At 70.4% G+C, this 113,881-nt stretch carries 115 protein-coding genes, 2 tRNA genes and 1 pseudogene (2 of these 118 cut by a window edge); 62 read left to right on the top strand and 56 right to left on the bottom strand.

Annotation, left to right across the window (positions count from 1 at the left end):
* A protein-coding gene (locus AB0A63_RS29645) for a UDP-glucose/GDP-mannose dehydrogenase family protein (protein ID WP_360397047.1) crosses the window boundary here: on the top strand, positions 1–539 show its end. The gene continues 763 nt to the left of window position 1, outside the view; only the last 539 of its 1,302 coding nucleotides appear in the window; the start codon falls outside the window, past its left edge; it ends in the stop codon at positions 537–539.
* A 19-nt stretch (positions 540–558) separates the two neighbouring features.
* A complete protein-coding gene (locus AB0A63_RS29640) occupies positions 559–2,340 on the top strand; it encodes a gamma-glutamyltransferase family protein (protein ID WP_360397046.1) in 1,782 nt (593 codons plus the stop codon).
* Between the two features lies 1 nt (position 2,341).
* Here the strand turns inward: AB0A63_RS29640 and AB0A63_RS29635 are convergent, their stop codons facing one another.
* The 9 genes from AB0A63_RS29635 to AB0A63_RS29595 all read right to left on the bottom strand — a co-directional run bounded on the left by AB0A63_RS29635 (position 2,342) and on the right by AB0A63_RS29595 (position 13,144).
* Positions 2,342–2,569 (bottom strand): hypothetical protein, encoded by a 228-nt coding sequence (locus AB0A63_RS29635; RefSeq protein WP_360397045.1) that lies wholly within the window; start codon positions 2,567–2,569, stop codon positions 2,342–2,344.
* Positions 2,570–2,695: 126 nt separating this feature from the next.
* The gene (locus AB0A63_RS29630) at positions 2,696–3,028 is read right to left on the bottom strand and encodes a hypothetical protein (RefSeq protein ID WP_360397044.1); all 333 of its coding nucleotides are present in this window, start codon (positions 3,026–3,028) and stop codon (positions 2,696–2,698) included.
* A gap of 144 nt (positions 3,029–3,172) precedes the next feature.
* Complete coding sequence (locus AB0A63_RS29625) at positions 3,173–3,547, bottom strand: hypothetical protein (RefSeq protein WP_053732108.1); 375 nt, start codon at positions 3,545–3,547, stop codon at positions 3,173–3,175.
* Positions 3,548–3,861: 314 nt separating this feature from the next.
* Positions 3,862–5,445 (bottom strand): acyltransferase, encoded by a 1,584-nt coding sequence (locus tag AB0A63_RS29620; protein WP_360397043.1) that lies wholly within the window; start codon positions 5,443–5,445, stop codon positions 3,862–3,864.
* Between the two features lie 86 nt (positions 5,446–5,531).
* Positions 5,532–6,656, bottom strand: coding sequence for an acyltransferase (locus AB0A63_RS29615; protein WP_360397042.1), 1,125 nt, complete (start codon positions 6,654–6,656; stop codon positions 5,532–5,534).
* On the bottom strand, positions 6,653–7,618 hold the full coding sequence (locus tag AB0A63_RS29610) for a hypothetical protein (protein WP_360397041.1): 966 nt from the start codon (positions 7,616–7,618) through the stop codon (positions 6,653–6,655). The genes AB0A63_RS29615 and AB0A63_RS29610 overlap by 4 nt, the downstream gene beginning before the upstream one ends.
* Positions 7,611–8,234 carry a hypothetical protein gene (locus AB0A63_RS29605; RefSeq protein WP_360397040.1) on the bottom strand — a complete coding sequence of 208 codons (624 nt, stop codon included), beginning with the start codon at positions 8,232–8,234 and terminating at the stop codon, positions 7,611–7,613. Before AB0A63_RS29605 ends, AB0A63_RS29610 begins: the two co-directional genes overlap by 8 nt.
* 70 nt (positions 8,235–8,304) lie before the next feature.
* Positions 8,305–12,015, bottom strand: coding sequence for an FkbM family methyltransferase (locus tag AB0A63_RS29600; RefSeq protein WP_360397039.1), 3,711 nt, complete (start codon positions 12,013–12,015; stop codon positions 8,305–8,307).
* On the bottom strand, positions 12,008–13,144 hold the full coding sequence (locus tag AB0A63_RS29595) for an SHOCT domain-containing protein (RefSeq protein WP_360397038.1): 1,137 nt from the start codon (positions 13,142–13,144) through the stop codon (positions 12,008–12,010). Before AB0A63_RS29595 ends, AB0A63_RS29600 begins: the two co-directional genes overlap by 8 nt.
* A 365-nt stretch (positions 13,145–13,509) precedes the next feature.
* Between AB0A63_RS29595 and AB0A63_RS29590 the strand changes: the two genes are divergently transcribed.
* Together AB0A63_RS29590 and AB0A63_RS29585 are read left to right on the top strand one after the other, a co-directional pair.
* Positions 13,510–13,797 carry a helix-turn-helix transcriptional regulator gene (locus AB0A63_RS29590; protein ID WP_360397037.1) on the top strand — a complete coding sequence of 96 codons (288 nt, stop codon included), beginning with the start codon at positions 13,510–13,512 and terminating at the stop codon, positions 13,795–13,797.
* Between the two features lie 56 nt (positions 13,798–13,853).
* Positions 13,854–14,114, top strand: a complete 261-nt coding sequence (locus AB0A63_RS29585) for a hypothetical protein (protein WP_360397036.1) — start codon at positions 13,854–13,856, stop codon at positions 14,112–14,114.
* Between the two features lie 250 nt (positions 14,115–14,364).
* Here the strand turns inward: AB0A63_RS29585 and AB0A63_RS29580 are convergent, their stop codons facing one another.
* Both AB0A63_RS29580 and AB0A63_RS29575 read right to left on the bottom strand, forming a co-directional pair.
* Positions 14,365–14,757 carry a contact-dependent growth inhibition system immunity protein gene (locus tag AB0A63_RS29580; protein WP_360397035.1) on the bottom strand — a complete coding sequence of 131 codons (393 nt, stop codon included), beginning with the start codon at positions 14,755–14,757 and terminating at the stop codon, positions 14,365–14,367.
* A gap of 114 nt (positions 14,758–14,871) precedes the next feature.
* Positions 14,872–15,117, bottom strand: a complete 246-nt coding sequence (locus AB0A63_RS29575) for a hypothetical protein (protein WP_360397034.1) — start codon at positions 15,115–15,117, stop codon at positions 14,872–14,874.
* Positions 15,118–15,171: 54 nt separating this feature from the next.
* Between AB0A63_RS29575 and AB0A63_RS29570 the strand changes: the two genes are divergently transcribed.
* Positions 15,172–15,957: a cytochrome P450 gene (locus AB0A63_RS29570; RefSeq protein WP_360397033.1), complete on the top strand. Its 786-nt coding sequence runs from the start codon at positions 15,172–15,174 to the stop codon at positions 15,955–15,957.
* Here the strand turns inward: AB0A63_RS29570 and AB0A63_RS29565 are convergent.
* The 3 genes from AB0A63_RS29565 to AB0A63_RS29555 all read right to left on the bottom strand — a co-directional run bounded on the left by AB0A63_RS29565 (position 15,932) and on the right by AB0A63_RS29555 (position 17,099).
* On the bottom strand, positions 15,932–16,357 hold the full coding sequence (locus tag AB0A63_RS29565; protein WP_360397032.1) for an OsmC family peroxiredoxin: 426 nt from the start codon (positions 16,355–16,357) through the stop codon (positions 15,932–15,934). The two genes, AB0A63_RS29570 and AB0A63_RS29565, sit on opposite strands and share 26 nt — an antisense overlap.
* Before the next feature lie 229 nt (positions 16,358–16,586).
* Positions 16,587–16,662 (bottom strand) — tRNA-Gly (locus tag AB0A63_RS29560).
* Positions 16,663–16,700: 38 nt separating this feature from the next.
* Positions 16,701–17,099, bottom strand: a complete 399-nt coding sequence (locus AB0A63_RS29555) for a hypothetical protein (RefSeq protein WP_360397031.1) — start codon at positions 17,097–17,099, stop codon at positions 16,701–16,703.
* A gap of 159 nt (positions 17,100–17,258) precedes the next feature.
* Here AB0A63_RS29555 and AB0A63_RS29550 point away from each other — a divergent pair, with 159 nt between their 5' ends.
* The 3 genes from AB0A63_RS29550 (at position 17,259) to AB0A63_RS29540 (ending at position 19,982) form a co-directional block, all read left to right on the top strand.
* The gene (locus AB0A63_RS29550) at positions 17,259–18,590 is read left to right on the top strand and encodes a sigma-70 family RNA polymerase sigma factor (RefSeq protein ID WP_360397030.1); all 1,332 of its coding nucleotides are present in this window, start codon (positions 17,259–17,261) and stop codon (positions 18,588–18,590) included.
* 72 nt (positions 18,591–18,662) lie between these two features.
* Positions 18,663–19,100, top strand: coding sequence for a DUF983 domain-containing protein (locus tag AB0A63_RS29545; protein WP_360397029.1), 438 nt, complete (start codon positions 18,663–18,665; stop codon positions 19,098–19,100).
* A gap of 15 nt (positions 19,101–19,115) precedes the next feature.
* Entirely contained in the window at positions 19,116–19,982 is an 867-nt protein-coding gene (locus AB0A63_RS29540; protein WP_360397028.1) for a DNA-formamidopyrimidine glycosylase family protein, read from the top strand.
* On the opposite strand, the gene AB0A63_RS29535 is transcribed toward AB0A63_RS29540, so the two are convergent.
* The 3 genes from AB0A63_RS29535 to AB0A63_RS29525 are packed head-to-tail and all read right to left on the bottom strand — an operon-like array spanning position 19,975 to position 22,677.
* Positions 19,975–20,577 (bottom strand): LUD domain-containing protein, encoded by a 603-nt coding sequence (locus AB0A63_RS29535; protein ID WP_360397027.1) that lies wholly within the window; start codon positions 20,575–20,577, stop codon positions 19,975–19,977. The genes AB0A63_RS29540 and AB0A63_RS29535 overlap by 8 nt on opposite strands.
* Positions 20,570–21,988 carry a LutB/LldF family L-lactate oxidation iron-sulfur protein gene (locus AB0A63_RS29530; protein WP_360397026.1) on the bottom strand — a complete coding sequence of 473 codons (1,419 nt, stop codon included), beginning with the start codon at positions 21,986–21,988 and terminating at the stop codon, positions 20,570–20,572. The genes AB0A63_RS29535 and AB0A63_RS29530 overlap by 8 nt, the downstream gene beginning before the upstream one ends.
* Positions 21,970–22,677 carry a (Fe-S)-binding protein gene (locus AB0A63_RS29525; protein WP_360397107.1) on the bottom strand — a complete coding sequence of 236 codons (708 nt, stop codon included), beginning with the start codon at positions 22,675–22,677 and terminating at the stop codon, positions 21,970–21,972. Before AB0A63_RS29525 ends, AB0A63_RS29530 begins: the two co-directional genes overlap by 19 nt.
* A 111-nt stretch (positions 22,678–22,788) precedes the next feature.
* Here AB0A63_RS29525 and AB0A63_RS29520 point away from each other — a divergent pair, with 111 nt between their 5' ends.
* Positions 22,789–24,051, top strand: a complete 1,263-nt coding sequence (locus AB0A63_RS29520; protein WP_360397025.1) for a histidine kinase — start codon at positions 22,789–22,791, stop codon at positions 24,049–24,051.
* A 248-nt stretch (positions 24,052–24,299) separates the two neighbouring features.
* Here the strand turns inward: AB0A63_RS29520 and AB0A63_RS29515 are convergent, their stop codons facing one another.
* A complete protein-coding gene (locus AB0A63_RS29515) occupies positions 24,300–24,467 on the bottom strand; it encodes a hypothetical protein (RefSeq protein ID WP_360397024.1) in 168 nt (55 codons plus the stop codon).
* A 102-nt stretch (positions 24,468–24,569) separates the two neighbouring features.
* Between AB0A63_RS29515 and AB0A63_RS29510 the strand changes: the two genes are divergently transcribed.
* From AB0A63_RS29510 to AB0A63_RS29460, 11 genes are all read left to right on the top strand, one after another.
* On the top strand, positions 24,570–25,433 hold the full coding sequence (locus AB0A63_RS29510) for a S49 family peptidase (protein ID WP_360397023.1): 864 nt from the start codon (positions 24,570–24,572) through the stop codon (positions 25,431–25,433).
* 63 nt (positions 25,434–25,496) lie between these two features.
* A complete protein-coding gene (locus AB0A63_RS29505) occupies positions 25,497–26,363 on the top strand; it encodes a LytTR family DNA-binding domain-containing protein (protein WP_360397022.1) in 867 nt (288 codons plus the stop codon).
* On the top strand, positions 26,360–26,788 hold the full coding sequence (locus AB0A63_RS29500) for a hypothetical protein (protein WP_360397021.1): 429 nt from the start codon (positions 26,360–26,362) through the stop codon (positions 26,786–26,788). Before AB0A63_RS29505 ends, AB0A63_RS29500 begins: the two co-directional genes overlap by 4 nt.
* Position 26,789: 1 nt before the next feature.
* The gene (locus AB0A63_RS29495) at positions 26,790–28,580 is read left to right on the top strand and encodes a cation acetate symporter (protein ID WP_360397020.1); all 1,791 of its coding nucleotides are present in this window, start codon (positions 26,790–26,792) and stop codon (positions 28,578–28,580) included.
* Positions 28,581–28,848: 268 nt separating this feature from the next.
* On the top strand, positions 28,849–29,199 hold the full coding sequence (locus tag AB0A63_RS29490; RefSeq protein WP_360397019.1) for a DUF485 domain-containing protein: 351 nt from the start codon (positions 28,849–28,851) through the stop codon (positions 29,197–29,199).
* A complete protein-coding gene (locus AB0A63_RS29485; protein ID WP_360397018.1) occupies positions 29,196–30,788 on the top strand; it encodes a cation acetate symporter in 1,593 nt (530 codons plus the stop codon). Before AB0A63_RS29490 ends, AB0A63_RS29485 begins: the two co-directional genes overlap by 4 nt.
* A gap of 123 nt (positions 30,789–30,911) precedes the next feature.
* Positions 30,912–31,397 carry a SigE family RNA polymerase sigma factor gene (locus tag AB0A63_RS29480; protein WP_360397017.1) on the top strand — a complete coding sequence of 162 codons (486 nt, stop codon included), beginning with the start codon at positions 30,912–30,914 and terminating at the stop codon, positions 31,395–31,397.
* On the top strand, positions 31,397–32,173 hold the full coding sequence (locus AB0A63_RS29475) for a hypothetical protein (protein ID WP_360397016.1): 777 nt from the start codon (positions 31,397–31,399) through the stop codon (positions 32,171–32,173). The genes AB0A63_RS29480 and AB0A63_RS29475 overlap by 1 nt, the downstream gene beginning before the upstream one ends.
* A gap of 59 nt (positions 32,174–32,232) precedes the next feature.
* The gene (locus AB0A63_RS29470) at positions 32,233–32,571 is read left to right on the top strand and encodes a rhodanese-like domain-containing protein (RefSeq protein ID WP_360397015.1); all 339 of its coding nucleotides are present in this window, start codon (positions 32,233–32,235) and stop codon (positions 32,569–32,571) included.
* A gap of 2 nt (positions 32,572–32,573) precedes the next feature.
* The gene (locus AB0A63_RS29465) at positions 32,574–33,479 is read left to right on the top strand and encodes a DUF4328 domain-containing protein (protein ID WP_360397014.1); all 906 of its coding nucleotides are present in this window, start codon (positions 32,574–32,576) and stop codon (positions 33,477–33,479) included.
* Between the two features lie 58 nt (positions 33,480–33,537).
* Positions 33,538–34,509, top strand: a complete 972-nt coding sequence (locus AB0A63_RS29460) for a glycerophosphodiester phosphodiesterase (RefSeq protein ID WP_360397013.1) — start codon at positions 33,538–33,540, stop codon at positions 34,507–34,509.
* Positions 34,510–34,549: 40 nt separating this feature from the next.
* Here AB0A63_RS29460 and AB0A63_RS29455 read toward each other — a convergent pair whose 3' ends face one another.
* Positions 34,550–35,737, bottom strand: coding sequence for a cytochrome P450 (locus AB0A63_RS29455; RefSeq protein ID WP_360397012.1), 1,188 nt, complete (start codon positions 35,735–35,737; stop codon positions 34,550–34,552).
* Between the two features lie 88 nt (positions 35,738–35,825).
* Between AB0A63_RS29455 and AB0A63_RS29450 the strand changes: the two genes are divergently transcribed.
* The 5 genes from AB0A63_RS29450 (at position 35,826) to AB0A63_RS29430 (ending at position 39,334) form a co-directional block, all read left to right on the top strand.
* On the top strand, positions 35,826–36,566 hold the full coding sequence (locus tag AB0A63_RS29450) for a glycerophosphodiester phosphodiesterase family protein (protein ID WP_360397011.1): 741 nt from the start codon (positions 35,826–35,828) through the stop codon (positions 36,564–36,566).
* A gap of 26 nt (positions 36,567–36,592) precedes the next feature.
* Positions 36,593–37,528: a DUF5926 family protein gene (locus tag AB0A63_RS29445; RefSeq protein WP_360397010.1), complete on the top strand. Its 936-nt coding sequence runs from the start codon at positions 36,593–36,595 to the stop codon at positions 37,526–37,528.
* Positions 37,529–37,577: 49 nt separating this feature from the next.
* Entirely contained in the window at positions 37,578–37,916 is a 339-nt protein-coding gene (locus tag AB0A63_RS29440) for a DUF952 domain-containing protein (RefSeq protein WP_360397009.1), read from the top strand.
* Between the two features lie 136 nt (positions 37,917–38,052).
* The gene (locus AB0A63_RS29435; protein WP_360397008.1) at positions 38,053–38,523 is read left to right on the top strand and encodes a SigE family RNA polymerase sigma factor; all 471 of its coding nucleotides are present in this window, start codon (positions 38,053–38,055) and stop codon (positions 38,521–38,523) included.
* Between the two features lies 1 nt (position 38,524).
* Complete coding sequence (locus AB0A63_RS29430) at positions 38,525–39,334, top strand: hypothetical protein (protein ID WP_360397007.1); 810 nt, start codon at positions 38,525–38,527, stop codon at positions 39,332–39,334.
* A gap of 97 nt (positions 39,335–39,431) precedes the next feature.
* Here the strand turns inward: AB0A63_RS29430 and AB0A63_RS29425 are convergent, their stop codons facing one another.
* From AB0A63_RS29425 to AB0A63_RS29410, 4 genes are all read right to left on the bottom strand, one after another.
* Positions 39,432–39,992: a ferritin gene (locus tag AB0A63_RS29425; protein ID WP_360397006.1), complete on the bottom strand. Its 561-nt coding sequence runs from the start codon at positions 39,990–39,992 to the stop codon at positions 39,432–39,434.
* A 103-nt stretch (positions 39,993–40,095) separates the two neighbouring features.
* On the bottom strand, positions 40,096–41,337 hold the full coding sequence (locus AB0A63_RS29420) for an arginine deiminase (protein WP_360397005.1): 1,242 nt from the start codon (positions 41,335–41,337) through the stop codon (positions 40,096–40,098).
* Positions 41,338–41,430: 93 nt separating this feature from the next.
* Entirely contained in the window at positions 41,431–42,201 is a 771-nt protein-coding gene (locus AB0A63_RS29415) for a CPBP family intramembrane glutamic endopeptidase (protein ID WP_360397004.1), read from the bottom strand.
* Between the two features lie 22 nt (positions 42,202–42,223).
* Positions 42,224–42,988, bottom strand: a complete 765-nt coding sequence (locus AB0A63_RS29410; protein ID WP_360397003.1) for a DUF2470 domain-containing protein — start codon at positions 42,986–42,988, stop codon at positions 42,224–42,226.
* A gap of 78 nt (positions 42,989–43,066) precedes the next feature.
* On the opposite strand from AB0A63_RS29410, the gene AB0A63_RS29405 reads away from it, so the two are divergent.
* Positions 43,067–43,531 (top strand): hypothetical protein, encoded by a 465-nt coding sequence (locus tag AB0A63_RS29405; protein WP_360397002.1) that lies wholly within the window; start codon positions 43,067–43,069, stop codon positions 43,529–43,531.
* Positions 43,528–43,980, top strand: a complete 453-nt coding sequence (locus AB0A63_RS29400; RefSeq protein ID WP_360397001.1) for a hypothetical protein — start codon at positions 43,528–43,530, stop codon at positions 43,978–43,980. Before AB0A63_RS29405 ends, AB0A63_RS29400 begins: the two co-directional genes overlap by 4 nt.
* A 4-nt stretch (positions 43,981–43,984) precedes the next feature.
* Here AB0A63_RS29400 and AB0A63_RS29395 read toward each other — a convergent pair whose 3' ends face one another.
* Genes AB0A63_RS29395 through AB0A63_RS29380 form a run of 4 tightly spaced genes read right to left on the bottom strand, consistent with a single transcriptional unit; the run spans position 43,985 to position 47,674 of the window.
* Positions 43,985–45,127, bottom strand: a complete 1,143-nt coding sequence (locus AB0A63_RS29395) for a VWA domain-containing protein (RefSeq protein ID WP_360397000.1) — start codon at positions 45,125–45,127, stop codon at positions 43,985–43,987.
* Positions 45,124–45,756 (bottom strand): helix-turn-helix domain-containing protein, encoded by a 633-nt coding sequence (locus tag AB0A63_RS29390; RefSeq protein ID WP_360396999.1) that lies wholly within the window; start codon positions 45,754–45,756, stop codon positions 45,124–45,126. The genes AB0A63_RS29395 and AB0A63_RS29390 overlap by 4 nt, the downstream gene beginning before the upstream one ends.
* Positions 45,756–46,919, bottom strand: a complete 1,164-nt coding sequence (locus tag AB0A63_RS29385) for a fumarylacetoacetate hydrolase family protein (protein ID WP_360396998.1) — start codon at positions 46,917–46,919, stop codon at positions 45,756–45,758. Before AB0A63_RS29385 ends, AB0A63_RS29390 begins: the two co-directional genes overlap by 1 nt.
* Positions 46,916–47,674 (bottom strand): hypothetical protein, encoded by a 759-nt coding sequence (locus AB0A63_RS29380; protein ID WP_360396997.1) that lies wholly within the window; start codon positions 47,672–47,674, stop codon positions 46,916–46,918. Before AB0A63_RS29380 ends, AB0A63_RS29385 begins: the two co-directional genes overlap by 4 nt.
* Positions 47,675–47,849: 175 nt before the next feature.
* On the opposite strand from AB0A63_RS29380, the gene AB0A63_RS29375 reads away from it, so the two are divergent.
* The 7 genes from AB0A63_RS29375 to AB0A63_RS29345 are packed head-to-tail and all read left to right on the top strand — an operon-like array spanning position 47,850 to position 55,667.
* Positions 47,850–49,022 carry a homogentisate 1,2-dioxygenase gene (locus AB0A63_RS29375; RefSeq protein WP_360396996.1) on the top strand — a complete coding sequence of 391 codons (1,173 nt, stop codon included), beginning with the start codon at positions 47,850–47,852 and terminating at the stop codon, positions 49,020–49,022.
* Positions 49,023–49,055: 33 nt separating this feature from the next.
* The gene (locus AB0A63_RS29370) at positions 49,056–50,219 is read left to right on the top strand and encodes an SWIM zinc finger family protein (protein WP_360396995.1); all 1,164 of its coding nucleotides are present in this window, start codon (positions 49,056–49,058) and stop codon (positions 50,217–50,219) included.
* Positions 50,216–50,866, top strand: coding sequence for a hypothetical protein (locus AB0A63_RS29365; protein WP_360396994.1), 651 nt, complete (start codon positions 50,216–50,218; stop codon positions 50,864–50,866). Before AB0A63_RS29370 ends, AB0A63_RS29365 begins: the two co-directional genes overlap by 4 nt.
* The gene (locus AB0A63_RS29360; RefSeq protein WP_360396993.1) at positions 50,863–52,287 is read left to right on the top strand and encodes a DUF5691 domain-containing protein; all 1,425 of its coding nucleotides are present in this window, start codon (positions 50,863–50,865) and stop codon (positions 52,285–52,287) included. Before AB0A63_RS29365 ends, AB0A63_RS29360 begins: the two co-directional genes overlap by 4 nt.
* Positions 52,284–53,369, top strand: coding sequence for an AAA family ATPase (locus AB0A63_RS29355; RefSeq protein WP_360396992.1), 1,086 nt, complete (start codon positions 52,284–52,286; stop codon positions 53,367–53,369). The genes AB0A63_RS29360 and AB0A63_RS29355 overlap by 4 nt, the downstream gene beginning before the upstream one ends.
* Positions 53,362–55,494: a DUF5682 family protein gene (locus AB0A63_RS29350; RefSeq protein WP_360396991.1), complete on the top strand. Its 2,133-nt coding sequence runs from the start codon at positions 53,362–53,364 to the stop codon at positions 55,492–55,494. Before AB0A63_RS29355 ends, AB0A63_RS29350 begins: the two co-directional genes overlap by 8 nt.
* Positions 55,495–55,523: 29 nt before the next feature.
* Complete coding sequence (locus AB0A63_RS29345; RefSeq protein WP_360396990.1) at positions 55,524–55,667, top strand: hypothetical protein; 144 nt, start codon at positions 55,524–55,526, stop codon at positions 55,665–55,667.
* A gap of 11 nt (positions 55,668–55,678) precedes the next feature.
* On the opposite strand, the gene AB0A63_RS29340 is transcribed toward AB0A63_RS29345, so the two are convergent.
* Positions 55,679–56,029 (bottom strand): cupin domain-containing protein, encoded by a 351-nt coding sequence (locus AB0A63_RS29340; protein ID WP_360396989.1) that lies wholly within the window; start codon positions 56,027–56,029, stop codon positions 55,679–55,681.
* A 76-nt stretch (positions 56,030–56,105) separates the two neighbouring features.
* On the opposite strand from AB0A63_RS29340, the gene AB0A63_RS29335 reads away from it, so the two are divergent.
* Entirely contained in the window at positions 56,106–56,555 is a 450-nt protein-coding gene (locus AB0A63_RS29335) for a MarR family transcriptional regulator (protein ID WP_360396988.1), read from the top strand.
* A gap of 1 nt (position 56,556) precedes the next feature.
* Here the strand turns inward: AB0A63_RS29335 and AB0A63_RS29330 are convergent, their stop codons facing one another.
* A complete protein-coding gene (locus tag AB0A63_RS29330) occupies positions 56,557–57,135 on the bottom strand; it encodes a TMEM165/GDT1 family protein (RefSeq protein ID WP_360397106.1) in 579 nt (192 codons plus the stop codon).
* 330 nt (positions 57,136–57,465) lie between these two features.
* Between AB0A63_RS29330 and AB0A63_RS29325 the strand changes: the two genes are divergently transcribed.
* The 4 genes from AB0A63_RS29325 to AB0A63_RS29310 are packed head-to-tail and all read left to right on the top strand — an operon-like array spanning position 57,466 to position 64,042.
* The gene (locus AB0A63_RS29325; RefSeq protein WP_360396987.1) at positions 57,466–58,920 is read left to right on the top strand and encodes a cytochrome ubiquinol oxidase subunit I; all 1,455 of its coding nucleotides are present in this window, start codon (positions 57,466–57,468) and stop codon (positions 58,918–58,920) included.
* A 12-nt stretch (positions 58,921–58,932) separates the two neighbouring features.
* A complete protein-coding gene (gene cydB / locus AB0A63_RS29320; protein ID WP_360396986.1) occupies positions 58,933–59,904 on the top strand; it encodes a cytochrome d ubiquinol oxidase subunit II in 972 nt (323 codons plus the stop codon).
* Complete coding sequence (gene cydD, locus AB0A63_RS29315; protein ID WP_360396985.1) at positions 59,904–62,930, top strand: thiol reductant ABC exporter subunit CydD; 3,027 nt, start codon at positions 59,904–59,906, stop codon at positions 62,928–62,930. Before cydB ends, cydD begins: the two co-directional genes overlap by 1 nt.
* 5 nt (positions 62,931–62,935) lie before the next feature.
* The gene (locus tag AB0A63_RS29310) at positions 62,936–64,042 is read left to right on the top strand and encodes a GAF domain-containing sensor histidine kinase (RefSeq protein WP_360396984.1); all 1,107 of its coding nucleotides are present in this window, start codon (positions 62,936–62,938) and stop codon (positions 64,040–64,042) included.
* Here the strand turns inward: AB0A63_RS29310 and AB0A63_RS29305 are convergent.
* Positions 64,020–64,637 (bottom strand): response regulator transcription factor, encoded by a 618-nt coding sequence (locus tag AB0A63_RS29305; protein WP_360397105.1) that lies wholly within the window; start codon positions 64,635–64,637, stop codon positions 64,020–64,022. The genes AB0A63_RS29310 and AB0A63_RS29305 overlap by 23 nt on opposite strands.
* 166 nt (positions 64,638–64,803) lie before the next feature.
* On the opposite strand from AB0A63_RS29305, the gene AB0A63_RS29300 reads away from it, so the two are divergent.
* A complete protein-coding gene (locus AB0A63_RS29300) occupies positions 64,804–65,193 on the top strand; it encodes a GNAT family N-acetyltransferase (RefSeq protein ID WP_360396983.1) in 390 nt (129 codons plus the stop codon).
* Between the two features lie 46 nt (positions 65,194–65,239).
* Here the strand turns inward: AB0A63_RS29300 and AB0A63_RS29295 are convergent, their stop codons facing one another.
* Positions 65,240–65,758 carry a macro domain-containing protein gene (locus tag AB0A63_RS29295; protein WP_360397104.1) on the bottom strand — a complete coding sequence of 173 codons (519 nt, stop codon included), beginning with the start codon at positions 65,756–65,758 and terminating at the stop codon, positions 65,240–65,242.
* A gap of 135 nt (positions 65,759–65,893) precedes the next feature.
* Here AB0A63_RS29295 and pheA point away from each other — a divergent pair, with 135 nt between their 5' ends.
* Together pheA and AB0A63_RS29285 are read left to right on the top strand one after the other, a co-directional pair.
* Entirely contained in the window at positions 65,894–66,784 is an 891-nt protein-coding gene (gene pheA, locus AB0A63_RS29290; RefSeq protein ID WP_360396982.1) for a prephenate dehydratase, read from the top strand.
* Positions 66,781–67,377: a histidine phosphatase family protein gene (locus AB0A63_RS29285; protein WP_360396981.1), complete on the top strand. Its 597-nt coding sequence runs from the start codon at positions 66,781–66,783 to the stop codon at positions 67,375–67,377. Before pheA ends, AB0A63_RS29285 begins: the two co-directional genes overlap by 4 nt.
* Before the next feature lie 25 nt (positions 67,378–67,402).
* On the opposite strand, the gene AB0A63_RS29280 is transcribed toward AB0A63_RS29285, so the two are convergent.
* Positions 67,403–67,753 (bottom strand): metallopeptidase family protein, encoded by a 351-nt coding sequence (locus AB0A63_RS29280; protein ID WP_360396980.1) that lies wholly within the window; start codon positions 67,751–67,753, stop codon positions 67,403–67,405.
* Positions 67,750–68,832 (bottom strand): septum formation family protein, encoded by a 1,083-nt coding sequence (locus AB0A63_RS29275; RefSeq protein ID WP_360396979.1) that lies wholly within the window; start codon positions 68,830–68,832, stop codon positions 67,750–67,752. Before AB0A63_RS29275 ends, AB0A63_RS29280 begins: the two co-directional genes overlap by 4 nt.
* A gap of 141 nt (positions 68,833–68,973) precedes the next feature.
* Between AB0A63_RS29275 and AB0A63_RS29270 the strand changes: the two genes are divergently transcribed.
* The 4 genes from AB0A63_RS29270 to serS all read left to right on the top strand — a co-directional run bounded on the left by AB0A63_RS29270 (position 68,974) and on the right by serS (position 72,680).
* Positions 68,974–69,639, top strand: a complete 666-nt coding sequence (locus AB0A63_RS29270; protein ID WP_360396978.1) for a hypothetical protein — start codon at positions 68,974–68,976, stop codon at positions 69,637–69,639.
* 3 nt (positions 69,640–69,642) lie between these two features.
* A complete protein-coding gene (locus AB0A63_RS29265) occupies positions 69,643–70,806 on the top strand; it encodes a glutathionylspermidine synthase family protein (RefSeq protein ID WP_360396977.1) in 1,164 nt (387 codons plus the stop codon).
* A 23-nt stretch (positions 70,807–70,829) separates the two neighbouring features.
* On the top strand, positions 70,830–71,282 hold the full coding sequence (locus AB0A63_RS29260) for a DUF350 domain-containing protein (protein WP_360397103.1): 453 nt from the start codon (positions 70,830–70,832) through the stop codon (positions 71,280–71,282).
* Positions 71,283–71,423: 141 nt separating this feature from the next.
* Positions 71,424–72,680, top strand: coding sequence for a serine--tRNA ligase (gene serS, locus AB0A63_RS29255; RefSeq protein ID WP_360396976.1), 1,257 nt, complete (start codon positions 71,424–71,426; stop codon positions 72,678–72,680).
* Here serS and AB0A63_RS29250 read toward each other — a convergent pair.
* Positions 72,677–73,549: an LLM class flavin-dependent oxidoreductase gene (locus AB0A63_RS29250; protein WP_360396975.1), complete on the bottom strand. Its 873-nt coding sequence runs from the start codon at positions 73,547–73,549 to the stop codon at positions 72,677–72,679. The genes serS and AB0A63_RS29250 overlap by 4 nt on opposite strands.
* A 60-nt stretch (positions 73,550–73,609) precedes the next feature.
* On the opposite strand from AB0A63_RS29250, the gene AB0A63_RS29245 reads away from it, so the two are divergent.
* The gene (locus AB0A63_RS29245) at positions 73,610–74,413 is read left to right on the top strand and encodes an HAD family hydrolase (protein WP_360396974.1); all 804 of its coding nucleotides are present in this window, start codon (positions 73,610–73,612) and stop codon (positions 74,411–74,413) included.
* Positions 74,414–74,430: 17 nt separating this feature from the next.
* Positions 74,431–75,363, top strand: coding sequence for an NAD-dependent epimerase/dehydratase family protein (locus AB0A63_RS29240; RefSeq protein ID WP_360396973.1), 933 nt, complete (start codon positions 74,431–74,433; stop codon positions 75,361–75,363).
* Between the two features lie 42 nt (positions 75,364–75,405).
* On the opposite strand, the gene lhgO is transcribed toward AB0A63_RS29240, so the two are convergent.
* Positions 75,406–76,593 carry an L-2-hydroxyglutarate oxidase gene (lhgO, locus tag AB0A63_RS29235; RefSeq protein WP_360396972.1) on the bottom strand — a complete coding sequence of 396 codons (1,188 nt, stop codon included), beginning with the start codon at positions 76,591–76,593 and terminating at the stop codon, positions 75,406–75,408.
* Between the two features lie 206 nt (positions 76,594–76,799).
* Here lhgO and AB0A63_RS29230 point away from each other — a divergent pair, with 206 nt between their 5' ends.
* Both AB0A63_RS29230 and AB0A63_RS29225 read left to right on the top strand, forming a co-directional pair.
* Positions 76,800–79,445 carry an HAD family hydrolase gene (locus AB0A63_RS29230; RefSeq protein ID WP_360396971.1) on the top strand — a complete coding sequence of 882 codons (2,646 nt, stop codon included), beginning with the start codon at positions 76,800–76,802 and terminating at the stop codon, positions 79,443–79,445.
* Positions 79,445–80,530, top strand: a complete 1,086-nt coding sequence (locus AB0A63_RS29225) for a class I SAM-dependent methyltransferase (protein WP_360397102.1) — start codon at positions 79,445–79,447, stop codon at positions 80,528–80,530. The genes AB0A63_RS29230 and AB0A63_RS29225 overlap by 1 nt, the downstream gene beginning before the upstream one ends.
* 74 nt (positions 80,531–80,604) lie before the next feature.
* On the opposite strand, the gene AB0A63_RS29220 is transcribed toward AB0A63_RS29225, so the two are convergent.
* The 8 genes from AB0A63_RS29220 to AB0A63_RS29185 are packed head-to-tail and all read right to left on the bottom strand — an operon-like array spanning position 80,605 to position 89,085.
* Positions 80,605–82,095: a DUF2142 domain-containing protein gene (locus tag AB0A63_RS29220; RefSeq protein WP_360396970.1), complete on the bottom strand. Its 1,491-nt coding sequence runs from the start codon at positions 82,093–82,095 to the stop codon at positions 80,605–80,607.
* Entirely contained in the window at positions 82,079–83,596 is a 1,518-nt protein-coding gene (locus AB0A63_RS29215) for a DUF2142 domain-containing protein (RefSeq protein ID WP_360396969.1), read from the bottom strand. The genes AB0A63_RS29220 and AB0A63_RS29215 overlap by 17 nt, the downstream gene beginning before the upstream one ends.
* Positions 83,593–84,180 (bottom strand): acyltransferase, encoded by a 588-nt coding sequence (locus AB0A63_RS29210; RefSeq protein WP_360396968.1) that lies wholly within the window; start codon positions 84,178–84,180, stop codon positions 83,593–83,595. The genes AB0A63_RS29215 and AB0A63_RS29210 overlap by 4 nt, the downstream gene beginning before the upstream one ends.
* The gene (locus AB0A63_RS29205) at positions 84,177–85,268 is read right to left on the bottom strand and encodes a DegT/DnrJ/EryC1/StrS family aminotransferase (protein ID WP_360396967.1); all 1,092 of its coding nucleotides are present in this window, start codon (positions 85,266–85,268) and stop codon (positions 84,177–84,179) included. Before AB0A63_RS29205 ends, AB0A63_RS29210 begins: the two co-directional genes overlap by 4 nt.
* On the bottom strand, positions 85,265–85,957 hold the full coding sequence (locus AB0A63_RS29200; RefSeq protein ID WP_360396966.1) for an acetyltransferase: 693 nt from the start codon (positions 85,955–85,957) through the stop codon (positions 85,265–85,267). Before AB0A63_RS29200 ends, AB0A63_RS29205 begins: the two co-directional genes overlap by 4 nt.
* A complete protein-coding gene (locus tag AB0A63_RS29195) occupies positions 85,954–87,087 on the bottom strand; it encodes a DegT/DnrJ/EryC1/StrS family aminotransferase (protein ID WP_360396965.1) in 1,134 nt (377 codons plus the stop codon). Before AB0A63_RS29195 ends, AB0A63_RS29200 begins: the two co-directional genes overlap by 4 nt.
* Positions 87,087–88,058, bottom strand: a complete 972-nt coding sequence (locus AB0A63_RS29190; RefSeq protein ID WP_360396964.1) for an SDR family NAD(P)-dependent oxidoreductase — start codon at positions 88,056–88,058, stop codon at positions 87,087–87,089. The genes AB0A63_RS29195 and AB0A63_RS29190 overlap by 1 nt, the downstream gene beginning before the upstream one ends.
* 16 nt (positions 88,059–88,074) lie before the next feature.
* Complete coding sequence (locus AB0A63_RS29185) at positions 88,075–89,085, bottom strand: Gfo/Idh/MocA family oxidoreductase (protein ID WP_360396963.1); 1,011 nt, start codon at positions 89,083–89,085, stop codon at positions 88,075–88,077.
* Positions 89,086–89,280: 195 nt separating this feature from the next.
* Between AB0A63_RS29185 and AB0A63_RS29180 the strand changes: the two genes are divergently transcribed.
* The 3 genes from AB0A63_RS29180 to AB0A63_RS29170 are packed head-to-tail and all read left to right on the top strand — an operon-like array spanning position 89,281 to position 91,210.
* Positions 89,281–89,970 carry a glycosyltransferase family 2 protein gene (locus tag AB0A63_RS29180; protein WP_360396962.1) on the top strand — a complete coding sequence of 230 codons (690 nt, stop codon included), beginning with the start codon at positions 89,281–89,283 and terminating at the stop codon, positions 89,968–89,970.
* A 1-nt stretch (position 89,971) separates the two neighbouring features.
* The gene (locus tag AB0A63_RS29175; RefSeq protein ID WP_360396961.1) at positions 89,972–90,319 is read left to right on the top strand and encodes a DUF2304 domain-containing protein; all 348 of its coding nucleotides are present in this window, start codon (positions 89,972–89,974) and stop codon (positions 90,317–90,319) included.
* Positions 90,320–90,322: 3 nt separating this feature from the next.
* On the top strand, positions 90,323–91,210 hold the full coding sequence (locus AB0A63_RS29170) for a glycosyltransferase family 2 protein (protein WP_360396960.1): 888 nt from the start codon (positions 90,323–90,325) through the stop codon (positions 91,208–91,210).
* A 70-nt stretch (positions 91,211–91,280) separates the two neighbouring features.
* Here AB0A63_RS29170 and AB0A63_RS29165 read toward each other — a convergent pair whose 3' ends face one another.
* Positions 91,281–92,579: a hypothetical protein gene (locus AB0A63_RS29165; RefSeq protein WP_360396959.1), complete on the bottom strand. Its 1,299-nt coding sequence runs from the start codon at positions 92,577–92,579 to the stop codon at positions 91,281–91,283.
* Positions 92,580–92,676: 97 nt separating this feature from the next.
* Here AB0A63_RS29165 and glf point away from each other — a divergent pair, with 97 nt between their 5' ends.
* Both glf and AB0A63_RS29155 read left to right on the top strand, forming a co-directional pair.
* Positions 92,677–93,864: a UDP-galactopyranose mutase gene (gene glf / locus AB0A63_RS29160; RefSeq protein WP_360396958.1), complete on the top strand. Its 1,188-nt coding sequence runs from the start codon at positions 92,677–92,679 to the stop codon at positions 93,862–93,864.
* Positions 93,865–94,048: 184 nt separating this feature from the next.
* A complete protein-coding gene (locus tag AB0A63_RS29155; RefSeq protein WP_360396957.1) occupies positions 94,049–95,944 on the top strand; it encodes a glycosyltransferase in 1,896 nt (631 codons plus the stop codon).
* A gap of 53 nt (positions 95,945–95,997) precedes the next feature.
* Here AB0A63_RS29155 and AB0A63_RS29150 read toward each other — a convergent pair whose 3' ends face one another.
* The 8 genes and pseudogenes from AB0A63_RS29150 to AB0A63_RS29115 all read right to left on the bottom strand — a co-directional run.
* Positions 95,998–96,810: a carbohydrate ABC transporter permease gene (locus tag AB0A63_RS29150; protein ID WP_360396956.1), complete on the bottom strand. Its 813-nt coding sequence runs from the start codon at positions 96,808–96,810 to the stop codon at positions 95,998–96,000.
* Complete coding sequence (locus AB0A63_RS29145; protein ID WP_360396955.1) at positions 96,807–97,685, bottom strand: sugar ABC transporter permease; 879 nt, start codon at positions 97,683–97,685, stop codon at positions 96,807–96,809. Before AB0A63_RS29145 ends, AB0A63_RS29150 begins: the two co-directional genes overlap by 4 nt.
* Entirely contained in the window at positions 97,682–98,884 is a 1,203-nt protein-coding gene (locus tag AB0A63_RS29140; protein WP_360396954.1) for a sugar ABC transporter substrate-binding protein, read from the bottom strand. Before AB0A63_RS29140 ends, AB0A63_RS29145 begins: the two co-directional genes overlap by 4 nt.
* A gap of 112 nt (positions 98,885–98,996) precedes the next feature.
* Positions 98,997–100,937: a DUF6541 family protein gene (locus AB0A63_RS29135; protein WP_360396953.1), complete on the bottom strand. Its 1,941-nt coding sequence runs from the start codon at positions 100,935–100,937 to the stop codon at positions 98,997–98,999.
* Between the two features lie 41 nt (positions 100,938–100,978).
* Positions 100,979–101,881, bottom strand: a complete 903-nt coding sequence (locus AB0A63_RS29130) for a glycosyltransferase family 2 protein (protein ID WP_360396952.1) — start codon at positions 101,879–101,881, stop codon at positions 100,979–100,981.
* Positions 101,878–102,684 (bottom strand): ABC transporter ATP-binding protein, encoded by an 807-nt coding sequence (locus AB0A63_RS29125; RefSeq protein ID WP_360396951.1) that lies wholly within the window; start codon positions 102,682–102,684, stop codon positions 101,878–101,880. The genes AB0A63_RS29130 and AB0A63_RS29125 overlap by 4 nt, the downstream gene beginning before the upstream one ends.
* 15 nt (positions 102,685–102,699) lie before the next feature.
* Positions 102,700–103,620 carry an ABC transporter permease gene (locus tag AB0A63_RS29120; RefSeq protein WP_360396950.1) on the bottom strand — a complete coding sequence of 307 codons (921 nt, stop codon included), beginning with the start codon at positions 103,618–103,620 and terminating at the stop codon, positions 102,700–102,702.
* A gap of 102 nt (positions 103,621–103,722) precedes the next feature.
* Positions 103,723–104,154, bottom strand: a pseudogene (locus AB0A63_RS29115) (bacterial proteasome activator family protein); the annotation flags it as partial.
* A 145-nt stretch (positions 104,155–104,299) separates the two neighbouring features.
* On the opposite strand from AB0A63_RS29115, the gene AB0A63_RS29110 reads away from it, so the two are divergent.
* Positions 104,300–105,499: a cysteine desulfurase-like protein gene (locus AB0A63_RS29110; protein WP_360396949.1), complete on the top strand. Its 1,200-nt coding sequence runs from the start codon at positions 104,300–104,302 to the stop codon at positions 105,497–105,499.
* 18 nt (positions 105,500–105,517) lie between these two features.
* A complete protein-coding gene (locus AB0A63_RS29105; protein ID WP_360396948.1) occupies positions 105,518–106,168 on the top strand; it encodes a class I SAM-dependent methyltransferase in 651 nt (216 codons plus the stop codon).
* On the opposite strand, the gene AB0A63_RS29100 is transcribed toward AB0A63_RS29105, so the two are convergent.
* On the bottom strand, positions 106,152–107,117 hold the full coding sequence (locus AB0A63_RS29100; protein WP_360396947.1) for an NAD(P)H-quinone oxidoreductase: 966 nt from the start codon (positions 107,115–107,117) through the stop codon (positions 106,152–106,154). The two genes, AB0A63_RS29105 and AB0A63_RS29100, sit on opposite strands and share 17 nt — an antisense overlap.
* 45 nt (positions 107,118–107,162) lie before the next feature.
* On the opposite strand from AB0A63_RS29100, the gene AB0A63_RS29095 reads away from it, so the two are divergent.
* The 3 genes from AB0A63_RS29095 to cutA all read left to right on the top strand — a co-directional run bounded on the left by AB0A63_RS29095 (position 107,163) and on the right by cutA (position 109,879).
* Positions 107,163–107,795 (top strand): GNAT family N-acetyltransferase, encoded by a 633-nt coding sequence (locus AB0A63_RS29095; protein WP_360396946.1) that lies wholly within the window; start codon positions 107,163–107,165, stop codon positions 107,793–107,795.
* A 77-nt stretch (positions 107,796–107,872) separates the two neighbouring features.
* A complete protein-coding gene (locus tag AB0A63_RS29090) occupies positions 107,873–109,393 on the top strand; it encodes a M28 family metallopeptidase (protein ID WP_360396945.1) in 1,521 nt (506 codons plus the stop codon).
* A gap of 159 nt (positions 109,394–109,552) precedes the next feature.
* Entirely contained in the window at positions 109,553–109,879 is a 327-nt protein-coding gene (gene cutA / locus AB0A63_RS29085) for a divalent cation tolerance protein CutA (protein WP_360396944.1), read from the top strand.
* Here cutA and AB0A63_RS29080 read toward each other — a convergent pair.
* Complete coding sequence (locus AB0A63_RS29080) at positions 109,863–111,137, bottom strand: helix-turn-helix transcriptional regulator (RefSeq protein ID WP_360396943.1); 1,275 nt, start codon at positions 111,135–111,137, stop codon at positions 109,863–109,865. The genes cutA and AB0A63_RS29080 overlap by 17 nt on opposite strands.
* A 256-nt stretch (positions 111,138–111,393) precedes the next feature.
* On the opposite strand from AB0A63_RS29080, the gene AB0A63_RS29075 reads away from it, so the two are divergent.
* On the top strand, positions 111,394–112,050 hold the full coding sequence (locus tag AB0A63_RS29075; RefSeq protein WP_360396942.1) for a hypothetical protein: 657 nt from the start codon (positions 111,394–111,396) through the stop codon (positions 112,048–112,050).
* A 112-nt stretch (positions 112,051–112,162) separates the two neighbouring features.
* On the opposite strand, the gene AB0A63_RS29070 is transcribed toward AB0A63_RS29075, so the two are convergent.
* Both AB0A63_RS29070 and AB0A63_RS29065 read right to left on the bottom strand, forming a co-directional pair.
* A tRNA-Ser gene (locus tag AB0A63_RS29070) sits at positions 112,163–112,247 on the bottom strand.
* A gap of 51 nt (positions 112,248–112,298) precedes the next feature.
* Entirely contained in the window at positions 112,299–112,730 is a 432-nt protein-coding gene (locus tag AB0A63_RS29065) for a MarR family transcriptional regulator (RefSeq protein WP_360397101.1), read from the bottom strand.
* 166 nt (positions 112,731–112,896) lie between these two features.
* Between AB0A63_RS29065 and AB0A63_RS29060 the strand changes: the two genes are divergently transcribed.
* Positions 112,897–113,881, top strand: partial view of a 5'-nucleotidase C-terminal domain-containing protein gene (locus AB0A63_RS29060; protein WP_360396941.1) — the 5' portion only. Its footprint extends 731 nt past the window's final position; only the first 985 of its 1,716 coding nucleotides appear in the window; its start codon is at positions 112,897–112,899; its stop codon lies off the right edge, out of view.

Raw genomic sequence — 113,881 nt, 5'->3', positions numbered from 1 at the left:
GCGGGTCGTGCCTGCCCAAGGACACGCACGCGATGGTGCAGATCGCCGAGGCGGCGGGTGTCGACTTCGGACTGGTCCGCTCCACGATCGAGGCGAACGTCCGCGCGCAGCTGCGGGTCGTCGAGAAGGTCCGCGCCGCCTGCGGCGGAACGCTCGCCGGGGTGCGGATCGGCGTGCTCGGGCTCGCGTTCAAGGCCGGCACGAACGACCTGCGCGACTCGCCCGCCTTGGCCGTGGCGGAACAGCTGGTGCTGGAGGGTGCCGAGCTCACCGCCCACGACCCGGAGGTGAGCGGGCCGATCACCGGGATGCTGGTGGTCGACGACCCCTACCAGGCGGTCAAGGGCGCCGAGGCGGTCGTGCTGCTGACCGACTGGCCGGTGTTCCGCACGCTCGACTGGTCGCGGGTGGCCGAGCTCATGGACGGTCACACGATCGTCGACTCCCGGAACCACCTGGACGCGGAGGCGCTGGCCCGCGCAGGGCTGCTCCATTCGGGCGTGGGTCGTGCGTCACTCGGAGTCACGCAATTTAGTTAGCCCCGCGTACCTTTATGGGGTGTTCACCACGCGCCCCGAACTCGTCGGCACCTTCGGCATGGTCGGCTCGACCCACTGGCTGGCTTCCTCGGCGGCCATGGCCGTGCTGGAGGACGGCGGGAACGCCTTCGACGCCGCCGTCACCGCCGGATTCGTGCTCCAGGTCGTGGAACCGCACCTCAACGGCCCCGGCGGCGAGGTGCCGATCATCTTCGCGAAGGCCGGGTCCGCCCCGCGCGTGCTGAGCGGCCAGGGCGTCGCGCCCGCCGCCGCCACGATCGACCACTACGCCGGCCTCGGCCTCGACCTGATCCCCGGCAGCGGCCTGCTGGCGGCGACCGTGCCGGGCGCGTGGGACGGCTGGCTCACGCTGCTGCGCGACCACGGCACCAAGACGTTGCGCGAGGTGCTCGACCGCGCGATCGGTTACGCCAGGGACGGGTTCCCGCTCCTCGACCGCGTGGTCGACACCATCGAACGCGTCTCCGACCTCTTCCGCGACCACTGGACCACCTCGGCCGCGCAGTGGCTGCCCGGCGGTGCGCTGCCCGCGCGCGGTGGCCGGTTCCGCAACCCGAAGCTCGCCGACACCTGGGAGTGGCTGCTCGCCGCAGGAGAGGCCGCGGGCGCCGACCGCGAGGCGCAGATCGAGGCCGCGCGCAGGGCGTGGTCGCAGGGCTTCGTGGCCGCCCAGGTCGACGAGTTCTGCCGGACCGCCCACCGCGACGACTCCGGCCGCGACCACGCCGGTGTGCTGACCGGTGCGGACATGGCGTCGTGGGAGGCGTCGTACGAGGACGCGCTGACCGCGGAGTTCGGCGAGTGGACGCTCGTCAAGGCCGGCGCGTGGACGCAGGGACCCGTTCTGGTGCAACAGCTCCGGCTGCTGGAGGGCTACGACCTGTCCTACGTGGACGGCAAGCCGACCGCGGAGACCGTGCACCTGGCGGTCGAGGCGGCCAAGCTGGCGTTCGCCGACCGCGAGGCCTGGTACGGCGACGTCGGCGACGTCCCGCTCGACATCCTGCTGTCCCGCTCCTACGCGACCGAACGCCGTGCCCTGATCGGGGAGAGCGCTTCCTACGAGCTGCGGCCCGGCTCGCCCGGCGGCCGCGCACCCGTGCTGCCCCGGCACATCACCGGTGGACCGGCCACCCCCGTGTCCGACCCGACCGGTGCGATCGGCGAGCCGACGGTGGCGCGCTCCGGCGTGACGCGCGGCGACACCGTGCACGTCGACGTCGTGGACCGCTGGGGCAACATGGTCTCCGCGACCCCGTCCGGCGGCTGGCTCCAGTCCTCGCCGACGATCCCGTCGCTCGGGTTCTGCCTGGGCAGCCGCGCCCAGATGTTCTGGCTCGACCGGGGACTGCCGAACTCGCTCGCCCCCGGCAAGCGCCCGCGGATCACGCTGTCGCCGTCGATGGCGCTGCGGGACGGGGAGGCCGCACTGGCGTTCGGCACGCCCGGCGGGGACCAGCAGGACCAGTGGCAGCTCGGCTTCTGGCTCGCGCACCGCGCCGGGCTGAACCTGCAGGAGGCGATCGACTCGCCGATGTGGCACTCCAACGCGTTCCCGAGCTCGTTCTACCCGCGGGCCTGGACACCGGGGGAGCTCGTCATCGAGTCACGCGCCGGCGTGGACGTGCTGGCAGCGTTGCGTGCGCGTGGCCACCAGGTCGTGGACGCCGGCGAGTGGACCCTCGGCCGGATGTCGGCCGTGGCCAGGGACGCCGCGGACGGGCTCCTGCGCGCCGGGGCCAACCCGCGCGGCGCACAGGGGTACGCGGTCGGTCGCTAGCTCAGCCCTCCACCAGCGCGGTGCCGTTGTGCACCGCCGTCACGTTCGGACCGTTGAGGTCGTGCAGCGCCGTGACACCCGCGCGGTCGCCGAGCTCGCTGAGCTGCGTGACCGGGTCGAGCTGCGGCAGCTGCGGAACGGCCTGCGGGCTCGCGTTCGCGGTGCCGGCCAACGCGGCCAGCGCACCGGCGGCGATCCCGGCGGAGGCGACGATCTTCTTCAGGCGCACGGCGGTTCCCTCTCTTCAGGTGCTGGAGAAAGTGGAACGGCGCCCGGTTCGAGGGGGAGGGAACCGGGCGCCGCTCCGGTCAGGAAGAACTGGTCAGTTCAGCGGCGGACGATCAGATGCCGACGATCAGATGTCGACGGAGGCGTTGCCGGTCGGCACACCCGAGGGCTCGGTCAGGCCCAGCAGCGTCGCGGTCGCACTGGAGTCGACGTTCTCGACGATCGCGTTGACGTCGGGCTGCTGGGCGTTGAGCGCCTGGACCTTGCCGTCGACGTCCTTGGTGTTGACGGAGGCGAGGTCGCCCACGGACGCGACGTCACCGAGCTGGCCACCCAGGTCGGGAGCGGTGTGGGCGTTGGCGTTCGCGGTGTCCGCGTGCGCGATGCCACCCAGGCCGAGCATGACGGTGGCGCTGCCGAGGGCCACGGCGGCCCCCGCGACGGTCTTCCTGAGGTTCATGGGCGCGAAGGTTCCGCACCCGACCCCTCTACATCAAGCTGCGTAATCCGGGAGGGGGAAGTTCTTCACACGTTCGGTGAGCTGTTCGGCGCAGCATTCGAAGTCGCCGCAACAACTGGCGACTGGGAAATGACCGGCACGTCGTCAGGCGATGGCGCCGGGCGGCAGCTTCAGCTTGAACGGCAGCGTCGTCACGACGGCCAGATCGGACGCGGTCGCCTTCATCAACGACGGCGCGTTGCGCGCACCCGGTTCCGGCAGGTCCAGCAACCGGTCCACGGCCTCGATCAACGGGCCCTCGTAGATCCAGACGGCCTGCGCGGGCCTGGCCGAGTCGCGCACCGCGGGCAGTCGTCCCGCGCGGGCCTCGGTCTCCGACCAGAAGAGGATCGAGTCGATGAACCCTCTGCGCTGTTTGAACGCCATGATGCGGTCGAGCTGCCCGGCGTCGTCCCTCAGGTGCAGGAACTGAAACCCGTTTTCGCGCAGCTCGATGACCTTGCTCAGTGCGTGGTCCATGGCGCACCTACCCCTGTGAGGTCCCCATCAGGTGACCGTTCAGTCATACGACCCGAAAGGATCGTACGGTAAATCAACGTTCGCCCGTAAGCCGTAGGCCGAACGAGTATCTCAATTGGTGGACGTTTGTGGCTTAGCGTAGTCATTCATCTTCTTGCGAGAGGAAACGGCCAGGACGGCCGTCACGGTTCGCGTCAAGAACGCCAAACCACCTAATGTGACTAATGTCACGCTGATCCACATGTGTCGCCTCCGAACGGTGACTTACACAGGTAGACGTCTAGCACTCGTCGGCGGTTGCAAGTGGGAGCGACTCACTGAGCCGGTCGATTCTCCCGGCTGCGCCGCTCGGACCGGTGATCTTTTCTGGCCTGTTCCCTCTGGGTTTGCTCGGCGAGCAATGCGGCCACGGTCACGGCCCCGCGGGCGTTGTCGTCCAGTCGCCGGCGGCGGGAACCCTCGTCCGGGTCGGTGGTCGGGTAGTTCGGCACGCGCGGCAGGACCTGCGTGTGGTCCTCGTCCTCCGCGGCAGCGACGGCGGGAACGGCCCGTTTGCGCACGCGCGGCAGCTCGATCGTCACCTCGGCCGCCACGATCGCGCGCGAGTCCCGGTGCTCCCGCGCCGGAGTGATCTCGGTGCTCTCCTCCGCCACGGGGGCCGCTGCCTCCGGCGCCGGCTTCGGCTCTGGTTCCGGCGCGGACATGGGCGTGGGCTTGGGCTTGGCCGACGGCCGGGAGAGCCTGCGCGCGAGCTTGTGGCTCGGTTTCTCGACGAACCGGTAGCTGAGCTCGACGAACGCGAACGTGGCCGCCACGGCGATCACCACCGCCGGCAGCAGCGGAACGGCCGGGCGCAGCAGGTCCAGCACGGCGAACGCGATCAGGCCGTGCAGCAGGTAGATGGAATAACTGCGTTCGGACAACGCGATCCAGAACTTCCGCTCGCGCAGCCGCGGCTCGGCGAACAGGCCCATCAGGAAGCACATCACCGCGATGGCCAGCGCCAGGCTGTACGAGTTGTCGACGCGGCCCAGCTTCAGCAGGTCTCCGAGCACGTACAACGACCACGCCAGCGCCGTGTAGACGCCGCCGGCCCACAGCGGGATGCGCTTGGTGGTGGTCGCCCAGATGATCTGGCCGATGATCGGAATGGGCAGGTACGAGACGTTCACGGCGAAGAGCGACCACGACTTGCCGAACTGGGCCCGGCTCATCAGCACGATGAACACGAAGGTCAGCTCGATGGCGAGACCGAGCCACACCCAGCGCTTGAGCACCGGGATCAGCAGGATCAGCACCAGGTAGAAGATGACCTCGACGATCAGCGTCCAGGCCACGCCCACCAGCACGACCTGCGGGAAGATCAGGTAGTTGACCAGCACGGAGTTCGTGAACAGCGTCCACGCGCTGATCGTCTGGGCCTGGCCGGTCGCGAGCAGACCGCCGCCGACGGTGATCAGCAGCGCGGTCAGGAGCACGGTGAAGATCATCGGCGGGTAGACGCGCGAGAGCCGGTTCAGGCCGAAGCGGGTCTGGCCGTGCCGCAGCGCGATCGGGGTCACGACGAACCCGCTGACCAGGAAGAAGAACGGCACGGCGACCTCGCCGATGCCCTGCAGCGACATGTGGAACGGGTCGCTGGACACGGCGTTCAGCACGTCGAAGAACCGGGATTCCTCGTCGCGCTTGCCCACCCACTGGGCCGCGATGTGGCTGTAGAAGACCAGGAGGGCGCCGACGGCCCGGCCGATGTCGATGAACGCGACCCGCGTCTTCTCGGAACGTGCCTGGTCAGCGCCGGTCTGGGTGCGTGCTGGTGACTCCAGCGGGACCGACCCCCTTCGCCCTCGTGCGGTCCCGGACCGCCGTTGCGGCGAGAAGAGTAACGGGCCGGGCACCGTCAGTGGCCAGGGGAGCCCGCCGTCCCCCGTCCAGCGGGTACAACGACGTCGGCGGCGCCGCGATGCGGTCGTCCGGCCGTGAATCAGCGCGCAGGGGCGGACGTGGACCGCTTCTTCTCCCACCGGCGGATGCGCCGGTGCACGGCCATCTCCACGTAGCGGTGCAGGACCTCGGTCACGGCGGCGGTCAGCAGCAGCGCCACGAGCAGCGCCGGGACGTTGCCGATCTGGGGTGCCAGCGCGGCGAGCGTGGGGTAGATGCAGACCGGGTGGATCAGGTAGATCGCGTACGTCCGCGCCGACCAGGCCTTCACGAACGCGGACTTGGTGACCGGACCGCCCACGTACATCATCACGAGCACCAGCAGGATGCACAGGAACGCGGTGCGCACCATGCCGCCGCCCGAGTACGCGTACCCCCCGAGCTTGTCGGCCCAGACGAACAGGCCGAAGTGGACGGTGCCGATCGCGAGGCCGGTGCCGACGTGCACCTTGCCGGACCGGACCAGGGTGATCAGCTGGCCGATGAAGATCAGCGTGATGAAGCAGGCGATGACACCGATGCGGTGCACCGCATCGGACTGCGGGCCGCTGGCGAGCGAGAGCGTCAGGCAGATCAGGGCGGCGGCGGCCGCCGGGGGCAGCCACGGTCGTCGCCGCAGCAACGGCATCGTGGCCGCCACGTACGAGTAGAACGTGATCTGCAGCAGCAACGTCCAGGTGACGCCGACCAGGATCACGGTCGGCGTGGTGAAGAAGCCCGCCAGCGTCACGCCGGTGAGCACGTCGAGGAAGCTCAGCGACGTCTGCTTGGTCTCCGCGCGGAACACGCCGAGGTTGATCAGCACCGCCGAGATGACGAGCACCACCACCAGCAGCGGGATGATCCGGCCGAAGCGGCGCAGCAGGAACTGACCGGGCCGTTCCCGGTCGGCCACGTGGGTGACCACCATGCCGCTGATCACCATGAAGATCGTGACGTCGGTGAACGACAGGTGCGGGTTGAGCTGCAGCGGGTCGGCCAGCACCGTCCGGACGAAGTCGCTGAACGAGAACTCGCGCTGGTTCACGGCGAACCAGTTCGCGGTGTGCACGTAGACGCCGACCGTGGACGCGATCACCCGCAGGAGGTCCAGGCCGTGCATGTAGCCGCCGGACGCGCGCGGGCGGGCCTGCGCGGTCGTGGGCACGTTCGTGAGCGTGTTCATGTCGACTTCCCGAAGCAGCGGTGCAGCAGCTCGGCCCCCAGGCCCCACACGGGCAACGCCACGAGGTAGTTGAACGGGAGCGGCAGCAGCCCCAGCAGCGGGTAGGCCAGCACACCGCACAGCAGCACCAGGGGGAAGGCGCGGCTGACGAGCCAGTCGACCGGCCGCGGCCGCGCGGTGTGCGGCTCGCCCTTCACCGCGAGCTGCACCAGCATGAACGCGACCACCGCGGCGACGGTGAACCACCACAGGGCGGCCGTGCGGAACAGGTGCTCGGTCACCGCCGGCACCACGAAGCAGACCAGCACCAGCGGCGCGACCTCCCAGAACCGCCCGAGCCCCGTGCGCAGCAGCAGTTGCAGCTCGCCGCAGATCGGCAGCGCCACCAGCGCGGTCAGGATCGCCAGCTGGTCGAGGTCCGCGACCCCGGCCACCACGAGGAGCACGACCACGACGGTGAGCTGCGCGGCGACCGCCACGACCGGCCTGCGCGGCAGCAGCACCGCGGACCCCGTGCAGAGCACCGCGAAGACCACGACCGCCAGCACCGCGAGGGCCGGCGGGTTCTCCCGGTAGTCGACCACCAGCGGCAACGGGTCGGCGAACAGCGAGAAGAGCACGCCGAGCACCACCGCGACCACCAGCGGCAGACCGGCCTGCCACGCCAGCCGTCCCAGGAACCTCGGCAGCCCCGTGCTCATCGCCCGCGCGAACAGCAGGTGCCCGGCGCACACCAGCAGCAGCGACAGGCCGAGGAGCCCGAAGTCCTCACCGAGGCCGAGCGGCCGGTTGACCCACTCCCGCACGACGACGAGCCACTCCGGCGAGTGGCCGTGCCGGTTCAGCCACAGCCCGCCGAGGACGCTGTAGGCGACCAGGGCGGTGCCCAGCGCGACCGGTGCGTGCAGGCCGGGCGGCCGCGCGGTCACGGCCACGACCGGCTGGGTGACGGGCTCACTCATCAGCGGCCAGCACCTCGCGCTGCGCCTCGACGAGCTCGGCCGTCTTCTCCCGCACCCACCGGGACGTCTTGCCGCGCACCTCGAGGCGCACCACGAGGTCCTCGTGCGTGTAGACGGTCCGGGTGAGCAGGCCGTCGCGGGAGCGGTGCACGTGGGTCTCGGCCGGCTTCAGGCCGTACTCCTCCTGGAGGTCCGCCAGCTCCGCCGCGAGGTCCCGGGCGGCGTCGGCGTCGCGGACCTGCACGACCGCGAGCGTGGCCTTGCCCTCGGGGTAGATCGACACCGCCATGCGGGCACCGGAGGCGTCGGCGTCGGCGTACTCGACGACCTCGTCGTCGGTCAGGAAGCCGACCTTGGTGACACCGCCGAACGTGCGGATCGGCTGGTAGTTCTCGTGCACGCCGCCCATGTCGGCCAGCGCGAGCCGGTCGGCGGGCACGCGCCCGGCCTCACCCACGGGGCGGGCGTCGCGGGCACCGGCCAGTTCGAGGTCACGACCCCAGGCGAGCCAGCTGCCACCACCGATGACCAGGAGCACCGCCACGACCACCGCCGTGCCGACCGCATGGCGCAGGCCGTTGCGGCGCACGGCTGCGCCCTGGCTGCTCCCGGTCACGTACGACCCCCATGTCCCGGCTCACACCGATGGTCGCGAGCCGGGACAGATCGTACGAGATCGGCGCAGCTCAGAGGGGGCGAAGCCAGAGAGTTATGAACTTCGTCTCGGCTTCGTCGGCCATCCTGATCAGCTCGTCGTCCGACCGCTCGCCCGCGACGGGTCCGTTGTCGTCGACCGGCGTCAGCTGGTAGCCGAGCTTGCGGTAGGTGAGGAGCACCTGCGCCGCGTCGTCGCCCAGCTCGCCGATGGCGTCCGGGCAGAACTCGCACACGACGTGCGGGCGGTCGCGTTCGAGCACGTCCGTGAGCCCGGCGAGGGCCCGGTGGTCGCGGCCCTGCAGATCGACCTTCACCAGGCTGATCCGCTGCCGGGTGACCTCCGCGCGGCTGTCCAGGCGGACAGCGGGGACCGTGACACCGGTGACGCCGTCGCCGGCGTCGTGCACCCGGTGGTCACCGCTGTTGAACTCCTCCTCCTGGACGAGCACGACCTCGGTCTCGGTGTCCCACGCCGCCATGGACAGCACGGTCACCCGGTCGGCCACCGCCGGCGGGAGGACCGTCGCCACGTTGCGCCGCAGGTACTCGGCCGTCACCGGGTTCGCCTCCACCGCCACGGCGGTGATCGGCGCCGAGGACCACTGGAGCAGCCGCAGCGTGTGGTAGCCGACGTGCGCGCCGATGTCGAGGAACGCGCCGTCGCCGACCAGCTCCGCCATGAGGTCGGCCTCGCTGACCTCCCACGAGCGGTGGTAGGTCAGCCACGGCAGCACCACGTCGTCCTCGGGCACCAGCAGCGAGCCCACGTCGCAGAGCACGACCTGGGCGCCCCGCGGCACCGGCGCGTGGTCCAGCCGCGCGGCCTCGTGCACCGCGGTGAGGTCGCGCCGCACCTGCTGGAGCGTGAGCTCGTCCTGGTCGATCCGGACGTCGCGGTCGGCGAACATCTCGTGGTTGCGCCGTTCGGCGTCCGCGAGCTGCTCGCGCACCGAGCCGACCGCCCGGCTGACCTCGGTGACGTCCGTGCCGACCCTGGCGACGTCCTCGTTGACCTTGGCGAGGTCGCGCAGCACGCCGTCCACGTCGGGAGCGGGGACCTGCTCCAGCCGCTCGATCCGCTCGATCGTCTTGGCGACGCTCTTCGCCACGTCGTCGAGGCGGTGGGTCAGCGAGCGCTCCATCGAGTCCATGCGCGCGAGCATCTGCCCGGCGGTGTCCTCGACGCCGTCCACCAGCGCGCCCATCACCTTGCGCTGGTGCACGTCGTAGTGGTCGATCACGCGCAGCACGGCCCGCCGCATCGCCGGCGCACCCGGCAACCGGGACGGCGCACTGGCCTCGGGCTGCCACAGCAGCGCCTGCTTCGACTCGCGCAGCGGCTGCAACGGGTCGGCCGACGGGCTGGGAGCCGCCGTGGCGTACCGCCGGCCCCGCCAGCTCTCGTAGGCGTTGCCCAGGTGCTCGCGCATCCACTCGGCGGCGGTGTCCATCGACCTGGTGCGCAGGATGTGCTCCCGCGCGGCCAGGCCGCGGCGACGTGCCTCCGCCGGGTCGTCGGCGATCTCCCGCATGGCCCGCGCGGCGGCGTCCAGGTCGGGATCGGCCCACACCGCGGTCTCGTGGTACGGGAAGTTGCCCTTGCCGACCTCGACCAGCTCGTACGGCACCGGCCAGCCGACGCTCGAGTCGAAGAACTCGGTGGTGCTCGAGTAGTCGGTCGAGATCACCGGCAGCGCGCGGGCCATCGCCTCGGCGACGGTCAGCCCGAAGCCCTCGCTGCGGTGCAACGAGACGTACGCGGTGCTGTTCGCGTAGAGGTCGTGCAGCTCCTGGACGCTGAGGTAGCGCTCCAGCAGCTCGATCCGCGGGTCGCCGGCGGCCAGCACGCGCAGGCGTTCCGCGCTGAGCGGGTGCAGCTTGCCGTTGATCGCCTTGATGACCAGGCGGACGTCGTCGCGGCCCTCGAACGCCTTCTGGAACGCGGTGACCGCGCCCCACGGGTTCTTGCGCTGCCCGATGCTGTTGAAGTCGAACGCGAAGAGGAACTGCACCGGACCGGTGGGAGCAGGGGCGGGCTCACCGGGGTCGCGCACCGGCACCGGGATCGTCCTGACCGGCACCGGCGAGTGCTGCGCGATGGCGTCGCGGCAGAAGTCGCTGACCGTCCACACCTCGTCGACGAGCGCGAAGGCTGCGTGCAGCCACTCGGGGAAGTCCTCGAGCTCCCACGCCCACAGCCCGATGCGGTAGCGGTGGTGCCCCACACCGGGGTGGTTGCCGAGCACGGCCTTGGTCTGGTCCGCGTTGACGGCGAGCACGCTCACCGGGAACCGCGGGTCGCCGAGCGTCTCCGGGTCGTCGACGTCCGTGCGGTTGGAGACCAGCCGGTCCTCCACCACGGACACGATCGGCACACCGGCGAGGTCGATCGCGTCGTGCACGATCCGGCCCATCTCGCCGAGCCCGAGCTCCGCGGTCAGGTAGCCGAGCAGGTTGACGCCGAACTCGTCGACGGGTTCGCGCACCGGCTTCGGCTCACCGGGCAGGCCCCACGTCGGCAGCATGCCCTCGGAGATCCCGGAGGCACGGCACCAGCTGCGGAAGTCCGCGGCGTCCGCGCCGAGCACGTCCGGGAACGCGAGCTGCAGGTCGGTGCGCGCCTCGTAGACGGACATCGTCATGCGGCTCAGGCCGGCGGCGGCCTGTCCAGGGGTGGCCGGCGAGGTCAGCCACTCGCGGAACGCCCGCCCGCCGTCCGCACCGAACGCGTGCGGTGGGATCTCCGTGTCGTGCTTGGAAATCCGCTCGTGCGGCACCTCGGCGCGAATCCACGCGCTGCGGTACATCGAGCGCATGGTCGGGGTGAGCTTCGAGCCGTCCGCCATCTTGTTGAAGCCGTACGGGATCGCGTCGAGCGTCTCGGCGTACCCGTTGGCCTGCAACGCACTTCCGTAGTCGTCGCAGATCGCCTTGAGACCGGGGTTCTCCGACAGCAGGATGCGCGGCTTGCGCTGGCAGTGGTACGTCAGCAGCCACGGGTGCTCCGGGCGGTAGCCGCTGAAGTGGAAGAACCGCAGCGGGTGCCCGTCGGCGAAGTAGGTCTCGCCCCTCTTCTCGACGTGCCGCTCGTGCAGGTTCCAGTACGCCACGTTGAAACCGGGGTCGCGCAGCACGTGGTTCGGGAACAGGGCGGGCACCTGGTCGACCCAGCGCTGGTCGGTGAAGAGCTGCCGTTCGGGCGCGACGATCGCGTCGTGCCGCAGGCGTTCCGCCCAGAAGTCGAGGAACGGCTCCGAACCCGGACCGGTCGCCACGAACCCCAGGTTGAAGATGCCGGTGCCCATGATCACCGCTTCGCTGGGTTCCTTGCCGTCACGCGGCAGGGGCGCCAGGAAGTGCGGCGTGAGCACGATGCCGTGCTCCACCGCCAGCTCGGCGAGCTCCGGCATCGGCGCGAACACCTTGATGTCCGGGTCGATGTACATGACGACGTCCGACCCGCCGCGCAGCCGGCGCAGCAGGTACGGCTTCACCGCCGTCGCGAGCTCGGTGACCGAGTACGCGGTGGCCATCCGCAGGTAGTCGAGCTCGTCGATGCCCGCGGTGGCCGGGCCGACCACCCGCACGCCGTCCTCGTCGACGGCGCTGTCCCACTCGGCGTCGATGACGAGGATGACGAACCGGTGACCGGGGTGGTGCCGGAGGTAGGAACGGGCGAGAACACGGGCGGCCGGCAGGTAGTTCTGCGCGACCACCGTGCAGGCGGTGACCTCAGGCATCAGCGGGCATCGCCTTGAGCTGGGTCTCCGCCGCGGCCTTGAAGAGCGCCAGCGCCTCGGTGAGGCTCGCCGCCGTCACGTCGATGCGCACGATGTACTTGTCGCTCGAGTAGTGGCCGCGGATGCGCGCGGGCTGACCGTCCTTGGCGTCCACCTGGGTCGCGCCGGCCTTCTCCGGCACGTCGGAGGTGATCTCCTGCATGCCGTTCGTGACCTGGATGGTCTTCAGCTCCAGCACACCGTTGTTCGCGGCCACCTTGTCGGTCGCCGTGACGATCATGATCGTGGTGTTCGCACCCTTGGCCGGCGTGGCCAGGCTGAGCTTCGACTTGGCGCCACCCGCGGTCTTGTACGCGGTGACCTCACCCGGCGTCAGGTACGGCGGCTTCAGGTTCTCGATCTGGGTGAAGTTCGTGATGTCCTTGCGTTCCTGCGGGTTGCCGGCGACCTTGCCCACCTGGATCGGGTCCGGCGGCGCGCTCTGCGTGGTGCTCGTCGGGGGCGGGGTGCTCGTCTGGCCACCCGCGCTGTTGTCACCGCCGCGACCCCACAACCAGTAGGCGCCGAAACCGAGACCGGCGAGCAGGAGCACGGCGAGGACGATGCCGATGACCTTGCCCTTGCCGCCCTTGCCACTGCTGTCGTCGAAGACCTCCGGCCCGTGTGTCCACCCCGGCGTCGGCTGGTTGATCTGGTCGAAGTCACCACCGACCCACGGCGGCGGCGCCTGCTGCCCCTGCCAGTTCGGCTGCGCCTGCCAGCTCGGCGGCGCGACCGGCGTCACGAACTGCGTGCGCTCGGCGTCGGCGTTGGGCCGCTGCTGCGTGTTCACCACCTGCGTGGCATCCGGGTTGGCACTCTTCTGCTGCGGCTGCTGCGGCTGCTGCGGCTGCTGTTTCGGTTGCTGAGTGCCCACGACCTGGGTCGCGTCCGCGCTGGGCGCGTTGGGCGGCACCGCCTCCCACTTGAACGGGGGAGCGAACGGCGCCTGCTGCTGCTGGTTCGGAACCGCGGAACCACCCGCCGAGCCCGCGAGGATCTCGTCCCTGCGGCGGCGGTAGTCATCAGCCGAGATCCGACCAGAGGCGAGTTCGTTGTCGAGCTTCTGCAGCTCGTCTTGCCAGGTCACCCCTGGCACCCCCTTCCGCGCGTACATGACCCGGACATTGTGCCCGTGCTCGTAGAACCGATCGTTCCGGCCTCTCAAGTCGTGACCTGGTTGTGGTGGGAGGCACCGTCACATTGACCACATGCCGGGGTTCGGTCTCCGTAAGGCGCAGGTCGGGGCGCTGTCGGCGTTCTGTTCGGCTTGTGCGGTCCGATCATCGATTTCCCGCGTTCACGCGGTGCTGCCCCGGATCGTCCGGTCAGCGCGGCGCGGTCTGCGTTCGAGGTGGCGGCACCGGTACCGGTCGGTTCTGCTGTATGCCGACGGCGCAGGAAACTCTTTGATCAGCAGCACACCGTGGACGAGCACGACGGGGAGTGGTGAGGTTGGCCGGCTGGAAGGAACTCCGCGACCGGCGGATGGCTGAGGCCGGGGCCGACGAGGCCTACGAGGCGGCCCGCATCGCGTTCGAACTGGGCCGCTCGGTCAGGGATGTTCGGGAAGCGCGCGGGTGGAGCCAGGCGCAGCTCGCCGAGGCGGCGGGGATGACACAGCCCGCGGTGGCCCGGTTCGAAGCAGGTGGGACGGTGCCGACGATCCCGGTGCTGGACCGCCTCGCGCACGCGCTGGACCTGGAGCTGGTGGTGCGGCTCGCCCCGAGGAACGCTGCCTGAGCCGGACGACGGGAACCGGTCGGCCTGATCAGCAGAAGATGATCCCGCAAGGCCGCGTGGTCGTCGTCGTGGTGGTAGGCCGCGGCCGTGTGGTCGTCGTGGTGGGAGCCGGCGGTTTCGTCGTCGTGGTCGTCGTAGTGGTGACGACCTGCGTTGTTGTTGTCGTCGTGGTCGTAGTCGTTGTCGTGGAGGAAGAAGAAGACGGCGCGGACGACGACGGGGCTGAAGAAGGCGCAGATGACACTGTCTGTAGTTGTGACTCGGTCTGCGTCGGCATCAAAGAAGGCGTGTTGAGAAGGGAAACGCGGGCCGGATAAGCATCCTGCGGGTCCTCCGAATCGCCGGCCGCGAACGAGCCGAAAAGCGGTCCGAGCACTGACAACGCCGCTACTACGGCACCGATGAGCGCACCGGTTGCCAGCCTTCCCGGCCCGCTCATCGCCGCCAACACGGGGATTGCCTATCGGGTTCACTCGATTGGGTCAAGCAAACCGGGACTTTTCTACTCAGTCGGACTTTTGTGATCCTTCGCGTTGATCACGCCCTGTGACAGCGCGAAATGCGCGGCTAACCGGGGAACTGCTCGGCCGCGGAGACCAGCAGCTGCCAGTCGCCGTCGGGCAGCGTGCGCAGGCGGTCCAGCACCAGCGACATCCGCTCCAGCAGCACCGGGTGGTCGGTCCAGAACGAGTGGTCCACCCGCAGCAGGGCGGCCAGCAGGTCGCCGGGGTAGAGGGCTACGGACCGCAGGGGGTCGGCCTCCACGTGCTCCAGCGCCAGCACTGCCGTCACGTCGAGCCCGACCTGGTGCGTGACCAGCAGGTGCAGCGAGGTCGGTGTCAGCTCCCGCACGGGCAGGTCCCGCAACGCGCAGAGGTCCCGGTAGAGCTGGGTGGACGACGAGTCCGGTCTCAGCCAGTCGTCGCCGCTCAGGTGCGTGAGCGTTTCGTCCCGGTCCACGCACCCATCGTGCCCGCAGAACCGGCTCCTGGCGGGCGGATGGAGGCAACGGTTCGGCATTGGACGACTGCCGGCCCACTCAGGGCGTCGACATTCCGCAGCCGGGTGCTCGGCTCAACAGGGCTCCGACAAAGGCTGGAAACGGGACAAGATGCTGCAATGGAATTCGATCCGAGAATCAACGCCCAGCGCGTGACCGCCTATGCCGAGCTGCGCGCCGTTCTGGCTGATCCGGCCGCGTTCTCGTCCCGGCACGCCACAGGTCCGCAGGTAGCGGACGTTGCCGCCGCGCTGCCGCCCGAACAGCGGCGGTTGCTGGAATTGATGTACTCGATCAACACCACCGACGGCGCCGGGCACGCGCGAATTCGTGCGGCGGCGAACCACAAATTCACTCAGACGGCCGTGCGCCGAATGGCTGATCCGATTCGGCTGCGCGCCAGGGCGTTGCTCGACGGCCTGCCGGAGGAGGCGGACTTCGTGAGCGGGTTCGCGGCGCCGTTCGCGCTGGGCGTCCTCGGCGACGTGCTCGGCGTGCCGGAGGCGGACTTCCCGCTGTTCCGCGAGTTCGTGGCACCGGTGCTGGAGCTGACCAGCGGCGAGGAGGTCAGCGAACGGGTGCTCGGATCGTACTTCGCCGCCATGAACGAGTTCTGCGCCTACTTCGGGCGCTCCGACGTGTTCAAGGGCCGTCAGCTGTCCGAGCAGGAACGGCTCTCGCTCTGCCTGGGACTCGTGGTCGCGGGCACCGAGTCGACCACGAACATGCTGTCCAGCCTGCTGCTGCGGCTGGACCGGCACGAGCGCCGCCTCGCCGGGGTGGTGGAGGAGGTCGTGCGCCTGGACGCGCCGCTCATCGGTTTCTTCCGCACGGCCACCTGCCCGGTGTCGGTCGGCGGCACGGCGGTCGCCGAGGGCGAGCACCTGTTCCTCGACTTCGCCGCGGGCAACCGCGACCCGCGCGCGTTCACCGAGACCTTCGACCCCGGCCGCCCCGCCGCACCCGCGCACCTCGGCTTCGGCCACGGCACGCACTACTGCCTGGGGGCGGGCCTCGCCCGGTTGCAGGGCCGCGTCGTGGCCGAAGAGCTGCTCGACCGCTCGTTCGAGGTGGTCGAGCAGCCCATCCGCCCGCGCAGGCACCTGATCAGCCACGGCCCCGCGGAGCTGCGGTTCAGACCAGGGCGGCGTCCAGCGTGATCTCGACGGCCGCGAGCGCCTTGGAGACCGGGCAGTTCGCCTTGGCGCCCTCGGCGGCCGTCTTGAAGTCCTCCTCGGACAGACCGGGCACGTTCGCGCGCACGGTCAGGTGGATCCCGAGGATGCCCTGGCCGGCCTGGAACTTGACCTCGGCCCTGGTGTCGATGGAGGTGGGCGGCGTACCCGCACCGGTCAGGCCGTGCGACAGCGCCATCGAGTAGCACGAGGAGTGCGCCGCCGCGATGAGCTCCTCCGGGCTGGTCTTGCCGCCGGCCTCCTCGGCCCGCGCCTTCCAGTCGATGTCGAAGCTGCCGGCGTTCGACGTGGAGAGGGCGACGTTGCCCTTGCCCTCGACGAGAGAGCCTTCCCAGTGCGCGTTTGCCGTCTGAGTGATGGCCATGATCTCCGGGTCCTTGTCGGTTCGATGCGAGAGAACGATGACCACCTTTCCACGTGAGCGGCCGCCGATCATCCCGAGAACCCACGTGGCGGGACCTGGACAACGCAAAAGGCCGGTACCCACTGGGCACCGGCCAACCGAGCTGCCCGGGGGTGTGGGGGCTTGGCCCCCAAAATCATGGCGGAATGCAAAACGGCTCATGCTCTCGATGAGCATGAGCCGTCCTGCGTGGAGCGGATGACGAGACTCGAACTCGCGACCCTCACCTTGGCAAGGTGATGCGCTACCAACTGCGCTACATCCGCCTGTCTTGCTGTCGTACGTGGAGAACTATACAACAGGGCTAAACCGCGTCTCGACCGGGGGGCTCCAAACCGGCCAGCAGCTGGTCCACCTCGTCCAACTGCTCCTTGGGCCAGCGCCACTCCCACAGCGCCCGCACCTTCGGCAGCACGTCGACCGGCAGCCACGCCGCCACTTCCTCGCGCTGGTCCCAGTCGTCGAACACGTGCTCGTAGAAGCTGATCAGCGCCGCGTTCTCCAGGAACTGCTCCGGCTGGTGGAAGCACCAGTGCGCGAACCCGTACGCGCGCCGCAGCACGTCGTCGTCCTGCTCGCGGTGCGCTTCCGCGGTCAGCTGGGAGAGCTCGGAGAAGAAGACGTGGCAGGACCATTCCTCGGTCATGGCGACATCGCGAAGTTCCGGCACGAGTGCCGTCGCCCGTTCCCGCCAGTCCACCACGAGGGCAACGGTAACCGGTGGGTCTTCTTCCTCCGACGGCCCGACGCCCACCTGTGACCGTCCTGTCACCGAAAGCGTTGCGCTGATCAGCCCACGTCGATCGGATGGTCTTGTGTATCGACCTGTTCTCATCCAGGGGCAGGTCTGGCCCCTTGTGGCATGTTGAGCCCTGTGATGGTCGACGAGAACGAGGTCGACCGGGACCTGCTCGCCAGGGTGCGCGACGGAGACGACTCGGCCTACGGCGAACTGTTCTCCCGGCACGCGGACGCGGTCCGCCGTTTCTCACTCAGGCACGTCCGCGAGGCGGCCGAGGCCGACGACCTCACCGCCGAGGCGTTCTTCCGCATGTTGCAGGCGATCCGCCGCGGCAGCGGGCCCACCGACCACGTGCGCACCTACCTGCTGACGGTCGCTCGCCGGGTGGCGTGGGAGTGGAGCGGCCGGCGGCGGGACGTGCCGGTCGAGGACGAGGAGCTGAACCGGCGGGCCGAGCCGGTGGCCGACAACGCCGCCAGGCGCGCCGAGCACAACCTGATCACCCGTGCCTTCTCCAGCCTGCCGGAACGCTGGCGGGTCGTGCTGTGGCGCGTCGAGGTGGAGGGCGAGCGCCCCGCCACCGTGGCACCGCACTTCGGTCTTTCGCCCAACGCCATGTCGGCGCTGGCCCGGCGCGCCCGTGAAGGGTTGCGGGCCGCCTACCTGCAGGCGCACCTGGCCGTGGACGACGGGCGGTCGTCGTGCGCGGCGATCAGGGCGAAGCTCGGCACCTACACCGCGGGCGGGGTCCAGGGCGTCGAGGAACGCCGGATCCGCGCCCACCTGGACGCCTGCTCGTCCTGCTCGCAGCTCCACGCCGAGCTGAACGAGGTTTGCGCGACGCTGCGGGCCAGCGCGGCGTTCCTGGTCGTGCCGTCCACGCTCGGGCTCGCGTTCGCGGGCAAGGTGCTGCTCGGCAAGGCGAAGCTGGCCATCGCCGCCGCGTCCGTCGCGACGATCGGCCTGGTCGGCACCGTGGCCACGGTGTTCTCCGACGGTCCCGGCGTGGCGATGCTGCAACCCGACCAGCACCCCGTCGTCCAGTCGCTGCCGTCCGGCACGACCAGCGGGAACAGCCAGGAGCTCGTCCAGGCCCCGCCCGCTCCCGAACAGCAGCAGCGGCGGGAGCAGCAGCAGCCGGGCAACGCGATCGCCCCCGCCGCGCACCGGTCCGGTCCCGAGACGGTGCGCAGGACCACGGCCACGCCGCCGCCGGTCACCGAGCAGCAGCGCGAACCGGCCACCGAACGCGCGGAGCCGGTCGCGAAGTCCTCCGACCCGGCCCCCTCCGACGTCGAGACGGCTGGGTCGACGCCGCGCGGGATCAAGTCGCTCGACACGTCGTCCTCGTCGTCGCCGGCACCCTCCAGCTCCACGCCGTGCGACCCGCCGACGCCGCCGCCCACGACGTCGACGACGATCACGCTCTACCCGAAACCGCGGACCGACTGAGGTTCACCCACAAGGCTCACCCCGCGACCGGTACGGTTTGACCAAGACCGACTGAGCGTGGGAGACGGTGTCATGACGCGGCTGGTACGCGGTGCGGACGGGCGGATGTGGACTGTGCACAGCCGCATCGAGTGGCGCAACCCGGTGCTGTCCGACGACTTCGAGCACGACGTGAGCGGCGGTGCGCTGCCCGGCATCATGATGGCCGGCCTGCTACTCGTCATGACGGTCGTGCTGATCGCGTGGACGCCCGAGGAGGTCGTCGTGCCCTCGTGGCTGGTCCTCGCGCTGATCTTCCTGTTCCTGTTCTTCCCGGTCCGCTGGGCGCTGCGCCGCCCGCACACGCTGGTCGCGGAGAGCAAGGCGACCGCCGACGAACTGCCGCCGGAGCGGTGGATCGGCCAGGTCCGCGGCCCGCTCGCCGTGCGCCAGGAGGCCTCGCGGGTGGCCAGGACGATCGAGATGCACTCGCTGCCCGACGTCGAAGGCCCGTTGCAACCCGTCGACTGATGCGACACTGGAGCGGTGCCCGAGCTGCCCGAGGTAGAAGCACTGGTTCACCACCTGCGTGAACACGCCGTCGGCCGCACCGTGCACCGCGTCGACGTGGCGTCGCTCCAGGTGCTGAAGACGTTCGACCCGCCGTGGACCGCGCTGCAGGGCCAGGAGGTCGTGGCCGCGCACCGGCACGGCAAGCACCTGGACCTGGAGGTCGCGGACGGCCTGCACCTGGTCGTGCACCTCGCACGGGCCGGTTGGCTGCGCTGGGCGGACACCATGGCGGCCCCGCCGCCCAAGCAGGGCCGCGGCCCGCTCGCGTTGCGCGTGCACCTCGGCCCGCCCGGCCAGGGCCCCGGCTTCGACCTCACCGAGGCGGGCACCAAGAAGGGCCTCGCCGCGTGGATCGTGCACGACCCGAAGACGATCTCCTCGGTCGCGCGGCTCGGCCCGGACGCGTTGCAGCTGTCCCGCACCCAGCTCGAGGACCTGCTGCACAAGCGCACCGAGCGGCTCAAGACCGCGCTGACCGACCAGGGCCTGATCGCGGGCATCGGCAACGCCTACTCCGACGAGATCATGCACTTGGCCCGCCTCTCGCCCTACGCCACGGCAGGGCGCCTCGACGACGAGCAGCTCGACCGGCTGCACGAGGCCATGATCAGCACGCTGACGGACGCGGTGGCCCGCTCGGTGGGCCAGGACGCGGCCCGGCTCAAGGGCGAGAAGCGCTCCGGCCTGCGGGTGCACGCGCGGACCGGCCTGCCGTGCCCGGTGTGCGGCGACACCGTGCGCGAGGTGTCGTTCGCGGACAAGGCGTTCCAGTACTGCCCGACCTGCCAGACCGGCGGCAAGCCGCTGGCCGACCGCCGGTTGTCGCGCCTGCTCAAATAACCACCCCTTGACCGGGGAGGACGAGGACGAGCACCTCCAGGACACGGGGGCCGTGCACGCCCTCCACCCGGTTGAGCTCGATGTCGCTCGTCGCCGACGGGCCGCTGATGAACGTCAGCGGCCGCGTCGGTTCCAGCCGTGCCAGCGCCTCCGGCACCGACCCGGCGATCTGGTCGGCCCGCACCACGCACACGTGGTGGTCCGGCAGCAACGTCAGCGCGCGCCGGCCCTGAGCCACACCACCGTCGAGGACGATCGTGCCGGTGTCGGCGATCGCGACCGCGCACCCGGTCAGCACGCCGTCCGCGCCGTCCAGGTCCTCGATCGACAACGGCTCGCGCAGCCACTCCACACCGTCGGCCAGCCACTCGTCCGGCACGTCGGAGGGCACCACGATCCGCTTGCCCCGCAACGAGATCAGCACCGCGGGGACGTCGGTGACGACGTGCACGACCGCCTGGTAGTCGGCGACCCGCTCGGCGAACAGCTCGACGCCGCCCGGCCCTTCGCGGTGGTACCCGCGCACGACCGGTGCGGCGGCGGGCACCCGCGCGTCGCGGATGCGCCGCAGTATCTCCTCCTTGGCGCTAGCCACGGTTCTCCTTCCACCACGCGCGGAACGACTGGGCGGGCGGTGCGGGCACGTCCCGCGAGGACGTCCACCTGGACCCCGGCCACGGCAACGAGCTGATCTTCCCGTCCTTCGCCAGGAAACGGGCCAGCGAACCGGCCTTCTGCGCCTTCTCGTACCGCGAGGCCGAGGCGAACACCCACGCCGCGGCCGCCATCGCCACCGACTCCGCGGTGCGGCCCTTGGCTTCCACGACCTCCGCGCGCAGGTGGGTGAGCACCGACGGGATGTCGATCCGCACCGGGCACACCTCGAAGCACGCGCCGCACAGCGAGGAGGCGAAGGGGAGCGAGGCCGCCTGCGGGTCGTGCAGGTCGCCGACCAGCTGCGGCGTCAGGATCGCGCCGATCGGTCCCGGGTAGACCGAGCCGTACGACTGGCCGCCGGTGCGTTCGTAGACGGGGCAGACGTTCAGGCACGCCGAGCACCGGATGCACCGCAGCGCCTGGCGCCCGACGGAGTCCCGCAGCACCGCGGTGCGGCCGTTGTCGACCAGCACGAGGTGGAAGCGCTGCGGGCCGTCGCCGGGCGTCACGCCGGTCCACACGCTCGTGTACGGGTTCATCCGCTCCGCGGTCGACGAGCGCGGCAGCAGCTGGAGGAAGACCTCCAGGTCCTGCCAGGTGGGCACGAGCTTCTCGACGCCCATCACGGTGATCAGGGTGTCCGGCAGGGTCAGGCACATCCGGCCGTTGCCCTCGGACTCCAGCACCACGATCGACCCGGTGTCCGCGACGGCGAAGTTCGCGCCGGAGATCGCCACACCGGTGGTGAGGAACTTCTGCCGCAGGTACAGCCGTGCCGCCTCGGCGAGGTCCGCGGGTTCGTCGCTCACCTCGACGCCCATGCGGCGCTGGAAGATGTCGCGGATCTCCGAGCGGTTGCGGTGGATCGCGGGCACCAGGATGTGCGACGGCCGGTCGTCGCCGAGCTGCACGATCAGCTCGGCCAGGTCGGTCTCGACCGCCTGCACGCCACCGGCTTCGAGCGCCTCGTTCAGGCCGATCTCGGCGGTGGCCATGGACTTGACCTTGACGACCTCGGTCGCGCCCTCCTCCCGGCAGAGGCCGAGCACGATCCGGTTGGCCTCCTCGGCGTCACGGGCCCAGTGGACGACGCCGCCGCGCGCCGTGACCGACTCCTCCAGCTGCACGAGCAGGGTGTCGAGGCGGGCCAGCACGTCGTCCTTGATCTGCTCGCCGGCGACCCGCAGCTGCTCCCAGTCATCCAGCTCGGCGACCGCGGCGGCCCGGCGACCGCGGATGGTGCCGGTGGCCTTGCGCAGGTTCTGCCGCAGCTGGGTGTCGTTCAGCGCCTCCTTGGCCGCCTTCGGGAACGTCGGGCTGCCCAGCCACGTCACGGGGTTGCGCGCCACGGGTCCTCCTCCGTCGAAGCCAGGACCTCCGCCAGGTGCACGGGCCGGACGCCGGCCCGCAACCGGGACAGGCCACCGCCGATGTGCATCAGGCAGGAGTTGTCACCGGCGGACAGCACCTCGGCGCCGGTGTCGAGCACGCACCGCATCTTGTCCGCCAGCATCGCCGTGGACGTCTCGGCGTTCTTCACCGCGAACGTGCCGCCGAAGCCGCAGCAGTGCGTCGCGTCGGGCAGTTCCACCAGATCGAGTCCCCTGACCGCCCTGAGCAGCGCCAGCGGCTTGTCCCCGACTCCCAACAAGCGCAGCGAGTGACAGGTGGGGTGGTAGGTGACGCGGTGGGGGAACCACGCGCCGACGTCCGTCACTCCCAGCACGTCCACGAGGAACTCGGCGAGCTCGAACGTGCGCGGGGGAGACGTGCCCAGCGCGGGGTGGACCTCCCGAACCATGCCCGCGCATGACCCGGATGGTGCAACGACGTGGTCGTACCCTCCGAAGACGTCGGTGTACTTGCGCGCCAGCGGCCGGGCTTCCTCCCGGTAGCCGGTGTTGAAGTGCATCTGGCCGCAGCACGTCTGGTCGAGCGGGAAGTCGACCGTGCAGCCGAGTCGTTCCAGCAAACGGACCACCGCACGTGCCGTCGACGGGAAGAGCGTGTCGGTCAGGCAGGTCGCGAACAGTGCCACTTTCACCGGCACACCCTCTCCCCAAAGTCATCGGATGTCTACCCGGGCCGGTGGACCGTACGGGCGTACGCCGAGGCTGCCTCTTGCTATAGGGGCGTCCCACAGCACAGCATGTGCACCGTGGGCGACCTGTTGACCGAGCGCGCTGTGCTCGGCGTCATCGCGACCCTGGCCGTTCTCGGCCTCTTCGTGATGCTGTGCCGCGCTCGACGCGTCAGCACCTCCGTCGAGGACGCTGTGATGGACATGCTCGACCGCATGTCCAGGGCGTCGAGCGACCTCCGGGCGGGCTTGACGGAGGAAGCCGCCAACAAGGCCACCCCCCACCTGCGCGAGATGCTGCGCTGCGTCGCGGTCGCCATCACCGACGAGGAGGGCACCGTCCTGTCGTGGGACGGCGGCGCCAACGACCACTACGAGTACCTCCACGACACCGTCGCCCGCGCGATCAACACCGGTCACAAGGAGCACGTCGACCACCGCAAGCTCGGCTGCGAGCTGCAGGGGCCGTGCTCCCTGCACAGCGTCGTCGTGGTCCCGCTGGTTGTCGAGGGCGAGGTGGCCGGCACCCTGATCGTCGTCTCCGGCGTCGCCTCGAAGCGCCAGATCCGCATGGCCGAGGAGACCGCCCGCTTCGTCTCGACCCAGCTCGAGCTGGAGGTCGTGCAGAAGCAGCGCCAGGCCCTCGCCCAGGCCGAGGTCAAGGCACTGCGCGCCCAGATCTCCCCGCACTTCGTCTACAACGCGCTGAACACGATCTCCTCGCTGATCCGCACCGACCCGGCCCACGCCCGCGAGCTGCTGCAGGAGTTCGCCGAGTTCACGCGCTACTCGTTCCGCACCGACGGCCTGTTCACGACCCTCGCCGACGAGCTGACGAACATCCACCGCTACCTGACCATCGAGCAGGCCCGCTACGGCTCCCGCCTGAACGTGCGCCTGCGCATCGCCCCCGAGGTCCTCCAGGTCGTCCTGCCGTTCCTCGTGCTCCAGCCGCTGGTCGAGAACGCGGTCCGGCACGGCCTGGCCAGGAAGCCCGGTGGCGGCATGCTCACCATCACCGCCGAGGACAACGGCAACGAGGCGCTGATCAGCGTCGAGGACGACGGCGTCGGCATGGACCCCGACCGCCTCGACGACATCAAGGACGCCCACCAGACCGGTGCGCACGTCGGCATCGGCAACATCAACGACCGCATGCGCACGGTGTTCGGCGCCGAGTACGCGCTGGTCGTCGAGACCGCCCCGAACGCGGGCACCAAGGTCATCCTGAAGGTGCCGAAGTTCGCGCGGAACGTGCTGCCGAACCTCAACATCGGCACGCAGCTGACCGACGAGCCGATGACGGCGGAACAGCCCGTGGTCCGCGCCTGAGCGACCGTGCGGAGAGCCGTTCGGACCAACTCAACTTGTGTTGGCAACCATCCTCAACCCCACCCTCGAACCTGCCGATTGTGGTGGTGACCAATGAACAGCCGGTCAGGTGAACCGACGAAGGCCGGCCGCGAGCTAAGGGCATCATCAATTGCAGGAACAACGAGCACCCGAACGCGTTCGCGTCTGCATCAAGTGCACCGCGAAGGGCTATTCCAGCTGCAAGTGCTGATCGGCAACGCCGCAGCTCAGCGCGCTGCGACGGCCAAGGTCGTGATCAGCGCGACGGCGCAGACGCTCCAGCTCACCCACATCCAGTAGATGTGCATCGGTGTCGGCCCGGCGGCGTTCTGCCTGCCCCGGTCGTCCCACCACTCGACATAGCGCTCGAGCCAGCGGATGGGGTTGAACGTCACCCGTCGACTCTAACCCGGCACCACGTGTTCCACGTCACGCGGGAGCAACCTGCACCCGGCTCGGCTCCCGCGTGACCGCGAAACGCACGTACTGTCGAGCACATGAGCGTCACGGACAAGATCGCGGCCCGTCTTCCGCGGGTCATGGACCGGGGTGAACGCCCGCCGGTGGTCGCCGCTGTGCGGTTGCACGGGGTCATCACCCCGCAGTCGTCACCGGTGGCCCGCAACACGATCAGCCTCCAGAACGTGGAAACGGCCATCAACCGGGCGTTCGACAACGAGCGCCTGATCGCGGTGGCCCTGCTCATCAACTCGCCCGGCGGTGCGCCGACGCAGTCCGCTCTGATCGCCGAGCGCATCCGGGAGCTCGCGACGAAGAAGCACGTGCCGGTGCTCGCGTTCTGCGAGGACGTCGCGGCGTCGGGCGGCTACTGGCTGGCGTGTGCCGGCGACGAGATCTACGCGCACGGGACGAGCCTCGTCGGCTCGATCGGTGTCGTGAGCGCCGGGTTCGGGCTCAACGGCCTGCTCGACAAGGCGGGGGTGGAGCGGCGGGTCTACACCGCCGGTGAGAACAAGGTGCGGCTCGACCCGTTCCAGGCGGAGAAGCCAGAGGACGTCGAGTGGCTCAAGGGGCTGCACGCCGACCTGCACGAGCAGTTCAAGGCGTGGGTGAAGGAGCGCAGGAGCGCGAAGCTCAAGGCGGCCGACGACGAGCTCTTCACCGGTGAGGTGTGGACCGGCGCCAAGGCCGTGGAACTGGGCCTGGCGGACGGCATCGGCACGATCCGGTCCGTGCTCGCCAAGCGCTTCCCGGACGCCGAGCTGACGGTCGTCGAACCGCGCAGGCCCTTGCTGGCCAAGCTGGGCCTGGCCGGGGCGTCCACCCGATCGGGGGATCTCGTCACGCAGGTGCTGACAAGCCTCGAAGAACGTGCTCGCTGGTCCCGATTCGGGCTGTGAGCATCAGTTCGGTTTCACCGGGCGTGTCGGGGCCGGTCCCGGCGTAGACATGACCGCACATTGATGGGCAAGATGCCCGACACAGTGAGTATCCAAGACAACGCCGGTCTCCTCGTCCTCGCAGTCGATGACGAGGCTCCCGGCCTGAGCGAGATCAAGTTCCTCCTCGAGAGCAGCCCCCACATCCGGCGCGTGCTGACGGCGTTCGACGCCGCGGAGGCGCTGCGGATCCTGCGGGGCGACTACGAGCAGGAGGTGATGGCGCGCACCAAGGCCGGCCTTCCGCCGGTCGACGCGGTGTTCGCCGACATCAACATGCCCGGACTTTCCGGCATGGACCTCGCACGGGTGCTCAGCGCGTTCCGGTACCCGCCCGCGCTGGTCTTCGTGACCGGTGTGGAGGAACGGGACGCGCTCGTCACGGCGTTCGACGTCGGCGCGCTCGACTTCATCAACAAGCCGATCAACGAGGAACGCGTCCTCAAGGCGATCTCCCGGGTCGCCGACCGGGTGGGCCGCACCGCGGCGCCCGCGGCCGCGACGGGCCAGGCAGCGCAGAACCCCGCCGAGCCGAGTGACGACGAGGTCATCCCCGTCGAGCTGGGCGGCACCATCAAGCTCGTGCCGCGCGCCTCCGTGCGGTACGTCGAGGCGCAGGGCGACTACGCCCGCCTGCACACGCAGGAGGGCAGCCACCTCGTGCGCATCCCGCTCGCGCAGCTGGAGGAGCGCTGGGCGAACGCGGGTTTCGTGCGCATCCACCGCTCGTACCTGGTGGCGTTGCCGCTGGTGAGCGAGCTGCGGATGACGGCGAACGGCTACGCGGTCGTGATCGGCACCGGTGAGGGCGCCAAGGAGCTCCCGGTCAGCCGCAGGCACACCAAGGAGCTCAAGGAGCGGATCGTGCGACCGCCGAAGAGCGGCTGGTGAGCAGGCACGACGCGGGAAAGCCCGAACAGGCCGCCCGTGAGGCCTGGCTCGGTGAGCAGGCCCGCAAACCGCGCAGGCGCAGGGTGGTGCTCGCGGACTCGACGAAGTCGCGCAGCAAGGCACCGCGCACGATCATCGAGCTGGAGGAGCAGACCAGCGTCGGCGAGAAGCTGATCCGCGACCTCATCAAGCAGCAGCTCAGGTCCGCGTTCGGGCTCGCGTTCGCGGTGCTGGTCGGCATGTGCCTGCTGCCGATCACCTTCTACCTGTTCCCCGCGATCGGGGGCATCGAGGTCCTCGGCATCGGCGTCCCCTGGCTCGTGCTCGGCCTCGCGCCCTTCCCGGCCCTCTACGCGGTCGGGTGGGTGTTCCGCAGGCAGGCCGAACGGCACGAGCGCGACTTCGTGAACATGGTCGACCGCTGACGTGAACGCCACCATCTGGAGCCTCACCGCAATCGTCGCCGTCGCACTGGTGACGTTCCTGCTCGGCTACGTCGGGTCCCGCACCGCGAACACCACCCCGGACTTCCTGGTGGCGCGGCGGTCGATCCCCGCCACCCGCAACGCCGCCGCGATCTCCGGCGAGTACCTGTCCGCCGCGTCGTTCCTGGGCGTGGCCGGACTCGTGCTCAAGGACGGCATCGACGCGCTCTGGTACCCGATCGGCTTCACCGCGGGCTACCTGGCGCTGCTGCTGTTCGTCGCGGCACCGCTGCGGCGCTCCGGCGCGTACACGCTGCCGGACTTCGCCGAGGCCCGGCTGGGGTCGGTGAACGTGCGGCACTTCAGCACGTTCTTCGTCGTCTGCATCGGCGTGCTGTACCTGGTGCCGCAGCTGCAGTCGGCCGGCCTGACGCTCACGACGATCACCGGCCTGCCCGCGTGGCTCGGCGGGCTGGTCGTCACGGCCATCGTGGTCGTCAACGTGCTGGGCGGCGGCATGCGCGCCATCACGCTCGTGCAGGCGTTCCAGTACTGGGGCAAGCTCTTCGCCATCGCCGCGCCCACGTTCGTGCTCTTCGTGGTGTTCCTCGTCGCGCCGGACCGGGGCACGCAGCCGATCAGCGACGGTGGCGTGGTCAGGTTCCCGGCCGCCGAGACGATCACCGTGGCCGAGCAGGACATCAAGGTCCGCGTCGACGAGCCGCTGCAGCTGGTGGTGCGCGGCCGGATCGACGGCAGGGACGCGAACGGCGCGGTGTACTGGAGCCGCGGCGTCTACGAGCTCAGCCCCGGCACGGTCATGGAGTTCACGGCCGGCGCCCCGGTGCCCGTCGTCGAGGGGGCGCCCACGACCAACCGCGACTGGATGCGCCCGCAGACCGGTGGCCTGTCCGACCTGTTCCGGACGTACTCGCTGATCTTCGCGACGTTCCTCGGCACGATGGGCCTGCCGCACGTCCTGGTCCGCTTCTACACCAACCCGGACGGCAAGGCGGCCCGCCGGACCGCGCTGCACGTGCTGTACCTGCTGGGCCTGTTCTACATCTTCCCGACGGTGCTGGGCGTGCTGTCGCGGCTGTACCTGCCGCAGCTGCTGGTGAACGGCAAGACCGACGCGGCGGTGCTGATGCTGCCCGAGACGATGGTGCCGAACCTGGGCGGCCAGATCCTCGGCGCGATCGTCGCGGCCGGCGCGTTCGCGGCGTTCCTGTCGACCTCCTCCGGGCTCGTCGTGTCCGTCGCCGGGGTGGTCTCGACGGACATCATGCCGGGCAAGGTTCGTGACTTCCGGTGGGCGACGGTGTTCACCGGACTCGTCGCGATCGGCCTCGCGCTGCTGCTGCCGCGGGCCGACGCGTCACTGACCGTGGCCATGTCGTTCGCGCTCGCCGCGTCCACCTTCTGCCCGCTCCTGGTCCTCGGGATCTGGTGGCGCGGGCTCACGTGGGTCGGTGCCGTGTGCGGTCTCGTCGTCGGTGGCGGCATGGTCATCACGGCGCAGGTGGTCAGCGTGATCAGCTCCTACACCGGTCGCTGGGCGCCCGCCGTGTTCACCCAGCCGGCGCTGATCACCGTGCCGATCGCGTTCCTGACCATGATCGTCGTCAGCAAGGCGACCCGCAGGCGCGCGCCCGCCGACGTGAACCAGATCCTGCTGCGGCTGCACGCCCCCGACCCGCTCGGCTTCATCCGCGACCGCGACGTCGCCCGCTTCGGGACCGCGGAGGAGAAGGCCAGGATGGCCGGTCACGAGCGCAGGGGATCTGCGTAAACACGCTGAGTAGTCAGCGGTTCGAACGGGTGAAAATTGGTCACTCGAATCGGTGAACGGTGATTCCGGTCACGCTCGGTGCCCTTCGTCTTCGAATACTGACCGTTCGCCGCTTCACCCGACTGCTGGGCGCATGGGCACGAACAGAGTCTTACCTGAGTGACTCAAGTCTCCATACGGTTCTCGACCAAGAACGGACCGCACCTGGAGGCAATGACGTGCCCGCCACGTTGCTGAGCCCTACGCCGAGTACCGCGAGGAGGGGACTGTGAGCACCACTGAGCACACCCCGAGCGAGTCGTCCCCCGATGCGCAGAAGTGGGTCGACGTGCAAGCGAGCGCCGACTTCACCGAGCTGAAGCAGCGCCTGCGCAAGTTCGTGTTCCCCGTCTCCGCCCTCTTCCTCGCCTGGTACCTGCTGTACGTGCTGCTCGCGGACTACGCGCACGGCTTCATGTCCACCAAGGTGATCGGCAACATCAACGTCGGGCTCCTCTTCGGCCTGCTGCAGTTCGTGTCGACCTTCGTCATCACGACGCTGTACGTGCGGCACGCCAACAAGAACCTCGACCCGTTGGCGGAGAAGCTCCGCGGTGAGATCGAGGGAGACGGCAAGTGAACGAGTCGAGCCCGATCCTCAACATCAGCATCTTCGGCGTCTTCGTCCTGATCACGCTGTTCGTGGTCATCCGGGCGAGCCGCAACACGAAGACCGCTGCCGACTACCTCGCCGCCGGCCGTGCCTTCACCGGCCCGCAGAACGGCATCGCCATCGCGGGTGACTACCTCTCCGCGGCCTCGTTCCTCGGCATCGCGGGCGCCATCGCCCTCAACGGCTACGACGGCTTCCTGTACTCGATCGGCTTCCTGGTGGCGTGGCTCGTCGCGCTGCTGCTGGTCGCCGAGCTGCTGCGCAACACCGGCAAGTACACGATGGGCGACGTCCTGAGCTTCCGGATGCGCCAGCGCCCGGTCCGCGCCGCCGCCGCCACGTCGACCATGGCGGTCTCGTTCTTCTACCTGCTGGCCCAGATGGCCGGTGCCGGTGGTCTCGTCGCCCTGCTGCTCGGCATCACGGGCACCGGTGGCCAGGCCCTCGTCATCGCCGTGGTCGGCGCCCTGATGATCGCCTACGTCCTCATCGGCGGCATGAAGGGCACCACCTGGGTGCAGATCATCAAGGCGGTCCTGCTGATCGCCGGTGCCGGCGTCATGACCCTCTGGGTGCTCGGCAAGTACGGCTTCAACCTGTCCTCGCTGCTCGGTGCCGCCGTCGACGCCGCTCCGAAGGCGGGCGAGAAGCTCCTCGGCCCCGGCCTGCAGTACGGCAAGACCGACACCAGCAAGCTGGACTTCCTCTCGCTGGCGCTGGCCCTCGTGCTCGGCACCGCGGGTCTGCCGCACATCCTGATGCGCTTCTACACCGTGCCCACGGCGAAGGAAGCCCGCCGCTCGGTCGTGTGGGCGATCTGGCTGATCGGCATCTTCTACCTGTTCACCCTGGTCCTCGGCTACGGCGCCGGTGCGCTCGTCGGCCCTGACAAGATCAACGCGGCACCCGGCAAGGCCAACTCGGCCGCCCCGCTGCTCGCGCTGGAGCTGGGTGGCCCGATCCTGCTCGGCCTGATCGCGGCCGTCGCCTTCGCGACGATCCTCGCGGTCGTGGCCGGCTTGACGATCACGGCGTCGGCGTCGTTCGCCCACGACATCTACGCCAACATCATCAAGAAGGGTCAGGAGGAGGACAAGAACTCCGAGGTCAAGGTCGCCCGCATCACCGCGATCGTCATCGGCCTCGTGTCCATCGGCGGCGGCATCATCGCCAACGGCCAGAACATCGCGTTCCTCGTGGCGCTGGCCTTCGCGGTCGCTGCCTCGGCGAACCTGCCGACGATCCTCTACTCGCTGTTCTGGAAGCGGTTCAACACCTCCGGTGCGCTGTGGAGCATCTACGGCGGCCTGATCGTGACGATCACGCTGATCATCCTGTCGCCCGCCGTCTCCGGCACGCCGACCTCGATGTTCAAGAACGCCGACTTCGACCTGTTCCCGCTGTCGAACCCCGGCATCGTCTCGATCCCGATCGCGTTCCTGCTCGGCTACGTCGGCACGATCCTGTCGAAGGACAAGGCCGACCCCGTCAAGCAGGCCGAGATGGAGGTCCGCTCCCTCACCGGTGCGGGTGCCGAGAAGGCCACCGCGCACTAGTCCGCGCACTGCCGAACGGGCCGTTCCGGGTTTCCGGGGCGGCCCGTTCCGCGTTTCCGTGCAACCCCGCTGGTGCCGGCTGTGTAGTGAACATGACCGCAGCACGAGCATGGGGGACCGGGAGTGCGACGAGACGAGGAGTTCTCGGAGTTCTTCACCAGCCGGTTCGACTGGGTGCGGCGCACCGCGTACGCGTTGTGCGGCGACTGGTCGGAGGCCGAAGAGCTCGCGCAGAACGCATTCGTGCGTGCCTACGCGAAGTGGCCCAGCGTCCGGCGCGAGACCGCCGAGGCGTACGTCCGCACGACCGTGACGCGGTTGTTCATCAACAGCCGCAGCCGCGTCCGCGAACGCCCGGTCGCCGACCTGCCGGACCACGGCGTCGTCGGCGGCTTCGGCGACCCCGATGCCCGGCTGCACGCGGCGCTGCGGAAGGTGCCGCCGAAACAGCGGGCCGCGCTGGTGCTGCGGTACGTGCACGACCTGTCCATCGAGCAGACGGCGGCCGAGCTGGGCTGCTCCGAGGGCAACGTGAAGAGCCAGACGGCCAGGGGCTTGGCGACGCTCCGCGAGGCGTACGGCGAGCCGGTCAACGCGGAGGGTGCCTGATGACGATCGAAGACGAGCTGCGCGGAGCTCTCGACGTGCCCGCGCCACCACCGACGACGACGCTGGACGACGTGCTGCGGCGGGGCAGGCGCCGGGTGGCCGTGCGCAGGGCCGGGTTCGCGGGCGGCGTGCTGACCGTGGTGGCGGCGGTCGGGATCGGCGGTGCGGTCTGGCGGGGAGCGGTCGAACCCGAGCTGTCGCTCGCCACCAATCCCGCCAACTGGCCGCGGGTGAGCTGCGGCGAGGCCGGTCCGCAGCCGGACGTGGTGCGGAACATGGGTGCCTTCCTGCCCTCGACCGGCCAGATGCGGGCCTGGCGGGACTCGGCCCAGGCGGTGCTGCCCGACCGGGTCGTCGACTCGGAGCTCCCCGAGGACGCCAACGGCCCCGCGAGCGTCCACCACGGCGACCGCCGGGGCTTCCGGGTCGACGTCCTCGACGGACAGGGCGCCGGGAGCCTGCGGTTCGCGCTGGCCCGCTTCGAGGGTGATCCGGCCGCGGCGGCGGACAGCGCGCGGTGGGCCACCGGCACGTGTGCCGCGAGCCGGCGCCTCACCGGCGCCGACGGCACCGTGTTCCAGCTGTACGCGCCCGGCGTCGAAGCACCGTCGGAGCTGCAGGTGCAGACCCTGTACGTCTTCCGCGCCGACCGGCTGGCGTTCCGCGTCGAGCAGGTCAACGCGGGCCGCATGAGCTCCCAGCCCACGCGGGAGGCGGTGCCGCTGTCCGAAGTGGAGCTCGTGAGGCTCGGGGCCGCCGTCGCGGAGGTGTCCTGAGGGTGGGCCGTGCCGGAGGTTCACGGAGGTGCAACTTCCGGCATGGCACCATTCACGGTGTGACTGTTCCCAGCGTCGAGATCGCCGACGTCCCCGAGAAGCTGCCCGAGGGCGCCGTCCTGCTGGACGTGCGCGAGCAGGACGAGTGGGACGCGGGCCACGCCCCCGGCGCGCTGCACATCCCGATGAGCGAGATCGGTGCGCGCCTGGACGAGGTGCCGAACGACGTGCAGCTCTACGTCGTGTGCCGGGCCGGTGGCCGTTCCGCCCGCGTGACCCAGTACCTCAACGAGAACGGCTGGGAGGCCGTGAACGTCGAGGGCGGCATGCAGCACTGGGACGCCCACGGTCGTCCGCTCGAGGGCGGCGTCGACGGCATGGAACCCGAGGTCATCTGACCGTGCAGCCGCTGCAGCCGATGCGCGTGGACTGGGTCGCGACACCGCCACCCGGTGCGTACCCGCAGCCCTCGCGCCGGTCGCAGCGGCTGCGCTACGGCGGTCCGCCGCACTACCCGGTGCCGCCGCGGTGGGGGTTCCCGCTGCTGGCGTGGCGCTGGCCGACGGCCGTGCTCGACACGGCCGAGAGCGGCGACTCCGTCGACGGGGTGCGCCGGATCGGCAGGACCGCGCAGAACACGCTGTGGCTCGTCGCGTTCGTCGCGGTGTGGGCGGCGCTGTCCGAGGTCTGGCGGTACGTGCTGCTCGCGATGAGCCGCTACGGCGCGCTCTCGGCGGGCGTGGTCTCCACGTCGGACGCGATGGTCGTGTCCTCGTCGGCGATCCTGCTGGTCGGCTGGCCGCTGGCGTTGATCTTGACGGTGCTGTGGGTGCGCCGCGCCAGGAACGTGGCCGCGATGATCGTCGGCTACGGCCCGTCCCGCTCCAACCGCTCCGCGCTGCTCAGCCTGTTCGTCCCCGGTGTGAACCTGGTCGTGCCCGGCTCGGTGCTCGCCGAGCTGGAACACGCGGTCGCCCGCCGTCCCGCCGGCGAACGCCCCCGCCCGTCCCGGCTGCTGCTGTGGTGGTGGGGCCTGTGGGCGTCCTCCGGCGTCCTGTTCGTGATCACCATGCTCTGGCTGCTGCGCGACGGCACCCAGGCCCAGGCCGACGGCGTCCTGCTGCACGCGCTCGGCGACCTGGTGCTCGCCGGCGTCGAGGTCACGACCGCACTGGTGATCCGCCGCACCACGACCCTGCTGCTGCCGGTGGACGCCGCGTCTGTCCGGCTGATGCGCGTCGTCGAGGTGAAGGACGCCCCGGCACCACCGCTGCGCTCCTTCCGCCCCTCCGGTTCGCCCCGCTGACCTCCGCCGTTCCCGCGGCGGCCTTCCCGGCGTCGCGCGGGACTGCCAGGTTGGGGGGATGCGGACACTCATCGGGGCCCTGGTGATCGCGCTGGCCACACCGGGCCTGGCGGCTGCGCACCCGCACCGCGACTTCGACCTGCAGGCCCACCGCGGCGGCATCGGCCTGACCGTCGAGAGCACCCTCAAGGCGTTCGGCAAGGCCCTCGCGCTCGGCGTCACCACCCTCGAACTGGACCTCCAGATCACCAGCGACGGCCGCGAGGTCATCACCCACGACCGCAGGACGAACCCGGCCAAGTGCCTCGACACCGCACCGGCGTTCCCCGGCGACCCCGCCTGGCCCTACGCGGGCAAGTACGTGAAGGACCTGACCTTCGCCCAGGTCAGAACCCTCGACTGCGGCAGCACCCGCTGGTCGCAGTACCCGGACCAGGAACTCTCACCCGGCGCCCGCATGCCCACCCTGGCCGAGCTCTTCGCACTGGCCCGCGCCCACCGCGCATGGGGCGTCCGCTTCAACATCGAGACCAAGGTCGAAGCCGCCGCGCCGCACGAGACCGCCCCGCGCGAGCAGTTCGTCCGCCGCACCGTCGCGGAGGTCCGCCGCTCCGGCTTCCTGCCGAACGTGACGGTCCAGTCGTTCGACTGGGGCACCCTGATGCGCCTGCGCGAGGTCGAGCCCCGCATCCCGCTGGTGGCGCTGACCCAGCCCGACTTCCTGCGGCCGGGGTCGCCGTGGACCGGCGGCCTCGACCTCGCCGACTTCGGCGGCAGCGTGCCGAAGGCGGTCAAGAGCTTCGGCGCGAAGGCCCTGTCGCCCGTGCACACGATGACCACGCGCGAGCTGGTCACCGAAGCCCACGGACAGGGCCTCGCCGTCATCCCGTGGACCGTGGACGAGGTGCCGCGGATGCACGAGGTGATCGACGCCGGGGTCGACGGCCTGATCACCGACCACCCCGACCGGCTGCGGACGGTGCTCGCGGAGCGCGGGTTCACGCTCCCCCGGCGCTACCCGCGCCGCTAGTCGGTCCCGACGGACCGGCCGAAGTGCCCAGGTCGTCCGATCAGGCCCCGTCGGCGAGCATCAGCGAGTGCAGGCCGCGGATCACGAACTCCGCGCGCCGGTCGGGCTGCTGCGCGAGCACCGCGCCGGGCAGCTTGCGGTGCAACGCCGACAGCGCCGCCTCCACCTCGATCCGCGCCAGCGGCGCGCCCAGGCAGTAGTGGATGCCCATGCCGAACCCGAGGTGCTGGTTCTTCTCCCGGCCGATGTCGAGGTCGTCGGGGCGGTCGAACACCAGCGGGTCGCGTGCGGCCGCGCCGAGCAGTGCCGCGATCTTCTCGCCGGGCTCCAGCACGTGGCCCGCGATCTCGACGCGGTCGGTCGCCGTGCGCTCGAACAGCTGCAGCGGCGAGTCGTAGCGGATCAGCTCCTCGACGGCGGTGGGCAGCAGCTCCGGCGTCAGGCGCTCCCACTCCGAACGGTGCTCCATCAGCGCGTACACGCCGTTGCCGATCACGTTGACCGTGGCCTCGTGGCCCGCCATCAGCAGCAGCACGGCGGTGGCGACGAGCTCGTCCTCGGTGAGCCGGGCACCGTCGGTGTCGGTGACCGCGACCAGGTCCGACACCAGGTCGGCGCCGGGGGAGACGCGGCGCAGCGCGATCAGCTCGCGCAGGTAGGCGACGAACTCGGTGGCGGCCCGCTCGGCGGCGTCCTGCTGCTCGGGCGGCAGGCCGTACTCGTACATCTTCACGATCGCGTTCGACCACGGCTGCAACAGGTAGCGGTCGGAGGCGGGCACGCCCAGCAGCTCGGCGATCACCTCGACCGGCAGCGGTGCGGCGACGTGCGCGAGCAGGTCGGCCTGACCGACGTCGGAGACCTTGGCGGTCAGCTCGTCCACCAGCCGGTCGGCCAGCTCGGCCACCCACGGGCGCAGCCGCTCGACGTGCCCGCGGCCGAACGCGGCGGCGACCAGGCGGCGCAGCCGGGTGTGCACCGGCGGCTCGTTCTCCAGCAGCGAGTTGCGGTGCAGGAGGTTGAACGACAGGAACCGCTCCACCGGCTTCACGTCCGACCAGAGGCGGCCCAGCGAGCGGTGGCGCAGGACGGCGGAGCAGGCGGCGTGCGAGACGGCGACGGCGATGCCCATGCCCTCGTGGTGGTGCACCTCACCCGCGGCCCGCAGCGAGGCGAAGGCCGGGTACGGGTCGGCGATGAACGCGGGATCGCGCTGGTCGAACGTCACAACGCGGACGGTAAGTCGAGGTGGCGCCGAAGTCCACGGTGAGTTGATTGACGTCTCAAATTGTTGTTCGAGAACTAAGGTGCGACGTGTGCAGCAGCCATCAGTCGTCGCGCACCGCGGTGCCTCCACCGACCGCCCCGAGCACACGATCGGGGCGTACGAGCTCGCGTTGGAGGAAGGCGCGGACGGGCTGGAGTGCGACATCAGGTTGACCAGGGACGGCGAGCTCGTGTGCGTGCACGACCGCACGCTCACCCGCACGTCCGACGGCCGCGGCACGGTCAGCGCGCTGACGCTGGCCGAACTGCAGCGGCACGACTACGGCAGCTGGCACCGGCACGGTCAGCCGGCCGGGCTGTTGCGGCTCCACGAGCTGCTGGAGCTGGTCAAGGACACGAACGTGCAGCTGTTCATCGAGACCAAGCACCCGGTGCGCTACCGCAACGAGGTCGAGCGCAAGCTCGCCGCCGCGCTGGAGGAGCACGGGCTGCGGGAGCAGATCGTCATGATGTCGTTCTCCGCGAGCGCCGTGCGGCTGTTCCGCGAGCTCGCGCCGGACGTCCGCACGGTCCTGCTGCTCGACCGCCTCGGCCGGTACCGCGGCGGTGCGTTGCCGCCGTTCGCCGACTGCACCGGACCGGGCATCCACCTGCTGCGCCGCGATCCCGGGTACGTCGACCGCGCCCGCAGGGCGGGCCACGAGACGTACGTGTGGACGGTGGACGACGCGGACGACATCGCGTTGTGCCGTGACCTGGGCGTCCGCTACCTCGCGACGAACGCCCCGGCGAACACGCGCCGCCTGCTGACGGCTAACTTGGCGACCTGACAAGCCTGAGCACGAGGAGGGCCGAGGTGGCCAAGCGGACCGCTGTCAAGGACGCACCGAAGGACGGGATCAACCCGAAGCAGCCCTGCCCGTGCGGCTCCGGCAAGCGGTACAAGGCCTGCCACGGTGCCCCCGGCGGTGCGGCGGACGTGATCGTGTCCCGCCCGTTCGAGGGGCTCGCCGCCGAGTGCGAGCTGATCGCGCTGCGCGAGTTCGTGCCGTCCGCCGTCGCGAAGCTGCCGGTCAAGGACGGTCGCGAGGTCACGCTGGCCACGGTGCTGCCGACGGCGGCGGCCGGTCTGATCCGCGGCGACGACGTGCCGTTCGTGGGTCTGCAGGTGCAGACGCGCTCCGGTGACATCAGCCGCGACCTCGCGCGGGCGCTGCTGTGGGCGCAGCAGGCGAAGACCGGTGAGGTGCTGTCGGTCGTCGGCCCGGACAACGGCGAGCACCCCGGCCGGTTGCAGGACCTGCTCGACCCCGAGGCCGAGATCGTGCCGCAGCTGCACACCGACTTCATCTGGTGGATGCCGGAGGGCACCGAGCCGACCGGTGACGTGGCGCTCTCCCTCGAACGCGCGAACGCGGCGATCCTGCCGACCGACCGCGTGGACGCGCCCGGCGTGAAGGCCGCCTACTGGGTGGACGCGGGCGACAAGGCGCACCTGCGCTGGGTCCGCCCGGAGCCGGAGGAGAAGCTGATCCCCGCGATGGCGCGGCTGGCCGCCCGCGGCGAGCTGGACCTGGGCGAGGGCTCGCGGTACGCGGGGTCGTTCCGCGCGCACGGCCTGCTGGTGCCGGTGTGGGACCTCGACCGCGAGATGCACGCGCGTGAGTGGGCCGACCCGGCGGAGGCGCTGGGCAAGCGCCTGCTGGAGGCACTGGCCTCGGACGAGCCGCTGACCGACGCCGAGCGCCGGGCCCGTGACGGCCTCCGGGGCCGCCAGATCACCCTGCGCTGACGCTCGGACCGAGTTGTACACAGGGTTGTCCACAAGGAGCTGTGGATAAGTGCTGCTGCACATCATCTCGACCGCCGACTGGGCCGCGGCCCGGTCGGCGGGTTCGATCACGCCCGCCGCGGGCGAGGAGTTCGTGCACTGCTCCGACCGGGGCGTCGTGCACGTGACGGCGGGCAAGTTCTTCCACGGGCGCGACGGGCTGCTGCTGCTCGTCGTCGACCCGGAACGGCTCGGCGTGCCGGTGCGGTGGGAGGCCGTGCCCGACTCGCCGCTGTGGTTCCCACACGTGTACGGCCCGATCCCGGTCGAGGCGGTCGTGCAGGTCCACGACTTCCCGTGCTCACCGGACGGGTCTTTCGTGCTGCCGGAGGCCGTTGCCGTTCCGTGACGCGGCGGTGGCAACCGGTTGCCGCGAACGTGCGTGATCTCCTCGATGCCAGGTTGCTCGGGGGAGAGGACGTGCCGTGACCGCGGTGCTGCAACTTGAGTGGGCCGCGGCCGGCGGCGGAGGAAGAGCGGAAACCGTGGGGGATTTCGCTGAGTTCGTGCGCATGTCGATGCCGGGGCTGCTGCGGTACGGGCACGCCCTGACGGGCAACCCGCACGACGCGGCAGACCTGGTCCAGTCGGTCCTGGAGAAGGTGGGCTCGCGCTGGCCCGCCGTGTTGCGCAAGGGGGACGACCCGCTCGCGTACGTGCGCAGGGCCATGGCGAACACGCACATCAGCACCTGGCGCCGGCGTCGCCGCGAGAACCTCGTGGCGGACTTCCCGGACACGCCGGTGACGTCGGACCTGAGCCGGCTCGAGCACGAGCCGCTGTGGCAGGCGCTGCGCGACCTGCCGCCGAGGCAGCGCGCCGTGGTCGTGCTGCGCTACTACGAGAACCTCAGCGAGGCCGAGATCGCGCACGCGCTGGGGATCTCCTGCGGCACCGTGAAGAGCCAGGCCAGCAAGGCGATGGCGAGTCTGCGGACACGCCTGGGGAGGGACTGACGTGAACGTCGAGGACGAGCTGCGCCGGCTCTTCAAGGACGACGAACGCCTCGATCTGCACGTCTCGTCCCGTGCGGAGGAGACGGTCGTCCGCGGTGCCCAGCGCCGCCGGCAACGCCGCAGCACCGCCGCCGGGGCGTTCGCGGTGGTGGTGCTGATCGGCGCCGGCGTGGGCCTGGTGCAGCTCAGGCACGGCCCGGTGGACACGGACGTGGCCGGGTCGGCGCTCTCGACCTCCGCCCCGTCCACGACGACCCCGCCGCCGTCGACCACCGTGATCACCGAGACGATCACCGTGCCGGCGGACGTGCCTCCCACGAGCGGCACCCACCCCGGCAACGGCAACGGCAACACCGGCAGTGGCAGCACCACGAAGTCGACGACGGGCACCACGACGCCGCCCCGCGCCCCGGAGGCGGCGGCACCGGTCTACAACAAGCTGCGGCTGACGATGACCGAGGCCGACGCGCTGAAGACCGAGATGCTGGTCCCGCCGAAGCCCCAGCCGGACGAGGCGTGCAAGAACTACGCCATGACGTCGGTGAACGACCCGAATGCCGTCATCATCTCCGCGGCCAGGGGAATCGTCCGGATCACGTTGCCCGAGTACGCCAAGACGTCGAGGAACATCGGCGCCGGGTCGACGGTCACCGATCTCAGGAACGCCTATCCGACCGCCACCCAGAACGGTTCGGAGCTCGTCGTGCAGATGAACACGTCACCGAAGTGGTTCTACGTCTTCGAGAACGACGGCACCACGGTCAAGACCGTGCGCATGCGCCTCGCCGACAGCGACTGTTCCGGAGCTTGACCCGACGTGGCCGAAGCGGCGGAGAACTGAAAAGGCCCGTCTCACCGAATTCGGTGGGACGGGCCCCAGATCAGGCACTCAGACGTGCGGAGGAAAACTACAGCGCGCCACCGGCGGCCGTGGGAGCACTCGGGTCGGCGCCTTCGTCGCCCACGTTCTCGCGGGTGAGGAAGTTCTCCACGTAGAACATGTTGCCGTCCGCGCGGTCCATGATGGTGAGCAGCGTCTTCATCGAGGAGACCTCCTCGACCTGCTCCTTCAGGAACCACTGCAGGAACTGCTCGCCGATGTAGTCGCTCTCCTCGCGAGCGGCCTGGGCCAGCGCCACGATCTGGTCGGTGACCTGCTGCTCCTGGCGCAGGGCGAGGTCGACGAGGTCGCGCGGCGCCTTGAACTCGTTGATCGGCGTCTCGGTGCCGGGAATGACGACCCGGATGTCGTTGTCCATCAGGAAGCGCACGATCATCATGGCGTGGTTGCGCTCTTCGAGGGCCTGCTTGTAGAAGTGCGCCGCGAGGCGCGGCAGGTCCTCGTTGTCGAACCACACCGCGAGCGCGGTGTACTGCTGCGAGGCGGAGAACTCGTGACCGACCTGGGCCTGCAGCAGCTCGTGGAACTTCGACTTCTTGGACAGGATCTTCTTCACGTTCGAGGCCATGCGGAGTACGGTAGCCGAAAACAACGGCTCCTGCATTCCAGGAAAAGCTAACCTTTGTTTGGAAAGGTAATCCAAACAAAGGTTAGGCGTTCCTAAGGAAAAATCAGACCAGCGGAGCGCGGTCGATCGGGCACGACATGCAGCGGGGGCCGCCGCGGCCGGAACCCAGCTCGGAACCGGCGATGCGGAGCACCTCGACGCCGGCGTCCTCCAGTCGCGCGTTGGTCTCCACGTTGCGCTCGTACGCCACGACCAGACCGGGGCCGACCGCCAGCGTGTTGTTGCCGTCGTCCCACTGCTCGCGCTCGGCGGTGACGACGTCCAGGCCGGTGTCGATCACGCGCAGGCGCTCGATGCCCATCGCCTCGGCCGCCGCCTCCAGGAACGGCACCGGGCCGTCCACGCGCACGCCGCCGTCGCCGTCGGACCGCAGCGGGTAGGCGGTGAGGGAGTCGCTGATCGCCGGGTACATCACCACGGCGTCGCGGTCCACCATCGTGCACACGGTGTCGAGGTGCATGGTGGCGCGTTCCTGCTTGATCGGCACCGCCAGCACCGTGTGCGCGAGACCGTCCGCGAGCGCGGAGCGGGCGAACGACTCGGCGCCGGCGGGGGTGGTGCGCTCGCCGACGCCGATCGCGATCACGCCGGGCGCGAGCAGCAGGACGTCGCCGCCCTCCAGCGGGGCCGAGTGCGCGCCGTACGCGCGGCCGGTGCGGCGGAACCGCGGGTGGTAGGCGTAGATCAGGTCCGTCAGCGTCGTCTCGCGGTCGCGGGCGGGCAGTGCGAGCGACGTGATGGCCACGCGGTCGCCGACCCACACCGACGAGTCGCGGGTGAAGAGCAGGTTCGGCAGCGGGTCGACGGCGAAGTCGATCGGCAGGTGCATCTTGCGCACCAGCGACGCGCCCTCGGCGGCGGGCAGCTCCTCGAACGTCATGCCGGTCGTCAGCACCTGCGCCAGCTGCGGGGCCGGCAGCGAGGTGAGGTGGCTGCGCAGCGCGTCGGCCAGGTCGATGCCGAGGCGGCGCTCGTTGACGGCGCTGTGGATGCCCGCGATGCGCGCGCGGCTGTCCTCCAGGGCCTGCACCAGGACGTCCGACAGCAGCAAGACCTCAACGCCACGCGAGGTCAGCGTCGCGGCGAACGCGTCGTGCTCCTCCTGGGCCCTGCCGACCCACGGCACGCCGTCGAACAGCAGCTGGTCGTTGTTGCGCGGGGTGAGCCTCTTGAGCTCGTTGCCCGGCCGGTGCAGCAACACCGTGCGCAGGGGGCCGACCTCGCTGTCCACGCGCGGCGCGGCGTCCGGGAGTGCTTCGGTCTCAGCGATCGTGTGCGCAGTCACCGGACGAGCGTAACCCTGAACAGCACAAATCGCCGCTCCAGAGCCTGAAATGGCAACGAATGCGGTGCAATCCCGCCAACTACCGTCGAATCATTAAGGCAACCAGCTGACTTTGCCGCGCAACATTGTGTAGCCCACGAACGCCACCACGTCGAGGATGGTGTGAGCGATCACCAGCGGCCACAACCGCCTGGTCCGCTGCCAGTAGAAGCCGAACACCAGCCCCATCACCAGGTTGCCGACGAACCCGCCGAAGCCCTGGTAGAGGTGGTACGAGCCGCGCAGCACGGCCGCCGCGAACAGCGCTGTGTACCGCCGCCACCCCAGCTGTTCGAGCCGGGTGATCAGGTACCCGACGACGAGCACCTCCTCCGCCCAGGCGTTGCCGGCGGCGGCGAGGACCAACGCCACGCTCATCCACCACTGGTCGTCCAGGGTGGACGGTTGCACCGCGAGGTTCAGCCCGAGCCCCCACGCGGCGAAGTAGAACGCGAGCCCCGGGATGCCGATGACCGCGGCGAGACCCAGCGCGCCGAGCGAGTCGGCGAGCTTGCGGGTGCCGTCCAGGCCGACGACCCGCAGCTTGATCCCGGTGCGCCACAGCAGGTAGAGCCCGATCCCGCCCCACGCGGCGAGCTGCAGCACGCTCAGCAGCTGGGCGACGAGGTCGAGCAGGTCGGCACGCGCCTGCGGGACGTTGATCGCGACCGACTGCTGGTTGAGCGGGGTCGGCTGGAGCAGGCTGTCGACCAGTCGCACGAGGCTGCGCAGGCCGGACAGGCCCAGCGTCATGCTGAAGACGATCAGCAGCTCGATCCGGTAGCCGCGCTTCTCGGCGTCGGGGATGAGCGCAGGTTCGGTCACCCGGCTGACGCTACCTCGGTGATCAGCGCTGGGAGAGGAACGGGCAACCCATCAGGCGGCGCAGCTCGGCGGCGAGCTCGGTCGGCGTGCTGACCGGCCTGGAGAACGCGATCCGCACGTCGTGGTCGTCGCACTCCGCCTCGACCCGCAGCCGCAGCCCGAACCGGTCGAGCCCGAGCGGCCGCACGTGCCCGTTCCGCAGCTCCTCCGGCAGGTGGCGGGCCAGCTGGCCGACGACGTCGCGGTGGGCGGCCTCCAGGTGGCGCAGCCAGTGGTCCTCGTTGCCGCAGAACGGGTCCGGTGTCGCGCTCGCGAACTGCTCCGGCCGCACCGACGACGTGCCCTCGGCGTCCGCGATCACCAGCGAGGCGGGCGTCAGCCGCAGCACCGCGGCACCGTGACCCGCGTCGAGCAGCCGGTGGTCGGCCCGCACGTCGGCGACCGCGAGGACCTCGTCGCGCGCCTCCTGGCCGTCGAGCGCGGTGACCCAGCCGGTGAGCCACAGCAGGCCGCGGACGGGCTCGCGCAACGCCACCGGCGCCTGGTCGGCGATCTCCAGCATCGCCGTCACCTCGGCGCGCGGGGCCTGCCACAGCTGACCGACCAGCGGGTGCTCGTCGGCCAGCAGCAGGATCGCGGTGCCGCACGGGTGGACGTGGTGGAACAGCGGACTGGTCCGCGTTCCCGCCTGGGGGAGCAGCGCGGCGCTGCCACCGCGAGCGGCGATCGTGCGCGCGCGCTCGGCGGCATGCGGGGCCGGCGGGCGCCTTGTCTGGGTGTCGGTCACCGCTGCACCTCCTCGAAGGTTAGGCAAGCCTAACTTAGCCGTGCTCGTCCTGGGAAGCGTCACCTGTACGGTGGACAGGTGGTCGTGCCCAACAAGCCGTCCACCGAGGTGACGGCGCTCGATGACCAGTGGACCCGGCACTGCGTCGACCGGGCGAGCCGCCGTGCCCTGGTGTGGACCGTCCTGGCCGGTGCGGCCTTCGTCCTCCAGTTCGTCCTGGTGCTCACGTGGTCGTGGTCGTCGCCCGTGGCGCTGCTGCTGCTCTTCTTCGCGGCAGTCGTGCTCTGGCGGGTGACACGCCGTCGACCGGTGCGTTTACCGGAAGGCGAACCGTGGCATTTCGCTCGTGCGGAGTGGGAAGGAGGGCGTCTGGTCGTGATGGGGTCACCGCCTCTCTTGCTGACCGTGCACGTCGGTCCGTTCCTGCGCGGGCGGATCGCGCGGCACAAGCGCGTCTGGTTCGTCCCGCCGGACGCGGCCGGCAACACCGTCGTCACCTTCCGGGGAGTTCCCCAGCTCATCCCTGCGCGCGTGCACACATGATGCTCGGGACGTGGAGCGACACCTGCCTCGCGCGAGCCGACCGCCGCGCGGTCGGGCACATCCTGTTCGGGGTCGCGGTCTTCTGCGGCGTGCTGTGGGTCGACTGGATCTGGCTCACCGTGCTGTCCGTGCCGGTCGTGCTGGAGCTCGCCGCACCCGGCCTGCGGCACTTCTTCCAGCGCCGCGGCACGCGCCAGCTCATCGAGCGCTTCCCGTGGCGGCAGGTCGGGGTGCGGTTCGTGCCCGGCAAGCGCATCGGGCGACAGGCCTACCTGCGCGTCGACGGCTCGGAGAACGACCTGCGGCTGCCCGAGATCCCCGAACGCGCCCGCGTCCTGGTCCGACACACCGGCCGGATCTGGGTCGCCGGACCGGACGAGCGCGGCCGGGTCGTGGCGATGACCCGCGGTCTCGCGTTCCTGGTGCGCGGCCGGGTCGTGGACCGCTAGCGGGCTAACGGCCCGTCGCGATGCCCTTGGACTCCGCCCATTGCGTGAGGTCGTCCTTGCGCAGCGCCGCCGCCAGCAGCTCCGGGAACTTGTCCGGCGTGCAGGCGAAGGCGGGCGCTCCCAGCGCGGACAGCTTCGCCGCCAGGTCGTGGTCGTAGGCCGGGGTGCCGCTGTCGCTCAACGCCAGCAGGTTCACCACCGTGACACCGCTCGCGACCAGCTCGCGCACCCGGCGCTGCAGCTCGGTCTCCGACCCGCCCTCGTACAGGTCGCTGATGATCACCACTACCGTGTCCGTCGGCCTGCGGACCTGCGTCTGCGCGTATGCGACCGCGCGGTTGATGTCCGTGCCGCCGCCCAGCTGCGCGGAGAACAGCAGGTCCACCGGGTCGTGCAGCAGGTCGGTGAGGTCCGCGACCTCGGTGTCGAACACGACGAGCCGGGTGGAGACCGAGCGGATCGAGGCGAGCGCCGAACCGAGGACGGCGGCGTGCACCAGCGAGTCCGCCATCGAACCCGACTGGTCGACCAGCAGGACCACGTCCCGCATCGCCGCGGCCCGGCTGCGCCTGCGGTGGCCGATCAGGTCCTCGACGACCACCGTCCGGTGCTGCGGCTGGTAGTTCTTCAGGTTCGCCTTGATCGTGGTCGCCCAGTCGACGTCCGGCAGCTGCGGCCGGTGCGTGCGCTTCGACCGGTCCACGGCACCCCGCACGGCCTCGACGAGCCGGTCGGCGATCCGGCGCTCGATGTCCTCGACCACCTTGCGCACCACGGCCTTCGCGGTGTCGCGGGTGCGGGCCGGGATCGCGCGGGAGAGCTGCAGCAGCGTGCTCACCAGGTGCACGTCCGGTTCGACGGACTCCAGCAGCTCCGGTTCGAGCAGCAGCTGGCGCAGGCCGAGCTTCTCGACCGCGTCCCGCTGCATGACCTGGACGACCGAGGTGGGGAAGTACCTGCGGACGTCGCCGAGCCACCGGTGCAGCTGCGGCGAGCTGGCGCCCAGACCCGCACCGCGGTCACCGCCGCCGCCGTAGAGACCGGTCAGCGCGCCGTCGCGGCGTTCGTCGTCACCGTCGAGCTGGGCCACGTCCTCGGCGCTCGGTCCCAGCAGCAGACGCCACCGCCGCAGGCGCTCCTCGGTCATTTGAGAGCGGCCGCCACTTCTTCGGCCGCACGCACGACATGAGGGCCCACGACGTCCGCGTCGAGCTTCTCCAGCGCCACCACACCCACGGACGCCCGCAGGCCCGGTACGCCCCGCACGGGCGCCGCGACGCCGTACGCGTTCGGTTGCAGCTCACCCGCAGAGACGACCCACAGCTCGCCCGGCTGCGAGATGGCCTTGCCGGCCGCCCCGCGGTGCACCGGGTGGCGGGAACCCACCCGGTACGCCACGTGGAAAGCGGTCCACGACGGTTCGACGACGGCGACGGCCTGCGCCTCACCGCCGTCGGCGACGGTCAGGTGCGCGGTGGCGCCGACCTTCTCCGCGAGCTCGCGCAGCGCCGGGTTCGCCGCCATCCGCAGCTGCGGCAGCACGTTCGCCGCGAGCCGCAGCACGCCCAGGCCCAGCCGGACCTTGGACCCCTCGCGGCGCACGAGCCCGCGCGCCTGCAGGGGCACCAGGAGCCGGTAGACGGCCGCCCTGGAGGCGCCGATGGCCGTGGCGAGCTCGGAGATCGAAGGAGCCTCCGACTCCGCCTCCGCGACAGCCTGGAGGAGCGCCAGACCCCGTTCCAGGGTCAGCGAGCTCTCCTTCGTCGCTCCGACCATCACGCACTCCGAACTGTGCCCACCACCTCGGCGAGACCGACCACCGAACCTCCCTCGCCGGGCGCCGTCGCGGTCAGCCTGACCGTGTCGCCGTCCTCCAGGAACGTCCGCGTGGAGCCGTCGTCGAGCTTGAACGGTTCCTTGCCGCCCCAGCTCAGTTCCAGGAACGAGCCGCGTTCGTCCTTCTCCGGCCCGGAGACCGTGCCGGAGGCGAACAGATCACCTGGGCGCACGGTAGCCCCGTTCACCGTCATGTGGGCGAGTTGTTGCACAAACGACCACGACATCTCGCGGAACGGCGGCCGCGCGACGATCGTGTCGTTCAGCTCGACCGTGATGGTGATGTCCAGACCCCACGGCTGGTCGCAGGTCAGGTAGTCGTGCAGCTTGTTCGGCAGCGGCGGGGTCGGCACCCGTGCCACCGAGAACGCCTCCAGCGGCGTGATCCAGGCACCGATCGACGTGGCGAACGACTTGGCCAGGAACGGGCCGAGCGGCTGGTACTCCCATGCCTGGACGTCGCGCGCCGACCAGTCGTTGACCAGCGCGACGCCGAAGACGTGCTCGGCCGCGCGGCTGGTCGACACGTTCGCCGCCTGCGGGCCACCGCAGACGAACCCGACCTCGGCCTCGATGTCGAGCCGTTCGGACGGGCCGAACTTCGGGCCGTCGCTGCCGCGCTTCTGGCCGTTCGGGCGCTTGATGTCCGTGCCGGAGACGTACACCGTGCCCGCGCGGCCGTGGTAGCCGATCGGCAGGTGCGTCCAGTTCGGCGTGAGCGGGTCGCCGTCGGGGCGGAACATCCGGCCGACGTTCTCCGCGTGGTGCATGGAGCTGTAGAAGTCCACGTAGTCGCCGACCGTGAACGGCAGCTTCGCGGTGTCGATGGGCACGAGCTCCGCACCCTTGGGAGCGGACGTCCCCCTGACGATCTCGCGCAGCTTCGCCCGCAGCGCGCTCCAGACCGGACGGCCGGCCTTGAGCAGGTCGTCGAGCGAGTTGCCCTGGACGTACTCGCTGCACTTGCCGAGCCCGAGCGTCTTCAGCAGCAACGCCTGGTCGCCCACGCGCACGGCGACACCGTCGGCCACCACGCCGTAGGGCAGGGTCTGCGGGCCGAACGGCTGGTCCTCGGTGAAGTTCGGGTCGCTGATCCAGCTCACAGCAGTCCCAGCTCCTCGAGGTCGGAGACCGGCTCGGAGAGCGAGCACGAGCCGTAGCTCGCGAAGACGCCGCGGACCGCGTGGGCGGCCTGGTCGCTCAGCGCCTTGGCCTCGGCGGTGAGCGCCGCGGCGTCGGTGCTCGCCAGCGCCTCGCGCACGTCCCGGCCGCTCAGCGATCGGGCCGTGGCGACGAGGAGGTTCAGGAAGCCGTGGTGGGTGAAGCCCTGCTCGTCGGTGTAGCGGACGGCCCGGTGCAGGCCGGCGGTCGCCTTGAACGCGACCCCGCCACCGCTGACGACGGACAGGAAGTCACCGACCTCCTCGACGCTCGGGAAGTTCTCCTGGCTCAGCCCGCCGCAGCGGAGCTTGGGCCAGCTGCCGTGCTCGATGACCCTGCGCACGCCGTCGAGCCACTCTGGCCCGCCGCGCCGGGGTTCCACGACGCGGATGACGTCCTCGGGGACGAACTCCGACACGCGTTCGAGCCACACCTCGTCCACATCGGACGGTGCGGGCATCTCGACCATGCGCAGGGCGAGCAGCTCACTGCGCGACTCGACGATCGACACGGCCTTCGGCACGCCGCCGAGGCCGGTGTCGATCACGAGGCTCAGTGCGATCGGTTTGGGGGGCTTGACCTTGATCAGCTCGGTGATCAGCTCGGCGAGCCGGGAGGCCGGGCACAGGAAGAGACCCATGACGCCAGACCACTCGCCGACTCGTCCGTCGAGGTGACCGCGCACCGCGTCGGGCATCGACGCGTTCCCCGGAGGGAACAGCGCGGCATCGTCCACAAGCCTCGCGAGCAGGGGCGGAGTACCGCGCGGACCGGGCGCACGGAGTTCGACAGCGCTTGACACGGCTGACACGCTAGCCGGGTATCGGTAAGTGAACAAAGATGTCCGATAGTCGAACGCCCGGAGAGACGTCATGGCCTACTACCGCCAGGTCGGGGAGATCCCCCGAAAGCGCCACACCCAGTTCCGCAAACCGGACGGTGGGCTCTACGCGGAAGAGCTGATGGGGGTCGAGGGTTTCTCCGCCGACTCGGCGCTGCTCTACCACCGGTACCTGCCCACGGCGATCGTCAACGCGGAGACCGTGAAGGACGAGCGCGGGACCGTGGCGCCGAACCTGCCGTTGAAGCCGCGGCACTTCAAGACGCAGGACCTGACCTGGGCCTCCGACGAGGTCGACGCGGTGACCGGGCGGCGCCGGCTGTTCCACAACCCCGACGTGACCATCGGCTTCGTCCGCGCCTCCGCGCCGTCGCCGTTGTACCGCAACGCCTCCGGTGACGAGCTGCTGTACGTGCAGTCCGGGTCCGGCGTCGTCGAGACGATCTACGGCGCGCTGGAGGTGGGCGACGGCGACTACGTCGTCATCCCGACCTCGTGCACCTACCGGGTCGTGCCGTCGGAGCCGATGTCGTTGCTGGTGCTGGAGGCGACCGGGCACATCGGGCCGCCCAAGCGCTACCTGTCGAAGGCCGGGCAGTTCCTGGAGCACTCGCCCTACTGCGAGCGCGACATCCGCGGGCCCGTCGAGCCGCTGCTGGTCGAGGGCACCGACGTGGACGTGCTCGTGCGGCACCGGGCCGGGCTGACCAGGTTCACCTACGCCAACCACCCGTTCGACGTCGTCGGCTGGGACGGGCACCTGTACCCGTGGGCGTTCAACATCCGCGACTTCGAACCGATCACCGGCCGCGTGCACCAGCCGCCGCCCGTGCACCAGACGTTCGAGGGACCGAACTTCGTCGTGTGCTCGTTCTGCCCGCGCAAGGTCGACTACCACCCGCTGGCCGTTCCGGTGCCCTACAACCACGCGAACGTCGACTCGGACGAGCTGATGTTCTACGTGGGCGGCAACTACGAGGCCCGCAAGGGCTCGGGGATCGGCATCGGCTCGATGTCGCTGCACCCGTCCGGCTGCACGCACGGGCCGCAGCCGGGAGCGGTCGAGGCCTCCCTGGGCGTCGACTACTTCGACGAGACCGCGGTCATGGTCGACACGTTCCGCCCGCTGGAGCTCGGCGAGGCCGCGGAGTCGTGCGAGGACCCGGCCTACGCGTGGACATGGGCACGTCGGGGTCCGGCCTGATTTTTTGTCGGGGGTGCTCGCTAGTTTGGTCGGGTGAGGACACGTGCCGTTCCGACGCGCTGGCAGGGCCTGGGCAAGGCCCTGCCGGTGCTGTGGGGGCTGTACACCGGCTCCGGCTCCGTGCCGTACCGCGTGTGCGTCGACCTCGCGGCGGGGTCGGCGAAGTGCACGTGCCCGTCGCGGAAGTTCCCGTGCAAGCACGCGGTGGGGTTGCAGGAGCTGGACCTGCCCGACGCGCTGCCGCCCGAGTGGGTCGAGGAGTGGACCGCCCGCCGCGCCACCCGTGAGCTGGACGCCTCACCGGAGGCCGTCGCACGGAGGGTCCGCGCGCGGGAGAAGACGGCGGCGAACCGGGCCGCCGCGATGTCGTCCGGGATCGACGGCCTGCGCGACTGGCTGCTGGACGTCACCTCCGCGGGGATCGCGTCGCTGCCGGGCCGCCCCGCGTCGTGGTGGCAGGCGTTCACCGCGCGCATGATCGACGCGCAGGTCCCCGGAGTGGCCGCGGCGGTGACCGAGATCCACGAGATCGTGGCCCGCTCGGGCCCGTCGTGGACCTCGGACGTCGCCGACCGGCTGGGCGGCCTGCACCTGCTGTGCGCCGTGCAGCCGCGGTCGCGCCTCGGCGTGACGGTGCCGGAGGAGACCGTGCGGTCCGGACCCGGTTGGTCCGACCGCTGGGTGGCGCTGCTGCGCCTCGACACCGACGACGGCCGGGTCCGGACCGTCCGGCAGTGGTGCTGGGGCCGTCAGACGGGCCGCTGGGTGGTCGCAATCCGCCATTCCGCGGTGGGTGCGCCGGTTCCGCTGCTGCCGCACGGCCTGGAGTCGTCTGCCGAGGTGCACCCGTACCCCGGCTCGGACCGCGTGGCGCTGGGGGAGCTGGCCGGTTCCCGCGCGCCGGACCCGGTGCCGGCGCCGCCGTCGTGGCGGACGTCCCTGGCCTCCCTGGAACCGATGCTGCTGGCCGACCCGTGGCAGCGCCTGTTCCCGCTGGGCTGCGCCTCGGTGCGCCTCTGCGGCAGCTCCCTCGCCGACCCCTCCGGCCACGCGCTGCCGGTCCGCGACGACACCGGCCTGGACATGGCGCTGGCGTTGACCGGCGGCGAGCCGTTCGACGCGTGGGGCCTGTGGGACGGCCACGTGCTGCGGCTGGGCGCGATCGCGGTGGACGGCCGCCTGGAGGTGGTGGCATGACCTCTTCGTCGCCCCGCGTTCCACGGCCGCTGGTGGCCGCGACTGCGCTGGCGCGCGCCCGTTCCGGTGGGCTCGCCGCCTTGCCGTCGACCTGGCCCCCGAGGCGCGCCCCACGGCCGCCGTTAGCCGCCGCTGCGCTGGCCTCCGCCCGTTCCGGCGGGCTCGCCGCCGTGCTGTCGTACGCCCGCCTCGGCATGCCCGCCGCCGTGCTGCCGCACGCCCGCCTCGGCATGCCCGCCGCCGCGCCCGTCCCGCACCACCCCGGCCAGATCGTCATGGCTGCCTCGCCGCACCTCGTCGACGGCCTCGCCGCCCCTCCGACGCTCCGCGCCCGCCACCTCGGCTCCGCGCCGCGTCGCGACCCGCGCGTCGACCACCTCGGTTCCGCGCTGCGCCGCCACCACCCGAGCCCCGCGCCTGGTACCCACCACCTCGGTTCCGCGCCGCGCGCCCACCCCGGCCCCGCCGCGCGCCGCCACCACCCGAGCCCCGCGCCCGGCGTCCGCCACTCCGGCCCCGCGCCGCGCGCCCACCCCGGCCCCGCCGCGCGCCACCACCACCCAAGCCCCGCGCCGCGCCCCCACCGCGCCACCCGCCGCCCCCACACTCCCGCACACCCCCATCCCACCCCGGAGGTGGCCGCGTGAAGGCCGACTGGTCCGCCGCGGTCCAGAACCTCCTCCTCGGCACGGCCAGGGGCGGCGGCGACCCCGCCGAGCTGCTCTCCGACTGCGCCGCCCTCGGCGTGGCCGCGTTCGGCGCCACCCTGCCGCCCGAGACGTCCGCCGACCCGCTCCCGCCCGCCCCGCGGGAGACCGCCGCCTTCCCCAGGCCGGCTGCCAAGGTCGTCCTCGAAGCGATCATGAGCCTCGACGACGAGGTGCTGCTGACCGAGTGGTGCGCGCTGGCCAAGGCCGGCGGCGTCGTGGCGGAGCACCGGATGCTCCCGGCGCTGCTCGCCCTCGGCACCGCGCGCCCCGGCCTGCGGGCCGCCGTGGTCGAGGTGCTCGGCACGCGCGGCCGCTGGCTCGCGAACACCCGTCCCGGCTGGGCCTGGGCCAGCGGGGCGGCGCCGCTCGTCGACGAGGTGCCGCTCGACGAGGTCCTCGACCTGCCCAGCGCCCAACGGGTCCGTGCGCTGCGCCGCAAGCGCAAGGCGGATCCGGCCGGGGTCGGCGCGTTCATCGCGGCGGAGTTCGCGGCCTCTCCCCGCGCGGCCGACCGGCAGGTGCTGGTCAGCGCGCTGGAGACCGGTCTGAACGAGCAGGACGAGCGGCTGCTCGAAGCGGCGCTCGACGACAAGACCGCCGCCGTGCACGACGAAGCCCTCCGGCTCCTGCGGAAGCTGGGCCGGACGCGCCTCGCCGCCCGTGCCGCCCACCGGCTGCGCCACGGCCTGCGCCTCACCGCGGACGGGCTCGACGTCCGGCCCGACGGGCTGTGGACCGGGCCGGCCGGTCCAGCGGAGCTGCGCGACCTCATGCGCGACGGGTCCGAGAAGGGCGTGGGCGGGCGCATCCGGGCCGCGGCCGCGAGCGTGCCGCCGTCGTACTGGACCTCGACGCTCAAGGCCGACGACGCCAGGGCCGCCGGCATCCTGCGGAGGGGGCCCTGGGCCGCCGCGTTGCTCAGGGGAGTGGCCGACCAGCTCGCCGCCGCGCAGGACCCGCGACCGTGGGCCGTTGCCGCCGCCGAGACGCTGACCGGCATGGAGCAGCTCGAGATGCTGGCGGCGTTGCCGGCCGAGGTGGCCGAGCAGGCGGTCGTGGCCGTGTCGAAGAACTGGCACTACGACCTGCTCGACCACGCCTGCTCCCAGCTGCCGGCGCCCTGGTCGCCGGAGACCACCAGGGCGCTGCTGCACCGCTACGCCGCGCTGCCCGACCCGCGCTGGCGGTCCGGCAGACCGCCCAACGTGCTGCTGGCCAGGGGTGACGCGGACCTGCTCGGCGCCAGCTGGGAGGCTCTGACCCGTCGCTGGCCGGAGAGCTCGCTGGAGCTGGAGGTCCTCGGGCTCCGGATCCGCTTGCGCGAATCGTTCGCACCACCGATCCAGGAGGCACCGTGACCGCCGTGCTCAGGCCGACGGCCGAACAGCAGTACGCCGCCGAGCTGGCTGCCGTCGCGGCCCACGACGACCGCGAGAAGCCGCCGAACTGGCGGTTGTCGCCCCGGGCGGTGGTCACCTACGTCCTCGGCGGCACGCTTCCCGACGGCACGGTCATCAGCCCGAAGTACGTCGGCGCGCGGAGGCTGGTCGAGGTCGCGGTCGGCACCCTGGTCACCGACCGCGCGCTGCTCCTGGTGGGGGTACCGGGCACGGCCAAGTCGTGGCTGAGCGAGCACCTCGCCGCCGCCGTCAGCGGTGACAGCACCCTCGTGGTGCAGGGGACCGCGGGCACGAGTGAGGACCAGGTCCGCTACGGCTGGAACTACGCGCGGCTCATCGCAGAAGGCCCCAGCCACAACGCCCTGGTGCCCAGCCCGGTCCTCAGGGGCATGCAGCGGGGGGCGGTGGTCCGGGTCGAGGAGCTGACCCGCATGCCGTCGGAGGTCCAGGACTCGTTCATCACGGTGCTGTCGGAGAAGTCGCTGCCGGTGCCGGAGCTCAACACGCAGGTGCAGGCGGTGCCGGGCTTCACGGTCATCGCCACGGCCAACGACCGCGACCGCGGCGTCAACCAGATGTCGTCGGCCCTCGCGCGCCGGTTCAACACCGTCGTCCTCCCGCCGCCCGCGACCGAGGACGCCGAGGTCGAGATCGTCATCACCAGGGCCCAGCAGCTCGGCAGGGCGTTGCAGCTGCCCGCCGAGCCGCCGGCGCTCGACGAGGTGCGCAGGGTGGTGCGGATCTTCCGCGAGCTGCGCAACGGGTCCACCGTGGACGGCCGGACCCAGCTGAAGAAGCCCAGCGGCAGCCTGTCCACGGCGGAGGCCATCTCGGTCGTCGCCAACGGCATGGCGCTGGCCGGGCACTTCGGCGACGGCACGCTCGGGGCGGACGAGCTCGCCAACGGCCTGATCGGCGCCGTCATCAAGGACCGCGTGTCGGACGCGACCGTGTGGCAGGAGTACGTGGAGACCGTGCTCAAGGAGCGGGCCGAGTGGCGTGACCTCTACCGGGCCTGCCTGGACGCCGGCGGTGAGTGAGCCGGTCCTCCTCGGCATCCGGCACCACGGGCCCGGCTCTGCCCGCATGGTTCGGCGGGCGCTGGAGCAGACGCGGCCCGCGCTGATCCTGGTCGAGGGGCCGCCGGAGGCGGACGCGCTGCTGGAGCACGTCCACGCGCTCACGCCGCCGGTCGCGGTCCTGCTGCACGACGAGGCGGAGCCGGAGAACGCCGCGTTCTGGCCGTTCGCGGAGTTCTCGCCGGAGTGGCAGGCGTTGCGGTACGCCGACGCGAACGGGGTCGGGGTGCGGTTCTTCGACCTGCCGGCGGCCGCGTCGATCGGCGACGACGGGCCCAGCGGCACCGTCGACCCCATCGGGCTGCTGGCGGAGGCAGCCGGGTTCGACGATCCCGAGCGGTGGTGGGAGGACGTCGTCGAGCACAGCGCCACGGACCCGCTCGACCTCGCCGCGGCCATCAGCGAGGCGATGGTGGCGGTGCGCGGCGAGTTCGAAGGCGAGGTCGGCGAACGCACGTTGCGCAGGGAAGCGTTCATGCGGCAGACGATCCGCAAGGCGCGCAAGCAAACCGACGGGCCGATCGTCGTCGTCTGCGGTGCGTGGCACGTGCCGGCGTTGTTGCAGAAACCGACGGTCGCGCACGACACGGCGTTGTTGAAGGGCTTGCGGCGCAGGAAGATCAGCGGCACGTGGGTGCCGTGGAGCCACGGCCAGCTGGCCGCGGAGTCCGGCTACGGCGCGGGGGTCGACTCGCCCGGCTGGTACGCGCACCTGTGGCAGCACCAGGAGGACGTGGTGCCGCGGTGGTTCGCCAAGGCGGCCGCGGTGCTCAGGGAAGAGGACCTGCCGGCGTCCACGGCGAGCGCGGTGGAGGCGGTCCGGCTCGCGGAAACCCTTGCGGCGCTGCGGGAACGGCCGTCCGCCGGGTTGAGCGAGGTCACCGAGGCCGCGCTGGCCGTGCTGTGCGGCGGCGACGAGGTCCCGCTCAAGCTCGTCCACCGCAAGCTCGTCGTCGGCGAACGCCTCGGCGAGGTCGGGGAAGCCGTCCCGCGGTCGCCGCTGGCGACGGATCTCCAGCGCCTGCAACGGAAACTTCGCCTGCCCGCCGACGTGCAGCCCAAGCAGCTCAAGCTCGACCTGCGCAAGGACACCGACCGCGAACGGTCGAAGCTCCTGCAGCGGCTGGAGGTCCTCGGCGTGCCGTGGGGGAAGCCGGACCGGTCGAACTCGCTCGGCACGTTCGCCGAGGTGTGGCAGCTGCGCTGGGACCCGGTGTTCGCGGTGTCCGTCGCGGTCGCCGCACGGCACGGCACGACCGTCCACACGGCAGCGGAGAACGTGCTGACCCAGGCCGCCGAGCAGGCGAGCCGGGTCGCCGAAGCCGCGGGAACGCTCGGCAAGGCCGTCGGGTGCGAGCTGCCGGGTGCCGTCGCCGCCGCCCGGGACGCGCTCGACCGGTGCGCCGCGCTCGCCACCGACGCCCTCGAACTGCTCGCCGCCCTTCCCGACCTGGCGCGGACCGTCCGCTACGGCTCCGTCCGCGGCACCGACCCCGAGCTGCTGCGCGTCGCCCTGCACGGCCTGCTGACCCGCGGCGCCGTCGGGTTGCCGCTGGCCTGCCGCAACGTCGACGACGAGACGGCGGAGCACGCGCTCGCCACCGTCGACGGCGCCCACGAGGCCACCCGGCTGGCCGCCGACGAGGAGCACCAGGCCACCTGGTGGCGGGCCCTGCACGCCCTGGTCAAGGCAGAAGCGCACGGCCTGCCCACCGGCCGCGCCACCCGCCTGTTGTGGGAGGCGGGGGAGCTGACCAGCGACGACGTCGCGGCGAAGCTGCACCGCTCGGTCGCGACGGCGTTCGTCGCCGGCTTCCTGCGCGGGTCGGCAACGCTGCTGGCGGCCGACCCGCGGCTGTTCGGGCTCATCGACGAGTGGCTGACCGGTCTGCGCGGTGACGCGTTCGACGACGCGCTGCCGCTGCTGCGCCGCGCCATCACCGACTTCACCCCGGCCGAGCGGCGGCTGCTCGGGGAACGGGTCGTCGCCGGTGCCGCGCCGCAGCCGGTGGCCGACGGCGAGTGGGACCTCGGCATCGCCGAACGTCTCGCCGCCCACGTCCGCGGCCTGCTGGCCCGAGTTTGACGATCTTCGAAACCGCGCACCCCAGCACCGTGACCGCACCTGACGAAGCCCGCCTCGACGAGTCCCAGCAGCTCATCGACGAGGCCAAGAAGATCGCCCACGACCTGCGCGAGACGACGCCCGACCCGGCTCCCGCCGAGCCGAAGACCGAGGAGGGCTCGCCCGCGAACTGAGCGGCGCGGGGTCAGACCGACCACGGCGGCGTGATCGTCCGCCCGTCGGCCAGCGTCCCGGTGATGCCCACCGAGGTCGCCACGAGCACGCGCGCCGGTCCGCCGGTCAGCGCGAGCTCGGTGTCCGGCGGCACGACGACCGCGTCGCCGGGTCCCGCGGTCTGCCCCTGGATCGTCACGGACCCGGACAGCACGTAGAACACCTCCTCCTTGGACGCCCGGTGCGGCGTCCCGTCGCCCCCTTCCGGCACGTCGACCGTCCACAGCGCGATCTCCGCGCTGCCCGTCGACGGCGTCGCGAGCGACCTGAACACGAACCCGCCGAACTCGTGCCGAGCAGCGGAGTCCCCCGTAACCAGCAAGACAACCTCCAAAGTGGTCAACCAAGTTGTCTGACCTTAGAATATGGTCAACCAGGTTGTCTACTAGGAGTGCGCAATGGAACCCGTGCCCGTGCTGCTGGCGATGACGTACCGGGCCATGGGGGACCAGTTCCACGACCGCCTGCGCCAGATCGGCCTGGAGCCGCTGCGCCCCGCCCACGGCTACGTCTTCCGCTTCCTCGCCCAGCGCCGCGCCACGACCGTCGACATCGGCGCGCACCTCGGCGTCACGAAACAGGCGGCCGCGAAGATCGTCGCCGAGCTCGACGAGTGGGGTTACGTGCTGCGCGAACCGCACCCGACGGACAAGCGCGCCCAGTACGTCACGCTGACCACGAAGGGCCGCGACTACCTGAAGTTCGCCGACGTCCTGTGGGCCGACCTGGAGAACGAGATGGCGGAGGCGGTCGGCGCGGACACCGTCGCGACCGTCAAGGCGGGCCTCACCGCGTACCTGCAGCACGTGCACGGTGAGGACCAGCCCGGGTTGCGACCGGTGTGGTGACTCAGAAGACCTGCGTCAGGGCGATCACGCCGAACACCGCGAAGACCACGCCGGCCACGCGCTGGATCCAGTGCGTGGGCAGCCGGCCGGCGAGCTTGCGCCCGACCAGCACCGCGAGCCCCGCCACAGCGACCAGCGCGAGCCACGCCCCGAGGCCCACGGCGAGCGGGGCGCCGTAGCGCGCGGTGATGCCGGCGGTCGCGAGCTGCGACGCGTCACCCCACTCGGCCGCGAACAGCACGCCGAACGACGTCAGCGCGGCGCGCCAGAACGGCACGTCGGTGCGCGTCCCGGCCTCGTCGGCGGAGTCCTCCTCCTTCGAGAACCCCTCCTTGAGCAGCAGGAACGCACCCACGAGGAACAACGTGGCGACGATGCCCGCGACCAGCCGGTCGGGGAGCAGGGTGATCGCCGTCCCGAACGCCGCACCGACGACGGTCTGCACGGCGAAGGCCGCGATGACGCCCACGAACACCGGCCAGGCGCGGTAGCGCGTGGTCAGCACCAGGGTCGCGACCATGGTCTTGTCCGGGAGCTCGACGAGGAACACCACCGCGAAGGCGGTGAGGAACGCGAGCAGTGAGGTGGTCAAGAGGGTCCTCCACGTCCGAGTACGAACCCGGACGGAGGCGCAACAGACCCCGACCGGGCATGCTGCAAAGCCCGGCCGGAGGTCTCGTTCGCCCGTACAAGACGGGTGTGGCACCGGATCCGCTCGAAGGCGGATCAGTATGTCGATCACCACGCCACCGGCTGAACGCTCCGGTGGGAACTACTCCCCTCTGGCGCATCCATCCTAACCGACGCAGGTCACGCACGAGCGTGACCTCGCGCACGGGACCAAGGTCCCGAGCCGGGACGGGACCGTCGTACCTGATGAGAGCCGTGTCCGGTCCATACGCTCGATGACGTGGAAGTACTCGAACTCGCGCGGTGGCAGTTCGGCATCACCACCGTCTACCACTTTCTGATGGTGCCGTTGACGATCGGCCTGTCCCTGCTGGTCGCGGGGATGCAGACCGCGTGGGTGCGCACGGGCGACGAGCGCTACTACAAGATGACGAAGTTCTGGGGGAAGCTCCTCCTGATCAACTTCGCCATGGGCGTCGTCACGGGCATCGTGCAGGAGTTCCAGTTCGGCATGGCCTGGAGCGCCTACTCGCGGTTCGTGGGAGACGTGTTCGGCGCGCCGCTCGCGATGGAGGCGCTCGTCGCGTTCTTCGTCGAGTCGACCTTCCTCGGCCTGTGGATCTTCGGCTGGGACAAGCTGCCCAGGAAGGTCCACCTGGCCTGCGTGTGGGCGTTCAGCCTCGCGACCATGGCCAGCGCGTACTTCATCCTCGCCGCCAACTCGTGGATGCAGCACCCGGTCGGCGTCGAGATGCACGAGGGCAGGCCGCGGCTCACCTCGATCTGGGCGGTGCTGACCAACAACACCACCCTCGCCGCGTTCCCGCACACCATCGCGGGCGCGTTCGCCGTGGCCGGCGCGTTCCTCGTCGGCATCGCCGCCTGGCACCTGCACCGCAGGTCGGAGGAGGAGAAGGTCTGGCGCGGCTCGCTCAAGCTCGGCACCTGGGTCGGCGTGGTGGCGTTCACCGTGCTCGCGATCACCGGTGACCTCCAGGGCAAGCTGATGTTCGAGCAGCAGCCGATGAAGATGGCAGCGGCCGAGGCCCTGTGCCACACCGAGGAGCCGGCGGCGTTCAGCGTCTTCGCGATCGGCGACGTGACCAGGCCCGACTGCGAGAACGTCAAGAGCATCACCGTGCCCGCGCTGCTGAGCTTCTTGGCGCACAACGACTTCAACACCGAGGTCAAGGGCATCGAGGAGCTCGTCCCGATGTACCAGGAGCGCTACGGGGAGTTCTACCCCGTCGACGACCGGCTCGGTGAGCTCAGCGGCAAGCCGATCGACTACGTGCCCGCGCTTCCCGTGACGTACTGGGGCTTCCGCCTGATGATCGGCTTCGGCGCGATCTCGGCCGGTCTGGGCGTCTTCATGCTCTGGCTGACCCGCAAGAACCGGACGCCCACCGGCTGGTGGTTCCCGGCTCTCGGCCTCGCCGGCATCGTGACCCCGTTCCTGGCCAACAGCTTCGGCTGGATCTTCACCGAGATGGGCAGGCAGCCGTTCGTGGTGGTGCCGAACCCGTCCGGGGTGGACGGTGTCTGGATGTTCACCGCGCAGGCGGTCAGCAACAGCCGGCCCGGCGAGATCCTGACCTCGCTCATCGCGCTCACCGCGGTCTACAGCGTGCTGGCGGTCGTGGAGGTCTACCTGATCCGCAAGTACGTCAGAGGCGGTGTCCCCGGCGTACTGCCCCAGAAGTCCGACGACGGCGCCCTGGCGTTCGCGTACTAGGGGAGAGACGACGTGGAAACGCTCTGGTTCGTGCTCATCGCCGTGCTGTGGCTCGGCTACCTGTTCCTCGAAGGCTTCGACTTCGGTGTCGGCATGCTGCTGCCCGTCCTCGGGCGCACCAACGCGGAACGCCGAGTCATGATCAACACCATCGGGCCGGTCTGGGACGGCAACGAGGTGTGGCTCATCACCGCGATCGGTGCCACGTTCGCGGCCTTCCCGGGCTGGTATGCGGCGCTGCTCAGCGCCGCATACCTGCCCCTCACGCTGTTCCTCGTCGCGCTGATCGGGCGCGGTGTCGCGTTCGACTACCGCGGCAAGGTCGACAACCCGCGCTGGCGCAAGGCGTGGGACGTCACGATCGTCGCCGGCTCGTGGATCGCGACCCTGTGCGTCGGCCTGCTGATCTCGACGACGGTGCTGGGCCTGCCGATCGACGAGAACGGCGACCGGGTCGGCTCGGCGTTCGCGGCGATCCGGTTCGACACCGTGCTCGGCGCGCTCGCGTTCGCCGGTTACGCACTGGTCCACGGCGCCGTGTTCACCGCGCTCAAGACCGAGGGCGAGATCCGCGAACGGGCCCGCCGCGTCGCCCTGACGCTCTCGCCGGTCGCCCTGCTGCCGCTGGTCGCGCTGCTCGCGGTCGTGGCGGGGGTGTGGGCGGGTCTGGTCGTGCTGGTGCTGGCCGCGGCGATGTGGCGGCTGCTGCACAACCGCGACGGCCAGTCGTTCGCGCTGATGGGGCTCGCCATCGCGGCCAGCGTCGTGATCCTGTTCGGCTCGCTGTACCCGGCCGTGCTGCCGTCGACGCTGAACGACGCGTGGTCGCTGACCATCGCCAACACCGCGTCGAGCCCGTACACGTTGAAGGTCATGACGTGGGTGGCGGCGTTCGGCACGCCCGCCGTGCTCGTCTACCAGGGCTGGACCTACTGGGTGTTCCGCAAGCGCATCGGCGTGCGGCACATCCCGGCGGCGCACTGATGAAGCGCGGCCCGCTGGGAGCGCTGCCCCAGCTCTCGAAGAACGCCCGGCGCGCCCTCGTCGGGGTGGGCGCGCTGGCGTTCTTCAACTCCCTCGCGCTCGTCGCCCAGGCCGTCGCGCTCGCGTCGGTGATCACGACCCGCGAGGGCCTCCCGCTGCTGGCCGGCGCGATCATCGCCCGCGCGGCGCTGTCGTGGGCGACCGAGAGCGCCGCCGCCCGTGCGGCCGCCGGTGCCAAGGAGGAGCTGCGCACCCGGCTGCTGGCCAGTGCGTTCGACCGCGGTCCCGGCTGGATCGCCGACCGCGGCACCGCCGAGCTGTCGGTGCTCGCGACGAAGGGCCTCGACGCGCTCGACGCGTACTTCACCCGCTACCTGCCGGCGCTGGTCACCGCCGCGGTCGTGCCGCCGCTGGCCGGTGCCTGGATCCTCTTCACCGACTGGCCGTCGGCCGTCCTGATCGCCATCACGGTCCCGCTGATCCCGGTCTTCGCCGCCCTGATCGGCTGGTACACCGAGAAGCGGGTCCAGAAGGCGGCCGACGTCACCGAGCTGCTCTCCGCCCAGCTGCTCGAACTGCTGCGCGCGCTGCCGGTGCTCACCGTGTTCGGGCGCGCGAAGCAGCAGGCCGCCGCGGTCCGCCAGATCGGTGACCAGCACCGCAGGGCCACGATGGGCACGCTGCGGATCGCGTTCCTCAGCGCCCTCGTCCTGGAGATCGCCGCCTCGCTGTCGGTCGCGCTGATCGCCGTCGGCGTCGGCGTCCGCCTCGTCCACGGCGACATGACCCTGATGACCGCGCTGGTCGTGCTGATCCTCGCCCCGGAGTGCTACCTCCCCCTCCGCGCCGCCGGCGCCGCCCACCACGCCAGCGAGGACGGCCTTGAGTCCGTCCGCCGCGTAGCCGCCATCGTCGACAACGACGGGCACGCGGGGCCCCCGCGTGCGCTAGGAGAGTACGAAAGCTCCCCGCGTGCACTTGGCGGGCGGGTACATGTCGACAATTTGCGGGTGTTGCGGCGTGGGGGGTTCGCGCCGGACGGGGTGAGTTTTGAGGTGAAGGCCGGGGAGATTCACAGGCTGGCGGGGGCGAGTGGGGCGGGGAAGTCGACGACGTTCCAGGTGTTGCTCGGGTTCGTGGAACCGACGGACGGGGTGGTGCGGGTCGAGGGCGAGATCGCGTACGTGCCGCAGCGGCCCGCGTTCGCCGCCGCCACGCCCCGCGCCGAGCTGGAGCTGACGGTTCCCGGTGCCGAGGACATCGAGGAGGTCGCCGACGAGGTAGTGGCCATGCACCTGCTCGACCGCCGCATCACCGACCTCTCGACCGGTGAACGCCAACGCGTCGCAGTCGCGCGCGCCCTGCTGAGGGTCCGCCACGGCGCCACGGTGCTGCTGCTCGACGAACCGACCGCTCACCTCGACCCGGTGACAAGTCGCAAAGTCGACAAAGCGATCAAGAAGGCCAGTGGGACCGCGGCCGTCGTCCTCGCCTCGCACCGCGACAAGGAGGCGACGGAGGAGGAGACGTTCGCCAAGGTCGTCACGGAGGAGACGCAGCGGGAACGCCCGAAGCGCCTGCCGATCCCGTGGAAGGGCGCCCTGCTGGGCGTCGCCGCGGCCGCCGCCGGCATCGCGCTGACCGCCCTGGCCGCCCACCTGATCGCCCGCGCCGCCGAGATGCCGCCGATCCTGACGCTGACGGTGCTGACCGTGGGCGTGCGGACGTTCGCGTTGAGTAAGGGCCTGCTCCGCTACCTCGAACGCCTGGTCACCCACCACGAGGCGTTCCAGCTCGCCACCAACCTCCGCGCCGAGCTGTGGCTTCGGCTCGTGCGCACGCAACGCCGTGACGGCCTGCAACGGCTCGTGGACGACACGGACACCGTTCGCGACCTCGTGCCGCGGGTGCTCGTGCCACCGGTCGTCGCCATCGGTGCCGGCATCGCAACCACGGTCCTGTTCGCGTTCATCGACCCGGCGGCTGCCCTCACGCTCGGCGGCCTGCTGCTCGCGGCCGGGCTCGCCGCACCGGCCGTCGCCGTGTGGACCGAGCGCAGGGCCAGCACCAAGCTCGCCCGCGGCCGCCGCAAGGTCGCGACCGACACGATCAACGCCCTCACCGCCGCACCGGACCTCATCGCCCACGACGCCCACCACCGGCTGCTCGCGCAGCTGCACGCCGAGGACGCCGAGCTCGCGCGGCAGACCCGCAGGCAAGCGTTTGGCACCGGCGCCGCCACGGCGATCGTGCTGCTCGCGACCGGTGCGGCCGCCCTGCTCTGCGCCACGACCGGCAACCCGGTCCTCGGCCTGGTCCCGCTCGCGCTCGCCGAGCCGCTGGCCGCCCTGCCGCTCGCCGCCCAGCAGCGCAGGGCCCTGCGGGAGGCCAGCGCCCGGCTCCAGTTCGACGCGCCGGAGCGGCCGGAGCCCAGGCGCGGCAAGCGGATCCGGCTGGAGAACGTCGACGTCCGCTGGCCCGGCGCGACCGAGCCGACGCTGCGCGACCTGCACCTCAACGTCGAGCCCGGCACGCACGTCGCGGTCGTCGGACCGTCGGGCGCCGGCAAGTCGACGCTGTTCGCGCTGCTCCTGGGCTTCCTGCCACCGGAGCGCGGCATCGTGGAGCTGCCCCGCGCGACCTGGTGCCCGCAGGAGCCGATGCTGGTCAGCACCACGGTCCGGGAGAACCTGCGGATGTCGGGCCCGCACGACGACGAGCAGCTCAGGGACGCGCTGCGGAGGGCCTGCCTGCCCGAGTGGACCGACCGGCTCGACACCGTCATCCGGCCCGACCAGGTCAGCGGCGGCGAGGCGCAACGGCTCGCGCTCGCCAGGGCATTGCTGCACGACGCCGACGTGGTCCTGCTCGACGAGCCCACCGCCCACCTCGACGAACCGACCGCCCGCAAGGTGCTGGAGGAGCTGCGGCGCGACGGCAGGACGGTCCTGCACATCACCCACCGCCCCGACGAGGCTGCGCGGGCGGACCTCGTGCTGGACCTCGGCACCCCCGCCTACCGTTGAGGACCATGGACCCCTCCCTGGCGCGGCGCGTGCTCGTCGCGTCCACCGAGATCACGTCGGCGGCGCTGGAAGACCCCGAGAACGTGCTGCGGCTCGTGGTCGAGGCGGCCGCGGAGATCGCGGACGCCGACCTCGGCCTCGCCATGCTCGCCACGCCCGACGACGACGGCACGCTCACCGTCGAGGCGTCCAGCGGTGAACCGGTCGTCGCGACCCTGAGCCCGCGCAGCGCCGCGGCCAAAGCCGCCCGCACCGGCGTCCCGGTGATGGCCGGCGACGTGACGAACGACCCGCGCACTGCCCCGTACGTGCCGCACGCGCTGCGCAGCTACGGCCCGTTCGCGGTGGCCCCGTTCGGCACGTCCGACCGCAAGATCGGTGCCCTCGCGGTCTACCGCAGGCGCGACAAGCCGGCGTTCACGCAGGAGACGGTGGACGTGCTGAGCGCGTTCGCCGCCCAGGCAGGGCTCGCGGTCGTGCTCGCGGAGGGCTTCACCGCACGCCAGCGGGTCGCCGTCTACGAGGAGCGCGAACGCATCGCCCGCGACCTGCACGACGTGATCATCCAGCGCCTCTACGGCGCCGGCGTGCAGCTCAGCCTGCTGGAACGCCGGCTGGGCAAGAAGCTCGACAACACCGACCGGACCCGCATCAACGAGGCCGTCGACCTGGTCGACGAGACGATCGCCGAGGTCCGCGCGACCGTCCGCAAGCTGCGCAACACCGACCCCGCCGACTCCACCGACCTGCTCGACTCGGTCAACGCCGAGGTCCGCACGGCCGGTGAGCTGCTCGGGTTCGGCCCGCGCCTGCACGTGGCCGGCGACCTGGCGAACGTGCCGCGCAGGCTCGCCGACGACACCCGAGCGGCCCTGCGGGAGGCGTTGTCGAACGTCGTGCGGCACTCAGGTGCCACGAACGTCCAGATCGACGTACGGCGCGATGAGAAGCATCTGCTGCTGCGGGTCGCGGACAACGGATGCGGCATCCCGTCCGGCGTGACTCAACGCGGACTGCGGCACCTCGCGGAACGGGCCAAGTCCGCGAGCGGCGATTTCCGCGTCGTGAGTTCACCGAACGGGACGACGCTCACCTGGTCCGTCCCCGTTTAGCCACCCATGCGGCGGCTTGCGTACGCCGTTCCATCCCGAGTTTGGCGAGCACGGACGTCACGTAGTTCTTCACGGTCTTCTCCGCGAGGAACAACCTTTCACCGATTTGGCGGTTTGTCAGACCCTCACCGATCAGTTCCAGCACCCGTTGTTCCTGGTCGGTGAGTCCGACCGGAGCCGGATTCCGCATCCGGTCGAGGACGCGCGCCGTCGTGGCCGGGTCCAGAAGGGACCGTCCAGCCGCGACCTCGCGCACCGCGGTGACGACGTCCTGGCCCCGCACCTGCTTGAGCAGATATCCCGACGCACCCGCCATGATCGCGCCGACCAGCGCCTCCTCGTCGTCGAAGGCGGTCAGCACGAGGCAGCGGACGCCCAGGTCCCGCAGCGTCCGGCACAGGTCCACACCACTGCCGTCGGGCAGCTGAACGTCCACGACGGCCACGTCGGGCGAAGTCCTCTGGGCCCGCGTCACCGCCTCGTCCACGGAACCGGCCTCGGCGATGACGGAGATGTCCTCCTCGTCGTCGAGCATCTCGCGCAGTCCTCTGCGCACTACTTCGTGATCGTCAACCAACAAAACGCGCACTGGCACGAATCCACCGTACGTCGAATGGGTGTTCCTGAGCGTCACTCGGATTGAGACAGTTCTTGGCATGGCAGAAGGCTCAGTACGACCGATCGAGGAAGCAGATCGCATAGTCGTCGCTCGGTTGGTGCTTGAGCTATGGGGAGCGCACACCTCCGTCGCGCACGGAGAGGTGTTCTTCCCGGCGAGTCTGCCGGGCTTCCTCGTGGAGAAGCAGGGCCACGTGCTCGGCCTGCTGACCTACGCGGTGGCGAACCACCAGCTGGAGATCGTCACGATCGACGCGCTGCGCAGGGGCCGCGGCGTCGGCACCGCGCTCGTCGACGCCGCGGTCCGCCAGGCGCGCACGCTCGGGTGCAACCGCGTGCGCCTGACGACCACCAACGACAACCTGGACGCGTTGCGCTTCTACCAGCGCCGCGGGTTCAAGATGACGGCGTTGCGGCCCGACGCGGTCCGCGAGGCGCGCAAGCTCAAACCGGAGATCCCCACCGTCGGCGACTTCGGCATCCCCATGACGGACGAGCTCGACCTGGAACGATGGGTCGCACCCCGCCAGTAGTCCACAGGTGTCCACAACTCTGTCCACAGGGTTGTGCACAAGTGGACTACACGCGCAGCGGGTTGAACGCCTCGTCCCACGCGGCGGCGACCTGACGCGCGCACGTGGTCGGCGCGACGCCTCCCACCCCGGTGCCCAGACCCGGCATCGCGATGGTGTGGACGGCGTCGCGCACCGGCGTGCCGTCCTCCAGCCTGCCCTCGAGCCAGAGCCGCAGGACGGCGCGGGCGGCCAGGTAGGGGTGGACGGTGTCGTTCGGCAGCAGCTCGCCCGGCATGCGCATGGTCGGCGCGCTGATCAGCCACGCCGGCTCGGTCTCGCCGGTCGCCACGATCTGCGCGTCACCGACCGGGAGCTCACCGCCGTGCAACGCGAGCACGGCGCTGCGGACGTTGTTCTCGACCATCGGGAACGCCTGCGCGTAGACCGCGTCGATGCCGCCGCGCATCCAGCCCTGCGAGTTCGCCGGGCTGACCACGGCCTGCGCGTGGATGTCCAGCACGGACCCGCGGTGCACCCGCACACCGCTCCGCCCGGCAGCCACGGCGAGCCAGGCGTTCGCCATCGGTTCGTCGACCGCGCACAACACGAGTTCTGGCGCTAGAGCGGGCACGCCCCAAGCATTCCAGTTCGCACGGCCCCGGCGGAACCCAGGTTCGGCCGCTGACACAGGCGTGATCCTCACCTCTACTGTGAGCGGGTGCCTCGCATTGCGTACTTCGGACCACAGGGGACCTTCACCGAGCAGGCAGCGCTCCGGTTCGGCTCCGACCTCGTCCCGGTCGACACGATCCCGCTCGCCGTCGCGGCGGTCCGGTCCGGCGACACCGAGTTCGCGTGCGTCCCGATCGAGAACTCCGTCGAGGGCGCCGTCCCCGCGACGCTGGACGTCCTGATCCGCGACACGCCCGTGGTCGCCGTCGCCGAGACCGTGCTCGACGTCCGGTTCAGCGTCCTGGTCCGGCCCGGCACCACGTCGATCTCGACCGTTGCCTCGCACCCGCACGCACTGGCCCAGACCCGTGAGTGGATCGCAGCCAACCTGCCCGGCGCCACCTCCATCGCCACCTCCTCGACCGCCGCCGCGGCCGCCGCCGTGGAGCGCGGCGAGTTCGACGCCGCCGTCACCGCCCCCGTGGCGATCAACCACTACGGGCTCGAAGAGCACGCGGTCGACGTGCTCGACGTGGCCGACGCGCGCACCCGGTTCCTGCTGCTGCGCCAGCCGGGTGAGCTGCCGCAGCCGACCGGTGCCGACCGCACCAGCGTCGTCGTGACCACGCCGAACCGCGTCGGCGTGCTGTCCGAGCTGCTCACCGAGATCGCGTTGCGTGGGATCAATCTCACCGGCCTCGAATCGCGTCCCACGAAGGGCAAACTGGGGACGTACCGCTTCTACATCGACGTCGAGGGGCACATCGCAGAACCGAGGATCGGTGACGCGCTGGCCGCGCTGCACCGGCACTCGCACGAGATCCGGTTCCTGGGGTCCTTCCCGAAGGCCGACCGGGAACCCGTGACCGCTCACAACGACGAGTTCGCCGCGGCAGCCTCCTGGGTCGATGCTGTCAGAAAGGGCGAGCGCGGGTGAGGTTGCTGCTGGTCAGGCACGGCGAGACGGCGTCGAACATCGAGCGGAGGCTGGACACGGCCATGCCCGGCCCCCCGCTCACCGAACTGGGCCACAAACAGGCCCGCGAACTGGCCGACTCGCTCGCCGGCGAGGACATCACCGCCGTCTACGCGAGCATCGGCCTGCGTGCCCAGCAGACCGCCGCCCCCACCGCCGAACGCTTCGGTCTGCCCGTCCAGGTCCTGGAGGGCATCGAGGAGATCCAGGTCGGGTCCCTGGAGGGCCGCAACGACACCGAGGCCTACCGGACCTACCTGGAGACCGTCGTGAAGTGGGCGGAGGGCGCCCTCGACGTGGCCTTCCCCGGTGGAGGTGAGACCGGGCAGCAGGTGCTGGACCGGTTCCTCGGCGCCATCAGGTCGATCCACCGCGACACCGGCACCGTCATGGTCGTGACCCACGGCGGCGCCGGCCGCATGGGCGCACTGGCACTCGCCGACAACGTGCCGGTGGAACTGGCGGAGAACCTGCTGCCGAACACCGGCGTGGTGGTGCTGGAGCGCGACGGCGACGGCTGGCTGTGCCGCTCGTGGGCAGGCGTGGACGTCTAGCCCCCTTGCTCCACGAGCAGGGGGGTCAGCCCCAGCCCAGCTCGTGGAGCTTTGCGTCGTCCACGCCGAAGTGGTGCGCGATCTCGTGGACCACGGTGACGATCACTTCCTCGACCACGTCGTCCTCGGTGGTGCAGATGTCGAGGATCGCCTCGCGGTAGATGAAGATGTGGTCGGGCAGGGTGCCGCCGTAGTCGGTGTTCCGCTCGGTCAGCGCGATGCCCTGGTAGAGGCCGAGCAGCGACGGCTCGTCCGGGTTGCGGTCCTCGACCAGCACGACCACGTTGTTCATGGCGTGCAGGAAGTCGGGTGGGACCAGGTCCAGCGCCTCCTCGACGAGCTCGTCGAACCGGGCGCGCGTCATCTCCACAGTCATCGGTTCTCGGTTGTCGTCGTCGTGGTGGGCTGGCTGCTGGACGGCTTGTCGGGCTTGCCGGACTCGGACGGTTCCGCGCTGCCGGACGGCTGGCCCGACTGGGAGTGCAGCGGGGCACCGGTGGGCTCGTCCTGCGGCTTGACCGAGGTGGTCTGCGGCGGGTTCGAGGTGGTCAGCGGGGCGCCGTTGGGGTTGCGGACGCTGCCCTTCCAGGCGACGAGCTTCTCGCCCTCGGGGACGGCACCGATCTTGCAGTTGGCCTTGCGGGAGCCGACGGCCCAGCTCTCCTGGGCGCGGACGTCCCACGTCACGAGCAGGCCCTTGGCCTTCAGGTCGGCGCCACCGGTGTACTCGACGGCGATCGCGGCACACTGCTCGGACATCACGGCGTCCTGCTTCTCGGGCGCCAGGTACTCGCCCTCGGGGTGCGCGAAGACACCGATGATCTCGAACGCGTGCGGCTGGGCGCACTCGATCGGGTCGCCGACCGTGTTGTTCTCACCGAGCGCGACGCACACGCCGGGGTCGTACACGTTCGACTGGTCCTGGGTCTTCGCGCTGCCGAACGAGGGCAGCGGCGCGCCGGAGGGTGCGGTGACCTGAAGGCCGCAGCGCAGCTGGCGGTCGCCGTTCTTCCAGCGGTTCTCGTCCGGGTTGAGCGAGCTCACGCCGTACTTGCCCTTGGGGTCGAGCTTGCCGGACATGTAAGTCGTCGCCGCCTGCGCGCAGTTGTCCTGGGCGATCTTCTCCCACGCCTCGGGCGTCGGGAACGGCGCTTCCTTCGGGTAGCCGGCCGCGATGTCGGCCGTGCCGGTCACCTCGAACCTGTGCGCGGCGGTGCAGTCGACCTTCTGCGCGTCGGACAGGTCGGTCTTCGCCCAGTTCAGGCAGTCGCCCGCCACGGCCTGGTAGGCCGCGTTCACCAGCTCGCGCTTGGTGGTCAGCGGGCCTCCTGCCAGCACGGACGTGAACGCGGACACCATCAACAGGCCGAACGCGCCCACGAACGCGCCCAGCATCACCAGCCGCGTGTCGCGGATGTGACCTGATCGACTCAACCAACCGGCGCTCGGAGACATCTCATCCATGATGCCTGTGCTGTGTGAGACGGCTGTCGGCCGGGTTGGACCAAAGGGGGCGAGTGTTGCTATTAGGACACTCGTCACCTGATTGGCCGTCAAATGGTCGTATCGCTAGGTACCTTGCCCGCGGGAGTGGTGATGACTGACAACAACCAGCAGGGGATGCCGCCTCAGGGGCCTCCCGGCCAGCCGCAAGAGCCGCAACAGCCGGCGCCGTACCAGCAGCTGCCGCCGCAGGTGCCGGTGCCGCAGCCGGGACCGGCCCAGCCCCCCGCCCAGCAGAAGGGCAAGGGCCAGGTGCGCCAGCAGCAGGCCGGTGTGACCAAGGCGCGTCAGCCGTCGGTCGCGGAGCAGCGCGCCCGTGCCGCCGCGCAGAAGGCGCAGCAGGAGCGGTTCGCCGCCGAGTCCGCCGCGTTCGAGAAGCGCCGCAAGACCCGCAAACGCCTGCTCATCGGTGGTGGCGTCACGGTGGGTGTCGTCGCGCTGATCGCGATCTGGTACGCAGCCGCCAGCCCCAAGAACGTCACGGCGCAGTGCACCGACAAGAACAACGTCATCGTCGACGACGACTACTGCGACGAGAGCTACTACCGCAGCCACGGCGGGTACAGCAGCGGCGGGTTCATCTACATCGGCGGCAGCCAGTACCGCTACAACTACGGCGGTTCGGGCGCGGTCGGCCAGAAGGTGACCGGCGGCAGCTACACCATCCCCAAGGGTGCGAACGTGTCCACGAAGTCGGGCACGACCGTGCAGCGCGGCGGGTTCGGCGTCAGCAGCGGCAAGTCCAGCAGCGGGAGCTGACAGTTGCGTCGTGAAACCTCCTCACCGCGGCCGAACTGGCAGCGGACGGTCTCTGACCAGGGCCTCGTGTTCGGGCTGCCCGCGAAGTACGCCAACGGCTCCGACCGCCCGTACTGGGACGAGTCGGTGCACTACGTGTTCGAGATGAGCGAGATCCTCTCGCTCGAAGCCGACGTCGAGCTGCTCCACTCCATGTGCCTCGACGCGGTGGACAACGTGGTCACCACCGAGCGCTACCGCGACTTCGGCATCCCCGAATGGGTGTGGCCGCACATCGCCGAGTCGTGGCGGCGGCACGACCCGCACCTCTACGGCCGCTTCGACCTGCGCTACGACGGCTCCGGCCCGGCCAAGCTGCTGGAGTACAACGCCGACACGCCCACCTCGCTGCTCGAGGCCGCGATCATCCAGTGGAACTGGAAGACCGACGTGTTCGCCGACGACGACCAGTGGAACTCGCTGCACGAGCAGCTGGTCGAGCGCTGGTCCCAGATCGGCGCGAAGCTGCCCTCCGGTGAGGTCCACTTCACCTGGTCGGGCGCGGAACCGTCCGGCGAGGACCACCTCACCACCGCCTACCTGCAGGAGACGGCCGCGGAGGCCGGGCTGAACACCGTCGGGCTCGCGATCGAGGACCTGGGCTGGGACACGCTGCTCAACCGGTTCGTCGACCTCGAAGAGGCCCCGATGAACACCGTGGTCAAGCTCTACCCGTGGGAGTGGGTGGTCGAGGAGCAGTTCGGCCGCCACGCCGTCGAGTCGCTGCCCGCCACCCTGTGGATCGAGCCGCTGTGGAAGATGCTGCTCTCCAACAAGGCGCTGCTCGCGGTGCTGTGGGAGATGTACCCGGGCCACCCGAACCTGCTGCCCGCGTACCTGAACAACCCCGGCATGCTGACCGAGTACGTGCGCAAGCCGCTGCTCGGCCGTGAGGGGTCGAACATCCAGATCGTCGCGCCCGGCTACGAGACGCAGACCGGCGGCGTGTACGGCAAAGAAGGCTTCGTGTACCAGCTGTTCGACCCGCTTCCGGACTTCGACGGCTACCGCCCCGCGTTGGGAGCCTGGGTCGTCGGCGACACGTCGGCGGGACTGGGCATCCGGGAAACAGTCGGTCTGGTGACCGACGATGGCGCGGCGTTCGTGCCGCACCGCATTGTTGAGTGAACTCCGAAAGGGAACAGCACATGATCACGACGCAGCTCGCGTTGGACCCCGGCTTCGGCTCGGCCATCGGCCGGGGCATCGGCGCGATCGCGCTGTACGCCGTCGTCGGTCTGGTCCTCATGGTGTTCGGCTTCTACGCGATCGACTGGACGACCCCGGGCAAGCTGTCCACCCTCGTCCGCAACGGTGCACCGAACGCCGTCATCGTGACCGCCTCCGGTCTGCTGTCGATGGCCTTCATCGTGGTCGTCGCCATCACCAGCTCGGTCGGCAAGCTCGACGAGGGCCTCCTCTCGGCCCTGATCTACGGCTTCTTCGGCATCATCGTGCAGGTGGCCGCGGTCCGGCTGCTGGAGTGGATCACCCGCCTGGACATCGGCTCGATCATCGAGTCGGACCGGTTCGCCCCGGCCTCGGTCGTCGTCGCCTCCGCGCACCTGGCGCTCGGCCTCGTGGTGGCGGTCGCGATCAGCTGACCCACCTTTCCGCATCACGGAAGTCACGCGGGGGCCCCGCGTTCCCCCTGGAGGAACGCGGGGCCCCCGCGTGCCCGGTCGGTGGGCGGGTGGGCGGAACTCGGTGAGGGGCGTGGTACGGGCTGGTCTACCCTTCTCAGGGTGATTGACCTCAAGGTGTTGCGCGAGAACCCGGAGATCGTGCGCGCTTCGCAGCGTGCCCGCGGCGAGGACGAAGGTGTCGTCGACGCCCTGCTGTCCGCTGACGAGCGCCGGCGTTCCGCGATCTCCCGCGCGGACACCCTGCGCGCCGAGCAGAAGGTGCTCGGCAAGGAGGTCGGCAAGGCCAAGGGCGACGACAAGACCGCGTTGCTGGTGAAGGCCAAGGACCTCTCGAACGAGGTGAAGGCCGCCGAGGCCGAGCAGCACGCCACCGCGGCCGAGGTCGACGAGCTGCTGGCCAAGATCCCGAACCTGGTGCACCCGGACGCCCCGGTCGGCGGCGAGGACGACTTCGTGGTCCTCAAGACCGTCGGCGAGCCCCGCGAGTTCGACTTCGAGCCGGTCGACCACCTCGACCTGGGCACGAAGCTGGGCGCGATCGACATGGAGCGCGGCGCCAAGGTCGGCGGGTCGCGGTTCTACTTCCTCACCGGGGTGGGGGCGCAGCTGGAGCTCGCGCTGCTGAACATGGCGGCGGCGCAGGCGACGGCGAACGGCTTCACGTTGATGATCACGCCCACGCTGGTGCGGCCGGAGATCATGGCGGGCACCGGCTTCCTGGGTGCGCACTCCAGCGAGATCTACCACCTGCCGAACGACGACCTGTACCTGGTCGGCACGTCCGAGGTGCCGCTCGCGGGCTACCACGCCGACGAGATCCTCGACGGCGAGCGGCGCTACGCGGGCTGGTCGTCGTGCTACCGGCGCGAGGCCGGCTCGTACGGCAAGGACACCCGCGGCATCATCCGCGTGCACCAGTTCAACAAGGTCGAGATGTTCTCCTACGTCAAGCCGGAGGACGCCGAGGCGGAGCACGCCCGGCTGCTGGCGTGGGAGGAGGAGATGCTCGCCAAGATCGAGGTCCCCTACCGCGTCATCGACACGGCGACCGGCGACCTGGGCACGTCCGCGCACCGCAAGTTCGACTGCGAGGCGTGGGTGCCGACCCAGGGCAAGTACCGCGAGCTGACCTCGACGTCGAACTGCACCACGTTCCAGGCGCGCAGGCTGAACGTCCGCTACCGCGACGAGAACGGCAAGTCGCAGATCGCGGCCACGCTCAACGGCACGCTGGCGACCACGCGCTGGATCGTCGCGATCCTGGAGAACCACCAGAACGCCGACGGCTCGGTCACCGTGCCCGCGGCGCTGCGGCCGTTCATGGGCGGCGTCGAGAAGCTGGTCCCGAAGGGCTAACCGAGCGCGGGCAGCACGTCGGCGGCGACCTGTTCGACCACCGACTCGCTGCCCGCGTACACGCCGTCGTGCCGCGGCCAGTGCGACACCACGTCGGTGAAGCCCAGCTCGGCCGCGCGGCCGACGGCGTCGGTGAAGCACTGCACCGACGACAGCGAGTAGACCGGTGCCGAGTCGAGGTTGAGGTACCGGTCGACGCGCGTGCGGCGGCCGGTGCGCAGGATCGTCTCGTCGAACTGCGCGGCCATCCGCGCGACGCCGCGCCACCACTCCTCGTGGTCCTCGGCCGGCGGGCCCATCGTGACCCAGCCGGTGCCGAACCGCGCCGCCACCTCCATCGCCTTCGGCCCGTTCGCCGCCACCACGAACGGCAGCCGCGGCCGCTGCACGCAGCCGGGGAAGCCGCGGGCCTCCACGGCCTGGTAGTAGCGGCCGTCGTAGCTCACCTCGTCCTGCGACAGCAGCTGTGCGAGCAGCTCGACGAACTCGGTGAACCGCTCGGTGCGCTCCTTCGGCAACGGCGGCTTGCCGCCCAGCACCGTCGTGTCGTAGCCGGGGCCACCGGCGCCGACGCCGAGCGTGAACCGGCCGTCGGACACGTCGTCCACGGCCAGCAGCTCGCGGGCGAACGACACCGGGTGGCGGAAGTTCGGGCTGGCCACCAGCGTTCCCAGGCGAATCCGGGTCGTCACCATCGCGGCGGCGGTGAGCGTGGGGATGGAACCGAACCACGGTCCGTCGACGAGCGTGCGCCACCCGAGGTGGTCGTAGGTCCACGCGTGGTGGAAGCCGTACTCCTCGGCGGCCCTCCACTTGGGCTCGGCAATCCACCAGCGGTGCTCGGGAAGGATCACTATGCCTGTGCGCACACCCGTACCGTAACGACCTGTTCTGCCGCCGGACGAACCACACCAGGCAACATGGTGGACGTGGAACAACCTCTGCTGGTCGCGACCGACATCGACGGAACCCTGCTCACGCCCACCGACGAGGTGTCACCCCGCACCGCGGCGGTGGTCGGCCGGGTGATCGCGGCGAAGGTGCCCTTCGTCCTCGTCACGGGCCGTCCGCCGCGCTGGATCCCCACGCCGGCCGCCAAGGCGGGCACGACGGGTCTCGCAGTCTGCGCGAACGGCGCCGCCCTCTACGACATCGCCGCCGACCGCGTCCTGTGGCGCAGGGGCCTCGACCCGGTCCTGCTCAGCGACATCGCGAGCACGCTGGACCGCGTCCTGCCCGGCTGCGCGCTCGCCGTCGAACGCCTCGGCGAGACCGCGGCCGACTCCGACTTCGTCGCCGAGCACGGCTACGAGCACGCCTGGCCGGAGGGACCGTCCGAGGACGTCCACCGCGCCCGCGTGCTCGGGTTCGACGCCGTCAAGATGCTGGTCAGGCACACCGGCATGACCAGCGCCGCGATGGTCGAGGCGTGCGAGGGCCTGGTCACCGACCACGTCGACGTGACGTTCTCCACGAACAACGGGCTGATCGAGCTGTCCGCCAAGGGCGTCACGAAGGCCACCGGTCTCGCCGACGCCGCCGAGCGCTTCGGCGTCCCCGCGAGCGCCGTGGTGGCGTTCGGCGACATGCCCAACGACATCCCGATGCTGCAGTGGGCGGGGCACGGCGTGGCGATGGCCAACGCGCACCCGTCGGCCCTGGAAGCGGCGGACGAGGTCACCGCTCCGAACTCGGAGGACGGCATCGCCCTGGTCCTCGAGCGCTGGTTCTGACCTCGTAGGCTGGCGCCATGCGTGCTCTCGTGACCGGCGGTGCCGGGTTCATCGGCTCCACCCTCGTCGACCGCCTCCTGCGCGACGGCCACACCGTCCACGTCGTCGACGACCTGCGGCGGGGCAAGCGCACGGCGCCCGAGGCCCACGCCGAGCGCTACTCGTTCACGCAGCTCGACGTCACCTCGCCGGAGCTGGCCGACGTGGTCGCGGCGGCCGCTCCCGAGGTCGTCTACCACCTGGCCGCGCAGATCGACGTGCGCGTGAGCGTCGAGCGGCCGCTGGACGACGCGACCCAGAACGTCCTGGGCACCGTGAACCTCGCGGAGGCCGCCCGCCGCGCCGGCGTGCGCAAGGTCTGCTTCGCCTCCTCCGGTGGCTCGATCTACGGCACCCCGGACGTGCTCCCGGTGTCCGAGGCCGTGCCGATCAACCCGAAGTCGCCCTACGCGGCGTCGAAGGTCTCCGGCGAGGTGTACCTCAACACCTACCGCCAGCTCTACGGCCTGGAGTGCACCCACCTGGCGCTGGCCAACGTCTACGGCCCCCGCCAGGACCCGCACGGCGAGGCGGGCGTGATCGCGATCTTCGCCAACGCCCTGCTCGCCGGGAAGCCGACCAAGGTCTTCGGCGACGGCGGCAACACCCGCGACTACGTCTACGTCGAGGACGTCGTCTCGGCGTTCGTCGCCGCGTCCGGTGAGGCCGGCGGCGGGCAGCGCTACAACATCGGCACCGGCCACCAGGTGTCCGACCGCGAGCTGCACACGCTCGTCGCGAAGGCGGCGGGTGCCGCGGACGACCCGGAGCACGCCCCGGCCCGCCTCGGCGACCTGCGCGCCTCCGCGCTCGACGCGAGTGCCGCGGAGCGCGACCTCGGCTGGACCCCGGAGGTCGACATCGCGACGGGCGTGTCCCGCACGGTCGACTACTTCCGCGCTCAGCTCTGAGCGACCGGCCGGGCCTGGCGGAAGGTCAGGCCCGGCCGCCCGTCAGGCCTGGGCGACCGCCTGGTCGGCCACGTACCGGGCGATCTCCAGCGACGACGTCGCCGCCGGCGAGGGCGCGTTCAGCACGTGCACCTGGGCCGGTGCCGTCTCGATGAGGAAGTCGTCGACCAGCGAGCCGTCCGGCAGCATCGCCTGCGCCCGCACGCCGGCCTCGGACCTGACCAGGTCCGACTCCTGCACCGCCGGCACGAGCCGGGCCAGCGAGGCGGCGAACCGCTTCTTCGAGAACGACCGCAGCACCTCCTCGGCCCCGGTCTTCGCGAACTTGCGGGCGAGCTTCCAAATGCCGGGGAACCGGGCCACGTCCCAGAGGTCGGCGGGCGAGATCTGGGTCCACCGGTAGCCCTCGCGGCGCAGCGCGAGCACGGCGTTGGGGCCCGCGTGCACGGAACCGTCGAGCATGCGGGTGAGGTGCACGCCGAGGAACGGCAGCGTCGGGTCCGGCACCGGGTAGATGAGGCCCTTGACCAGGTGGCGCGCCTGCGGGGCGAGCTCGTAGTACTCGCCGCGGAACGGCACGATCGTCGCGCGCGGCTCCAGGCCGGCGAGGCGGGCGACGCGGTCGGACTGCAGACCGGCGCAGTTGACCAGCAGGTCGGCGCGCAGCACCTCGGTGCCGGTGGCGACCTCGACCCCGCCGGTGCGGCCGGGGCGGATGCCCAGCGCGGGCGTGAACAGGCGCAGGTCGGCGCCGGCCGCGTTCAGCGACCGGACCAGAGCGCCGCAGATGCCGGGGAAGTCGATGATGCCGGTGCTCTCCACGCGCAGGGCGGCCACGCAGGAGACCTCGGGCTCGTAGTCGCGCGCCTCGGCGGGGGAGATCAGCTTGGCGGGCACGCCGTTCGCCTCCGCGCGCTCCGCGAGCACGTTCAGCGCGGGCAGCTCGTCGGGGGAGGTGGCGACGACGAGCTTGCCGCACACCTCGTGCGCCACCCCGTTGGCGCGGGCGAAGTCGATGATCGAGCGGTTGCCCGCCACGCTCATGCGCGCCTTGAAGGAGCCGGGCTTGTAGTACAGCCCCGCGTGCACCACGTTGGAGTTGTGGCCGCTCTGGTGGGCCGCCCAGTGGCCCTCCTTCTCCAGAACCGTTACCCGGTAACCCCTGCTGACCAGCTCGTTCGCCGTTGCCAGACCGAGGATGCCGCCACCGATCACGATCGCGTGCCGCAAGACGTCTCCCTCATTCACCTCGTGGACCGCACGCCCGCTCCGGTGGACCGCGCGTACGGCCGACAAGGATACGTCCGGCCGGGATCGGCGCGGTCGGCCCCGGTATGGTGACGGCCGCTGTGTCATCTGGGCAGCACGCAGAAACTCCGTGGTATGAGCCATTCGCCGGTGCGGTGTCACCGCGGTGGGGAAAAGGGGGCACCGCGATGACTCAGGTCGCGGCAGCACGACGTCATCCGCTGTTGGAGGACGTGCACAGGATCATCGAGGACCGGTCGTGCTCCGTCCTCTCGTTCGACATCTTCGACACGATCCTGTGGCGGCGCGTGCCCCGGCCCGCGGACGTGTTCGGCATCCTCGGCGCCCGCCTGCGCGCTGCGGGGCTCGCGCCGGAGTGGGTGACCGACGCCACGTTCCGCCGGATGCGCGTGGTCGCGGAGGACAAGGCGCGCAACGGCCGCGAGGCGCTGGGCACCGAGGTCTCGCTGTTCGACATCTGGCGCGCGATGCCGTCGAACGTGTTCCCCCGCGAGCGCCTCGACGAGCTGGTGAAGGCCGAGATCGAGACCGAGCGCGAGTACACGGTCGTCGACCTCGACATGGCCGAGGTGGTGAAGAGCGCGCTCAAGCACGACGTGCAGGTCATCTTCGTCTCCGACACCTACTTCACCGAGGAGCACCTCAACTACCTGCTCGACCGCCCCGAGCTGGGCAGCCTGAAGGACGTCAAGATCTTCCGCTCGCACCAGCACGGGCTGGACAAGGCGAGCGGGCTGTTCGAGATCGTGCTCAAGGAGATCGGCAAGGAGCCGGAGCAGGTCGTGCACATCGGCGACAACGTGGTCGCCGACATCGAGGTGCCCGGCGAGATGGGCGTGCGGACCGTGCTGTTCCGCCGCCTCGACGACGAGCTGACGAACGTGCTGGAGCGCGAGAACGACACGGTCGAGCACTTCGGCCCGTACGCGCCGCACTTCGACGCCGTCGAGGGCGACTTCGGCATCACCAGCCTGCGCGCCAAGACGATCCAGGCCGGCCGGCACCAGTCCAACTCGGCCGTCGACACCGCGTGGCGGTACGGCGCCTCGGTGTTCGGCCCCGTCCTCACCGGCTTCGCCGAGTGGGTGGCGTGGAAGGCGCACACGGCGGGCAAGAAGGTCCTCTGGTGCCCGATGCGCGAGGGCGAGCTGCTCTCCGAGCTCGTCAACAACGCGGCGAGGGCCCGCGGCTGGGACGTCACGGCCAAGCCGATCTGGCTGTCCCGCCACGTCACGTCGATCGCGGGTGTCACGGAGTTCGACACCGACTCGATCCACGAGTTCATCCGGCGCAGCTACCAGCTGAACGTGCGCCAGGTGCTGTCGACGATGGGGCTGCGCGCGGGCGACGTGCCGAGCCTCGCCGGCGACCTGAACACGGTCATCGACAACGGCGGCATCGCGGAGCGGGTCAGCATCGCGCTGACCGAGACCCCGCACATCCAGAACCGCCTCAAGGGCAACCTCACCGCCGCCCGCGAGCGGCTGATGCTCTCGCTGCGCAAGGCGGGCGCGCTGGACGGCGACGACATCACCCTCGTCGACCTCGGCTGGGGCGGCACGATCCAGTACATGCTGGCCAAGGCGTTGAAGGCGGCGGGCAGCGACATCGTCCCGGCCGGTCTCTACATCGCCACGGACCACCGCGCCGCCCGCGCGTACCTCGCCGGGCTCCAGGTCGAGGGCTACCTCGCCCAGGCCGGTCACCCCGAGGACACCTGCGCCACCATCGTGCGCAGCCCCGAGGTGTTCGAGCAGTGCGTCAACTCGATCTGCGGCTCGCTCATCGGGTTCACCGAGGACGGTGCGCCGGTGCTCGGCCCGGTCTCCGAGTCGACCTCGCAGAACAACGAGCGCAGGGCCGTGCAGGACGGCATCAAGGCGTTCCAGGCGCAGTGGAACCGCTACGTCACCCACTCCGACGGCCGGTGGGCGGACCTCACCACCTCCCCGGCGGCGAAGGACCGGCTCGCCAACATCCTCGTGTCGGCCCTCAAGGCGCCGACGCCGGAGGAGGCGGCCGTGTTCGGCAACTGGGCGCACGAGGACAACTTCGGTTCCTCGGTCGTCACCAGGATCGTGCCGGAGGACCTGAAGGCCGTGCTGCCGTACCTCTCGCCGGCCGACCTCGACGACCTGCACATGCGCGACTCGTTCTGGCCGGCCCTGCTCGCCGCGTCCGACACCGGTCTCGGTGCGGCCGCGCGCGGTCTCGCCACCGGCCGGATCGAGCCGTCGGTCTTCGAGTCGAGCGGTGAGCCGATGGAGACGGCGCTGTACTACCGCACCGCCGAGGACAAGTGGCGCGAGGCCGGGCGCAAGCGCGTGCGGATCAACCACAACGGCCTGTCGTTCGCCCGGCTGCGGTTCGAGCACCACGACACCATCGACCTCTCCCTCGCACTGCCCGGACGTCCCGCGATCGTGCGGGTCGACTGGATCGAGGCCGAGGTCGTCGCCGCGGGCGGCCGCAAGGTCACCGTCCGCTGGGAGGGCCACGACGACTTCGCCGGCATGAGCTACCGCGAGTGCCGCTGGCTCGGCGCGAACATGGTCGAGTTCGACAACGAGCACTCCGCGCTGATCCTGCCGATCGCGCAGCGCGCCGGCGGCTGGGTGTCGTCGGGCCAGGTCACCGTCGGTTTCGCGGTGCTGCCGCAGTCCATCTCGCACCTCTCCCCGCACCTGCCGACCGCGAAGAAGCTCGCGCGGGTGTCCGGTCGCCTCAAGCAGGAGTACAGGACTCGCGGTCCGGCCGGACTCGCGGCAAGCGCGGCGCGGATCGCGATCCGCAAGCTGGGAGGTAACACGTGATGCTCGACCCGGCGATGACCGGCGACAGAACCGATCCCCACGCCCAGGCGAGGACCGCGCGGCAGCAGCCCTTCCTGCTGCACTCGATGTCCGTCTTCCACGAGATGTTCAAGATCCTCTTCACCTACAAGAAGATCGAGAGCGTCCTCGAGGTCGGTGTCGAGTCCGGTCAGGTCAGCTCGATCTACACCGAGCTGGGTGCGTCGAAGGTCTACTGCATCGACCCGTACCCGACGGCGGAGCTGCGCGAGACGCTCGCGAAGAACCCGAAGCTCGAGCTCGTCGAACGGCCGTCGCCGCAGGTGCTGGCCGAGCTGCCGGCCGCCGACCTGTACGTGCTGGACGGCGACCACAACTACGCCGTGCTGCACGGCGAGCTGACGTACCTGCTCAAGAACACGCCGGACGCGGTCATCGCGCTGCACGACGTGCTGTGGCCCTGGTCGCGCCGCGACCTGTACTACGAGCCGTCGCTGCTGTCCGGTGACGCCAAGCACGAGGTGTCACTCGTCGACGGACCGACGATCTGGCACGACGAGCTCACGCCCGCCGGTTTCGTCGGGCACGGCTCGTACAGCGTCGCCGTCGAGGCGGGCGGCGAGCGCAACGGCGTGCTGACCGCGATCGAGGACGCCATCGCGGAGGCCGACGAGGACTGGCTGTTCGTCATCGTGCCCGCCGTGTTCGGCATGGGCGTGATGGTGCGCAAGGACGCCCCGTTCGCCAAGAAGCTGCTCGACGCGCTCAAGCCGTACACGTCGTCGAAGCTGCTCGCGATGATGGAGAACAACCGCGTCGCCATGTACACGCGCGTGCTGCAGCTGCAGTACGAGGCGGTGGCCGCCGCGGAGAACCACGACCGCTTCGCCGAGGAGGTGGCCCGGCAGCGCGTGGAGATCGAGCGGCTGCACGGCGAGCTCGCACGGCGGAACCACGAGCTCGGGGTGCTCCGCACGCAGAACGCGGAGCTGCAGCGCCACCTGCGCGACCCCGACCTGGCGGGGGAACCCAACATCGGCACCGTGCTGCACCAGCTCAGCCGCGTCGCCGGCAAGCAGATCCGCAAGGCGCGCAACGGGTCCTGACCGGACTCAAGACGAGAGGCCCTCCCGGCGCTGTGCCGGGAGGGCCTCTTCGCGTTGTCAGGCCCGCGGTTGCGTCAGACGGACGTCGTCACCTGCTCCGGTTCGGACTGGACGTGCACCCGCTCCGGAACCCTCGACGCCCACCAGTAGGCGGCGAAGAGCACACCGGCCCCCACCACCCCCAGCACGATCGGCAGCACCGAACCCAGCGGCGGCGTCCACTCGCCCTCGAGCGGGTTGAGCGACTTCAGCCCCGACTGCCAGCGCGTCATCGCGTACAGCAGGCACGCCACGTGGACCGGCAGCGTCAGCACCGCGAACAACCGCGTCATCGTCCGCATGTGCCGGGCGGTGAAACCGTGCCGCACCAGCACGTACGCGGCGAGCATCGGCAACGCCACCGCGACGGTGAGGAAGTACCTGCCCTGGTTGAAGAACCAGATCCGGTTGGCGCTCAGCACCTCCAGCGCGAGCAACGGCACGAACGCGCCGAACGCCAGCGCTCCCAGCCGCCACCGCTCGACCCGGTCGCCGAGTGCGAAAGCGGCCAGCAGCGGCAGCCCGACCACCATGATCCACACGATGTAGACGAGGCGGGGCATCTCCAGCTCGGCCCAGCCGGGCACGGAGATCATCTGGTAGACGTTGTTCGGCCACGCGTGGACGAACGCGTGCTTCAGCACCATCGCGAGCGTCTGCTTGCGGTCCCACCCGGTCGGGTCGGCCGGCTTGACGACCAGCGTCCACGCGAGCGACGCGACGGTCGCCAGCACGACGAGGACCGACCAGCGCTTCACCGACGCCGACCGCCACAGCTCGCGCAACCGGTCCTTCGAGGACGGCAGCAGCACCACACCGAAGATCACGCACAGCCACATGGCACCCGTGAACTTCGGCGTCACGAGCACGGCCGCCGAGATCCCCGCCAGCGCCACGGCCGCGCGGTTCACCCCGGCCCGCTGCTCGTGCACCAGGGCCAGCAGGCTCGCGAACAGCGCCGCACCGGCGGCGATCTCCACGCCCTGCGGGTTCACCGCACCGGCGAGGTGCGCGACCATCGGCGTGGTCGCCGCGACGACACCGGCGAGGAGCGCCCGGTGCCGCGTCCACCGCACCGCGGCCACCACCGTGCCGGCGAGCAGCGCAGCCACGGCGGCACCGGTCAGCAGGCGGGTGAGCATGATCCCGGTCCAGTTCGGCCACGGCAGCAGCGGCCAGCCCGTCACCGCGTAGTAGACCGGGTTGTACCGCGCCGCGGTCGTGTCGAGCTCCCGCAGCGTCTCGTCACCACCGGGCTCCGGCTCGCAGTCGGCGGGCACCGTCGCCTTGGTGGGGAAGCAGAAACCGGGGTAGAGGCTGTCCGGCACGAGCTGCAGACCACCGTTGAGGTCCTGCTTGGCGATGATCTCGCCGCGCACGACCCCCGCCGCGCGCAGCACGTGCTGCGACTCGTCCGGCGGGCCGTTGTACGGCGTGGCGAACGCCCAGCCCGCGAACAGCGCGGCGAAGCCGACGAACGACACCAGCCACAGCCGCACTCCGGAACGTTCAGCTGTTGGCGGCACGGATCGGCTCCTTGACGGGTTCTTCGTCGGTCACGGGCTTCGGCTCGGCCGCCGCGGGAACTCGGGAGATCCGCCAGTGGACGACGAGCGTGATCGCGATCCCGGCCACGGCCAGCACGAGCGGCAGGACCGAGCCGTACGCCGGGGACCAGCTGCCCCGCAACGGGTTGATCGACGCGAGGCCCGACTGCCAGCGGGTCATCGTGTACGCGAGGCACACGAGGTGGATCGGCAGCAGGAACACCGCGAGCAGCCGGGCGATCCGGCCCATCTGCTCGTCGTTCAGCGCCCTGCGGGAGATGACCCACGCCCCGAGCATCGGCAGCGCGATCGCTCCCGGCAGGAAGTAGCGGCCCTGGTTGAACCAGCCGATCTGGTTGGCGCTCAGCAGCTCCAGCACGAGCAGCGGTGCGAACGTGCCGAAGAACAGGAAGAGCAGCCGCCACCGGTCGGTGCGGTTGCCGACCACGAGACCGCCGAGCACGAGCAGTCCGGCCGCCATGAACCAGGCGACGTAGACCAGCCGCGGCATCAGCGTCTCGTTCCAGCCGGTCACCGCGACCATCTGGTAGGCGATGTTCGGCCACAGGTCGGCGATCACGAACTTCGCCATGTAGCCGAACGTCCAGCCGTGGTCGTAGCCCGACGGGTCCGCCGGCTTCACCAGCACGGTCCAGGAGAGCCCCAGTGCCGTCGCGAACGCCACGAACACCGACCAGCGCTTGACCGTCGCCGACCGCCAGAGCTCGCGCAACCGGTCCTTCGAGGACGGCACCAGCGCGACGAGCATGATCCCGACGAGCCACATGATGCCGGTGAACCGCGGCACCACGAGCACGGCGGCGGAGATGCCCGCCAGCGCGACCGCGGCCCGGTTGACGCCCGCACCGGCCTTCTCGGCCTGCACCAGCGCCATCATCGAGGCGAACAGCGCCGCGCCCGCCGGGATCTCCAGGCTCTGCGGGTTCACCGAGCCGTAGACGTGGAACACCATCGGGGTGGCCCCGACGATCAGACCGGCGGCCATCGCCCTGCTGCGGTTCCAGCGCGCCGCCGCCACGACCGTGCTCGCGAGCAGCGCGGAGGCGATGGCGCTGGTGACGAGCCGGCTCAGCACGACACCGGTCCAGTTCGGCCAGAACGCGAGCGGCCAGGCGGCGACCACGTAGTAGGCCGGGTTGTTGCGCCCGGCCGGCGTGGACTCCTCGTGCAGCGCCTCACCCTCGGAGGGGTAGCGCGCGTGCAGGCAGTCCGCCGGCACGGTGACCTGCTGCTGGAAGCACCAGTTGACCAGCAGGCTCGCCGGGACGTCCTGGACCGCACCGGCCGCGTCCTGCTCGGCGATGACCTGGCCCTCGAAGATGCCCGCGGCACGCACGGTGTGCCGCGACTCGTCCGCCGGCCCCTCGTAGGGTGCCGCGATCGCCCACGACGCGCTCAGCAGGAAGAACCCGAGGAACGCGAACAGCCAGAGCCGGGCGGACGACCGGGACACGGTCACGGTGCGCTCTCAGTCACGGCAACGGCTGCCAGGCCCTCGGTCTCGGAGATCAACCGGTGCCGGGTGCCGTCCTGCGGACAGGTCAGGTCCTCGTCCAGGCGGGTGGCGCACCGGCACACCCAGCCCTTCTGCACGGCCGGGTTGCCGACGACGAACGCGTGCGCGGGCACGTCGCGGGCGACCACGGCACCTGCACCGACGAAGGCGTTCTCGCCGATCACCGTGCCGCACACCACGACCGCGTTCGCGCCGATCGTCGCGCCCGACCTCACCAGGGTCGGCAGCAGCGCGTCCGAACCCAGCTTCTGGTGCGCGCGTGGGCGCATGTCGTTGGTGAACACCGCGTTCGGCCCGAGGAACACGTCGTCCTCGCACGTCACGAGGTTGAACACGAGCACGTTGTTCTTCACCGTGACGTTGTTGCCCAGCACGGCCTCGTTCTCGACGAACGCGCCGTCGCAGATGTTGCAGTCGCGCCCGATGCGCGCGCCCTTGAGCACGTGCGCGAACGCCCACACCCGAGTGCCTTCCCCGACGGTCTCGCTCTCGCAGAGACCGTTGGGGTGGACGAAGACGCCGGTCACTTGACCGCCTCCGCGAGGACCTCGACCACGCGCTCCTGCTGCGCACGGGTCAGGCCCTGGTACATCGGCAGCGAGAGGATCTCGCCCGCGGTCTGCTCGGCGTTGGGGAACGAGCCGGCGGTCGCGAACGCCTCGGTCTTGTGGATCGGGGTCGGGTAGTGGATCTGCGCGCCGACGCCGTTGTCCTGGAGGTGCTTGAGCACCCGGTCGCGCTCGGCGACGCGGACGACGTAGAGGTGCCACACGTGCTCGTTGCCCTCAAGCGTCACCGGCGTCCGCACGCCCTCGACGCCCGCGAGCAGCTCGCCGTAGTACGCGGCCACCTCCTGGCGCATGACGTTCCACGCGTTGAGGCGCTTGAGCTTCGCGTGCAGCACGACGGCCTGCAGCGTGTCGAGGCGGCTGTTGAAGCCCAGGGTGCTGTGCACGTACTTGGTCGGCGAACCGTGCTGCGAGAGCAGGCGCACCTTCTGCGCGAGGTCGGCGTCCTGCGTGGTCACCGCACCGGCGTCGCCGTACGCGCCGAGGTTCTTGCCGGGGTAGAAGCTGGTGCCGGCGGCGTGGCCCACCGAGCCGGAGATGGCGCCGTTGCGCTTGGCACCCTGCGACTGCGCGGCGTCCTCGATCAGGAAGATGCCCTGCTCGTCGCACGCCGGCTTGAGCTCCTCCAGCGGCGCCATCTGGCCGTAGAGGTGCACCGGCAGGACGGCCTTGGTGCGCTCGGTGAACGCGGCGACCGCTGCCTTGGTGTCGATCAGGTAGGTGTCCGGGTCGCAGTCGACGAACACCGGGGTGGCGCCGGCGCGGGCCACGGCCTCGGCGGTCGCGATGAAGGAGTTGGCGGGCACGATGCACTCGTCACCGTGGCCGACGCCGACCGCGCGCAGGGCCAGCTCCAGCGCGTCGGTGCCGTTGCCGACGCCGACGGTGTGCGCGACACCGCTGTACTCGGAGTACGCCTTCTCGAACTCGGCGATCTGCGGCGCGCCGATGAACGCGGTGTTGGCCAGCACCTGCTCCCAGCCCGCGGCGACCTCGTCGGCGATCTCGGCGTGCTGGAACTTCAGGTCAACGGGAGGGATCTTCATCGCTTGTTCGTCCTCATGAGATCGTCGGACTGCGGGAGAACCCGCAGGCGGCGCGCGGGGGTACCCGCCCACACCTCGTACGGCGGAACGTCTTCGAGCACCACCGCGCCCATGCCGACCAGCGCGTGCTCGCCGACGGACAGGCCTTCCCTGACCAGCGCACCGCTGCCCAGGTAGGCGGCCTCGCCCACGGTCACGCCGCCGGCCAGGGCGACCCTGGCCGCGAACGTGACGTGGTCGGAAATCTGGTCGTCGTGCGTGATGGTCACGTGCGGCATCACCACGACGTGCGCGCCGATCCGCTGCGGAGCGGTGACGGCGACGAACGCGAGCAGGACCGACCCGTGGCCGATCTCGACGCCGTGGGCGACGCTCGCGAGGGGGTGGACGACGGTGGCGTAGCGCTCGTCGGGCAGGCCGAGCCGGGCGGAGATCGTCCGCCGCGACGCCTGGTTGCGCGAGCTGGCCGTGCAGATCAGGACCTGCGCGTCGGGGTGCTCGTGGACCGTGTCGGCGCCACCGAGCACCGGCAGGCCGTCGACGAGCTCACCGTGCCGGGCCGGGTTGTCGTCCAGGAAGCCCAGCACCTCGAACGCCGGCGAGGCGGTGTTGAGCGCGCGGACCGCGCCCAACACCTCCCGAGCCAGTCCGCCCGCACCGACGAGCAGCAACGGGCGAGCTGCGGTCACCTCAGCGACTCCGCCAGTGCCGACACGACCTGGTCCTGCTCGGACTCGGTCATCTGGTGGAACAGCGGCAGGATCAACGAGCGCCGGGTCAGGTGCTCGGTCACCGGCAGCTCGGCGCGCTCGGCCTCCTCGGCACCCGCGTAGGCGGGTTCGAGGTGCGCGGCCATGATGCCGCGGCGGCCGGAGATGCCCTTGCCGAGCAGGTCGGTGAGGACGTCCACGACGGACTTCTCCACCGAGTCCGGCAACACGACCCAGAACGACTGGTAGTTCGTCGTGCCGTACTCCGGGTCGCTCACCCAGGTCAGGCCGTCGATCTCGGCGAGCATCTTGTGGTAGCGCTCGGCGAGCTCGCGGCGCTTCGCGATGACGCCGTCCAGCTTGGACAGCTGGATGATGCCGACGGCGGCCTGCATGTCGGTCATCCGGTAGTTGAACGCGAGCTCCTCGTACGCCTCCAGCTTGACGCTGCTGGTGGCGTGCCGGTCGGCCGCGGAGACGCTCATGCCGTGCTCGCGCAGCTTGCGCAGGCGGACGGCCAGGTCGGCGTCGTTGGTGGTGACCATGCCGCCCTCACCGGTGGTGAGGAGCTTGCGCGGGTGGAACGACCACGCGGCGAGGTTCGCCGACGCGCTGGCCGGACCGCCCTTGTACGTGGAGCCCGCCGCGCACGCGGAGTCGTGCACCAGCTGGACGCCGTGCTTGTCGCACACCGCCTGCACCGCGTCCACGTCGAACGGCATGCCGCCCTGGTGCACCGCGATGACCGCGCGCGTGCGGGGCGTGATGACCGCCTCGACCGTCTCGGCGGTGACGTTGCCCGTGGCCGGGTCGACGTCACAGAACACCGGCGTCGCGCCGACGTAGCGCACGACGTTGGTGGTCGCGATGAACGAGAACGACGGGATGACGACCTCGTCGCCGGGGCCGAGGCCCAGCACGTGCATCGCCAGGTGCAGGCCGGTGGTGCAGTTCGAGACCGCGACACCGTGACCAGCGCCCTGGGCGAGCGCGAACTGCTTCTCGAACTCGGCGACCCGCGGGCCCTGGGCGACCCAGCCGGAGCGGACGACCTCCGCCGCGGCGAGCGCCTCCTCCTCACCGAGGAAGGGCTTGATAACCGGGATCATCAGACGTCGCCCTTCACGCTGCGCCACCACTGCACCAGCTCGACGAGACCGTCGTGCATGGAGATGGTGGGCTTCCAGCCCAGCTCGCGCTCGGCGGCCGAGATGTCCGCGAGCCGGCGCGGCACGGAGTTGACCGACCGCTCCGGACCGAACTCCAGGTCACCGGTCGCGCCCATGGCCTCCTGCAGCGCACGCGCGAGGTCGATGAGCGAGGTCTCGGTGGCCGAGGCGATGTTGTAGACGGTGTCGGTGACGTCCGCCTGCGCCGCCAGGATGTTCGCGCGCGCGATGTCCTTGACGTGCACGAAGTCCATCGTGGCCTTGCCGTCGCCGAGGATGAGCGGCGGCTGGCCGGCCTCGATGCGCTCCATCCAGCGGATGAGCACCTCGGTGTACTTGCCGTGCGCGTCCATCCGCGGGCCGTACACGTTGAAGTAGCGCAGCGCCACGTAGTCGAGGTCGTGCATCGCCTTGAAGCTGCGCAGCATGCCCTCGTTGAACGCCTTCGAAGCACCGTAGAAGGTGTCGTTGTTGTACGGGTGGTGGCGTTCGGTGGTGGGGAACTCCTCGGCCAGGCCGTAGACCGACGCCGTGGACGACGCGATGACCTTCTCGACGTTCGCCTCGACGGCCGCCTCGATGATGTTGAACGTGCCGTCGACCAGCACCTCCAGCGCCACGCGGGGCTCCGCGGCGCAGCGCGTGATGCGCAGCGCGGCGAGGTGGAAGACGGCGTCCGCGCCCGCGACGGTCTTCTTGACCAGCGGGATGTCGCGGATGTCGCCCTCGACGAGCTCGACCTTCTCCGGCGCCCGCTCGAGCGCCTCCGCGATGTTCTGCACACGGCCGCGGCTCAGGTCGTCGATGACGACGACCTTCGCGGCACCCGCGTCCAGCAACTGGTCGACCACGTGTGAGCCGATCGTGCCGGCACCGCCGGTGACCACGATCCGCCGGTCGGTCAACTCCATCTTCGGTGCTCCTCAGTTATGCGTTCACTACGGGCACGAAAGTGCCGCCCTGGGCAAGGCTCTGGGATGCGGCCTCGAGCTGCGCGAGCACGCGGAGGCCAGCCCGCCCGTCGGTGAGCGGCGCGCGCTTCTCGGTGATCGCCGCGGCGAACTCCGCCATCACGGCGCGCAGGGCCTCGCCACCCTTGAGGGCGGGCGCCACGGCGTCGCCGATGCGGTAGGAGATGCGGCGTTCCTCGTCGGTCGGCCAGTCGACACCGCGGTCGTAGACGGCCAGCGGCTGCGTCGGGTCCAGGTCGTTCCACACGGCGGTCTTGCCGGAGCCGCCCACGATCATCGTGCGGATCTTGGTGGGGGACAGCCAGTTCACGTGCGCGTGCGCGATCGCCCCGTTGGACAGCTGCACCGAGAGGTACGCCACACAGGCGCGGCCCAGGTTCGCCGGGTCGGAGCCGTGGGCGGCGATGGCGACCGGGCGCACGCCGTCGGGGAGGATCGCGTCGAGGATCGACAGGTCGTGCGGGGCGAGGTCCCACAGCACGTCGATGTCGGGCTGCACGAGACCCAGGTTGATGCGCACCGAGTCGACGTACTGCAGCTCGCCGAGCTCACCGCCGCGCACGAGCTCGCGCAGGTGCTGCACGACCGGCGTGTAGACGAAGGTGTGGTCGAGCATGAGGGTGAGTCCGCGCTGCTCAGCGGCCTCGACCAGCTTCAGGCCGTCGGCGTAGGACGACGCCAGCGGCTTCTCGACGAGCACGTGCTTGCCCGCCTCGATCGCGGCGAGCGCGACGGGGAGGTGGGTGGCGGCGGGGGTGGCCACGGCCACGGCCTCGACCTCGGGGTCGGCCAGCACCTCGTCCAGGGACCCGCTGACCTTCACCGTGCTGTACTTGCCCAGCACCTGCTGGGCGCGCTCCACGTTCAGGTCGCACAGGGTGGTCAACCGGAAGTCCGGGGTCGCCTGGATGTTCCGCACCAGGTTCGGGCCCCAGTAACCGGCGCCGACGACGGCCACACCAACCATCGAGAAGTCCTCTCCAAGATCGGAAAACCCCTGACCAAGGCGCAGACCGATCGGGTCGCGCGGGTACCGCGGTGGTGGCCGGGGCAGTACCCGAGGCAGTGTAGAGGGGTGCCGTTGCAGTACGCTCCGGCCGGGTCGTGCGTGCGACGTGTGACGACCCCGTCCCCCATGTAGCGGCTTCTTTGGAGTTCCGTTGTGACCGATTGGCCAGACGTGTGGCTCATCGTCCCTTGCTACAACGAGGGGCAGGTCATCGAAGAGGTCGTCCGCCACGCGCGCCAGACGTTCCCGAACATCGTGTGCGTCGACGACGGCAGCAAGGACGACTCCGCGCAGGGCATCCGCGCCGGCGGTGCCCACCTCGTGCAGCACCCGGTCAACCTCGGTCAGGGCGCCGCCATCCAGACCGGCATCGAGTACGCCCGCAAGCAGCCGGGCGCCAAGTACTTCGTGACCTTCGACGCCGACGGCCAGCACCGCGTCGAGGACGTCCTCACGATGCTGGAGCGGCTGCGGTCCGAGGACGTCGACATCGTCGTCGGCACGCGCTTCCGCGGCGACGTGCAGGAGAGCGTCCCGCTGATCAAGCGGATCGTGCTGAAGACGGTCGTGCTGCTGAGCCCGCGCACGCGCAAGCTCGGCCTGACCGACGCCCACAACGGGCTGCGCGTCTTCAACAAGAAGGTCGCCGACGAGATGAACATCACCCTCAACGGCATGGGGCACGCGTCGGAGATCGTCGAGCTCATCGCCGTGCGGAACTGGCGGGTGACCGAGGAGCCGGTGACGATCCTCTACACCGAGTACTCGATGTCCAAGGGCCAGTCGCTGATCAACGGCGTCAACATCCTCTTCGACACGATGCTGAAGGGCCGGGCGCACTGACATGCCTATTCAGTACATCCTCGTCCTCCTCGTCGCGGGCCTGCTGATCCTCTTCGTGCGCAAGCGGGGCAACGCGAAGTCGGCGGCGAGCGTCAAGCTGGCGTTCATCCTGTTCGTGGTCTTCGGCGTCTACTCGGTGCTCCGGCCGAGCGACCTCACGGTCATCGCCGGCTGGCTCGGCGTCGGCCGCGGCACCGACCTGCTGCTGTACGGCGTGGTCATCGTGTTCACCGCCGCGACCCTGAACACCTACCTGCGGTTCAAGGAGCTCGAGCTGCGCTACGCGCGGCTGGCGAGGGCGATCGCGATCCGCCAGGCCGAGCCGCCGACCGAGGAAGCTGGGAAGTAAGTCATGACCGTCCACTTCGTGGCGCCGTACTACCTCGAGCCGAAGATCCTCTTCGAGATGATCGACAGCGTGTGCGCGCAGACCCGTGACGAGTGGCTGCTCACGGTCGTCGACGACCAGTACCCCGGCACCGCGGCCGAGGACTACATCAGGGAGATCGGCGACCCGCGCATCGAGTACGTGCGCAACGAGGTCAACCTGGGCGCGACGGAGAACGTCACCAGGTCCATGTCCATGGGCCGGGGCACGTACCTGGTCGTGCTGGGCGCGGACGACGCGCTGGAGCCGAACTACGTCGAGGTCGTGCTCGGCATGTTCGAGCGGCACCCGAACGCGATCATGGCCCACCCCGGCGTGATCGTGGTCGACGACAACAGCAAGCCGCACGACCCGCTGCCGCTGGCCGACCGCGTGAAGGTCTTCGCGGGCCGCAACGCGTGGAAGCAGCGCGAGCTGGACGGCCCCGAGGCGCTGGCCAGCCTGATGAACGGCAACTGGCTGTACGTGCCGGCCATGGCCTTCCGCCAGGACGTCGTCGCGGGCACCACCATCCGCCACGACTTCGGCTCGATCGGCGACCTCGGCTGGGTCACGGACCTGCTGCTGGAGGGTGGCACCCTGGCGCTCGACCCGACGCCGGTGTTCCGCTACCGCCGCCACATGGCGAGCCACTCGTCCAACCACGCCAAGGACGTCATCCGGTTCGACGAGGAGAAGCACTTCTACCTCGACGCCGCGAAGCGCCTGGAGGCGAAGGGCTGGACGAAGGCGGCCCGCGCGGCCCGCCTGCACGTCTTCAGCCGCCTGCACGCGATGCAGTCCGCTCTGGACGCCCTCAAGGGTGGCGACGTGAAGCGGACGATGGCGCTGGCCAAGCGCGGCCTGAGCTGACCCGCTCCGCACGCTGAACGCCGAAGCGGCCCCCGTCACCGACGGGGGCCGCTTCGTGTTCGGGTCGTTCTCAGCGTTCGGCGGCGGCGACCGCGTCGCTGCGCTGCTGCGCCGCGGCGGATAACCGGAAGAAGCTGACCAAGATCACGAGCAGCGTCAGCGCCGGCCCCACGACCTGCGCGGCGGCCGCCATCGTGGGCACGTCCCCCGGCAGCAGCGCGAAGCCGAACGTCGACGCGGTGCCGATGGCCCACGCGATCGTGATGGTGCGGTCGTGGCCCATCGCGACGAGCGCCGGTTGCACGGCGAACACGCCGATGAGCACCACCGTGCCGAACGCCAGCAGGCCCATGACCAGCGCGGTCAGCGTCGAGGTGTCGGTGGCCATGAACACCCGCAGCACCCACGAGCCGACCAGCACGAACAGCACGGAGTAGACGAGGCCCACCGCCGTGACCGCGCCGAGCGTCAGCATGATGCGACGCTTGACGAAGGCGAAGTCGCCCCTGGTCACGGCGGCCGTGAGGGCGGGCAGCAACATCGTCTGCACCGGGAAGAACGCGAGCTGCGGGATGCGGGCGACCACCACGGCCTGGGCGAACGCCAGCGCCACCACGCTGCCCTCGCCGAGGCGGGAGGACACCATCAGCGGCGCGAGGTTCGGCAGCAGCTGGGCCAGCAGGCTGGCCGTCGCGAGCGCGGCGAGCGCCTTGGTCAGCAGCGGCACCTCGCCGGGGACGCGGTCGTCGCCCCCGCTCGGGGCGGCGCGCAGCCACAGCAGGCCGGCACCCACGGCGACCAGCGAGCTCGCGAGGTAGCCGATGCCGAAGACCCACGCCGACGACACGTGCCCGAACACCAGCAGCGACACGACCACGATCCGCGCGCCGCCCTCGACCATCAGCGACACGGCGTAGCCGGTGAACCGCTGCAGGCCGCCGAGCGCGCCGCGGACGATGCTCAGCGCCGCGAGGATCGCCGGGGTGGCCAGGACCCCCAGGAACAGGCCCCAGTCGCCGTACAGGGTGTTGGGCAGCAGGTACGGCGACATCAGCAGCAGGCCCGCCATCACGACGCCCACGAGCGCCGCGCCGCCGATGCACGTCTTGCGCACGACCGGGCGCAGCGCGTGCCCGGAGGCGACGGCCGCGCTCACCGACCGGCTGGTGACCTGTTCCAGCGCGAAGAAGATGCCGGGACCGACCACGTTGACCACGAAGTAGAAGTTCGTCGCGCGCAGCGCCTCGCTCGTGACGAGCGTGCGGCTGGTCAGCGTGACGAACAGGTACCCGGCCAGGCCGAAGACGCCGAGCCCGGCCGCCATCAGGACAGGAGGGCTGAGCAGCTTGGGACGTACCGAGGACAGCACCCGGCCACCTTAGACAGTGCCCGCGCACGCCTGAGCGGAAGGCGGCGCTGAGGGGGCGTCGGCAGCGGTGGCCGCCGTCACGGCTACCCTCTTGTGGGTGAGCTTCGCAGGTTATGACCTGATTGTCGTCGGTTCCGGGTTCTTCGGTCTCACGGTCGCCGAGCGCACCGCGTCCCAGCTGAACAAGCGGGTCCTGGTGCTCGATCGTCGTGACCACATCGGTGGTAACGCCTACTCCGAGGCGGAGCCCGAGACAGGGATCGAGGTGCACCGCTACGGCGCGCACCTGTTCCACACGTCCAACAAGCGCGTGTGGGAGTACGTGAACCAGTTCACCGAGTTCACCGGCTACCAGCACCGCGTGTTCGCGATGCACAACGGTCAGGCGTACCAGTTCCCGATGGGCCTGGGCCTGCTCTCGCAGTTCGTCGGCCGGTACATGTCGCCGGAGGACGCGAAGGCCTACATCGCCGAGCAGTCCGCGGAGATCGACACCAAGGACGCGAAGAACCTCGAGGAGAAGGCGATCTCGCTGATCGGCCGCCCCCTCTACGAGGCGTTCATCAAGGCCTACACGCAGAAGCAGTGGCAGACCGACCCGAAGGAGCTGCCCGCGGCGGTCATCACCCGCCTGCCGGTGCGCTACACCTTCGACAACCGCTACTTCAACGACACCTACGAGGGCCTGCCGGTCGACGGCTACACCGCGTGGCTCGAGAAGATGGCGGACCACCCGAACATCGACGTGAAGCTGTCGACGGACTTCTTCGACGTGCGCGACGAGATCCCCGCGGGCACGCCGATCGTCTACACCGGCCCGCTGGACCGGTACTTCGACTACTCCGAGGGCTGGCTGGGCTGGCGGACGCTCGACTTCGAGCAGGAAGTCCTGCCGATCGGCGACTTCCAGGGCACGCCGGTCATGAACTACAACGACGCGGACGTCCCGTACACCCGCATCCACGAGTTCCGGCACTTCCACCCCGAGCGCGACACCTACCCGTCGGACAAGACGGTCATCGTCCGCGAGTTCTCCCGGTCGGCGGAGAAGGACGACGAGCCGTACTACCCGATCAACACGGCCGAGGACCGCGAGAAGCTCGAGCGCTACCGCGAGCTCGCGAAGGCCGAAGCCGCGGAGAAGAACGTGATCTTCGGCGGCCGCCTCGGCACGTACAAGTACCTCGACATGCACATGGCGATCGGTTCCGCGCTGAGCGTGTTCGACAACAAGATCGCCCCGCACCTCAGCGGGGGCGCCGCGCTCGACGGTTCACTCGACTGATGTGATTAGCCCGCCTGACCTGCGGTAACCTGTGGTTCAGGCGGGCTTTTCCGTGCCCATCTCCTACCATGCAACCCGACGGCACGCACGCCGCGTTCACCTGGTGTGGCAGGTGCCGTCGTCGCCATCGACTGAGCTGACTCGAACCGTCGACGCACCCGTGGCGGTTCGCCGGAGGAAGCACGTGACTGAGCAGGCCAAGGCCGCCGTTAAGACGATCGACCCGACGAAGGTCCTCCAGCGCGTGATCCTGCCGCGCGACGAGGACCCGCTCGACGTCCGACCGCTGTACCTCGACGAGCCCGAGCACGTGCACAGCCACGTGTCCTCGCGCCAGGCGGTCACCATCCCGCAGTCCGCGCGGGTCTCGTTCGCCTCGTACTTCAACGCGTTCCCCGCTGCCTACTGGCGGCGCTGGACGGTCATCGACGACGTCGTGCTGCGCATGTCCGTGCGCGGCGCCGGCCGCATCGACGTCTACCGCTCCAAGCCCAGCGGCGACATCGTGCACCTCGAAGGCACCACGGTCCGCAGCCCCAAGACCGCGACCGAGGTCACCTTCAAGATCAACCTGAAGCCGTACGAGGACGGCGGCTGGATCTGGTTCGACGTCTTCACCGACGACTCGACGCTGGAGATCGACCACGCGGCGTGGACCACCGAGCAGGACCTGCCCGCGCAGAAGGTCGCCATCGGCATGACGACCATGCGCCCGGTCGACGCGGTCATCGCGCTGCGCACGCTCGGCGAGGACCCGGCCGTGCTCGACGTCGTGCAGAAGGTCTTCGTCGCCGACCAGGGCGCCGTGAAGGTCCGCGACACCGAGGGCTTCGCCGAGGCCGCCGCGGTGCTGGGCGACCGCCTGGAGGTCATCGAGCAGGAGAACCTCGGCGGCTCCGGCGGCTTCACCCGCGGCCTGTACGAGGCGATCGAGCACACCGACGTCGACCAGATCATGCTCATGGACGACGACATCCGCCTGGAGCCGGACGCGCTGCTGCGGTCCAACGCGTTCGCGCGCGCCGCCGCCCAGCCGGTCATCGTCGGCAGCCACATGCTGAACCTGCAGGCCCGCTCCCGGCTGCACAGCATGGGCGAGGTCGTCGACCTGGGCACCTGCTTCTGGCGGGCCGCCCCCGGCGCGCTCACCGACCACGACTTCGGCGCGTCCTCGCTGCGGGAGACCGCGGAGATGCACACCCGCATCGACTCGACCTACAACGGCTGGTGGATGTGCCTGTTCCCGCGTGAGGTCGTGCAGCGCACCGGCTACCCGCTGCCGCTGTTCATCAAGTGGGACGACGCGGAGTACTCGCTGCGCGCGCTCGACCGCGGCTACCCGACGGTGTCGCTGCCCGGCTCGGCCGTGTGGCACATGCCGTGGACGGACAAGAACGACGCCACCGACTGGCAGGCGTACTTCCACACCCGCAACCGGCTCGTCCTGGCCGCGCTGCACAGCCCGTACGACGTGCGCAAGACGCTGCTCAAGCAGGGTCTGAAGCAGTCGCTGGTGCACCTGCTGTCGATGGAGTACTCGACCGTCGCGATCCAGCAGAAGGCGCTGGAGGACTTCCTCGCGGGCCCGTCGAAGCTGTTCGAGTCGCTGCGCACGGCCCTGCCGGAGATCCGCGAGCTGCGCAAGAACTTCCAGGACGCGCAGACCCTGCCGTCGGCCCGCGAGTTCCCGCCGCCGACCTTCGACATGGTCCGCACCGAGCAGATGCTCAGCAGGCCCTCGAACAAGGTCGTCATGGCCCGCGAGGCCGGCAAGGCCGTGCTGCACAACCTGCGCAGCCCGCAGCCGTCGACCACGGCCCGCCCGCAGGTCAACGTGCCGTCGGCGAACGCGCGCTGGTACCTGCTGGGCAACCTGGACAGCGCGACGGTCTCGCACCCGGACGGCAGCGGTGTCGCGTTCCGCAAGCGCGACCCGAAGGAGTTCCGCGCACTGATGAAGCGCGCGGTCGCCAACTACCGCCGGCTGTCCGCGGAATGGCCGCGGATGCAGAAGATGTACCGCGACGCGCTGCCGGAGCTGACCTCCGTCGAGTCGTGGCGCAAGGTCTTCGAGAACTGATCAGCTGAACGGCGACGGGCCCCGCTGGTGTGCAGCGGGGCCCGTCGCCGTTCTCAGCCCTTCACACCGGTCTCGGTGACCCCGCGCACCAGGAACCGTTGCAGCGCCACGAACACGACCACCAGCGGGGTGATGGACACGGCCGCGGCGAGGAACAGCTGCACGACGTCGATCGACTGCGCGGTCAGGAACGTCGACAGCGCCACCTGCACCGTCCACGAGTCCTGGTCCTGCGCGATCACCAGCGGCCACAGGAACTGGTTCCAGCTCGTCACGAACGCGATCACGCCCAGCGCCGCGAAGAACCCCTTGGAGTTCGGCACGACCACCCGCCAGTACGTGCCCCAGTGTCCGAGCCCGTCGATCCGCGCCGCCTCCTCGACCTCGCGCGGGAAGTTGAGGAAGTACTGCCGGAACAGGAACGTCGTGAACCCGCTGAACAGGCCCGGGATCACCAGCCCGCGCAGGTCGGACACCCAGCCCAGGGTCGACACCACCACGAACGTCGGCACGAACGTCACCGCCGCCGGGATCATCAGCGTCGCGACCACCAGCACCAGCACGACGTTCGAGTAGCGGTACGGGATGCGCGCCAGCCCGTAGCCCGCGAGCCCGCACAGCAGCAGCTGCCCCGCGGTCTGCAGCACCGCCACCACCAGCGAGTTCACCATGCTGCGCAGCAGCGGCACCGCCGGGTTCGCGAAGAGCTCGCCGAAGTTCTCCCAGCGGACCCGCTCCGGCCAGAACGTCCACGTCGGCGCGGTCAGCTCGGACTCGGTGGCCAACCCGTTGCGCAGCACCAGGTAGAACGGGACCAGGAACAGCACCGCCGCCACCGACAGCGCGAGGTACCGGAGCACCCTCATCGCGTGAACACCCGCCCCTGCACCAACGTGACTCCCGCGATCAGCAACGTCAGGATGACCGCGCCCGCGCTGCCGTGCCCGAAGTCCTGGCCACCGCTGCCCAGCGCCGTGTAGTAGAGGTAGATCAACGGTGGCCGCGCGAACGGCGGGTAGCCGCGGTCGGTGCCCAGCACGTTGTAGAACTCGTCGAACGCCTGGTAGGCCGCGACGAGCAGCAACAGCAGCACCGCCACCGACGTCGTGCGCAGCTGCGGCATCGTGACGTACCGCAACGACTGCCAGCCGCGCGACGCCCCGTCGATCCACGCCGCCTCGTAGAGGTGCTGCGGAATCCGTTGCAGGCCGGCGATGAACAGGATCATGTAGAACCCGAGCTGCAACCACAGCCGCAGCGTCACCAGCACCAGCCAGTACCAGGGCGGTGACGTCGACACCGTCCACGCCACGGGTTCCGCGCCGAACCAGCCCAGCACCGTGTTCGCCAGCCCGAACCGCACCCCGTTGAAGATCGACAGCTTCCACACCAGCGACGCCACGACGTACGAGCACGCCGTCGGCAGGAAGAACACCGACCGGAAGAACGCCTTCATGAAGCTGATCTGGTTGACCAGCAACGCGAGCGCCAGCGCCAGCACGAACGTCAACGGCACGATGAACGCCGCGAACACGCTGAACGTCCCGAGGCTCGCCAGGAACGGCTGGTCGGTCAGCATGTCGGCGTAGTTGCGCAGCCCCACGAACTCCGTCGGCGTCACCGTGTTGCGCGCCTCGAAGAACGACAGCAGCACGCTCCAGCCGATCGGCACGTACACGAACACGAGCAGTCCGGCGGCGAACGGGCCGACGAACAGCCAGAACGCCCTGCCGTGCCTCATCCGTAGAGGCGCTTCAGCTCGTCCCGCGCCTTCGCGGCAGCGGCCCGCAGCTCCGCGTCGGCCGGTGCGCCGTCCCGCACGACCCGCGACACCGCGTCGTTGAACGCCGTCCGCATCGTCGAGGTCCAGTCCGGCGGGTTGGACGCCTTCGCGTTGTCCCGCACGAACTTCACCGCGTCGGCGGCCGGTCCGGCCGACAGCTTGGACGCCTTCGCCGCGATGCTGTCGCGCGGCGGGACGTGGAAGCCGTAGCTCAGGTTGAAGTCCTCCTGGTAGTCGGTCCGCTCGACCCACAGCCAGCGCACGAACTCCTTGGCCTCGTCGACCCGCTTCGACTTGGCGTTGACCATCGCGCCGAACGCCCCGACCGGCACGCTCGGCTTCCCGCTGCCGGTGAGCTTCGGGAACGGCAGCACGCCGAAGTCGTCGCCCAGCGCCTTCTGCACGGCGGGCACCGCCCACAGCCCGGTCCACTGCATGGCGACCAGCCCCTGCGTGAACGCGTCCGGCTCCGCCCAGTCCTTCACCGCGCCCAGCAGCAGACCGCCGCTGGTGTAGAGCTCGCGCAGCTTGCCGATCGCCTGCGCCGCCAGCGGGTCGTCGAACCCGACCTGGTGGTCGCGCACGTAGTCGAGGCCCACCGACCACAGCGCGGGCCCGCCCAGCACCGCACCGCCGCCGTCGTTGCCGGCGAAGAGCCCCTTCACCCCGCCGGTCGTGAGCGTGCGGACCGCGGCGACCAGCTCATCCACAGTGGACGGTGGCTGCACCCCGGCCGCGCTGAGCATGCTCTTGCGGTAGAACAACATCTGCATGTCGACGGCCTGCGGGATGCCGTAGAGCTTCCCGTCGACCGTGTGCCCGGCGAGGATCGAGGCGGTGAAGTCGTCCCTGGCGGCGCCGAGCACGTCGTCGAGCGGCACGAGCTGACCCGCCCGCACCGAGCTGATCTGCGGGGTGGACTCGAAGACGTCCGGTCCGCCGTCGGACAGCAGGCTCGTCGCGAGCTTGGAGTCGTAGTCGCCGGGGTTCCACTGCACGTCGACGGGGACCTTCCCGTACGACTGGGCGTACCGCTCCACCGCCTGCTGCACACCCGGCTCGCCGTAGGCGTGGTACCACTGCTTGAGGGCCTGGCCGCTACCGCCCCTGCCGGTGTTGGAACCGCACGCGGTGAGCAGCGCCGTCGCGCCTGCCAAGGACAGAAGTCTGCGTCGGGAAATCACCCACCCCGTCTTACTCCGATCACCCGAGGTGCGCGAGGGATTACTCGAAGTGCGCGGCGGAAGCGGCGGTTCCGCCGTCAGCAGCTCACTTGGCGAGCTCGTCCCAGTCGATGCGGTACAGCTGGAACTCCGGGTTGCGGTAGACGGGGGTGAGCCCGTCGACCAGGTCCAGCTTCTGCAGGCCCTCCGCGCGCTTGAACTCCGCGATCATGCCCCAGCCGACCATCACGTACTTCACGTTGAGCGAGCGGATGGCCTCGGCGACCTGCGGGTCCTTGCCGAAGCGGTTGAACCTGTTCAGCAGCAGCTCGCGCTTCGGCGTGGCCACGCTGCCCTGGAAGTGGCCGATCACCGGACGCCGCCCCGAGATCGCGTACGACCACACGGTGCCGTCGCCGCGGTCGTTCATGATGAGCTCGCCGTCCTTGACGATCTTGCCGGTCTCCAGCAGGCCCTGGTGCTCCAGCGGCGTGAGCACCGGGCTGTCGAACGTCCACGTCATGCGGTCGGCGTTGCGCGCCGCGTAACCGTGGCTCTGGCCGAAGTAGCCACCGGCCAGCACCATCGCGACGACCGCGAGCACGGCGATGGCGGTGCGGCGCGACCTGGTCGTCTCCGGCACGCGCTGCAGCACCTTCTCGGTGACCCAGCGCGCCGCGGTCTGCAACGCCCAGCCGGCGGCCAGCGTGGCGGGCAGGATGATCACGGCAGCGAGCCGGAACCGGTCGTTCCACCACGGCGAGGTGATCGTCTGGACCCACGGGGCGTCCAGACCGGCCGCGGCGACGAGCAGGCCGAGGAACAGCGCGTAGCCCGCGACCATCCAGCGCCAGGTGCCGTCGCGCCACAGCAGCAACAGGCCGGCGAGCGTGCACAGCGCCAGCAGCCACTGCGGCCACGGCGCGTCGCTGCCGAACAGGACCGCGTCGCCGAACGCCCGCGAGACCGTGGTGACGGCGGGCCAGTTGTACGCGGCGGTGGCACCGGCCATGCTGCTCGCGCCCAGCAGGTACGCCGAGGCGAGCACGAGGATCGCGACCGCCACCACGGCGAGCCGCGGCAGCTCCCTGCGGACCCACTCGCGCGGGTCGGCGAGCAGCCGTTGCAGCACCAGGAACACGCCGAGCCCGGCGGCGACGAACACCGACGCCGAGTGCGTGGCGGTCAGACCGGCACCCAGGAACGCGACGAGCACCCCGAGCCGGTCGGCGCGGGTGTCGAGCCAGCGCACCAGCACGGCGAAGAACGGCAGCACCATGGCGAGCGCCGCCGCGTACGGGAAGAGCTGCCCCCACTGGTAGAGGTCCCAGGGGTAGTAGGCGAACGACGTGGACACCAGCGCGCTGGCGGCGGCGAACCCCGCGGCGCCACCGAAGGCCCTGACCAGCGCGATCGTGCCCAGCGGGATGGTCAGCGTGGTGGTGACGAGCATGCCCGTGTTGAGGATTCGCGGGATGTCGGCGCCGCTCACGTTGTAGACCAGCGCCTCGAAGCAGTGGTAGGCGTTCGGGTAGAAGCTGCCGCCGGGGTTGTCCGGCGCGTCGATCCAGGCCAGCGCCCGCGGGCTGGAGTTGCCGGTCTCGGCGATGAGCCGGATCGCGTTGCCGTGGAACGGCGCGTCCCAGCCCTGCGGCACGGTGGCCAGCCCGTGCGTGGCGGCGCGCAGCACCAGCACCGCGACGCACGCCGCGACGACGACCGACACGACCACCGTGAGGTGGCCGGACGTGGACCAGGGACCCTGCGGGAAGGTCAGCTCACGGCCGCGGCGGCGCAGCAGGAGCACGACCGCGCCCATGACACCGGTGATGACGACGCACCAGACGATGAAGGTCCACAGGTTCCACTGCACGCCGACCAGCGGGAACAGCGGCGCCGCGATGCCGACGAGGCTCATGGTGACGGCCGGGGCCGCTCCGATGAGCAGCCAGCCCCGCAGACCTGCGGTCGCCGCCAGCGCCAGCCCCGGTACCCAGAGCAGCACTACCGTGACCAGTGCAGCCAACAACGCGACCGCGTCGAGCATGAAATCCCTACACCTTCACCAGGGCGGCGCCGCCCGCGGCCTCACTTGCGGAAGAAGCGTTCCCTCTGGCCCAGCCGCACCAGCTTCAGCCACTCCACGAACCCCTTCGGGTCGCGCTTGACCCCGAGGAAGTACAGCCCGAACCGGAAGACCTCCAGCAGGCCCAGCTTGCGCATGCCGGGCTGCGAGAGCAGGTAGCCCCGGTTGCGGTAGGTGTAGTAGCGCTTGACCGGGTTCTCCGGGTCCTGGGCGTGGAACTTGCCGCCCAGCATCGGCTTGAACTCGTCGGAGCCGTCCGGGTGGACGTACGCGACCCGCAGCGAGGTGCCGAACGGCACGCCCGAGCGCACCAGGCGGCGGTGGATCTCCACCTCGTCGCCGCGGAAGAACAGCCGGTAGTCCGGCACGCCCACGACGTCCAGGGTGGTCGCGCGGAACAGCGCACCGTTGAACAGCGACGCGATGCCCGGCAGGAAGTCGGTGCCCAGCTCGGCGGCCGAGCGCTTCCAGGTCAGCCCGCGGCGCAGGGGGAACGCGAGCTTCTCCGGCCGGTCGATGTTCGTGACGACGGGGGAGATGGCGGCGAGGTTGCGCCGTTCCGCCTCCTCCAGCAGCACCTCCAGCACGTTCTCGTCGGCGGGCCGGCCGTCGTCGTCGGCCAGCCACACCCAGTCGGCACCCAGCGACAACGCGTGCAGCATGCCGAGCGCGAACCCGCCCGCACCGCCGAGGTTGCGGTGCGAGGCGAGGTACGTGGTGGGGAGCGGGCACTGCTCGACCAGGTCGTCGACCGGTTGGTCGGGACCGTTGTCGACGACGACCAGGTGGTCGGGGACGCGCGTCTGGGTCGAGAGCGCCTTCAGCGACTCGGCCAGCAGTTCCCTGCGGTGGCGGGTGACCACCACCGCGACCACGGAGCCCTTGGGCAGTGCCTCGGTGTTCACTGCTTCTCGCCACCATTTCCGCTGAGTACGGGCGCGTCGTGGGAGAGGTGCATGCGCTCGAACGGGTCGTAACCCTTGTACGCGATGAGCACTTCCCTCAGGTCCCCGTGCATTTTGACGTGGCCCTCGTCCATCCAGATCGCGGTGTTGCAGAACTCCGCGAGGAACTCGTCGGAGTGGCTCGCGAACACCAGCAGACCGGAGCGGGCCACGAGGCCCTTGAGGCGGTCGCGGGCCTTGGCCAGGAACGCCGTGTCGACGGCGCCGATGCCCTCGTCCAGCAGCAGGATCTCCGGGTTGATCGACGTGACGACGCCCAGCGCCAGCCGGACGCGCATGCCGGTCGAGTACGTGCGCAACGGCATCGACAGGTAGTCACCGAGCTCGGTGAACTGCGCGATGTCGTCGACCCGCTTCTCCATCTCCTTGCGGCTCATGCCCAGGAACAGACCGCGGATCATGATGTTCTCGTAGCCGGAGATCTCCGGGTCCATGCCGACGCCGAGGTCGAAGACCGGAGCGACCTTGCCGACGATCCGCGACTGGCCGCGGGTCGGCTCGTAGATGCCCGCCAGCAGGCGCAGCAGCGTGGACTTGCCCGCGCCGTTGTGGCCCACCAGGCCGACGCGGTCGCCGTCCTTGAGGGACAGCGTGATGTCGTGCAGTGCCTCGATGATCGGCACCTTGCCCTCGGAGCCGATCTTGCCGCCGACCTTGCCGAGTGCGAGCTTCTTCAGTGAACGGGACTTCGCGTCGAAGATCGGGAAGTCGACCGATGCGTTCCAGACGTCAATGCTGACCATGTCTCGGCCTCCCTCTCAGACCCAGTACGAGACGCGAGCGCGGTAGTTGCGCAGGATGACGAGCGCGGCCAGCCAGCCGACGACCGTGAACCCGCCGACGACCACCCAGTGGTGCCAGTCGACGTGGTGGCCGAGCAGCGGCGCGCGGACGACCTCGACGAAGTGGTACACCGGGTTCAGCTCGGCGATCAGGACGCGCCACTGCGAGTCGCTGCCGGCGGTCTTGGTGACCTTCGTGAGGATGTCGGCGTCCCAGACGATCGGCGTCATGAAGAACACCAGGTTGATGAAGCTGTTCACGACCGGCGGGATGTCGCGGAAGCGGGTGCTGATGACGCCGAACAGCAGCGACACCCACACGGCGTTGACGGCCAGCAGCACGAAGCCGGGGATCGCCAGCAGGATGGTCCAGCTGATGCCGGGCTGCAGCGTGCCGCCGTCGGTCATCCGGTAGGGCTCCGACAGCGTGCCGAAGAAGATCACCATGACGATCAGGTAGATCACCAGGTTGTGCGCGAGGAACAGCACCTGGCGCCACACCATGCGCATCACGTGGATCGTGATCGGCGCGGGGAGGTGCTTGATCAGCCCCTCGTTCGCGATGAACACGTCGGTGCCCTCGGTGACGCAGCCGAGGATGAAGTTCCAGATGATGAAGCCCGCGGTGATGTACGGCAGGAAGGCCGGCAGCTCCGCGTCCAGCAGCACCGAGTACAGCAGACCGAGTGCGAGCGCTGTGGTCCCCATCGAGATGGTGATCCACAACGGACCGATGACCGACCGGCGGTAGCGCTGTTTGATGTCCTGCCAGCCGAGGTGGCCCCACAGTTCGCGGTGGTCCCACGCTTCCCGCACGTCGGCGAACGCGCGCTTGAAGCTGCGCGACTTGACGGCAGGGGGCGCCTCAGCTTGGTCGAGCGTACTGGTGGCTTGCACGAGGACTGAGCGTACCGGCGCCTGAGGAGGCCCTTGGACGCCGGTACGTCACGGAGTGGTCACCGCGCCCGGATGTAGGTCACCATCCGATCGAGGCAACCTTCAGAGGTACTGACCCGTCCCCTTGGGACCGAGACCCGTGTCCGCGGCGTCGCTCCCGCTGCTGCCCGCGGGCAGCGCACGGCCGCGCATCTGCTCCAGCTGGGCGCGTGCGGCCATCTGCTGGGCGAACAGCGCGGTCTGGATGCCGTGGAACAGGCCCTCCAGCCACCCGACCAGCTGCGCCTGCGCGATCCGCAGCTCCGCGTCCGAGGGCGTGCCCTCCTCCGTGAACGGGAGGGAGAGGCGCTCCAGCTCGTCGCGCAGCTCGGGCGCGAGACCGTCCTCGAGCTCGTCGATGGACCGCTTGTGGATCTCCTTGAGCCGGTTGCGGCTCGCCTCGTCCAGAGGAGCGGCCCGCACTTCCTCGAGGAGCTGCTTGATCATCGTGCCGATCCGCATGACCTTCGCCGGCTGCTCGACCAGGTCGGTGAGGTCACCACCGTCCGCCGCACCGACGACCACCACTGGTTGCTGCTCCTGGTTCATGCGCTCCATCCTGGTCCTGTCGACGTTTTTGACATTAGTCGGGTGGGGGCTGGGCAACACCGAGTTTGCCCTCATACGTACGGTGTGTGGCATGGCGTTCGACGTCGCACGGGTACGAGGGCTCTTCCCCGCGCTCGGCGACGGCTGGGTGCACCTCGACGCACCGGCCGGGATGCAGGTGCCCGAGCAGGTGGCCACGGCGGTCTCCACCGCCCTGCGCGCCCCCGTCTCCGGTCCCGGTGGGCTCTTCCCCGCCTCCCAGCGGGCGGAGGCGATCGTCGACGCTGCCCGCCGTGCCGTCGCCGACCTGGTGGGGGCGGACCCCGCGGGTGTCGTGCTCGGTCCCTCCTCCGCAGTGCTGCTGCAACGCCTCGCCGACGCCATGACCGACGACTGGTTCATGGGCGACGAGGTACTGGTTTCCCGCTTGGACCACCAGGCGAACATCGCACCCTGGCTACGCGCCACCCAGCGCACCGGCAGCGCGGTCAAGTGGGCAGAGGTCGACATCGAGACGTGCGAGCTGCCGAGCTGGCAGTACGACGAGCTCGTCACCGACCGCACGAAGCTCATCGCCATCACCGCCGCCTCCGGTGTCGTGGGCACCCGCCCGGACCTGGCGAAGATCTCGGCGGTGGCCCGCGCGCACGGCGCCGTGGTGGTGGTCGACGCCTCCTCGGCCGCGCCGTTCGTGCCGTTGGACATCGTTGGCATGGGCGCAGACGTGGTGGCTCTTTCCGCTGGTCAGTGGGGCGGTCCGCCGGTCGCGGCCCTGGTGTTCCGGGACCCGTCGGTGCTGGAACGCCTGCCGTCCTGCTCGGTCGACCCGCAGGCCCGCGGCCCGGAACGCCTGGAGCTGGGCCCGCACGCCTACCCGCTGCTCGCCGGCCTCGTCGCCTCCGTGGAGTACCTGGCGGAGCTCGACGACGCCGCCACCGGCACCCGCCGGGAGCGCCTGCTCACGTCACTGGGCTCGGTGAAGGCGTACCAGGCCGGGCTCCTCGCCAACCTCATCCACGAACTGCGTTCGCTGCGCCACGTGATGGTGATCGGCGACGCCATGCGCAGGGTCCCCGCGCTGGCGTTCACGATCGCCGGGGTGAAGGCGGAGGACGGCGTCGAACACCTCGCCTCGCGCGGTGTCTGCGCGTTCGCCGACCCCGGCCAGCACGGCGTGTTCTCGGTGCTCGGTGTCGGCGAGGTCGGCGGCGCCATCCGCGTCGGACTCGCCCACTACACGAACGCGGTCGAGGTGGACGACCTGGTGCGGGCCGTGGCCGAGCTGGCCTGAGGCTTTCGGGAGACCTGGTTGGACGACTCGCTCGCACGCGAGCTGGCAGACCTCACGGCCCTGCAGCGGCTGAGCCCGCTGTGCACCGGGTACCTCCCGCGCACCTCCGGCGAGCTGCGCCCGTCAGCCCTGGTCGCGGTGCTGGACGAGATCGTGCTCGGCGCCCGCACCGTGCTGGTGGAACTGGGCTGCGGCTCCTCCTCGGTGCTGCTGGCCCGGCTGCTCGCCCAGCGCGGCTTCGGCCGGTTGCTGTCGATCGAGCACGACGAGCGCACCGCCGCGTTCGTGGCTTCCCAGCTGCGGCGGGAGGGCCTCGGCGGCGTGGCGCGGGTCGTCCACGCGCCGCTGTCCCGTCATCCGGCGGCCCTGTCGCGGCACGGCCAGTGGTACGCGCCGCAGCAGGTGCACGCCGAGGTGTTCGGCTACGTGGACTCGTGCGGGCTCGTGGACCTGTTGTTGGTGGACGGCCCCGGTCTCGGCGACCTGCGGTACCCGGCGTTACCGGTGTTGCGCGGGGTGCTGGCGCCGGGCGCGACCGTGCTGGTCGACGACGCCGACCGGGCGGACGAGCAGGCGGTGCTGGGACGGTGGTCCGAGGAGTTCGGCATGGAGTTCCGCACCGCTCCCCGGACCTCGATCGCGTCGGCGACCGTCACCGCTCTCGCTTGAGCACCACCTTGCCGAACACGTCCCCCTCGTCCAGCAGCCGGTGCGCCTCCGCCGCGTTCGGCATCGGCACGACCCGCCCGACGATCGGCTTCACCGCACCGCTCTCCACCAGCGGCCACAGGTGCTCGCGGACCTGCGCGACGATCGCGCCCTTGCCCTCGACGGTCCGCCCCCGCAGCCCGGTCGCCATGACCGACGCGCGCTTCGCCAGCAGCTTGCCGATCGGCAGCTCGCCCTTCACCCCGCCCTGCATGCCGATGATCATCAACCGGCCGTCGGGGGCGAGGACGTCGATGTTGCGCGGCAGGTAGGAGGCGCCCATGTTGTCGAGCACGACGTCGGCCTTCCCGACCTCGGCCACGAAGTCCTGCGTCCGGTAGTTCACGGTGATGTCGGCACCCAGCTCGGCGCAGCGGGCCAGGCGCTCGTCGGAACCGGCGGTGGCGGCCACCGTGGCGCCGAGGGCCTTCGCCACCTGGATCGCGTGCGTGCCGATGCCGCCCGCGCCGCCGTGGACCAGGAAGGTCTCACCGGCCTTCAGGCGGCCGTCCATCACGACGTTCGACCACACCGTGCACGCCACCTCGGGCAGCGACGCGGCGGTGACCAGGTCGACGCCCGCGGGCACCGGCAGGACCTGGGCCGCGGGCACGACGACCTGCTCCGCGTAGCCGCCGCCGGCGAGCAGCGCGCACACCTCGTCGCCGACCGAGAGACCGGTCACGCCCTCGCCCAGCGCCAGCACCGTGCCGGAGCACTCCAGGCCGATGACGTCCGACGCACCCGGCGGGGGCGGGTAGAGGCCCTGCCGCTGCAGCAGGTCCGCGCGGTTGACGGCCGAGGCGGCCACGTCGACCAGCACCTCGCCGGGACCCGGTGACAGGTCGGGGACCTCGGTCCACTCCAGCACTTCCGGGCCGCCGGGTTCGCGCACAGTGATCGCATGCATGTGATCGACCGTAATCACATTCGACAGCCCCGGCACCATCAGAGCATGAACGCCTGGCCGTTGCGGAACCTCGTGCTCACCACGCCGCGCCTCGAACTGCGCCCGGACGACGACGAAGGGCTCTTCGAGCTCGTGGACGTCGCGAAGGAGGGCGTGCACGCGCCGGACGAGATGCCGTTCAACGTGCCGTGGACCGACCAGCTGTCCGACGACGGCGGGCGCAGCATGGTCCAGTTCTTCTGGGCCAACCGCGCGAAGGTGGCGCCGGGCAGCTGGGCCATCACGTTCCTGGTGCGGCACGAGGGCAAGGTCATCGGCGTGCAGGAGCTCAGTGCGCGCGACTTCGCCGTGCTGCGTGAGGTGGCCACCGGCTCGTGGCTGGGGCAGAAGTTCCACGGCAACGGCTTCGGCACCGAGATGCGCGTCGCCGTGCTGCAGTTCGCGTTCGACCACCTGGGTGCCCGCATCGCCCGATCGGCCGCGTGGGTCGGGAACCGGGCTTCGAACCGGGTCAGTGAGAAGCTCGGGTACGTGCACGACGGCACGACCGCCGCCGCACCGCGCGGCGAACGGCTTGAGCACGTGCGACTGCGGCTGGACGTGGCGAACTTCGCGCGGCCGGCGTGGCACACCGAGGTCGCGGGGCTCGCTGAGTGTGTTCGACTGATCACCAGCTGAACTCCCACCGACCGACGGATTGTGGCCCGTGTCTCCTCTTTGTGAGGGTGGCCCCACTCGGACGAAGGGGAACGTTCATGTCAGGCAGATCCAGGCTGGCGGCAGTGCTGGCCATTTCGGCACTCGTCGCAGCCCCCACCGCCACCGCGTCCGCCGCGGCTGAACCCGCGGGTCCCGCCCTCGCCAAGAAGCTCGCGAAGAAGGTGACCGTCGAGGGCGTCAACCGCCACCTGATCGCGTTGCAGCGCATCTCGGACCGCAACGGCGGCAACCGCGCCGCGCTGACCCCCGGCTACGGCGCGAGCGTCGACTACGTCGCGGGCAAGCTCCGCGACGAGGGCTTCATCGTGAGCACGCCGACGTTCGACTTCGACGTGATGGTCACCGACGCCGAGCGCGCCACCGTCGCCGGCGTGAACTACCAGGCGCTGATCATGACCGCGTCCCCGCAGACGCCCGTCGGCGGCGTGACCGGCCCGCTGCGCGTCGTGCCGGAGGACGCCACCACCGGCTGCGAGGCCACCGACTTCGCCGGCCAGGACTTCACCGGCTCGGTCGCCCTGATCCGCCGCGGCGGCTGCACGTTCGAGCAGAAGCACCTCAACGCGGCCGCCGCCGGCGCCATCGCCGTGCTGGTGTCGAACAACACCGCCGGGCCGCTGTCGAACGTGACGCTGACCAACCCCGGCAAGATCCCCACCGGTGGCATCTCGCAGGCCGACGGCACCACGCTGGCCGGGAAGGCCGGCTCCGCGGTCACCGTCGACATGCGCTTCCACACCGAGGTCCGCACCGAACGCAACGTCATCGCCGAGACCCGCACCGGCCGCAAGAACAACGTCGTCATGGCCGGCGCGCACCTCGACAGCGTCGAGGTCGGCGCGGGCATCAACGACAACGGCACCGGCTCGGCCGCGCTGCTGGAGACCGCGCTGCAGCTCGGTTCCCGCCCGAAGGTCGACAACGCCGTCCGCTTCGCCTGGTGGGGCGCGGAGGAGCGCGGCCTGATCGGCTCGACGAAGTGGGTGCAGTCCCTGACGTTCGAGCAGCAGCTCGACATCGCCCTGTACCTGAACTTCGACATGGTCGGCTCGCCGAACGCCGCCTACTTCATCTACGACGGCGACAACTCCGACGGCGTCGGCGCGGGCCCCGGCCCCTACGGCTCCGCGCAGATCGAGAAGGCCTTCGCCGACTACTTCGCCGCCAAGGGCGTCCCGACCGAGGGCACCGACTTCTCCGGCCGCTCCGACTACGGCGAGTTCATCGCCCAGGGCATCCCGGCCGGCGGCCTGTTCACCGGCGCGGAAGGCGTCAAGACCGCGGCCCAGGCCGCCAAGTGGGGCGGAACGGCCGGCGTCGCCTACGACCCGTGCTACCACTCGGCGTGCGACAACCTCGGCAACATCGACCGCGTCGCACTCGGCCGCAACGCCGGCGCGATCGCGTTCGTGACCGCCGCCTACGGCGTGTCCACCGAGGACGTCAACGGCGTGCCCCCGCGCGCCAAGCGTGCCGAGGCCCGTCTGTCGGCGGCGAAGGTGTCCTCTGCCGCGCACGCCGACGACCACGCGCACTCGCACGACGCCGTGGCGTAACCGCTTTTCCCGCTGCACGAAGGGGCCCGGCACCGCGCGTGCCGGGCCCCTTCGCTGTGTGGGCAGGCGTGCAAATCTGTGCAGTGGAAGCGGTCTGACGAACTTCTTCGAAACCTGATTTGTCGCGAACGAAACGGGCAGAGAAATATGGTCGTGCCCGTGACCGAAGCTCTGCAGGTAACGACAACAACCGCTGACCGCGACACCGCCGCCAACCTGGCGCGCTCCGCTGTTGCCGCTCGTCTGGCCGCAGGCGCGCAGGTGTCAGGCCCCGTGACGTCGTTCTTCTGGCACCTCGGTGAGCAAGGCGAAGGCGAGGAGTGGCAGGTGAGCCTCAAGACCACCACCGAGCGCTACCCCGAACTGGAAGCACACCTGCGCCGCGAACACCCCTGGGACAACCCGGAAGTAACGGCCGTGGCGCTGGCCGAAGCGTCAGACGACTACCTGGCCTGGCTGCGCAAGACGGTCAGCCCTGCGCCGTAGCGAGGAGCGCCGCCGCCTCGATCGCATTGGTCACCGCGGGCAAGCTGCCGTGCGGCTTCAGGCGCTGGACGACCTTCCCGATCTTCTCGGCAGGCCGCACCGAACCGACGCCATTCGCCAAGTGCGCAGCGCGTTCGGTGACAGCTGCGGCCTGCTCCACTTCGCCCGCATCGAGGTACGCGTGGGCAAGCGACGTCAGGTACATCGCCTTGTCGCGGGCATGGGTGTCGCCGTAGCGGCCAAGCACGTCTTCCAAGACTGGCACGGCACGCAGCGGGCGTTTCAGCTGCGTCCAGCACCGTCCCGCCATGATGCGGATTTCGTCTTCATCCACCCAGAACACCCAGTCAGGTTCGGGACGGTCGCCGGTCTGGCGCACGACGTCGGCCGCCTCCGTGAGGGCGCGTTCAGTGGCGTGCGCATCGCCGGCCACGGCATGTGTCCAGGCCATGCGCTCAAGTAGCAGGGCTCGCACACGAGGGGTGGCGTACTTGGCCGCGGTCGCGTACGAGGCAACGGCCGTCCCGACATCCGGCTGGGCAACGCTCACCTGCAAGTAGGCATCGAAGGCCAGGGCGTTGCCCGCGAGCATCGCGTGCTTGGCCTCGTTCGCCGCCTTCAGGCTGGCCTCGTAGTGCTGCTTGGCCTTCTGGTGCATTCCGGCGTCGAACGCCGCCCAACCCACCATCTGGGCTTGCTCGGCGATGACGGCCGTACACGCCTTGCGGACACCGGGCAGGCACGTCGCACTGCGCACCAGCTCGGTGGTCGCCGTGAGCTCGTTCAGGTAGAGGCGATAGGTGTCCGCACCGCCGAGCAGATCATCCAGGCGGCGCAACCGGGCGGTGCGCTCCAGCAACCGATGGACGTCGCCCATGCCAAGTCGTTGCCCTGACGTCGGCCGCGCAGTGGCGGGCAAAGACACTGCCAGCCCGGCCATCGCGCCAAAGAACTCCCGCCGCTGCACGTCTTCCCCCTCAAGCTGCTGGTCTTGCTGACCTCGGGCTCGCCGTCGGCTGGCCTTGGCCGTAGCAACTGCGCGTCGTAGCTCGGCAACCGATGTCCCGAAGGTAGCCGCGTAGTGCTGCTGCCAATAGGGCGTGAGCAACCGGCTTTCGGCCTCCCAGCGTGAGACTTCGTTGCGAGTCACCGCGCGGCCGGCCAGGTCGGACAGCACGGCCGCTTGCTCTGCTTGCGAACGACCGGCGACCAACCGAAGTTGCCGCAGCAGCCGCCCGATGCTCACCGGCTCGTGCATGGCGTCCATCCTGAAGGGGGTTGGGACTGATGCGCACCATTCTGGCCACCTCTTCTGGCCACTCCGATGAAATGGCCACCCCTTGCGGCGACTCCGCCCGATCGGGCGAGCAATTTTCATGTGGGCAGGCACCCGGCGTCGGCAAGGGCACCCGGAAGAACTCAAAACCGGCCTGTTCCCGAATGCAGGTCGGCGGCCTGTTTCCTCGGCGCGGGGGTGCCACCCATCGACAGCGACAGTGGGGAGCACTCCAGTGATGCCCGCACCCGTGGCAGCGAACCAATTTTCAAAGTTCATCGCCCCGTACATCACCACTTGGAGCGCCGAGCAGGAGATTCCTTCCCGCGTGGTGGAGCGTCCCGGCTACGGCGTCGGTTACGCGGATGAGTTGCTCGGCGACCGGGACTCGCACGGCGTGCTGTGGCAGCGAGCAGCCGTACGCCACGGCGTGGGCAGGCCGGAGTTCGGCAAAGTGCACCCGCTCAGGCAACGGCGGGCCATGCGCAAGTTGCTGTGCCAGGTGTGCGCCGGGCCTGCCGGTCAGGACGAGGACGGTGTGCTGTGGCTGCTGCGGGACTACCAAGAGGATTGGGCGGGGTGGCCGGAAGGCATGGCCTGCACTGAGCCGCCTGTGTGCGTGCCGTGCGCTGCATTGTCCCTGCGGTTGTGTCCGGCGTTGCGGCGTGGAGCGGTGGCCGTTCGCGTCCGATCGTTCGAGGTGGCGGGCATCCGCGGAGCGCTCTACCGGAAGGGTGTGTTCGGGCCGGTAGCAGTCGAGGACGTGAATCTGGCTTACAACGACCCCGACAGCCGGTGGGTGGTGGCGTCAGCGCTCATTCGCGAGCTCCGGGATTGCACGTTCGTGCCGCTGACCGAACTCACCGAGCAGCACGACGCAGTCCAGACACGGTGACGGCGGCCTCGATGAGATGGGGCATCGGGGGACTCGAACATCGAAGTGGCTCGTTGCTGCACCAAAGGGGCCGTGAAGGCCTCCCGACAGCCTTCACAACCCCTCTGAACTGCGGAAGCGGAGGGATTTGAACCCCCGGACGGTTGCCCGTCTCCCGCTTTCAAGGCGGGTGCATTCGGCCGCTCTGCCACGCTTCCCCGACGCCCGGAGGCGTCACCGACACCCACCGGAGGTGTCAGCGGAGCAGCCTAGCCGTTCGAGTCCCGCAGGTGTGTCATGACCCGGTCGAACACCTTGGCCAGCACCTCACCCTCCTCGGGCGACAGCAGGTCCACGATGTGCGCCCGCACCCCGGCGAGGTGCGTGGGGGCGGCGGTGACCAGCTGGGCGAGGCCGGCCGGGGTCAGCTCCGCCAGCACGCCGCGGCCGTCCTCCGTGCACTCGCGCCGCAGCACCAGGCCGGCCTTCTCCATCCGCGCGACCTGGTGGGAGACGCGGGACTTGGAGGAGGCGACGTCCTCGGCGAGCTGGGTCATGCGCATGCGGTGGTGCGGTTGTTCGGAGAGGCGCACGAGGATCTCGTAGTCGGCGAGTGACACTCCGTGGGCGTCCTGCAGCTCTCGGTGCAGGCGGTCCATGAGCATGGAGGAGCCGTTCACGTAGGTGCGCCACGCGCGCATCTCACCCTCGTCGAGCCAGTGCGGCTCCTGCTCACTTGATGTCACGCCAACAAGGCTAAACCGGCTCATGACGATCGAGTCATCCCTCTGGAAAACCAGGCGGTCAAAAGGCAGACTCCCGGGCCGTACACGCGCGTTAACCACGCCCTTGAGAGGCCTGTAACCCATGAAGTCGTTCAGACGGCTCACCGTTCTGGCGATCACCGCCGCCGCGGCCACTGTCATCAGCGCTACCGGGCCTGCCCAGGCCGATGTCGAGTCACTGCGCGGTCGGGGCGCGGTCGACGTGCGCCTGATCGGGATCAACGACCTGCACGGCAACATCGAGCCGCCCACCGGCAGCTCCGGCCGGGTCGTGCTGGCGGACGGCACGACCGTCGACGCCGGCGGTGCCGCGTTCAACGCCACGCACATCAAGAACCTCCAGAAGGAGGTCCGCAACTCCGTCATCGTCGGGCAGGGCGACCTGATCGGCGCGAGCCCGATCGTGTCGGCGCTGTTCCACGACGAGCCCACGGTCGAGGTGCTCAACAAGGTCGGCATGGACACGACCGCGGCGGGCAACCACGAGTTCGACGAGGGGTACAAGGAGCTGCTGCGCATGCAGCACGGCGGCTGCCACCCGGTCGACGGCTGCCAGTTCCGGGACAAGTACAAGGGTGCTGACTTCCCGATCCTCGGCGCGAACGTCACGCACGCCAAGACGGGGCTGCCGGCGTTGCCGCCGTTCTGGGTGGAGTTCCGCGACGGGATGCCGATCGGCTTCATCGGCATGCCGCTCAAGGACGTGCCGCTCCTGGTGGACCCCAACGGCATCAAAGAACTCAAGTTCGATGACGAGGTGAAGGCGGCCAACAGGTACGCCAACCTCCTCGACGCGATCGGTGTGAAGTCGATCGTGCTGCTGGTGCACCAGGGCGACCAGGTCACCGCGTCGACCGGTGGGCCCAACGCCTGCAACGTCGCCGCGAACAACCCCGGCAGCTACATCGCGGCCAACGTCAGCCCGAAGATCGACGCGGTGTTCTCCGGCCACAGCCACCAGCACTACAACTGCGTGGTCAAGGACCCGGCCGGCAACCCGCGGCCGTTCATCGAGGGGCTCGCGTTCGGTCGTGAGCTCAGCGTCGTCGACCTGAAGATCGACCGCC

The organism is Lentzea sp. NPDC042327 (assembly GCF_040647275.1).
Lineage (GTDB): Bacteria > Actinomycetota > Actinomycetes > Mycobacteriales > Pseudonocardiaceae > Lentzea.
This window is presented reverse-complemented; position numbering and strand designations above follow the sequence as displayed.

Coding starts and splice junctions, on each gene's coding strand:
- AB0A63_RS29630 (WP_360397044.1), bottom strand. CDS start 3,028: ATGAACCTCAGGAAGACCGTCGCGGGGGCCGCCGTGGCCCTCGGCAGC.
- AB0A63_RS29625 (WP_053732108.1), bottom strand. CDS start 3,547: ATGGACCACGCACTGAGCAAGGTCATCGAGCTGCGCGAAAACGGGTTT.
- AB0A63_RS29615 (WP_360397042.1), bottom strand. CDS start 6,656: ATGAACACGCTCACGAACGTGCCCACGACCGCGCAGGCCCGCCCGCGC.
- AB0A63_RS29610 (WP_360397041.1), bottom strand. CDS start 7,618: ATGAGTGAGCCCGTCACCCAGCCGGTCGTGGCCGTGACCGCGCGGCCG.
- AB0A63_RS29600 (WP_360397039.1), bottom strand. CDS start 12,015: ATGCCTGAGGTCACCGCCTGCACGGTGGTCGCGCAGAACTACCTGCCG.
- AB0A63_RS29570 (WP_360397033.1), top strand. CDS start 15,172: ATGGCTGATCCGATTCGGCTGCGCGCCAGGGCGTTGCTCGACGGCCTG.
- AB0A63_RS29565 (WP_360397032.1), bottom strand. CDS start 16,357: ATGGCCATCACTCAGACGGCAAACGCGCACTGGGAAGGCTCTCTCGTC.
- AB0A63_RS29550 (WP_360397030.1), top strand. CDS start 17,259: ATGTTGAGCCCTGTGATGGTCGACGAGAACGAGGTCGACCGGGACCTG.
- AB0A63_RS29545 (WP_360397029.1), top strand. CDS start 18,663: ATGACGCGGCTGGTACGCGGTGCGGACGGGCGGATGTGGACTGTGCAC.
- AB0A63_RS29520 (WP_360397025.1), top strand. CDS start 22,789: ATGTGCACCGTGGGCGACCTGTTGACCGAGCGCGCTGTGCTCGGCGTC.
- AB0A63_RS29510 (WP_360397023.1), top strand. CDS start 24,570: ATGAGCGTCACGGACAAGATCGCGGCCCGTCTTCCGCGGGTCATGGAC.
- AB0A63_RS29505 (WP_360397022.1), top strand. CDS start 25,497: ATGGGCAAGATGCCCGACACAGTGAGTATCCAAGACAACGCCGGTCTC.
- AB0A63_RS29475 (WP_360397016.1), top strand. CDS start 31,397: ATGACGATCGAAGACGAGCTGCGCGGAGCTCTCGACGTGCCCGCGCCA.
- AB0A63_RS29460 (WP_360397013.1), top strand. CDS start 33,538: ATGCGGACACTCATCGGGGCCCTGGTGATCGCGCTGGCCACACCGGGC.
- AB0A63_RS29425 (WP_360397006.1), bottom strand. CDS start 39,992: ATGGCCTCGAACGTGAAGAAGATCCTGTCCAAGAAGTCGAAGTTCCAC.
- AB0A63_RS29400 (WP_360397001.1), top strand. CDS start 43,528: ATGATGCTCGGGACGTGGAGCGACACCTGCCTCGCGCGAGCCGACCGC.
- AB0A63_RS29395 (WP_360397000.1), bottom strand. CDS start 45,127: ATGACCGAGGAGCGCCTGCGGCGGTGGCGTCTGCTGCTGGGACCGAGC.
- AB0A63_RS29390 (WP_360396999.1), bottom strand. CDS start 45,756: ATGGTCGGAGCGACGAAGGAGAGCTCGCTGACCCTGGAACGGGGTCTG.
- AB0A63_RS29380 (WP_360396997.1), bottom strand. CDS start 47,674: ATGCCCGACGCGGTGCGCGGTCACCTCGACGGACGAGTCGGCGAGTGG.
- AB0A63_RS29375 (WP_360396996.1), top strand. CDS start 47,850: ATGGCCTACTACCGCCAGGTCGGGGAGATCCCCCGAAAGCGCCACACC.
- AB0A63_RS29365 (WP_360396994.1), top strand. CDS start 50,216: ATGACCTCTTCGTCGCCCCGCGTTCCACGGCCGCTGGTGGCCGCGACT.
- AB0A63_RS29335 (WP_360396988.1), top strand. CDS start 56,106: ATGGAACCCGTGCCCGTGCTGCTGGCGATGACGTACCGGGCCATGGGG.
- cydD (WP_360396985.1), top strand. CDS start 59,904: ATGAAGCGCGGCCCGCTGGGAGCGCTGCCCCAGCTCTCGAAGAACGCC.
- AB0A63_RS29310 (WP_360396984.1), top strand. CDS start 62,936: ATGGACCCCTCCCTGGCGCGGCGCGTGCTCGTCGCGTCCACCGAGATC.
- AB0A63_RS29295 (WP_360397104.1), bottom strand. CDS start 65,758: ATGGCGAACGCCTGGCTCGCCGTGGCTGCCGGGCGGAGCGGTGTGCGG.
- AB0A63_RS29280 (WP_360396980.1), bottom strand. CDS start 67,753: ATGACTGTGGAGATGACGCGCGCCCGGTTCGACGAGCTCGTCGAGGAG.
- AB0A63_RS29275 (WP_360396979.1), bottom strand. CDS start 68,832: ATGTCTCCGAGCGCCGGTTGGTTGAGTCGATCAGGTCACATCCGCGAC.
- AB0A63_RS29270 (WP_360396978.1), top strand. CDS start 68,974: ATGACTGACAACAACCAGCAGGGGATGCCGCCTCAGGGGCCTCCCGGC.
- AB0A63_RS29240 (WP_360396973.1), top strand. CDS start 74,431: ATGCGTGCTCTCGTGACCGGCGGTGCCGGGTTCATCGGCTCCACCCTC.
- AB0A63_RS29230 (WP_360396971.1), top strand. CDS start 76,800: ATGACTCAGGTCGCGGCAGCACGACGTCATCCGCTGTTGGAGGACGTG.
- AB0A63_RS29225 (WP_360397102.1), top strand. CDS start 79,445: ATGCTCGACCCGGCGATGACCGGCGACAGAACCGATCCCCACGCCCAG.
- AB0A63_RS29205 (WP_360396967.1), bottom strand. CDS start 85,268: ATGAAGATCCCTCCCGTTGACCTGAAGTTCCAGCACGCCGAGATCGCC.
- AB0A63_RS29195 (WP_360396965.1), bottom strand. CDS start 87,087: ATGATCCCGGTTATCAAGCCCTTCCTCGGTGAGGAGGAGGCGCTCGCC.
- AB0A63_RS29190 (WP_360396964.1), bottom strand. CDS start 88,058: ATGGAGTTGACCGACCGGCGGATCGTGGTCACCGGCGGTGCCGGCACG.
- AB0A63_RS29185 (WP_360396963.1), bottom strand. CDS start 89,085: ATGGTTGGTGTGGCCGTCGTCGGCGCCGGTTACTGGGGCCCGAACCTG.
- AB0A63_RS29175 (WP_360396961.1), top strand. CDS start 89,972: ATGCCTATTCAGTACATCCTCGTCCTCCTCGTCGCGGGCCTGCTGATC.
- AB0A63_RS29170 (WP_360396960.1), top strand. CDS start 90,323: ATGACCGTCCACTTCGTGGCGCCGTACTACCTCGAGCCGAAGATCCTC.
- AB0A63_RS29150 (WP_360396956.1), bottom strand. CDS start 96,810: ATGAGGGTGCTCCGGTACCTCGCGCTGTCGGTGGCGGCGGTGCTGTTC.
- AB0A63_RS29145 (WP_360396955.1), bottom strand. CDS start 97,685: ATGAGGCACGGCAGGGCGTTCTGGCTGTTCGTCGGCCCGTTCGCCGCC.
- AB0A63_RS29135 (WP_360396953.1), bottom strand. CDS start 100,937: ATGCTCGACGCGGTCGCGTTGTTGGCTGCACTGGTCACGGTAGTGCTG.
- AB0A63_RS29125 (WP_360396951.1), bottom strand. CDS start 102,684: ATGGTCAGCATTGACGTCTGGAACGCATCGGTCGACTTCCCGATCTTC.
- AB0A63_RS29110 (WP_360396949.1), top strand. CDS start 104,300: ATGGCGTTCGACGTCGCACGGGTACGAGGGCTCTTCCCCGCGCTCGGC.
- AB0A63_RS29100 (WP_360396947.1), bottom strand. CDS start 107,117: ATGCATGCGATCACTGTGCGCGAACCCGGCGGCCCGGAAGTGCTGGAG.
- AB0A63_RS29095 (WP_360396946.1), top strand. CDS start 107,163: ATGAACGCCTGGCCGTTGCGGAACCTCGTGCTCACCACGCCGCGCCTC.
- AB0A63_RS29090 (WP_360396945.1), top strand. CDS start 107,873: ATGTCAGGCAGATCCAGGCTGGCGGCAGTGCTGGCCATTTCGGCACTC.
- AB0A63_RS29080 (WP_360396943.1), bottom strand. CDS start 111,137: ATGCACGAGCCGGTGAGCATCGGGCGGCTGCTGCGGCAACTTCGGTTG.
- AB0A63_RS29075 (WP_360396942.1), top strand. CDS start 111,394: ATGCCCGCACCCGTGGCAGCGAACCAATTTTCAAAGTTCATCGCCCCG.
- AB0A63_RS29065 (WP_360397101.1), bottom strand. CDS start 112,730: ATGCGCGCGTGGCGCACCTACGTGAACGGCTCCTCCATGCTCATGGAC.